Below are 109,457 nucleotides of genomic sequence, written 5' to 3'. Positions count from 1 at the left end.
CGTCGCGGGCGAGGCCGGCCTGCGGCACCGGCAGGCCGAGCGCGCCGAGCACGGCGCCGGAACGGAACTTGTCCTGGCAGAGCGCGAACAGCGCATCGTCGGCGCCAATGGTTTTGAGCCCACTCAGCCTGGCGAGCGCCGGTGCCACCGCACCGCGGAAATAGGCGATGCCGTCGGTCAGCGTCCAGACCAAGGTCGTTTCAGGATCGGCTTTCGCCAGCGTTGCTGCCGCATCGTCGAGTTCGACCGGCAGGAAGGCGAGGCTTCGTCGCTCGCAAGCGGCGGCAAGTTCATCGAATTCGGGGGCAAGATCGGTCGATTGCGCCAAATAGGACGAGATTTCCAGGGCACGCTCGGCAGGAAAGCCATCGGCAACCAGTCGATCGAAACAGGCCTTTTCCGGCTCGTGGACGAGGATCAGGGTCGGGTGGTTCTGCGGCATTGAATGGTCGGCTCCCGGCGATAGAGGCTATTACCATCGCACGGCAAGCACCATCGGCTTGCGTGAAACCGACCGGGCCGGGCGGTTGCGTGACAACCCTCACCCGAAGCACTGGTGCCTCTCAGGCGATCAGCACGCGTGGCTCGAAGCGGCCGTTGACAGGGATGTCGAGCAGGAAGGTCATGCCGGCCTGCGGGTCGAGCTTGCGCTGCTTGTGGTCCTTGCCCTTCCAGGCCGAGGTCACCGCCAACCGGTCGGCCTTGAAACCGACAAAGGCCGGGCAAGAGGACTGCGTCGCCGGCATCGGGATTTCGCGCAGCAGCGTGCCGTCGGGCGCATAAGCCTTGACCGCCTTGCCGCCCCAGACGGCGTTCCACAACACGCCGTCGCGGTCGACGACCGAGCCGTCGACATAGCCCTTCGAGGAGCGGTGGTCGACGAACACTTTCGATTCGCCAACCGGCAGGCCGGTCGCCGGATCGCAGGCGACGCGCATCAAAAGACCGGTCGCGGTGTCGGTGTAGTAGGCAATCGTCCCATCCTGCGAGAAACAAATCGAGTTCGACACGGTGATGCCGGTGTAAAGCGTACGCAGCTCGCCTTTGAAGAACCAGTAGATCGAGCCGGCGCCCTTGCCCTCGTTTTTGGCCATGGTGCCGACCCAGAAGGCGCCGCAAGGGTGGACACGCGAATCGTTGGAGCGCGTCAGCGCATTGTCGGCTTCGATGGCCGTATGCAGCGTCAGCTTGCCGGTCGAGACATCACGGACGTGCAGGCCGGTCTCGGTGGCGATAAGCCGGCGCTTGTCGTCGATGATGGCGATGGCGCTGGCCATCTGGCCGAGCTCATGGACTTTCAGCACAGCTGAGGTGACGCCCTGCTCCAGCAAAAGCCCGTTGACGATGTCGAACCAGAACAGCGTATCGGTGGCCGGATCGTAGCTCGGCCCCTCGCCGAGTTCGCAGATATGATCCGAGAAGACCGAAACCTTGTCCATCATGCCTCTCCGCCGAACGCCGCATCCCAGGCCATCACCGCCGCCCGGGCACGCGTGGCCACCTCGTCGACGCTCATGCCGGGTTTGAACAGGCTGGAGCCGAGGCCGAAAGCGGTCACCCCAGCCGACTTGTAGCCGGCAAAGTCTTTCTCCGAAACGCCACCGACCGCGCCGACCACGGTGTCGGCAGGCAGCACGGCGCGCATCGCCGAAATGCCGCCGGCGCCAAGCACGCTTGCCGGGAAGAATTTCAGCGCCGAGGCGCCAAGCCGGATGGCCAGAAACGCTTCGGTGGGGGTGAACACACCGGGCATCGTCACCATGCCATGGTGCATGGCGCGGGCCATGACCTCGGCATCGATGTTAGGGCTGACCAGCAGTTTGCCGCCGGCCTTGGCCAAAGCGTCGACATCGGCTGAAGTCAGCACCGTGCCGGCGCCGACCAGCGCCGTCCTGGGCAACGCCGCGACAATGCTGGCGATCGAGACGAACGGCTCGGGCGAATTGAGCGGCACTTCGATGGCCTCGATGCCGGCATCAAACAGCGCCTGGCCGATGGCGACAGCCTCGCCAGGCCTCAGCCCGCGCAGAATGGCGACAAGACCACGCTTGAACTTCGGGAAAGGTGCGGTCTGGATCACGCGCTCACTCCATTTCTGGCAATCATGCCATTTTCCCGCGCGGCCTCGATCAGGCCGGCACGCACCGCCTCGTCGGCGTCGACCGTCCTCACGGCAAGACCTGCCAGGTCGAGCGCCTGCCGGTAAAGCGCGGCAAGCGCACCGGAGGCGACCAGCACGATTGCGGTGGCGCTTTCGCCGTAGCGGCGGCCTGCCGAGGCGATTTCGCCGCCGATCAGCAGGCCGGACAGGCACGCGGCGGCGTCACCTGCCTTGAGGTCCTGCAACAGGCCGGCGGCGCGGATCGAGAACAGCCGCGAGGTGACATCGCCGCCCTCGGCCAGCGCCTTGCGGCACCAGTCCTGGAAGAATGGATTGTCAGCTGTGACCGGCTTCGGGGCCTCGCCCAGCGAATGACGCAGGATCGAATGCTGGGCCAGCACCGAGAACAGTTCGCCGGTCGGCCAGGTGCAGAAGCCATCGACCGCGCCATCCTCGACCAGAACCCATTTCGAATGGGTGCCGGGCATGCAGACGAGATGGCGCCCCTTAGCCGGCAAACCGGCGCCGGCAAGCTGGGTTTCCTCACCGCGCATCACATCCGGCGCGTCTTCCAGGCGCTGCGCCAGGCCAGGCACGATGCGGATGTCGCGGCTGAGGCCAGGAATGCGGGCGGCACCCGCGAGAATGGCTCCGATCGGCGCCGGCACGGTGACGTAGGGGGCTTCCAGCCAGCCCTGGCGCGAACCGGCCATGCCGCAGATGATGACCGGCAGTGTGTCAGGTGCGCCAAGCGCCGCCAGATGTCCCTCAAGGATGGTGGCAAAACCCTTTTGCTGCGCGGTGATCAGGCCGTCATCGCCGCGACGTTCGGCAAGCACCCCACCCGCCTCGTCGATCAGCCAGACCCGCATACGGGTCGTGCCCCAGTCGACGGCGGCGACTGCCGGGCCTTTGCCCGCTGCTGCCTGGCTTGTCGGGCTCACAGGAAACCTCCGTCGACGATCAGCATTTGCGCCGTCAGCATGCGCGAGGCGTCGGAAGCCAGGAACAGCACGGTGCCGACGATGTCCTCGGGCTGCATGACCTGCTTGATGCATTGCTTGGCGACATGGGCGGCAAGCCCCTGTTCGGTGACCCAGAGTTCCCTTTGCCGCTCGGTGATCACCCAGCCCGGCGCAATCGCGTTGACGCGGATGCCATCGACGCCGAGCTTGCCGGCGAGGCCTTTGGTGAGACCGAGGATGCCGGCCTTGGCGGCGGTGTAGGCCGGCATGTCAGGATGGTTGATGAGATAGGAGGTCGAGGTGAAGTTGATGATCGAGCCGCCGCCGGCCCGCTTCATGCCCGGCGCCACCGCCTGCGCGGTGAAAAAATGCGGGCGCAGATTGACGGCGAGATTGTTGTCCCAGAATTCGACGGTGACTTCAGCGACATCGTGGCGCTCGTCCCACGCGGCATTGTTGACCAGCACGGTGACGTCGCCATGCACTTCTGCCGCCCGGGCAGCAGAGGCGCGCAACGCCTCGACATCGCGCAGATCGGTCTTGAGGTAGAGCGGCCGCCGGCCAAGTTCCTTTTCGACGCGGTCGGCAAGCAGCGTGCTTGGGCCATCGGCGATGTCGATGAAGGCGACATTGGCGCCCTGGCGAACAAAACCCTCGGTCAGCGCCGCACCAATTCCGGAACCGCCGCCGGTGATCAGCACCGAGGCGTCCCTGAGGTCGGCAAAATCCGCCGATGGCATCATATTTTCTTACTCCGATCCGGTCGGCGCGCATCCTAGCCAGCCAAGTCCGGGGAGCAAGGGCGAAACCGGCGATTTGTTCGCCTTATGTCAGACAAAAAGACGCAAGCCGATGGGCAAAACCCGCTCGGCGCACGGCAGACCGGAGATCAGATGGCCTTGGCGTAGAGGGCGCCGCGATAGGAATCGCGGAGATAGCCGAGCGTGGCGTCGGCATCGACCGGCTTGCCGAACAGATAGCCCTGGCCGCCGGCGCAGCCGAACTGGACGAGGCGGTCGGCCTGCGCCTCCTCCTCGATGCCTTCGGCGACGACGTCCATGCCGAGCCCCTCGCACATGGCGAGAATGGCGCGGATGATGTGCTCGGACGGACGGTCGTCAAGGATCGAGGAGACGAAGGCGCGGTCGATCTTGAGCTTGTCGAAGTGGAATTCGCGCAAGCGGCCGAGAGAGGACTGGCCGGTGCCGAAATCGTCGAGCGAGACGCGGATCCCGACGCGGCGCAGATCCTCGACGATCTTCTCCGCCGAGGCCGGATCGTTCATCAGGCCGGTTTCGGTGATCTCGATCTCGAGCCGGCGCGGATCGAAGCCGGTGCGGTCGAGGATCGACAATATGTGCAGGCCGGTGTTCTGGTCGACGAGCTGCGAGGGCGACAGGTTGAAGGACAGGAACAGGTCCTTCGGCCAGCTGCGCGCCGCTTCGGTCGCCTTGCGCAGCACCAGCTGCGACAGCGGGCCGATGATGCCGCGCTCCTCGGCGATGGGAATGAACACGGTCGGCGGGACGACGCCGAGGTCGCGATCGGTCCAGCGCGCCAGCGTCTCGAAACCAATGGTGCGGCGGGTGTTGAGGTCGACGATCGGCTGGAAATGCGGCTCCACCTCGCCGGCCGAGACGGCGCGGCGCAGCGCCTGCTCGATGCGGGTGACGCGTTTGGCCGCCTCTTCCATCTCTCTGGTATAGACGACGACGCGGCCACGGCCCGAACGCTTGGCATGGTAGAGCGCCGTTTCGGCCTTGTTGACGAGGATTTCCGTGGTTTCGTCGCCGGAATAGAACAGCGAACAACCGACCGAAGCCGAAAGCCTGGCGGTGCGTTCGCCGACATCGTAGGGCGCCGACAGGATTTCGATCATCATGCGCGACTTCTCGGCTGCGGCTTCCTCCGAGAACACCATCGGATAGAGGAAGGCGAATTCGTCGGCGCCGATGCGGCAGACAGTGGAGTGGCTGTCCATCGAGGCGCGCAGCCGCATCGCCACCTGGATCAATATGTCGTCGCCGGCCTTGTGGCCGAACAGATCGTTGATTGGCTTGAAGCCGTCGAGGTCGAGAATGCCGACGGTGAAGGGCGCGGGATCGTCTGCACGGTCGCTGATCAGGCGGTCGACCTTGTCGAAGAAGCGGCGATGGTTGCCAAGCCCGGTCAGCGTGTCGGTGAACGCCAGATCCGAGTTTTCCCTGCTTGCCTGCCCGGTGCCAAACGTCGTTTGCATCGGTATCCCTGTTTTTGACGTCCGAAATTTACGCTGAGACTGGCAGCAAAGCGTTTAGGAACCGTATCGCGAAATCGATTTTTCGCTGGCGAATGACGCTTTAGCGGACGCGGTAGAGTTCGACCGGGTTTCCACGCGTTTCGGCCAGCGGTTCCAGCCAATCGGGGACGCCTCCCTGCATCAGCTGGGCCAGGAAGCCTTGCGGCGCCTTGGCGGCGAGCACCTTGCTTTCGGCGCTGCCGCGGCATAGCGCCACCAGGCCGACATGGTGCTGCGCCACGATCGCCTTGGCCTGGTCCACCGATCCGAGGAAGGCATCGAGCGCAAGCAGGTCGCCGGCGATGTTGCGATGATAGGGGCCGGCAAAGACACGGTGGCCGGAATAGGCCAGGATGGGCGAGCCGAGATTGGAAATGGCAAGCACCGTGGTGTCCGGCAGCCCGGCCAGCGTCGCGAAGGAGGCCTTGCGCGTGCAGGCCGGATCGGCATCCTTGGCCTCGGCGGAGACCTTGTCGGCCTCGAATGCGCTCGAGGTCGCGGCGGCAGCGCCGGCCCAGACGGCATTCACCGACACCAGCCAGACTGCCGCCATACGCAGCGACACGCTGCGCGAAGGGCTGATGCTCGCCCGTTCGCGCCAGCTTGCAATCCAGGCCGAAAGCGGGATGACGGCAAAGGCGATCGAGAATGTCGAGCCGCGGACCTGCCAGGCGCTGACGATGAAGGCGGCGGCCAGCAAGGCGCCGACCAGGCTGTCCTGGCGGCGCCACGGTCCGCGCAGGCGAAGCGCCATCAGTGCGATCGCCACCAGCGGCGTGACATAGCGCGCCGCCACGGAGGCCGGGTCGCTGACGACGATATGGAACAGCGACTGTGCCTCATCGATGTGGTCGAGCCACAATTCCTTGAGGCGCGGATCGAGGTTTGCGTAGGGCGCGGCAAGGCACTGCGGGAACAGCGCCACGACGACGGCGCCCAGCACAAGCGCGAGCAGGCCGAGCGAGATCAGGCGGCGGCTGGCTGTGGCACTGGAGGCCTTGAGCGACGTCACGACGGCAAGGCCCAGTCCGGCGATTGCCGCAACAACGAATTGCACGGCCGAAAAGGCATCGCACTGCGCCTGGCCCCAGGCCGATGGCGGGATGGTGGTGACGAAGACGAGTGCCGAAACCTCGGCGAAGCCGAGACCGAAGTCCCTTGCGATCCGGTGCTCGCCACCGGGATCGACGACAAACAGCAAGGCGATGCAGGCGCCGATGGTGGCGACATAGGGCGCGGTTTCCATGCCGACGGCCAGCGTGAGCGCCGCGCACAGGCCCGAAATCAGCGCCGCCCAGCGGTGCGTGGGCGCCTCGAGCAGCAGGGTGAGGCTGGCCAGGGTCAGAGTCAGCTGGACATTGTGATGATCGAGCGCACCCGGCAAGAAGATGCCGATGAAATGCAGCGCCGCCGCGCCGATGACGATTGCGGGCAGTACGGCGCCGGCGCCGGCAAAGCTGCGCGCCGCGCGGGCGAGGAAGAACACCGCCAGGAAAAACAGCAGCGCCGGCCACAGCACCTGTGCGATCGCCTCGGCCATGGCCATGCTGCCGGTCAGCGACGAAGCGGCGAGGATGATGGCGGCGAGCAGCGCATCGACAAGCCGCGACCAATGCATGACGAAGCCGCCTTCCGGCCCCATCCGGTACTGATGCAGGTCGAACCAGCCTTGGCCGGCCAGCATATCGCGAACCTCGACCAGCCGCAGCAGGCTGTCATTGTCGCCGCCGGCATTGCTCAGTTCGCGAAAGCCCGTGGCGGCATTGACGGCCAGCGCCACCAGCATGGCAAGCAGCGCCAGCGTCATATCGGACTTCCAGGAGGAAGCACCCGCCTTGGCTGCGTTCATCATCATGGCCTTTGTCGGAAAGAAGCTCGGCTTAAACCTAGCCTTAACAGCTTCAATAAATAGTAAAGTCGCCCGAGCGAGGCCGCATTTGAGCGCGGCCGGAGGCTCCGCTGGGCATCGGGAGACGGAAATGCCGCACGAAGTCCGCCACGAGCCGGCCATTGCCGTGCTCCTGCCCTGCTACAATGAGGAACTGACCATCGCCGAGGTGGTGCGGCGGTTTCGCGAGACGCTGCCGTCGGCCGCGATCTATGTTTATGACAACAATTCCAGGGATTTGACCGCGCTCAAGGCGCGCGCGGCCGGCGCCATCGTCATCCGCGAGCCGCGTCAGGGCAAGGGCAATGTCGTGCGGCGCATGTTCGCCGACATCGATGCCGATATCTATCTGATGGCCGACGGCGACGGCACGTATGCGCCGGAAGATGCACCGCAGCTTATCAACATCCTGCAGACCGAGCGCTGCGACATGGTGGTGGGTACCAGGCGCGGCGTCGCCGACGATGCCGGCCGTTCCGGCCATGCGTTCGGCAATCGCATCTTCAACAGCCTCTACAAGCGGTTGTTCGGCACCGACTTCACCGACATCTTCTCCGGCTACCGCGTCTTCTCCAGGCGTTTCGTCAAGAGCTTTCCCGCCGTTTCCGGCGGCTTCGAGATCGAGACCGAAATGTCGGTGCATGCCTCGCAGCTCAAGCTGCCGGTCAGCGAGATCGCGCTCGACTATGGCCGCCGGCCTGAGGGATCGTCGTCCAAGCTGTCGACCTATCGCGACGGTGCCAGGATCCTGTGGATGTTCGCCATGCTGATGAAGGAGACGCAGCCGCTGCGCTTCTTCGGCGCCTTTGCGATTTTCTTCCTGGCATCGAGCCTTACCCTGATGACGCCGGTGCTGATCGAATTCGCCCAGACCGGCCTCGTGCCGCGCATGCCGACCTGGGTGCTGTCGGTCGGCCTGCTGCTGTTGTCAATGCTTGCGATGATGACCGGACTGATCCTCGATTCGGTATCGCGCGGGCGCGCCGAACAGAAGCGCATTTTTTATCTCTCGGTCCCGTCGGGCCGGGTCGAACGGCGCGAGCGCACGAGCGAAACCGCGAAGGCCGAACCGGGCAAGACGCCCCGGGCCGCCTGAGGCCGTGGGCAGGCTCGCCCGCTTCGTCTTTGCCGGCGCTGTCGGCTTCGTCGCCGACGCCGCGGCACTCTGGCTGCTTTTGGCCGTGACGCCGCTCGGCGCCTTCGTCGCGCGCTTGCTGTCGATCGGCTTTGCGCTCTGCGTCACCTGGCAGATCAACCGGCACCTGACGTTTTCGCCGTCGAGCCGCGGCGTAACGCAGGAGGGTGCGCGCTATGGCGGCGTCGGTGTCGCCACCAGCATCGTCAACTATGTCGTCTATTGCGCCATCCTGTTCGCGCTGCCGGCAATGCCGCCGCTGGCGGCACTTGCGATCGCCTCGCTGGTGGCCATGGCGCTGTCCTTCCTCGGTTACTCCCGGCTGGTCTTCGACCGCTAAGGGTCTGGGCCAAGCAAGCGCGATTGGCAGAAGCCCCCGATTTCCGTATATCGGCGGCATAGCCCGCTGGAGACTGAAAGATGCCCCTGAAGATCGCTGTCCAGATGGACCATGTCTCCACCGTCTCGATCGCCGGCGACACGTCGTTTGCGCTGTCGCTGGAGGCACAGCGGCGCGGCCACCAACTGTTCCACTATACGCCCGACCGGCTGTCGATGCTGGGCGGGAAGGTGTTTGCCCGCATCGAGGAGATGAAGCTCCGCGACGAGAAGGGCAATCACTACACGCTGGGCGACAAGGTGCGCACCGACCTGTCGGAGATGGACGTGATCCTGCTGCGCCAGGATCCGCCCTTCGACATGAACTACATCACCACCACGCATATCCTCGAGCGCATCCACCCGAAGACATTGGTCGTCAACGACCCGGCCTGGGTGCGCAACAGCCCGGAAAAGATCTTCGTCACCGAATTCCCCGACCTGATGCCGGAAACGTTGATCACCAAGGATCCGCAGGAAGTCGCCGCCTTCCGCAAGCAATTCGGCGACATCATCGTCAAGCCGCTCTACGGCAATGGCGGCGCCGGCATCTTCCATCTCAAGGAGGACGACCGCAACCTCGCCTCGCTGCTCGAGATGTTCGCCCAGCTGTCGCGCGAGCCCTATATCGTGCAGCGCTATCTGAAGGATGTGCGCAAGGGCGACAAGCGCATCATCCTGATCGACGGCGAGGCGGTCGGCGCCATCAACCGGGTGCCGGCCGACCACGATTCGCGCTCCAACATGCATGTTGGCGGCCGCGCCGAAAAGACCGAGCTGACGGAACGCGAACGCGAGATCTGCGCCAGCATCGGACCATCGCTGAAGGAACGCGGTTTCATCCTCGTCGGCATCGACGTGATCGGCGACTACATGACCGAGATCAACGTGACCTCGCCCACTGGTGTGCGCGAAGTACAGCGTTTTGGCGGCGCCGACATTGCCAGCCTGTTCTGGGAGGCGGTGGAAGGGAAGCGGAAATAGAGCAGTTTCACGGAACCACAGAACCGCTCTATCTCTTTGCTTTCACGCAATTCCTGCGGGAAAACCGTTTCATACCTTGCCCTAGATCACAATGAAATCGTCCGCGGTGACCCAGGTGCCCGGGTCGACGGCGGCAAACTTGACAGCCGCCGCGCCGCCTACCCCGTCCACATCGAACAAAAGGTCGCCGGTCACGTCGTTGTAAAGGATGTGGTCGCTGTCGTCGATGGCTTGGTGACCCATCGCGAAGGCCGCAGCGAAAAGCGGGCCGGCCTGCAGTCCGACAAACACGGAGCTGTCCAGGCGGATCATATCGTCTTGCGCATCGAAGTCTTCGATCCTGTCGCAGTTCGCCAGTCCACGCGCGTCGAACACGAAGACATCCCTGCCCTCGCCGCCGGCCAGCCGGTCGCGGCCGGCGCCGCCATTGAGGATGTCATCGCCAAGCCCGCCGCGCAGGTCGTCGGAGCCGGCGCCGCCGTCGAGGGCGTCGTCGCCCTCATCGCCACGGATGCCGTCCGTGCCCGCGCCGCCGCTTATGACGTCATTGCCGGCGCCGCCCTTCAGCCAATCAGTGCCCGCGCCGCCGATGAGGATGTCGGCGCCGGTGCCGCCGAACAGCTGGTCATCGCCGGCGCCGCCGTCGAGCGTATCGTTGAACGACGTGCCGATGACACGGTCGCCACCGCCCAGCGCGGTGACGAGCGCGGCACGATCGTGGGCTCCATAGTTCACTGTGTTCGCGGCTTCGGTCAGCGCGATGGATTCGGCCGGTGGAGCAACCGCGATCGTAATCGTCGCCAGATTGCTGTTGCCCTGGCCGTCCGTGGCGTAAACCGTAAAGCTGTCAGTGCCGACGAAGCCCGCCTCGGGTGTGTAGTCGAACAGATTGCCGTTCAGAAAGTCGGCATGATAGTGCAGGCTGTTGCCATAGTGACCCTGGTGAAACGGATAGTGGTTGCCGTCGAAACGCGTGCTTTGCTCAAAGGTGCCGTGGTCCGGCCCATCGACGACGACAAAGCTCAGGAGATCATAGTCGGCATCGGCGGCGCTGAATTTGATGTCGTCGAGAAATTCCCCCTGCGAAACCGACACATTCAGATTGGCGACCGTGGGCGCATGGTTGACGAAGGTGTCGGGCTGCAGCGTGCCGCCCTCCAGGATGATCTGGTGCTGGCCGTATTGGGTGTTTTCGCCGCCGAAATACTCGTTCGCCCCGATCCAGGTGACAGTGATGGTGTCGGGGCTGTCGGCGTTGACCGAGACGATCCGGGCCGACAGGTAGGCTGCCTGGTCGGACAGGGTGCGGAGAAGATTGCCGTCGTTGTCGAAGACCTGCGTCTCGACCGTCGTCCAGGTCTCGGTCCTGCCCTCATTTGTGAAGCTGGTGATGGTGAAGAAGCCGTCGAAGACATCGACCGAAGCCACGTCGATCCCGCCGAACGGGAAATCGGGCTTTGCCCCTATCGGCCCGATCACGTCGCCGTCGGGTTCCGTGATGCTGAAAAGCACCGCGTCTGGGCTTGGATTGGGATAGTCGGGTTCTTCCCATACGGTGAGCTGACTGCCATTGCTTAAGGTCGGCATCCTGTTTTCCTCGCTTTGGCGCCTGGACGCGCTGCGGATGTCCCCCAGTCCCAACCATACCATAGTATGCGAGTCGGATCGGTGACACCCAACCGCGCCGCGCCTTTGTGGTTAATTCTGTCTCGGGCGAAGGCAGGCGTCGGCATCGTATGGTGCCGGAAGGACGGCGACACTTGCATGTTCCTGTAATGTTCTTGCCTTGGCCTGAAATCTATGGTTGTTTTAGCTGACATCGCTCGCGGTCTGATCAGAAAGGCCCGAGCGAGCCGGTATCCGGGGGCTTGAACAAATGGTGGCGCGGGTTCGCACGGTTGCTTTCCAAGGCATCGAAGCCGTGCCGGTCGATGTCCAGGTGATGATCGCGCCGGGCAAGGTCGGCATGCACATTGTCGGCCTGCCCGACAAGGCGGTGGCCGAGAGCCGCGAGCGGGTGCAGGCGGCACTGCATGCGTCCGGCCTGTCGATGCCGTCGAAAAAGGTCACGGTCAACCTGGCGCCCGCCGACCTGCCCAAGGAAGGCAGCCATTACGACCTGCCGATCGCGCTCGGCCTGATGGCGGCGCTTGGCGCCATCCCGGGCGACATGCTGGCCTCCTATGTCGTGCTCGGCGAATTGTCGCTCGACGGCACCATTGCCGCGGTCGCTGGCGCCCTGCCGGCGGCGATCGGCGCCAATGCCGAGGGAAAGGGGCTGATCTGCCCGTTCGGCTGCGGACCGGAAGCAGCATGGGCGGGCAAGGATTTCGACATATTGGCGCCGCGCAGCCTGATTGCGATTGCCAATCATTTTCGCGGCACGCAGGTGCTGTCGCGGCCCGAGCCCGGCATTCATGTCTCGGCGCGCGACCTGCCCGACCTCTGCGACATCAAGGGCCAGGAGAGCGCCAAGCGGGCGCTGGAAGTGGCGGCCGCCGGCGGCCACAATCTGCTGATGGTCGGCCCGCCAGGCTCGGGAAAATCGATGCTGGCGCAGCGCCTGCCCTCGATCCTGCCGCCGCTGGCGCCGAAGGAGCTTCTCGAAGTCTCGATGATTGCCTCGGTGGCGGGCGAACTCGGCGAAGGCAAGCTCACCGACCGGCGGCCGTTCCGCGCTCCACACCATTCGGCTTCGATGGCGGCGATGGTCGGCGGCGGCCTCAGGGTGCGGCCGGGCGAGGTCTCGCTCGCCCATCACGGCGTGCTGTTCCTCGACGAATTCCCCGAATTCTCGCCGCAGACGCTGGATGCGCTGCGCCAGCCGCTGGAGACCGGCGACTGCATGATCGCGCGCGCCAACCACCGCGTCACCTATCCGGCGCGCATCCAGCTGGTGGCGGCGATGAACCCCTGCCGCTGCGGCATGGCCGGCGAACCCGGCTATCGCTGCCTGCGCGGCGAGCGCTGCCGCACCGACTACCAGGCGCGCATTTCAGGCCCGCTGCTCGACCGCATCGACCTCAGGATCGAAGTGCCGGCGGTCTCGGCCGCCGACCTGATCCGCCCCGACCGGGCGGAAAAGAGCGCCGCCGTAGCCCAGCGCGTGGCACGTGCGCGCACCATCCAGCGCGAGCGCTTCGAACGGCTCGGCGTCACCAGCGCGACCACCAATGCGCATTGCTCGCCCTCGATCATCGAAGACATCGCCGTGCCGGATGCAGCCGGCCTGTCGCTGCTGAGAGACGTCAGCGAAAAGCTCGGCTTTTCGGCGCGCGCCTATCACCGCGTGCTGAAAGTGGCGCGCACGCTGGCCGACCTCGACGCCAGCGAGACCGTCGGCCGCATCCACCTGGCCGAGGCGATTTCCTATCGCATGATGTCGGAGCGGGTGGCGCAGGCGGCGTAGATCCCTCCCCCTTGAGGGGAGGGTGGCCGCGAAGCGGCCAGGTGGGGTCGCCGAAGATGGCTCGACCTGCCGAGCTCAGTACAGGCCTCAACGATGACATTGCTTGGAGTGTCCGCCGAAAGGGCTGGCGCACGTCACGCACGACCCCACCCGGCCCTTTGGGCCACCCTCCCCTCAAGGGGGAGGGGGACGCTGGCGCTCAACCCTTCGCCTTCAGCTCTAGCCGCCGTGCATGCAGCACCGGCTCCGTATAACCATTCGGCTGTTCGCGGCCCTTGAACACCAGGTCGCAGGCGGCCTGGAAGGCGATGGAACTGTCGAAGTCGGCGGCCATCGGCCGATAGAGCGGATCGCCGACATTCTGCAGGTCAACGATTGCCGCCATGCGGCGCAGCGAATCCATCACCTGAATCTGCGAGCAGACCTTGTGGTGCAGCCAATTGGCAATGTGCTGCGAGGAGATGCGCAGCGTGGCGCGATCTTCCATCAGGCCGACATCGTTGATGTCCGGCACCTTGGAGCAGCCGACGCCCTGGTCGATCCAGCGCACGACATAGCCCAGAATGCCTTGCGCATTGTTGTCGAGCTCCCGCTGGATTTCATCCGGAGTCCAGTTCGGGCGCACCGCCACCGGCACCGAAAGGATGTCATCGAGCTTGGCCTTTGGCCGGCTCTTCAGCGTCACCTGGACGGCATGAACATCGACCTTGTGATAGTGGGTGGCGTGCAGCGTCGCCGCCGTCGGCGACGGCACCCAGGCGGTGTTGGCGCCGGCCTTGGGATGGGCGATCTTCTGTTCCAGCATCGCCGCCATCAGATCGGGCATCGCCCACATGCCCTTGCCGATCTGGGCGTGGCCGGCGAGACCACATTCCAGGCCCGTATCGACATTCCAGGCCTCATAGGCGGAAATCCAGGCAGCCTGTTTCATGTCGCCCTTGCGGATCATCGGCCCGGCTTCCATCGAGGTGTGGATCTCATCGCCGGTGCGGTCGAGGAAGCCGGTGTTGATGAACACGACGCGCTCCTTCGCAGCGCGGATCGCCTCCTTGAGGTTGACGGTGGTGCGCCGCTCCTCGTCCATGATGCCCATCTTGATGGTGTTTTTGGCCATGCCGAGCAGCGCTTCGACGCGGTCGAAAATCTCGACGGCGAAAGCCACTTCCTCAGGCCCGTGCATCTTGGGCTTCACCACATACATCGAGCCGGCGCGGGAATTGGCGCGGCGGCCGTTCGCGCCGACATCGTGCAGCGCGATCAGCGCCGTCATCGCCGCATCCATGATGCCTTCCGGCACCTCATGGCCGTCGCGGTCGAGAATGGCGGGATTGGTCATCAGGTGGCCGACATTCCTGACCAGCATCAGCGAGCGGCCAGGCAAGCTCAGCGCGCCGCCATTGGGCGCGGTCCAGACGCGGTCGGGGTTGAGCTTGCGGACAAAACTCTTGCCGCCCTTGGTGATTTCCTCGGCGAGATCGCCCTTCATCAGGCCGAGCCAGTTGCGGTAAACCACGACCTTGTCTTCGGCATCCACCGCCGCGACCGAATCCTCGCAGTCCTGGATGGTGGTCAGTGCCGATTCCAGGATGACGTCGGCAATGCCGGCCGGATCCGTGCGGCCGATCTGGTTGGTGCGGTCGATCAGGATTTCGATGTGCAGGCCGTTCTGGGTAAGCAAAATGGCTCCAGGATTGGCGGGCTCACCGCGATAGCCGGCAAACTGTTTCGGGTTGGCCAGCGTGGTGCCGCCGGCGCCGGCACTGAGCCGCAAGATGTTGCCCTGGACGGTAAGCCCGTTCACCCCTGCCCATTTGCCCGAGGTGAGCGGCACGGACTCGTCGAGGAAGTTTTTCGCCCAGGCCACCACCTTGGCGCCGCGCGCGGGGTTGAAGCTCTTGCCCTTCTCGGCCCCGCCGGTTTCGGGAATGGCATCGGTGCCGTAGAGTGCATCGTAGAGCGAGCCCCAGCGGGCATTGGCGGCGTTGAGCGCATAGCGCGCATTCATCACCGGCACCACCAGCTGCGGCCCGGCGACGACGGCGATTTCGGGGTCGACATTGTCCGTGCTGACGCTGAAGGCCGGGCCTTCGGGAACGAGATAGCCGATCTCCTTGAGGAAAATCTTGTAGGCCTCCATGTCGATGGGCGCGCCATTGGCACGGTACCAGGCGTCGAGCTTCTCCTGCATGGCGTCGCGTTTGGCCAGCAGCGCCCGGTTCTTCGGCGCCAGATCATGCACGATGGCCGAAAACCCGGTCCAGAAAGCGTCGGCCGCAATGCCGGTGCCCGGCAGCGCTTCGTTGCCTACGAAGTCGTGCAATTCGCGGGCAATCCGCAATCCGGCGATCTCGACGCGATCGGTCATCAGGGCTTCTCCAGATGAAAGGCTTTGCGGCCTTTGGCATGTCAGGGGTGAAGGGTCAATTCAGCTTAGGGTGAAGGTGGGGGGAATTGCGGCTGGCGGAGCTGATAATCTCCCCCCTTGAGGGGGAGATGGCCGCGGAGCGGCCAGAGGGGGTCGGTCCGACTGGATGAGACCTGATTGCCACCGATGAGGTTAGCGCTTCACGCGAGACGACCCCCTCTGTCGCCTTCGGCGACATCTCCCCCTCAAGGGGGGAGAATACCCCTACACCGCAATCCTTGGCCGGCCTGACGCCACCGCCACCACATGCGCTTCGATGAACATGCGCTGAGCCTCGACCGTGGAGACGCGGAATTCGGTGGCTACTTCGATCTCGGCATTGTCCGTGCCGGCATCCTTCGCCCGCTCCGCAACGATCGCCCGCACATCGGCTTCCGCCGCCGCGATCGCCTTCCCCTCGTCGGTGAAATCCCGCACCGTTTGCCCCGAGGCGAGGCGGAACAGGCCTTCCTTGGGCTGGCTGACGCGGGCTTCCGCCGAGACGCGGACCTGGCCGACGACGGCGCCGAGGGCGTTGGCGACGTCGGTGTCTTCCGGCACCACGCATTCATTGCCGACGAGCTCGGCCAGGCCGGCATAGTGCAGCGGCGCCGAGGCGCCGAGGCCGATGACCGGGCGGTCGAGCGCGACGCTGAGGCGTGCTATGCCGGGATGGGCATCGACGGCGCGCTGCACCAGCGCATGCGCGACGGTGGCAGCGCCATCCAGCCCGTCCTCGGCAAAGGCGGTTTCCAGAATGTATTCGGCCGACCAGCGCGTCAGCGTCACCAGCACGCGTTCGGAGATTACTTCCGGCGAGGCGGCAATGTTCTGGCCGCGGCCGTCGCGCTTGCGAGCGAATAGTTCGGCGCCGAGGCGAGCGGTGGCAGCATCCCAGTTGGCCTGCTTGCCCAGCACATGGGCGGCGTCCGAAGGCGTAAAGCCGGAGACGTGCACGAGGCCGCGCGAGACCAGCCGGTTCAGCGTGGCGTTCTGGGCGTTCGAGGCCAGCAGCCTGTCGATGGCCAGCGGCACAGTGCCGATCTGCTCGTAGAGTTTGGCCTCGGGCGCGGTCAGACCGGCGGCGAGCCTGTCCGGCACGCCGGTGCGCAGCGCGAAGCGGCCATCCATGCGGCCGGGATTGGGCGCGCGGAGCTGGCGTTCGAGTTCCGATGTCACTGCAACGCCATGCATCATTCCGGCCAGCGCCAACGGCACAAGGCGGCGCGGGCCGAGCAGGATCTTCGGGTTGAGTGCGCCGTCTTCCAGCGCCACTTCGGAATCGCCGCCGAGGCCGAAGGTGCGCATGGCCACCGCCTCGACCATGGTGCGGAAACCGCCGACGGTAGCGCCTTCCGGATCGAGGCGCGGGCGGCCGCCATCGAGCACGGCGACATCCGTTGTGGTGCCGCCAATGTCGGAGACCATGGCGTTGTTCAAGCCCGTCATGTGGCGGGCGCCGACCAGGCTGGCGGCCGGGCCGGACAAAATCGTCTCGATCGGCCGCTGGCGGGCAAAGGCGGCCGAAACCAGCGCGCCGTCGCCGCGCACCACCATAAGGGGTGCGGCGATCTTGCGCGCCTCGAGAAAGCCCTCAGTCGCCGCCACCAGCCGGTCGATCATCGAGATCAGCCGGGCGTTGAGCAAAGTGGTGAGCGCGCGGCGCGGGCCGCCGAGCTTGGCTGACAATTCGTGGCTGGCGGTGACCGGCAGGCCGGTCTTTTCGCGGATCAGGTCGCGCGCGGCAAGCTCATGCGCCGGATTGCGGGTGGCAAAATAGGCGCAGACGGCAAAGCCAGACACCGAAGCGCCGAGTTCGGGCAGCGCCGCCTCGAGGCCTGCGAGGTCGAGCTTGGCCGCATTGCCATGGACATCATGGCCGCCCTGACAAAACACCACCGGGTCGGTGCCGAGCGCGGTCTTCAACCCGTCGCGGGCAAGGTCGGCTTCGGTAAAACCGATCATGATCAGCGCCACGCGACCGCCCTGGCCCTCGACCAACGCGTTGGTGGCAAGCGTCGTCGACATCGACACCAGTTTGATCGAGGCCGGGTCGGTGGCGGATTTCTCCAGCACCGCGTCGACCGCACCGGAAATGCCGACGGCAAGGTCGTGCCGCGTGGTCAGCGCCTTGGCCTTGGCCAGCACCTTGCCTTTGGGACCACCTTGTTCCGACCACAGCACGGCATCGGTATAGGTGCCGCCGGTGTCGATGCCGAGGAACAGGGGTTTGGGTTTGGCGGTCATTTCTGGCGGTCCGGAATTCTGTTCCCCCGCCCTTAGCCGATACGGCCCCGCGGATAAAGGCGGGAGAGGTGGGCCAGTTTGACCCTCCTCCTCGCCGCTCATGCCCGCCAAATTTTGTAACGGTCACATTTTTTCATTGGTGCGCGGCCTGCCTTTGCGTGCACCATGCGCCGATCTCATCCCTCTCAGGACTTCGTCATGACCACGCTTCCCGGCATTGCCGACATCCACGCCGCCGCCGCGCGACTCTCCGGCCTGATCGTCGAAACCCCGCTGATCGAATCGTCGGAACTCAACAAGCGCTTCGGCGGGCGCATCCTGTTCAAGCCGGAGACGCTGCAGCGCACCGGCTCGTTCAAGTTTCGCGGCGCCTACAACAAATTGTCGACGCTGAGCGAGGAAGAGCGCGGCCGCGGCGTGGTCGCCTTTTCTTCCGGAAACCATGCTCAAGGCGTCGCCGCTTCCGCCGCGATGTTCGGCGTCAAGGCAGTCATCGCCATGCCCGCCGATGCGCCGGCAATGAAGATCGCCAACGTTCGCAAGATGGGCGCCCAGGTGGTGCCGTTCGATCGTTTTCGCGACGACCGCATGATCGTGGTGCGCCCCTATATGGACAGAGGCATGGTGCTGGTGCCGCCCTTCGACGATCCGGCCATCATCTCAGGCCAGGGCACGATCGGCCTCGAACTGATGCGCCAGGCCAATGCGCTCGGCGTCAGCCTCGACGCGGTTCTCATCCCTTGCGGTGGTGGCGGCCTGTCGAGCGGCATTTCGATTGCGGTCAAAGACGCCTCGCCAGATACGGCCGTCTGGGCGGTGGAGCCCGAGCATTTCGACGACACCCGCCGCTCGCTGGCCAAGGGCGAAAGGGTTTCGAACGAACCCGGCCACAGCTCGATCTGCGATGCCATCCTAACCGCTGAGCCTGGCGCCATCACTTTCGAGATCAACCGCAAGAACCTGGCCGGCGCGATCGCCGTCTCCGACAAGGCGGCGGCGCAGGCGATGCGCGACGCCATGGCCCATCTAAAACTGGTGGTCGAGCCCGGCGGCTGCGTCGCGCTGGCAGCGCTCTCGTCAGGCGAGATCGAGCTGTCGGGCAAATGCGTGGCCGTGGTGCTGTCGGGCGGCAATGTCGATTTCAGCACCTATGCCGAGATCATGGCCGCGGCCTGATAACCGAGATGGCAGACTCTGACATAAGAGCGGCTCTGGATCGCCATTGGGCTGCCTCCGATGCCAATGATTTCGAGGCGGAGCATCAGATCTATCGCGACGACGCGGTGCTCGACTATCCGCAGTCGGGCGAGCGCATTCGTGGGCGGCGCAACATCCAGTCGTCGCGTGCCGCGCAGCCCAACCAGAAGCGCTTCGCGGTGCGGCGGATCATCGGCGCCGGCGATCTCTGGATCACCGAATATGTCCTGACCTATGACGGCGTTCCCTCCTATACGGTGAGCATCATGGAGTTCGTCGATGGCAAGGTGGCCCGCGAGACCCAGTATTTCGGCGACCCGTTCGAGCCGGGACCTTCGCGCGCGCAATGGGTCGAGCGGATATCTTGAAGCCAGGCGGCGATAGCATGACCGGCCACCGCCCGCTCGACCGCGCAGAACTGCCGGAAGATACGGCCGCTCTCGCCCGCCACCTCATCGGCAGACTGGTGGTGCGGGAGCTGCCGGAAGGCATTGTCAGCGGCCGCATCGTCGAGACCGAAGCCTATGTCGTCGGCGACGCCGCCGGCCATGGTTATCGCGGGATGACGCCGCGCAATCGCTCGTTGTTCCTCGAGGCCGGACACGCCTACGTCTATCTCGCCTATGGCGTCTCCTGGATGCTTAACGTCTCGAGCGAGAAGGCGGGGACCGGCACCGGCGTCCTGATCCGGGCGCTCGAACCGCTCGAAGGCATTCCGCTTATGCAACAGAACCGAGGTGTCGAGCGCTTGCGTGACCTGGCGCGCGGGCCGGGACGGCTTGCCCAGGCCTTGCGGATCGACCGTTCGCTCGACGGCCTCGATCTGTGCCGGCAAGGCCCGCTATGGCTGGCCGAAGATGAGCATCAAGCCGGCGACATCGGCCAAGGCATCCGCATCGGCATTACCAAGGATGCAGACCGCCCGCTGCGATTTTACGTCAAGGGGAGCCCTTTCGTCAGCGGTCCAAAATCGCTCAACCCCTTGAGAGCCTAGTCGAGTGTCCGCCTGAACCGCACCAATGCGACGCCGGCAAACAAAGCTACGAACGCAACCAGCCAGGTGATCTCGCCCGCCACCGCCGGCAGCTCGGCGCCTTTCAGCATCACCGCGCGGGTGATGCGCAAAAAATGCGTCAGCGGGAAAATCTCGCCAAAGATCTGCGCCCAGCCCGGCATGCCGCGATAGGGGAACATGAAGCCCGACAGCAGGATCGACGGCAGGAAGAAGAAGAAGGTCAGCTGCAGTGCCTGCATCTGCGTGCGGGCAATGGTCGAGATGGTGTAGCCGAGAAGCACCAGCGCCAGCACGAACACCAGAACGGCGGTGAGCAGCAGCGACATCGAGCCGGTGAACGGGATGGCAAACAAAAGCTTCGACGCTGCCAGCACCACCACCACCTGCACCGCGCCGACCGCCAGATAGGGCAGCACCTTGCCCAGCATGATCTCGAGCGGGCTGGACGGCATGGCCAGCAGGTTCTCCATCGTGCCGCGCTCGGTCTCGCGCGTCAGCGCGATCGAGGTCATCATCACCATGGTCATCTGCAGGATGACGCCGAGCAGCCCGGGAACGATGTTGTATTGCGAGATGCCTTCCGGGTTGTAGCGCCGGTGCACCACCACGTCGAGCTGGCCCCTGGCGTTCTCGGCCGCCGCCTCCTGCATGCCTTGCGCCCGAAGCAGCGCCTGGCTGGCGACGGTGCTTAGAGTCGAGATGGCGCCGCTGGCGGCGGCCGGATCGGTGGCGTCGGCCTCGATCAGGATCTGCGGATTGTCGCCGCGTTCGACCCGACGGCCGAAATCGGCGGGGATGGTGACGACGAAGGAAACGTCGCCGCGCGCCATCAGGAATTCGGCTTGCTCGGCACTTTGCGCGACATGGTCGAAGCGGTAGTAGCCGGTCGTCTGCAGGGCCGCGACAATGGCGCGGGTGTAGGGGTCGTTGCTGGTCGCCACGAGTGCGGCAGGCAGGCTTTTGGGATCGTTGTTGATGGCATAGCCGAACAGCACCAGCTGTAAAAGCGGCACGCCCAGCATCATGGCGAAGGTGATGCGGTCGCGCCGCATCTGGATGAATTCCTTGATCAGCAGCGCACCGAGCCTGGCGAAGGAGAAGACGCTGTTCATGCCATATTGTCCTTCGAGCCGGACATGAACTGGATGAACACATCCTCGAGGCTGGTCTCGCCGGATTTTACGCTGACGCCCTTGTGCTGCTTTTCGACATCGGCAAGCGCCTTTTCAAGGGCCGCCTTGTCGGAGCCAACGACATGCAGCGTGGCGCCGAACGGCGCAACCTGGTCGACGCCCGGCCGTTCCTTCAGGGCATCGGCGACCTGGTCGAGGTGCGGCCCCTGCAGCACGAAGGTGGTCAGCCCGGCATTCTTCACCACCTCGTCCACCGTGCCGGTGGCCAGCATCTTGCCATAGGATATGTAGCTGATGCGGTGGCAGCGCTCGGCCTCGTCCATGTAATGGGTGGAGACCAGCACCGTCAGCCCGCCGCTGGCGAGGCGATGGATCTCGTCCCAGAACTCGCGCCGCGCCTTCGGGTCGACGCCGGCGGTAGGCTCATCGAGCAGCAGCAGCTTCGGCTTGTGCATGATGCAGGCGGCCAGCGCCAGGCGCTGCTTCCAGCCGCCCGACAGCGTGCCGGCGAGCTGGTTGCGCCGCGTCGTCAGGCCAAGTTCTTCCAGCGTGCGCGCCACATGCTCCTCGACCGGCTTCAGCCGGTAGAGCCGCGCCACGAATTCGAGGTTTTCGCCGATCGTCAGATCCTCGTAGAACGAGAATTTCTGCGTCATGTAGCCGACTTCGCGCTTGATCCGGAGCGACTCGGTGCGGATGTTCAATCCCAGCACCGTGCCTTCGCCCTCGTCGGGCGTCAGCAGGCCGCACATGATGCGAATCGTCGTCGTCTTGCCCGAGCCGTTCGGCCCGAGAAAGCCGACGATCTCGCCTTCGGCCACCGTCATCGTCACATGGTCGACGACGGTCTTGTCGCCGAAGCGCTTGACCAGGCCATGAACGTCGATGGTGTTCATTTTGCTGAGGCCGCCAGTTCGACATCCACGATCTGCCCCGGCTGCAGCGCTTGTGCATCACCCTCCGGCCGCGCCTCGACGAGGTAGACCAGCTTCTGCCGGTTCTCGAGCGAATAGATGACCGGCGGGGTGAATTCCGGATCGGGCGAGACATAGCTGACGCGCGCCTTCACGCCCTCGCCGCAGCCGTCGCAATGGACGGAAAGCAGCGTGCCGACCTTGATCGATGAAAAGGCTCTTTCCGGGATATAGACGCTGAGTTTCACGGCGCCGTCGGGCAGCATCGAGATGACGGGCGCGGTCGGGCCGGCGGTGTCGCCGGGGTTGCGGATGACGTCGTTGACGCGGCCGGGCGAGGGCGCCGCCAGCACCCGCTTCGACAGCCGCCACTCAGCCTGTTCCAGCGCCGACTGCGCCTGCTTGACCTGGTTGTCGGCCGCCTTAATCGTTTCGGGCCGCGCCGGCAGGCCGCCGACCGCGAGATTGGCTTCCGCCTGGCCGACCTGCGCATTGGCCGTCTCCAGCGTCGCCGACGCGGTGTCGTAGTCGGCCTGCGTGCCGGTGCCGCGCTTGAACAGATCGCTGGCGCGGTCATAGCGGCGCCTGGCGTCGGTGGCTTGCGCGCGGGCCATGTCGACCTCGGCCTTCAGCACGGCAATCTCTTCCGGTCTTTTGCCAACCTGCAGATCGGCAAGCTGCGCCTGCGCCTGGGCGAGCGCCGCTTCGGCTTGCGCCACGGCAATCTCGGCGTCGGCGCTTTCCAGCGTCACCACCGGCGTGTTGGGCTCGACACGGTCGCCGCGCTTGACCTTGACGGTCTCGACCTGCGCCACCTCGATCGGCGCCAGCAAGACATACTCGCCCTCGACATAGCCGACGGCCAGGGGTGCCGCCGGCGCGCAGGCGCTGAACAGCTGGGCCGCGAGCGGCAGGGAACAGAGAAAACTCATCGCTTGCCCTCCTTGCGGGCGGCGGCCTTGCGCGCGCCCAGCATGGCCTCGAGGTTGCCGGTGGCGACCGCCACCACCTTGGCGGCTTCCGCAGGGCCGATCTCGCGCCAGCCCATTCGGCGCAGCACCGCCTCGCGGCCGATGCGGAAATAGATGACCTGGCCGATCAGCGTGAAAACCGTGAGCTTGGTGGCCTCGCTCTCGGCCGGCTCGCCGGTCGCCTGTTCCCAGACCTGGCAGAGCCGCCGATGCGTCGGCTCGAACACGCCGGCATAGATGCGGTCGAGCGCCGCCGTGGGATGCGAGAGCTCGCGAAGTACAAATTGTACGATTTCGCCGGCCTCGGGACTCGCGACGATGAACCCCACCATGCGTTCCAGCGCGGCGACCAGCTGCGCCCTGGCGGCCTCGGGGGTGGACGGAGCCGACGCCGGCCCGATCGCCTGTCCGGCAATTGCCTGGATGGTCTCGACGATGTGGTCGGCGGCGGCCGCGCGCAGCCCTTCCTTGCTGCCGAAATGATAGGCGATGGAGCCTATATTGGCCTTGGCCTCCGCCGCGATCTCGCGCGTCGAGGTACCGTCGAAGCCCTGCCGTCCGAACAGTTTGAGCGCGGCCAGCACAAGTGCGGCGCGCGTCTGCTCGGCAGGCGATGTCTCCTGGCGGGGCGTTCTACCGGGTGTTGGTTTGATCATGTCAGTGACTTTAATCAATCGATTGATTAAAGTCAAATTGATTCTCTGTGCCGGCTTGCCATGTCGAGCCGCAGACGCTTAAGTGCGCGGCCATGGGCAAGGAAGTCGAACGCAAGTTCCTGGTCTCCAGCGCCGACTGGCGTGATCTGGCCGAGGCGGATATCCGCATTCGCCAGTTCTACCTTGCCGCAGCCCCTGGCCGCACCGTGCGCGTGCGCATCAGCGACGGTAGCTCGGCGAAACTGACGCTCAAATTCGGCAGCCGCGCCCGCGAGCGCGACGAGTTTGAGTATCCGATCCCGCTGGCCGATGCCGAGGAGATGCTGGCCTTCGCCATCGGACATGTCATCGAGAAGACACGCCACCATGTTAGGCATCGCGGCTATCTCTACGAAGTCGATGTTTTCGGCGGAATTCTTGCCGGCCTGGTGGTGGCCGAACTCGAGACGCCGGAGGATGTACCTGACGAAATGCTGCCTGATTGGCTCGGCCGCGAAGTGACCGGCGAGCAAAGGTTTTACAACGCGTCGCTCGCCCTTGGGGGGATTCCGGAGATCGCCGCATGAGTTTTCGCATCGATCCGCGCCTGCCGCTGACCGGCGAGGTCAGACGCATCCTTGGCGAGGAAATCGGCAAGGCGCTTGCGCATCTGGCCGCGGCGCACGAACGGCCGGAGCCGGCGCTACACAAATGCCGCAAGCGGCTGAAGAGCGCGCGCGCCTTGCTGCGCCTAGTCCATTCCGGTAACGAAACGTTTTGCCAAACTGAAAACCAGTGCTACCGCCAGGTGGCGGCCCTGCTGGCGGGTCCGCGTGAAGCAACCGCCCTGGTCGAGACCATCGACCGGCTGGCGGCCGCCTTTCCGGAGCATGTTGCCGGCGGCGGCATCGACAGCGTGCGCGATCGGCTTATTGCCCGCCAGCATGAAATGCATGCCGGCGCCGGCCTCGACGCCGCCATAGGTGCTGCGACCGCCGCCTGCGAGGAAGGCCTGGTCCGGATAGAGCGGCTGCTGCTCCCGGATTTGCCCGAACACGCCGCCGACGTGCTCGCCGACGGCGCCCGCAAGACCTTGCGCCGCGCCAGGAAGGCGCTGGACAGGGCGGGATCGCGCGGCGAGGCCGAGGATTTCCACGACCTGCGCAAGGCGGCAAAGACCCACTCGATGCATTTGTCGCTGCTCGGCCGGCTGTGGCCAACGCCGATTAAGGTGCGGCGCAAGGCGGTCGACGAACTGGGCGAAAAGCTCGGCGAACTGCACGATGTCTTCGTCATGCGCGCCCTGCTCGAAGCCGACGACGAACCTCTCGGCGATGCCCAGAACACCAAGCTTCTGGGCAAGCTTTTGAAGCGCTCGGAAAAGAGCCTGAAGAAGGCCTGTCTCGCCGGGGCCGCCGACCTGTTCGGCGACAACCCCAAGCGCTCGACAAAGAAACTTGCCCGCAATGCGCGCGACGACCTCGCCGGCCCAGCGCCCCAGGAAGAGACGGGCGTTCCGGTCGGTTGACGGCGCGCTGGCCCTTGCCGGTCGGCCCGTGCTAGTCACGCTCTACGATGACCGCGCCCGGCGACACGCTTCTCGACCGACTTGGCCGCTGGCTTGCCGGCCGGCTGCAGGAAGAATCCTCGGGCTATGAGCCCTACACGCCGTCCGACGCCGAGACGTTGCGGCGCACGCTCGAGCCCGGCGACATCCTGCTCATCGAGGGCAACCAGAAGATCTCGGCGGCGATCAAATACCTGACACAGTCGACCTGGTCGCACGCCGCCTTCTATGTCGGCGATGCCTTGTCCGAACCGGAGGACGGATCGGAACGGCGTCGGCTGATCGAAGTCACGCTCGGCGAAGGCTGTGTCGCCGTGCCGCTGTCCCGCTACCGCACCTACAACACCCGCATCTGCCGCGCGAGCGGCCTGACCCCGGAAGACCGCGACACGGTCGTCGCCTTCATGATCGGCAAGCTCGGCTTGAAATACGACCTCAAGAACATCTTCGACATGCTGCGCTATTTCCTGCCGACGCCGCCGGTTCCGGTGCGCTGGCGCCGCCGCATGCTGGCTTTCGGCTCCGGCGATCCGACGCGCGCCATCTGCTCGACGCTGATCGCCGAGGCGTATGGCGAGATTCGCTATCCGATCCTGCCCGAGATCACCCGCGCGCCCGGCCGCGCCTCGGCGCAGTCGAATTATTCACGCCGGGAAATCCTGCACATCCGCCACCACTCGCTCTACACGCCGCGCGACTTCGACCTCTCGCCCTTCTTCCGCATCGTCAAGCCGACGCTCGAATACGGTTTCGACTATCGGGAGATGGTCTGGGAGGACAACGCAGGCACAGACGTCGCAGCCGCGAAGGCAGCCGCAATCGCCTCAGACACGTGATGGCTTTCGGCCGGGGTCAGGACATGTTCCTCTGTCCGGCCGAGGTGCAGGCGTTTCCCAGGGCGGCCTGTATCACGCCGAAACCGCAATAGCGCCCTGGTTTTCGGCTCTGTGTTCGACCCAGACATGGACCGGTTCGTCCCGGCCGCGGATGCTCACCGGACCATGATCGCGCGCATTCAACTGTGTCGTGGGCGATTCCGCCTTCGCGGCCTCAATCAGTCGTGACCCAAAGCAAATATTCGCCTGAAGCTCACGGCAGAGCGACTGCAGACGGCTGGCGACGTTGACGGTGTCGCCCACCACCGCGAAGGACAGATTGCGCTCGCTGCCGACCGCGCCGATGACGACAGCGCCATATTGTGCACCGATCCGAACGTCCAGCGGCGGGTATCCCCTGGACACCCGCTGCACATTCCAGTCTTCGAGAGCGGCGATCATCGCTTCAGCGCACTGGATGGCCCGAGTCGCATCGTCATGGCTGGCTTGCGGAACCCCGAATGTCGCCATGATGCAATCGCCGATATAGTTATCGACGGTGCCATGGTGGTCGAAAACGACCTGCTCCATGCGACGGTGGAACTGACGCAGAAGTTCGAACACTGCTTCGGCCGGATGATCCTCGGAATAGTGTGTGAAGCCGACGATGTCGGCGAACAGCACCGCGATATCCTGCCGGCGGACCGGGCCGAAGGGCTCGTCATCCGTGGCGAGCTGGTCCACGACATTGGGCGAAAAATGCCGGGCGAGATTGGCGCGCGCGCGCTCTGCCTTGACATAGTCTTCCGACAGATGTCGGGAACGAGAGACGACCAGCGCCATGATTGCGCCGATAATCAGCACGACCAACACGTTGGTCGCCTGCGCGAATGTATCGACGAAATTGGGGTTGAGATAGAGGTTCAGTCGCTCTGTGACCGGCATCGAATAGAGGTTCGTCGTCGGAATGACGGTTCCCGGACGAAGAATCACCCATCCCACGCCGATGGCCCACGTCAAGGCCGCGAGCGCGCCGAGATAGAGCGCCAATCGTGTCGAAAGGGTCAGCGCGCCAAGGCATACGAAAATCAGTAGGAATTTGAAACTGCCCTCGCGCAGTTGCATCGCGGCCGGCGCGACCTCCTGGGAAAACGGGTTGGGTGCTACCAGCAGAACGGTCAACAGAATGATGTCCAGCGTACCGACGAGGTAACCGATCCACCATCGCGCCGTGCGACGGCGCGCAAAGCGAAACTGGATCAGGCCGACGAGCTGGAACAGCAACAGGCCCGCCAGCACGAAGAGAAGCGAGGCATCCCAGCGGCTGATCAATGAAAAGAAGCAGAAGATCACGGCGAGCGATGCCGTACGCGCCCAGAACTGCAATGCAGCACCCTGGCGTTCTGCGCGCGCCCGCAAATTTTTCAGGCGCGAATAGCGGCGAAGTTCAAGTGTTGGCGCGGTCGGCATAGGATCACTTCGATTTCACGGGGACGTGTCACGCATTCGGCAAACCCGACCTCTACAGTCTGGCAAATCAGTGCGCGAACTCTATCATGAATGTGGTTTCATTTTTGAAATGCGGCGGCAAAGAGCAAAAACGTCCAGACAAAAGATCATGTTGAAAACCGACGCAGTACAGGCGGTGGCTTGGCCGTGTCAGGCCGGCAAAGGACGGCGTCCCTTTGCAAGAGCGGCGGGCCGGTCGAACGCTCCGGCATCCCTGGGGTGCGGGCCGATCGGCATGATCGCCGGAAACGGCGTCGCACCGAAAGCAAACGTCCATTTGTAGCCGGTCAGCCCGTCTTCCGGCGTCGTGTGCTGGTCGTGATGGGCGAGCAGCTTGACGCGATCGGCCAGTTCCTCGGCCTCGCGCTTCACCATCTCCGCGGTCTCCGGCCGCATCCGCCGCGAGAACGAGACGAAGGTCGCTTCCCGCTCCAGATGGGTGATCGCCCAGCCGATGAAATTCTTGTTGGTCATCTCGAACAGTGGCCTGAGCGGCCCTTCGAAATTCCACTGGATCGGCGTGTCGACCAGCAGCCGTGCCGACAGCCCGCTGCCCAGCGCAATCAGCCCGAGCGCTTCGAGATCGCGCAGATAGAGAAACATCGAGGCTTCGCTCAGGCCTTGCGAGCGCATGACGCCTTCCGGCGTGAATTTCTCCGACAGCATGACGAAGATGAACAGCAGCTCCGGACGTCCCGCGAGCTTGCGCTCGATCTCCGGTGCGATGCGGTTGACCGGTCCCGGTCCCCTGTTCATCGAACCGAGCACGTTCTCCAGCTCGACGCCGGCGGCAGCGCAAATCTCGACCAGCCGGTCGAGCTTGCAATTGCGCTCGTGAAAAATGCGCTTCACCGTCGGCTCGGAAACGCCCATCCGCTCGGCAAGGTCGCGATAGGTGACGCCCTTGGCCTTCAGCGTCCGCTTCAGCGCCTCGAAGATCAGGCCGTTCATGGAATGCACCTCTTTTGCGCCATTTGGTATCGGGTTTCGATACTAGCGGCAATCTGTCTTCCCGGAAAGTATCGAAAACTCTAGCTCTCCGCTCGTCATCACAGGAGACCTGGCCATGAAAACCTTCATCACCTCGATTTGTTTCGCCGCCTTCGGCATCGCGCTTGCACCGGTCGCCCAGGCCGGCGAAGTCTGGCGCGCTTCCGGGTTCCAGCAGCCGGAATCGGCGCTGTTCGACGCCGCCAACAATCGCATCATCGTCTCCAACATCGTCGGCAATCCCGGCGAGGCCGACGGCAACGGCTATCTCTCGGTGCTGTCGCCGGACGGCAAGACGATAACGCACCACTGGACCGACGGCATGGATGCGCCGAAGGGCTCGGCGATCTCCGGCGGCAAGCTCTACGTCGCCGACATAACCAAGGTGCGCGTCGTCGATCTCGCCAGTGGCAAGCTCGTCTCGACCATCGATGTGCATGGCGCCGTCTTCCTCAACGACGTGACATCGGACAGGTCGGGCAAAATCTATGTCACCGATATGCTGGCCGACGCCATCTACCGCGTCGACGGCGATAAGCCCGAGCTGTTCGTCAAGGACGCGATGCTGGCGTCGCCCAACGGTGTCTTTGCCGATGGCGATCGGCTGATCGTGGCGTCCTGGGGCAAGGGCATCAAGGCCGATTTCAGCACCGCAGAACCCGGCGGTCTGCTGTCGGTCGATCTCGCCAGCAAGACGGTTTCACCGTTGCCGGGCGCACAACACTTTGCCGACCTCGACGGCGTCATCGCCATCGGCGACAGCATCTACGCTACCGCCTACATGACCGGCACGCTCTATCGCTACAAGGATGGCGGCGCCCCGCAGGTTGTGGCGCAGTTCAAACCGGGCAGCGCCGATATCGGCACCGATGGCGAAAGGATCTTCGTGCCGCGGATGAATGAGGGCGAGGTCGCGGCGCTGAGCCTCGAGTGAGAGTTACGAACGGCGCCTCTCCACCAAAAGTGCCATGCTGCTCAAGGCAACGGAACCGGCGAGTCGGCGAGCGTCCGCAGATAGGCGATCACGTTCAGCCGATCCGCTTCATCGGGCGCGCCGCGGACATCCATGTTCACGCCCGGCGTTGTCAGTGTGGGGCCGGCGAGAAAAATGTTGAGATCCTCGTAGGTCCAGGCACCCTCCCAGGCCATCAGGGTCTGGGAGTAGCGGTCGAACTTTGTCGACGCCTTGTCGCGTCCGACAATTTTCCACAAATTCGGCCCGATGGTGGATACATCCTGTTCACGCTTGACATGACAGGGAGCGCAGTTGGCGGCAAAGAACACCGCGCCCTTTGCCGGGTCAGCCTTTGCCAGCTTCGTGGAAATCGGCTCGGGCTTCAGAATGACGACGCCATGAGCCTTGAGGTACACGGCGATGTCGGCATGGTCCTCGTTCTTTGCAAGATGGTAGGGCGTGATAATACCCGGTAGACGGGCGGGGTCACCCCGGATCCAGACGGCGTTGACGTCCGCGCCGGCTTCAACGAGCACCTTGACGCAATCGAGACAGCCGTTCTCGATCGCGAAGTGCAACATGGTCTCGCCCCTCGCCGCAGCGTTAGGGTCAGCACCATGCGCCAACAACAGTCGCATGAGGTCGACGGAGTTCTTCAGGACGGCAACGGTGAGCGGCAGGCCGAGTGTCGACTCCTTGCTCACATCGGCCCCGCGCTCGATTAGCAGTTCTGCCGCTTCGGGATGGCCGCTACGCACTGCCAGGAAGAGCGGCGTGGCGCCCTTTTCCGGCTCCTCAATGTCCGCTCCTGCATCGAGGGCGGCCGCGATGGCAGCCAGGTCGCCGCTCTTGGCCGCATCGTGAAGCGGACCGCCTTGGGCGGTAGCGAGTGCACCCAAATAGATGAGCACGCTTCCAATCAATTCACGCATCTGGCTCTCCCTCGGCAGACACGATGATCGGGAAGGGTATACCCGATCAAACCCTCCGGCGAGTCCGGAATGCGCCGCGTCGGGTCCTGCGAATGTCAATCGCGCCTTTTCTGGTTCCCTTTCAGTTGCGCCCGCGCATCCCGGATCGAAGCGGCAAAGGTCACCAACGGCCGCTTGACGCCGTGGCTGATCAGCGTGCGACGCGTCTGCGGCGAGGCGCCGGCGATGATGAATCGCACCCCGGCGCGCTTCGCCTTGTGCGCCGCGCCCTCGATGACATTGGCTGCGGTGGAATCGAAGAGCGGCACCGCTGAGCAATCGAGGATGAAGTTCTTGCGCTGGTCGGCGATGCGGTCCAGCACCGTGCCGACGGTCGAGGCGGCGCCGAAGAAGAAGGCACCGGAGATGCGATAGACGACGGTGTCGGCATCGCTCGCCTCGCTGGCATCGTAGGCGCGGCCGCTGCTGTCGGCGACGTCGTCCTGCACCAGTGGCAGGTCCGCCTCCACGGCGATCGACTTGGCCATGCGGTCGATGAACAGGATCGAGCCCAGCGCGAAGCCGACGACGATGCCTTGAGTGAGGTCGCGGAAGACGACGATCAGGAAAGTCGCCATCAGCACCAGCGCATCGCCGCGCGAAGCGCGCAGCAGTGTGACGAAGGCCTGCTTCTCGAACATGTTCCAGCACACCACCGCCAGCACCCCGGCAAGGGCGGCAAGCGGGATGTAGCTCGCCAAAGGTGCGGCCACCAGCATGAAGACCAACAGGAACAGCGAATGCAGCATGCCCGAAACCGGGCCATGCGCGCCGGCCCGAACATTGGTGGCGGTGCGGGCGATGGTGCCGGTGGCGCAGATGCCGCCGAACAGGGCAGACGCGATGTTGGCAAAGCCTTGCGCGACGAGCTCGCAATTGGAGCGATGCCGCCGCCCGGTCATGCCGTCGGCGACCACGGCCGAGAGCAGCGATTCGATGGCGCCGAGCAGCGCAAAGGCCACGGCGTCCGGCAGCACCGCAATCGCCTTGTCGAAGCTGAGCGCCGGCAGCGCCGGAAACGGCAGGCTGCGCGGAATGCCACCATAGCGGGTGCCGATCGTTTCCGCCGGCAGGGAAAGCAGCGCTACGACAAGCGAGGCCAGCCCGACGGCGATCAGCATGCCCGGCCAGCCGGGCCGCCAGCGCTTCACCGCGACGATGGTGGCGATGGTCAGCACCGCCACCAGCGTCGCCGAGATGTTGATCGTGCTGGCCGCCTTGGCGATCGCCATCAGCTTCGGCAGCAGCGGCCCGGGCTCCGGCCCGGCAAGCCTCAGCCCGAACAATTCGACGATCTGGCCGGAGAAGATGATGATGGCGATGCCGCCGGTGAAGCCGACCGTTACCGGATAGGGGATGAATTTGATGTAGGTGCCGAGCCTGAGGTAGCCGATGGCGAGCAGGAAGACCCCGGCCATCATCGTTGCCAAGAGCAGCCCGTCAATGCCTTCGCGCTGCACCGTCGCCGCCACCAGCACGATGAAGGCGCCGGCCGGGCCACCGATCTGGAAGCGGCTGCCGCCGAGTGCCGAGATGATGAAGCCGCCGACGATGGCCGTGAACAGGCCGCGCTCCGGCGTCACTCCCGACGCGATCGCAATCGCCATCGACAGCGGCAGTGCCACGATGGCGACGGTCAGCCCGGCCATGAAGTCGGCCTTGAACTGCGGCAGGCGGTAACCCTCGCGCCAGACCGTCACCAGCTTGGGTGTGAACAGCTCGGAAAATGTCGGCTTTGCCGATTTCTGGGCCGACTTCTGGGCCGGTTGATGTACTGCCCGCCGGATCTGATCCATGGACTGCCTTCCGCTTGCGTGAAGGCGGCGGGATCGTCGGCAGGACTGTCGGCGGTCGCCGTCGCGACTAATGCCGGCTCAGCCTTGCGGGTTCGGCGGCGCGACCGGCTTGAGGCGCACGCCCCGGCCACCGCGCTCGCTGGTCTGGTTCTCGCCGATCAGTTCCACCCCGGCCTCGTCGAGTGCCTGGATGACCTTCATCAGCGTGTCGACCACGCCCCTGACCACGCCGTCGCTCGCTTCCATGCGCTGAATGGTCGGAAGCGAAACCCCGGCGCGTTCGGCGAGCGTCTTCTGATCGATGCCGGCAAGCGCCCTCGCGGCGCGCATCTGCGCGGCAGTGATCATCGGCCGGAACCCCCGTCTGAGTCTGCAGTTTCTACGTATAATACAATCACGGTGATGTTTCAACCATCATAAAGCATATATGAAACATGATGCATCTGTGGAGTCTGATGACGGGAAACGGGAGAAGCATGCTACGCTAACGCCTTGGTTCTTATTGGCGGGGAGATATCAGTTGAAGATTTTCAGGACCTTGATGACATCGGCAGCCTTGCTGTCGGCGGTTTTTCTGCTGGCAGGCTGCGGGCACGGGCTGATCAACCGGCTGATCTGATTGCCGCTCCGGACCGTTAGTTTTTTTCAAGCTCGCTGTCACTATCCGCCACCGCATGCCGCCGCTGCAGCAGCCGTGCCGCCAGCCAGCACAGCATTGCCCAGGCGAAGCCGGCGCACCAGCCGGCGAGCACGTCGGAAGGCCAGTGGACGCCGAGATAGACGCGGCTGACGCCGACCAGCAGCGTCGTCAAAACCGCCAGGCAGAGCACGAAGATTTTGGTCGTGCGTCCCGGCAGGAAGCGCGCCGCCAACGAGCCGAGCGTCAGATAGGTCACCGCCGAGACCATGGCATGGCCGCTTGGGAATGACAGCGAGGTCTCGTTGGCCAGGTGAGAGACGAGGTCCGGGCGCGGCCGGTCGACGCCGGCTTTCAACAGGCTGGACAGCGCCTGGCCGCCGGCCACCGCCACGAGGATGAACAGCGCCGTTCCTGCCTTGCGGATCAGCAGCAGATAGACAATCACCGCCGCCACGATCAGCACCAGCACCGCGGAGCTGCCGAGGCTGGTGATGTCGCGCATCGCTCCCTGCAGCCAGACCGGGCCGAGCGGAACGTCGGGATGGCCGGCCTGGCGGAAGGCGAGCAGGATCTCGGTATCGAAAGCATGCGGGGTGGTGTCGCGCGCCACTTCCATCAGCTCCTCGAACCCCCACAGTCCGCCGGCGATGATCAGTCCGGCGAGCAGCACCGGAAATTCGATCCAGTTGGCGAGGGTACGAATGGCGGCCTTCATCGGACTATAGCCGCCCCTGTAGATAGGGCCCGAGTGTGATCAGCGCCACGGCGGCGATGGCCAGCACAATGCCGGTTGCCTGCAAAGCATTGACGCGTTCGCCGAAGAACACCAGCGCCACGGCGTTGACCGCCACCAGCTGGATCACCGCCGACAGGCTGAACGACACCGACATGCCGAACTCGCGGACCAGCCGCAGCATCATCAGATTGCCCGCCGTATAGAGCGCCAGCGTCAGCAGGATCTTGCCGAGGCTCGGCGCCAGCCCCCATTGCTTGGCCGCGATTGCCGCCAGTAGGAAGATCACCGTCGAAATGACGAGCTGCGCCAGTCCCCAGAAACTCACTTTGTGCCTCGCTGCCGTTTGTGGCAGCCCTTGTTTCGCAAGCACGCGGGCTCGTCAAGCAAGGGGCATTGGCGCAGGGCATGACTTGGCGGTTTGAAACCGTCCGTCATGCCGCAAAAAAATGTGACCAGCCCAGGGGTCGAACAGGCAACACGCCAGCGGCGAGGACTGGGGACGGTTTGGCCGCCAAAACCGCTCTCCTGCCTGGATTTGGTCAAGCCTCGGGAAAGATTGGACATTTATTCTTGGCGCCCTAGATCTTGTGGCGGAGGCTGCCATGCCGAAGTCTGTTTATGACCGTGGCCTGCTCAGGCCCGACGACATCGCCAAGCTGCAACGTGTGTTCGACGAGGCCTGCCGCAGGCGCGACGTGCATCCCGATTCGGCGGAGGCGCGGGAGATCGCGCTGAACTTGCTCGCGCTCCACAATGCCGGGATGGTCGAGGAGGAAATGCTTATGGAAACCGTCGGTTTCCGCCGGTTGGAGTCGAAATCAGCCTGAGCCCCCAAGGCGGCCTAGCCGGCGCGCTGCACGACGGCCACGTTCATCTTTGACCTCAGTTGGAAGCCGATGGATTCGTATAACCGAATCGCGTTGGCATTGTCGGCATAGGCGTGCAGGTAGGGAACCTCGCCGCGCGCCATGATCCGGTTGGACACGAACACCGACAGCAGCCGGCCAAGGCCGCCGCCGCGAAAGTCCGGATGCGAGCACACGCCGCTGAGTTCGCTGTAACCGGGCTGCTTCATGCGCTCGCCGGCCATCGCCGCCAGCCTGCCATTGATCTTCACGCCCCAGAAATCGCCGATGCTGAGCGCCTTGAGCGTGAACGGCCCGGGCTTGGTCAGCGACGCCAGAGCGAGCATCTCGGCCGCATCGTCCAGCGTCAGTTGCTGGACGCGCTCATCCGACACGGCGGGTAACGGCGCCTCGGCGACCATCTGAACACCGAAGGCGGTCACGGTCGCGGTCAGTTCAGACGGCAGGGCAATAGGATCCGCCTGAAGCATAAACACGCTTTCACCTGCTGGAACGAGTCTTGCGAGCGCCTGCAGGCTTTCGGCGTCGTCGGTCGCGGTGGCGGCGAAGGGAACGATCGACGCGGGATAGCGCCTGGCGAGCTCGTCGCCATAGGCAAAGATGCGATGCCGCGTGTCGAGCGCGCTCCAGACGGGCCGGTCGAGGACATGGCTCATGGCACAGCATCCTGCTTCACGCGACGCTCGAGTGGGGCTGCCGCCAGGCCGTCCTCGATGGCGGAGAGCTGTTCTAGAAGTGGCCCTGTCAGGCCTCTGCACAGGTCGGCGACGGCGTTCTCGATGCGCGGCCAGACGTCCCGCTTCGCTCTGCTGACGAGACGCTGCCCATTCCCGGTCAGCGAGACCATCCTGCGGCGCTGGTCACCGTCCGACTGAACAACCTCGACCAGTCCTAACTCGGTCAGCAGCGCTACGCTGCGTGTCACGCCCGGCTGGGTGATCCCGAGCGACTGCGCCAGCTCGCCGACCGGCAGCGGCCCAAGCCGATCGAGCGCGGCCAGCAGAGGGTACTGGCTCGATTGGACCGGCACCTCCAGACCATCGAGCATGCGCTGCGTATCGGCCTGCAGCTGCTCGCCGATCCGCTTCAGCCTGCTGCCGAGGGTGAGGTAGCCAAGAGATCGAATGATGTCTTCCATTGTGGTCCGCACCTTGTTCATTACATGTTATATAACAAAGCAAGAAATGGAATCAAGACTACCCTGCAGGAGGGCGGAGCCTCTCAGCTTCGTCGTCCCTGGGGGGAGCGGCCGCGCAGCGGCGTCGCGAAGACCCTGGGATCCATGCCGCCGCGACCTTGGCCGTGGAGTGCAGCGGAGCAGAACCGCCTTGTAGCTCACAGTCGCGGCATGGAGCCTCGGATCTGCGGTGCGTCGCTTCGCTCCTTGCTTCGCCCGCGGACGACGAAGGGACGGGGTGCCTCAGCCAATCGCAAAGGCCGCTACGACCCTCTGACGATCTGCCTGGCGATCGCTTCGGCCTGCAGGCCGGCGCTGTGGAAATAGCTGGTCAGGCTGGGCCGCATGCCGATGAACCACAGACGGGGCTGGCCGCTCGGCGTGCCGCCGTTGGCCTTCGGCACGCCCTTGGCGTCGAGCACGCCGAGATCGCCGAGCATGGTTTCCAGCCCGGTGCGATAGCCGGTCGCTGCGATCACCACATCCGGTTCAATCACCGTATCGTCCTTCAACCGCACGCTCGCGCCTTCGAAGGCCGCCATGGGCGCCACCACCGAAATCCGTCCGGCCCTCAGCGCGGCGACGGCGCCGTCGTCGACGGCAATAGCAATCTGCTCGACGCCGAGCCGGCTGGCGCCGCCTTTCGGCGCCGGCGGCAGTCCAAAACGGGTGAGGTCGCCGAACACTAGGCGTTGCGTCGCGGCGATCACGGCGTCGGCAATCCACGTCGGCAGCATCGCCATGAAGCCGCCGAAGCGCGCCACGGCAATCTTGCCGATCCGCTTCGGCATCAACGACGGACCCTGCCTGGCCGACAGCCACACAGCTTCCGTATCGGCGCGGGCAAGATGATTGAGCACGTCGAAGCCGGAATTTCCGGCCCCGACCACCAGCACTTTTTTGCCGGCATAGTCTTCCGCTGTGCCGAAATCAGCGGCGTGGACGAGCTTGCCGGTGAAAGTCGCCTTGCCTGCCCAGTCCGGCGTCCACGGCAAGCGGTCACGGCCGGTGGCAACGATGACGTGACGTGCGCTCAGCACTCCTTGACTGGTATGGACGAGCCAGTGGCCGCCGTTGCGCTCGATCCGTTCGACGGCGGTGCCGAATTCGACCCTTATGCCGCGGGCGCGGGCAAAATCATTGAGATAGCCAACGATGACATCCTTGTTCGGAAAGGCGGCGGTGCGCGATGGATAGGCGAGACCGGGCAGGGCCGACAGCGCGCGATGCGTATTGAGGGTCAGCTTCTCGTGCCGTCGCCGCCACGGTTCGGCGATCCGCTGTTCCTTGTCCAGCACAACCGCCGCCATACCGCGCCGGCCAAGCGCGTCGGCAGCTGCCAAGCCGGCCGCCCCGGCGCCGATGACGATCACCGTCTCATCAGAGCCTTTCGGCCCCCGGACGATAGGGATCGTTTCGCTTGTCGTTGCCGCCATTCGGTCGAGATTCCCTTTTAGCTGCGCGATGGGGACCCGTCCTATATGGCACGTCCTGTATGGCACATGGGCGATATGATCGATAATGAGGTCGCGTCAATGCGACTGATTCGAGGCCTTGGGGGCAGGCCTCTGTTTATCATCGGCACGCGGAAGCTCGACCATGCCCTCCTTGCGTATCTTTCTCGACAGACTGCTGGAGGGCGCTGCAGCCAAGGTGCCGCGCCAGGATCTGACCCATGTCGAGCGGCTGGCGCTGGTCCGCCGGCACGGCGACTTCTCGCTGGCCTATTCGACCGCCGTACAGCAAAAACTGTCCTATTTCGGCGACACTGAGGGCTATATCGCCTTCGGCACCAAGATGAAGCACCATTTCGCGCTCGGTGACCCGGTGGCCTACCTGCCCGATCGGCCCGACTACATAAGACGGTTCGTCGAAGCCGCAGACAGCCCGTGGTTCGTACAGATCGGCGAACCGACGGCGCGCGTGCTGTCCGGGCTCGGCTACCAGGTCAACCGTCTCGGCATCGACACGCGGCTGGAGCTTCCCGCGCACGACTTTTCCGGCAAGCGCAACGAAACCGTGCGCTATTCAGAACGCTGGCTGTTGAAGAAGGGGTTTTCCTTTGGCGAGGGAGCGGTCTATCTCGACGAGGTCCAGCGCCTGTCGCAGAACTGGCGGGCCGACCGCATCGTCAAGCGCTGGGAGATGGCGTTCCTCAACCGTCCCTTCGCCGATCATCTCGGCATCGATATGCGCCGTTTCGTGCTCTACAGCCCGGAAGGCGAGCTCGTCGCCTTGCTCGATTTCGACCCGCTGTTCAGGGACGGCAAGGTGATCGGCTATACCACCTCGTTCAAGCGCAAGCATATCGATGCTTCGCCGCATGCCGAAATCGGCCTGACCAAATTCGCCGTCGACCGCTTTCGCGGCGAGGGCATTTCCGTCGTTACGCTCGGCCTGTCGCCGATGCTCGACGTCGGGGCCAATGAATTTGCCGAATCGAGCTTCTGGCGCAACGCTTTTGAGCGCGCCTATGAATCGCCCTGGGTCAACCGCAGCAAGTTCAACCTGAAGGGCCAGGCGGCGTTCAAGCGCCGCTTCCACGGCGTCGAGGAGCCGACCTACATCGCCTTCCGCAAAGGCACGCTGGTCGAGATGCTGGGATTGCTGCGCCTGATCAAGGCGGTCTAGCCCTTGGCCGAAGCCACGGTTCGTCAGTTGCGCAGCCGGTAGCCGGTCCGGAATATCCAGGCGACGATGGCGATGCAGATGGCCAGGAACACCACGGTCATGCCGAGGCTGACGCCGACCGAGACGTCGGACTTGCCATAAAAGCTCCAGCGGAAGCCGCTGATCAGATAGACGACCGGGTTGAACAGCGTCACCGTGCGCCAGACCTCGGGCAGCATGTTGATCGAATAGAAGCTGCCGCCAAGGAAGGTCAGCGGCGTGATGATCAGCAGCGGCACCAGCTGCAGCTGCTCGAAGCTTTTCGCCCAGATGCCGATGATGAAGCCGAACAGGCTGAAGGTCACCGCCGTCAGCACCAGGAAGGCCAGCATCCAGAACGGATGCTGGATGTGCAGCGGCACGAACAGCGAGGCCGTGGCCAGGATGATCAGGCCGAGGATGATCGACTTGGTCGCGGCGCCACCGACATAGGCAATGACGATCTCAAGATAGGACACCGGCGCCGACAGCAATTCGTAGATCGAGCCGACGAATTTCGGGAAGTAGATGGCGAATGAGGCATTGGAAATCGACTGCGTCAACAGCGACAGCATGATCAGGCCGGGCACGATGAAGGCGCCGTAGCTGATGCCGTCGATCTCGGTGATGCGCGAGCCGATGGCCGAGCCGAAGACGACGAAATAGAGCGATGTCGAGATCACCGGCGAGACGATGCTCTGCAGCACGGTGCGGAACGCTCGCGCCATCTCGACCCGGTAGATCGCCCAGACTGCGCGCCAATTCATGGTTCTTGCCTCAGCAGATTGACGAAAATCTCCTCGAGCGAGCTGTTTTGCGTGTCCATGTCACGGAACTGGATGCAGGCCGCCTCGAGCTCGCGCAGCAGCGAGGCGACGCCGGGGCGTTCGCTCTGATTGTCATAGGTGTAGGTCAGCTGTGTGCCATCCGGCGACAGCTCCAGCTTGTAGCGCGAGAAAGCATCGGGAACGGCGGTCAGCGGCGTGCGCAGCTCCAGCAGCAGCCGCTTGCGTCCAAGCTTGTGCATCAGCTCGGCCTTGCCTTCGACCAGGATGATCTCGCCCTTGTTAATGACGCCGACGCGGTCGGCCATCGCCTCGGCCTCTTCGATGTAATGCGTGGTGAGGATGATAGTGACGCCGTCGTCGCGCAGCCGGCGCACCATCGCCCACATGTCCTGGCGCAGCTCGACGTCGACGCCGGCCGTCGGCTCATCGAGGAACAGCACGCGCGGCTCATGCGACAGCGCCTTTGCGATCATCAGCCTGCGCTTCATGCCGCCAGACAGCGTGATCGCCTTGGCGTCCTTCTTGTCCCACAGCGAGAGGTCGCGCAGCACCTTCTCGACGAAGCCCGGGTTGGGCGCCTTGCCGAACAGGCCGCGGCTGTAATTGACCGTCGTCCACACCGTCTCGAAGGCGTCGATGGTCAATTCCTGCGGCACAAGCCCGATCAGGCTGCGCGCGGCGCGGTAGTCCTTGCCGATGTCATGGCCGTCCACGGTGACCGTGCCCGACGAACGGTTGACGATGCCGCAGACGATGGAGATCAGCGTCGTCTTGCCGGCGCCGTTCGGCCCCAGCAGCGCGAAGATCTCGCCGCGTTCGATGTCGAGGTTGATTTCCTTCAGCGCCTTGAAGCCGGTGGCATAGGTCTTGGTGACCCCGGAAATCGCAATGATGGAGGGCGAGATAGTGGAAGACATGAGGCGGGAAACGACTGCTTGAAAGGGATTATTATTGCGCTGAATGTCGGTGCGCACGGCCGGAAGTCAATGCCGCTGCTGACAATTCTGGACAAACGTTCTCTTTTCGAGGGTTTCGCCAAGGGTATTGGGGGACGCTGAGGGTTTGGCCCGATCTGCTGCGACAACGCGCCCCGCGTGGCGCCACGCCGCTTTGACCGGGCTGGGCTTCCGCCCTATTCTTCAATCACAAACAGCAGCCGGAGCCCGCCATGGACCCGCTCATCCTGTCGCGTATGCAGTTCGGGGCGAACATTTCGTTCCACATCCTGTTTCCGACGATCACCATTGCGCTTGGCTGGGTGCTGTTGTTCTTCAAGCTCCGCTACAACGCCACCAATGATTCCGCCTGGATGCGCGCCTATTTCACCTGGGTGAAGGTGTTTGCGCTGTCCTTCGCCATGGGTGTGGTCTCGGGCGTCACCATGAGCTTCCAGTTCGGCACCAACTGGCCGGGCTACATGGAAACGGTCGGCAACATTGCCGGCCCGCTGCTTGCCTACGAAATCCTCACCGCCTTCTTCCTCGAAGCGGCCTTCCTCGGCATCATGCTGTTCGGCTTCCGCCGGGTGTCGAACCGCGTCCACACGCTGGCCACGGTGCTTGTCGCCGGCGGCACCACGCTGTCCGCGTTCTGGATCATCGCGCTCAATTCCTGGATGCAGACGCCGGCCGGCTTCGAAATGATCGACGGCAAGGCGCATCCCGTCGACTGGTGGGCGATCGTCTTCAACCCGTCCATGCCTTACCGCCTCGTGCACATGCTGCTCGCCTCGGGGCTCACCGTCTCATTCCTGATCGCCGGCCTGTCGGCGCTGCGCTATCTCAGCGGTGACCGTTCGGAATCGATGTGGAAGGCGCTGCGCACCGGTGTGTTCACCGCCGCCATCCTGATCCCGATCCAGATCTTTGCCGGCGACCAGCACGGCCTGAACACGCTGGAGCACCAGCCGCAGAAGATCGCCGCCATGGAAGCCAACTGGAACACCGGGCCCAACGTGCCGCTGGTGCTGTTTGCCTGGCCGGATGAGGCGGCAAAGGAAAACAGGTTCGAGGTCGCCATCCCCGATGGCGCCAGTGTCGTGCTGCGGCACTCGACCAACGGCATCGTGCCGGGGCTGAACGACTATCCCGGCCTGCATCCGCCGGTCCTCCCGTTGTTCTGGGGCTTTCGCATCATGGTCGGCACCGGCATTTTGATGCTTGTCGTCTCGTGGTCGGCCACCTTCTTCCTCAAGCGCCGCCACAGCCTGCCAAGGCCGCTGGCCATGCTGATGGTGCCGATGGCGCTGTCCGGTTGGCTGGCGACGCTCGCCGGCTGGTACACCACCGAGATCGGCCGCCAGCCCTGGCTGGTCACAGGCGTGCTGAAAACGGCGGACGCCGTCGGCCCGGTCGCCGGCAGCCATGTCGCGCTGACGCTGGCGATCTACCTCATCCTCTATGTGCTTTTGCTGATCGCCTATCTCGGCGTGCTGGTGCACCTGGCGCTGAAGGCGGCCAAGGACGGCGACACCTCGCCGCTGCCGGGCGTGATGAAGACGGCCATGTCGCAACCGGCCGCGGGCGAGTAGGGAGAGAAAAATGACCTTCGACTGGCCAACCGCGCTCCCCCTGATCTTCGCCGGCCTGATGGGCCTCGCCATCCTGATCTACGTCATCCTCGACGGTTTCGATCTCGGCATCGGCATCCTGTTCTCGGTCGCCGAAGATGCCGAGCAGGACACGATGATCGCGGCAATAGGCCCGTTCTGGGATGCCAACGAGACCTGGCTGGTGCTGGCCGTCGGGCTGCTGCTGGTCGCCTTCCCGATGGCGCATGGCGTCATCCTGACCGCCCTCTACATTCCGGTCTTCGTGCTGCTGGTCGGCCTCATCCTGCGCGGCGTCGCCTTCGACTTCCGCGCCAAAGTGCCGTCTGGAAAGAAGCATCGCTGGAATCGCATCTTCTTCCTCGGCTCCATCATCGCCTCGCTGGCGCAGGGCTATATGCTGGGCGTCTATGTGCTGGGCCTCGATGTCGGCCTTGGCGGCATCGCCTTCGGCGCGCTGGTGGCGCTTTGCCTATCGGCCGCCTATGCCGCGATGGGCGCCGCCTGGGTGATCTACAAGACCGAGGGCGAGTTGCAGAGGAAGGCGGTGCGCTGGCTGCGCACAACCCTTGTGCTGACCGCGCTCGGCATGGCGGCGGTGTCGCTGGCCACACCCTTCGCCAGCCCGCGCATTTTCGCCAAATGGTTCGTCTGGCCGGAAATGCTCTATCTGTCGCCGCTGCCGATCCTGTCGGCGCTGCTGTTCCTGTGGCTGTGGCGGCAGACCTTCCATCTGCCCAAACCCGACGACCGCCATGCGCTCCGGCCGTTCCTGACGCTGGCCGCCATCTTTGCCCTCGGCTTTGCCGGGCTTGCGTGGTCGTTCTACCCCTTCGTGGTGCCCGATAAGCTGACCATCTGGCAGGCGGCGTCAGCGACGGAAAGCCTCGCCATCATCCTCGCCGGCACGGTGGTCGTGCTGCCGGTGATTATTTTCTATTCGTTCTATGCGTATCGCGTGTTTGGGGGGAAGGCGACGGATTTGACGTATGATTGAACGTCGATGACAGCGCCTTTCTCCCCGTCACTATACGGGGAGAAATGCCCGGCAGGGCAATGAGGGGCAGCGCAAACCTGTCAAGCAGAAACGTGTGGCCCGTCACATCTCGATGTCAGTGCCGCCCCTCATCCGCCTGCCGGCACCTTCTCCCCGTATAGTGACGGGGAGAAGGCCCAGAACCCATCAGCTCTTCCCCGCCAGCACCAGCACCGGCTTGTCGCTGTACAGCGCCGGGAACAGCGACTTCAAATTCGCCACCTTGGGCAGGTCGTTGTAGACGATGTAGGGGTAGGTCGGGTTCAGCGTCAGGAAGTCCTGGTGGTACTCCTCGGCCGGATAGAAGGTCTTGCCCGTTTCCAGCGTGGTGACGATCGGCTTGGGAAACACCTTGGCCTTGTCGAGCTGGGCGATGTAGCTCTGGGCTATCTTCTGCTGCTCACTGTTCTCGGCAAAGATCGTCGAGCGGTACTGGGTGCCCGAGTCCGGGCCCTGGTAGTTCAGCTGCGTCGGGTTGTGGGCGACCGAAAAATAGACCTGCAGCAGCTGGCCGTAGGTCACCTTGGACGGATCGTAGGTGATCTCGACCGATTCGGCATGGCCGGTGCGGCCGCTGCCCACCGTTTCGTAGACGGCGTCATCCTTGGCGCCGCCGGTGTAGCCGGAGACGGCCTTGGTCACGCCCTTGACGTGCTGGAACACGCCCTGCACGCCCCAGAAGCAGCCGCCGGCGAAGATCGCCTTCTCGCTGCCGCTGGCGGCCTTTTCGTCCATTGCCGGCGGCGGGATCACCACCGCGTCCTCGGCCGAGCGCGCCGGGCTCTGCCAGAAGGCAGCCGCCGCCGCGGCGACGATGAGTGCGGCAAGCGCGCTCTTGAAGATCGGCGTTCTCGTCTTTGCAATGCCGGTCATGTCTGATCTCCTTGATGGTGGCGACGACTATACGACAGATCGTCCCGTCTGGTTTCTCAAATTGCCGTGCGCCGCCCGGCCGCCATACGGCCGGGCCCACGGGTTCAAGCCTTATTGCGCGGGCGCCATCGCGTCCGCCGGCTTCATCGCGTCCGTTGCGGGTTTCATGGCATCGGCCGGCTTCATGGCGTCGGCGGCTGGCTTCATCGCATTCGTCGCCATCGGATCGGCTGGCTTCATGGCGTCCGCCGGCTTCATCGCCTCGGTGGCCATCGGATCGGCCGGCTTCATGGCGTCTTCGGCGCGGGCGCCGGCGGCGAAGGCCGTCATCGAAAGCGCAAAGGCGAGCGCCGTCAGGGTCTTGGTCATTTGTATTTCCTCTCAGATGAGGGCGCGCGGAAGCGAGCCCGGTTGTGCCGCTGTTGCGGCGTTGGGGTGGAAAAGAAAATCAGTCGGCGACTGCTGCCAGGATCGGCCCGCCGCCGGGGGTCTGCACCAGCACCGCCGTGCTCAAGCCACCGGACGCCGCCGGCAGCGGCAGAGAGGTGGCGTCACCGCTCCAGCTGCCGAGTTTCTCCAGCGAGTGCACGACATTGGCGTGCGGCAGGGTGCGGCCAGTGTTCTCGCCGCGCGCCACCGGCACCTCGATGACGCCCTTGTTGTAACGGACCAGCCAGACATCGGCCTTGCCGTCGGGTGCGGAACCGGCGCCGATGCTGATCTTGCCGCCGTCGAGCGACAGCGACGGTCCCTTAGCGTGGCCGCTCGAGGAAATCAGCTGCTCGATCTCGCCGGGCGCCGCGCCCACCGCATCGGCGCCGCCATTGACCACGACCTGCGGCGTGAACGGGCCGGAGCGGCCGAGCGACGGCTCATAGCGCACCTGGCGCTGCGTGAATTCCTCGCGGCCGAACGTGTCCTTCCAGCCGAGATAATCCCAATAGGTAACGTTGAACGACAGCGCCAGCACGCCCGGCTGGTCCTTGACCTTGATCAGATTGGCATTGGCCGGCGGGCAGGACGAGCAGCCCTGGCTGGTGAACAATTCGACCACGGTGAGCGGCTGGGCGAAGGCTGTGCCGATCGACGACAACAGCGATGCTGCGAGGAGGCCGGACAAGGCGATAAGTTTTGTAGACATTTGGCTTGCTCCGTGGGGCGCTGGGATGCGCCGGTCATCACCCACTTCGCAGCCGCCCGAGGCTTCGTTACATCGCTCACCGGTTTGTGATGTGTGCCATGCAGGACGACACATGTTCCGGGCGTTGGCGCTGCCCCTCACCTGCCTGCCGGCATCCTCTCCCCGTAGAGTGACGGGGAGAGGGACGCTGTCATCGCCGGTTTCGCCAATCGCCAATGTTGCAACAAGAAGAGCGCCGCGGCTGCGGTCAGGCCCTTTCTCCCCGTCACTATACGGGGAGAAATGTCCGGCAGGACAATGAGGGGCAGCGCAGACATTGGTCATTGCGGCTTCATTCCCGGCAGCGTTGCTCTGCAAACCCACCCCCGCTTGCCCCTGCTTACAGCCCCTGCTAAAGCGCGCGCCATGAGCACGCCTCTCGACCACATCCGCAATTTCTCCATCGTCGCCCATATCGACCATGGCAAATCCACGCTTGCCGACCGGCTGATCCAGTCCACCGGCGGGCTGGAGCTGCGCGACATGAAGGAGCAGGTGCTGGACTCGATGGACATCGAGCGCGAGCGCGGCATCACCATCAAGGCACAGACGGTGCGGCTGAAATACCGCGCCAACAATGGCGAGGACTATATCCTCAACCTGATCGACACGCCCGGACACGTCGACTTCGCCTATGAAGTGTCGCGGTCGCTCGCCGCCTGCGAGGGCTCGCTGCTGGTCGTCGACGCCTCGCAAGGCGTCGAGGCGCAGACGCTGGCCAATGTCTACCAGGCCATCGACAACAACCACGAGATCGTCGTGGTGCTGAACAAGGTCGACCTGCCGGCCGCCGAGCCCGAGCGCATCCGCGAACAGGTCGAGGAGGTGATCGGCATCGACGCCTCCAACGCGGTGCTGATCTCGGCCAAGACCGGCCTTGGCATTCCCGATGTGCTGGAAGCCATCGTTCACCAATTGCCGCCGCCGCGCGAAGGCGACGCCACGGCGCCGCTCAAGGCCATGCTGGTCGACAGCTGGTACGACGCCTATCTCGGCGTCATCGTGCTGGTGCGCATCATCGATGGCGTGCTGAAGAAGGGCCAGACCATCCGCATGATGGGCACCGGCGCCAAATATCTGGTCGAGCGCACCGGTGTGTTCACGCCGGCCCGCATCAATGTCGACGAGCTCGGCCCCGGCGAGTTCGGCTTCTTCACCGGCTCGATCAAGGAAGTGGCCGACACCCGCGTCGGCGACACCATCACCGAGGACAAGCGCGCCACCGCGCATGCCCTGCCCGGCTTCAAGCCGGCGCAGCCGGTGGTGTTCTGCGGCCTGTTCCCGGTCGACGCCGCCGATTTCGAGGATCTGCGCGCCGCCGTCGGCAAGCTGCGCCTCAACGACGCGTCCTTCTCCTACGAAATGGAAACCTCCGCCGCGCTCGGCTTCGGCTATCGCTGCGGCTTCCTGGGCCTCTTGCATCTGGAAATCATCCAGGAGCGGCTGGAGCGCGAGTTCAACCTCGACCTGATCGCGACCGCGCCCAGCGTCGTCTACCGGCTGCTGCTCAATGACGGCTCGGTCAAGGAATTGCACAACCCGGCCGACATGCCCGACGTGGTGAAGATCTCGGCCATCGAGGAGCCGTGGATCCGCGCCACCATCCTGACGCCCGACGACTATCTCGGCGGTATCCTGAAGCTCTGCCAGGACCGGCGCGGCATCCAGGCCGACCTGTCCTATGTGGGCAAACGCGCCATGCTGACCTACGATCTGCCGCTAAACGAAGTCGTCTTCGATTTCTACGACCGGCTGAAGTCGATCTCCAAGGGCTACGCCTCCTTCGACTATCACCTCACCGACTACAAGGAAGGCGACCTGGTAAAAATGTCGATCCTGGTCAATGAAGAGCCGGTCGACGCGCTGTCCATGCTGGTCCACCGCACGGCGGCGGAAAAGCGCGGCCGCCAGATGTGCGAGAAGCTGAAAGAGCTGATCCCGCACCACCTGTTCAAGATCCCGATCCAGGCCGCGATCGGCGGCAAGGTCATCGCCCGCGAAACCATCTCGGCGCTGCGCAAGGACGTGACCGCCAAGTGCTACGGCGGCGACGTGAGCCGCAAACGCAAGCTGCTCGACAAGCAGAAAGAGGGCAAGAAGCGGATGCGGCAATTTGGGAAGGTCGATATTCCGCAGGAGGCTTTTATTCAGGCCTTGAAGATGGGGGACTAAGCGGTCCGGCCTTCAGGCCGGACGCATCGACCCGGTGGGTCGATGCGAGTGCAAGTCCGGGTGGGAGCTGCCGGAGGCAGCGGGTCCCACCCCGGGGGTTGCGGCAGTGCGGTGATTCGGTTGGCGTCCGCTATTTGGGGACAGGCGGGAAACATACACGGCCCACGGTTGAGCTAATTGCCAGCCTGCACTTCTTGGCAAAATCCGAATCTGCATTGTCGCTCAGATACTGTGCAACCAAAAATAAGTCTGGTGTGCTAACCAACGCTGTTGAACTAGCTGTCGAAGCGCTCAAGCATTTGTCAGTGAACGGCTCCTCTCTCTCCTCGATCGGCAACAGTCGATAACCATTGCCGAACAGGACTCCCTTTGCGATCTTTTTGACGTCTTCCCTCTCGAAATCTTCGTGAACATTCAGAGCCAACTGCCGCAGTTTAGTGATGTTGATGGGTTTGCTATCCTTGCCTTCTGCTTCCCCAATCAAACGGCCATCGTCAGAAGCAAAAACAACGTCAAGTTCGATATTGTCTATGTTTGAGTGCTCTGCAGAATAGCCAAGAAGACGCAAGGACTTGATTATGGCTTTCTCCAACTGAGGACCTTTCTCATACAGCAAACCTCTGAGCAAGGAGACATCCGAAAGGCGTGCCTTCAGGTCACTAGTCTCTCCATTGATACGGTCAAGCTCGGCATTCAGAGCCGAAAGCCTGCCTTCAATCTCAATTTCAGCCTTCAGCTTGAACCTTGCGGTCGCAGACCAACTCGGCTCCGGCGTAACCTCTCCGGAGCTTTTGATCGCCTTGTCGATTGAGACAGCCGCGCTCACCAATGCAGAAAAAAATCTTTGACCCTCTTTAGACCATAGCGTTTGATTGCCTTTCCCTGCGGTCGTAAATTCTTCGGCGTCAACATCCAAATCCGGCAATAGCACGAGTGCGCCATTGCTAACTTTCGACCTAAGTAATAGGCCCACTGGCTTGTTGCCATTTCGCGTTAAGATGTGTCCTGGAGACCCAGCGTCATTTATGATGATTTTGTACGTTGAGGCTTCGCCAAACTCATTCCAATACTCAACAAGCGGCTCCGATTTCTCAACCGAAAGCGCCATGCCACGACCGATGCTCGGTGTAAGTTTGAGTGAATAAGGCAAGAATCGGTAGTTGTCGTAGTCAGTTACAATCCTCGTAACTCGGGAATTACGTCCTGATCCCGAATAGGTCTTCTCTCCTGTGGCAATGGATAAATAGATAAGGTCGGTCATAAAAACGATGACCGTCTTCCCGCCGTTGACCGAATCCAGAATCTCGCGACGCCAATGATCCATGTATCGCCGAAGTGCAAATGACCTATCGTCGTCAAGGCAAGGTTTTCCGTTGTAGGTTTCACGGTAACTAATGTGCGAGTCAATCTGAGGTCTAAACATAGTTATGTCGAAGTCTAGAAGGGATGCGCTGCTCCCAAAAGGGATATATTCAACGGACGAGCTTGCGCACTCAAATCCAACAGACGCTATCGAAGATTTCGGCATGCACGTTCTTCCCAGGGATGCTTTGGTGCGGGGAGAAGCGTTGGTCAGCCTCTCCCCGAGCCTTCAAGCGGCGTTCTCGAGATTCGCCGGGTACCAAACCAGGCTGTTGGTCGACGCTTTCATGATGTCGACCCGCGCTCGGCATCGACCCGGCGCTTGTAGCCTTCGCTGCTTACGGAGATAGTCTCGCCGTTCGCAGCTTCATATGTCCAACGCCATTCACCACGATTGTCCTTGTACAACCAGTACGAGGGGTAAGTACGTTGCGCCATTGGAGTCGCTCCTTAGTTTGGCGTGAGCAAACGTCAGGCTTGACCATGGCGGATTATTCTGATTCAACATCAGTGTACCAAATACGCCATACCCCGCGCCTGACGTCCAATCTTGTGCGGGTTAGAACTCTGAAACCGTCGCGGCTCGCCAGCTTTGCGGCGGTTTCTTGATTCTGGACGACTTCAAGATGAGGTTAAGCTATGCCGAGAGTCAAGGCATGGCTAATAAACCATCAACGGAAGCTAATGGTTTCGGGATTTCCACAATAAATACAAACGCTTACGCAACTCCTCCCAGCGGGGATAACTCAGCGCAAAGCGATCCCGCTTCGGCGAACAATACTTCTTGTTTGCTAAAAAGCAAACATCATCGAGGGGGTATGATTCTATTGCAATGCAACATAGGTCCACATTACTGACGTTTTTATTGTAAGGCGGCCATCGCCAAGCTTTGCGATCACCCCACCCTGCGGTATCCTCTCCCCGCTTGGGGAGCCATCACATGCGCACCACCCTCGACACCGTCGCCTCTATCGGCCTCGCCATCGGCGGCGCCTTCGGCCTGGCCGGCACTTTCGTGGCCAGCGCCCCACTGCGCGAAACGCTCTGGGCGATCGACGGCGTGGCACTCGTGGTTGCCGCCGCGCTGCTCACCATGAAATACCAACGGCTGGGCAATGACCTCGTCGCGGCCGGGTTTCTCACCTTCCTTGCCGGCGAAAGCCTTCTGCTGGCCGGCAATGCGGCAGGGCTGGAGGCCAGCGTGCCGTCCTATGTCGACGGCATCTCGCTGTGGGCGGCGGCGCTTGTCCTGATCGGCGCGTCGAACACCGTTGCGCTCTGGATGCGGCTCACCGGCCTCATCGCCGCCATCCTGTTTGTCGTGACGGTCGGCATGGTGCTGTGGGGCGCGCCCTTGCTGCCGACCTCGGCGCCGCTGCCCGCCGCCGGCTATCCCTTCCTGGTGCTGACCTTTGCCGGCTGGATCTGGACACTCGTGCGGCCCAACCGTTAAGCAGGGGCGATGCGCCAAGCAGGTGTGACGGGCGGAGAATTTCGATTTGCGCAAATATGTCTTGCCGTTCCTCAGCTTCTGCCTCGACTATGCCTGGGTGAATGCAGCGGTCGTCGTGGCCGACCGGCTGTTTCCCGGTGTCGGCGAGGCCGTTCTCGGTCAACCGACGACATGGGCGGCGCGGCAGCTCGTTTCGGTGGTCCTTGTCGCTCTTGTGCGGCTGGCCAACGCCTCGGTGGGCGAATGGCTGCTCTCCTACCCGCTCAACGAGCAACCGGCCGGCCAGCGTCAATGGGCCAATCTGCTGCTCGGCACGCTCGGCGTGCTCTCCGGCATCTGGTACATGCTGCGCCTGGCCGAAGGCGATGACGGCACGCCTTTCCTGTTCATGGTCGAGCAGACGCCGCTGAAGAATGCGGCAGTCGCGCTCTACGGCGCGGTTTACGGCTGGTGTGGCGCCATGCTGCTGCGGTTCGAGCCGAGGGCGAAGTTCTACAACGCCCTGCTGCTCATATCGGTCCTGCTCCTGAGCGCGATAAACTGGATGTTCTCCCATGACGCGCTTGTCGCCTCGATGGTGGCGCGGGCCGCCAGGGACGGCCGCGCCTATCCGATCGAAAGGGCGGAACATTATGCCGGCGTCGGGATCTACTACGCCATCGTGCTGATCGCGGTGATGCTGGCGATCCTGTGTTTCTGCCGCGAGCGGCCCGCTGGCCAAGGCGTGCCTGCCAGCCCGGCGTAGACCACTCGACTCGCGCGGCGTTCAGTTTCAATCTTGTCCAATGTCCGCGCCGCTCGAACTCCGCAACAGCGCCACGGGAAAGATCTTCCCGGCAATCGGGCCGTTGCTGATCGGCGCGATTGCCGGTTTCGGCGCGCTGCGCGGACTGGCGGCGGGCGCCGATGGCGGGCATGTGCTTGTCATCGCGCTGGTGGCGCTCGGCTGCCTTGGGCTCGCCTATGTCATCGCGCGCGGCGCCTTCGACCGTTCGGTCCAGGTCACCCTGGACAGCCAAGGCTTCCGCGATGCTCGTGCCGGTGATGTCCTGGTGCCATGGGCGATGGTGAAGAGCGTGCATCTGACCTCCGGCAAGGGCGCGGCAATGCTCAATTTCGAGCTCACGCGCGAGCCGCCCGACGAAATCAAATATGCGCCCGCCAACGCGCTCGACCGGATGCTGCCCTTCGGCAAGAACATCGTGCACATGGAGGTGTCGTCGCTGGATGTGCGCGGCCAGGACATGGTCGAGGCGATCCGCCGGCTGGCGCCGCATGTGGTGGTGCGGCGCTGATCTCCCCCCTTGAGGGGGTTGAGGAGTGGTCCGCGTAGCGGACGGGAAGCCAATTGCTTGGCTTTCCGAGCGACGAAAGCCGGCAGGCCAGAGGGGGTCGCCTCGCGTGGAGCGCTAGCTTTCCTTGGCGTCAATGAAGTCGAGTCCGGTCGGACCGACCCCCTCTGTCGCCTTTGGCGACATCTCCCCCTCGAGGGGGGAGATTACCCGCTCTACCGCCGCTTCTCCGCTCATGCTCTAGTTCCCCTCTCCGATTCGGAAACCCCCGCCATGCTTCGCCTCACCCTTGCCGCCCTCCTCATCGCCACCCCGGCGCATGCCGCCGATATGGCGTTCTTCGTCAAGAACCTGCGCAGCCAGGCCGTGGCGGTGGAGCTGTTCAGCCGTGACCGCAAGATGTCGTGGCCGGGCGGCGACCAGGTGTTTTTGATCGAGCCGAACTCGCAGAAATCGGTGCCGATCTCGTGCTCTCAGGGCGAAAACATCTGCTACGGCGCCTGGGTGAACGGCAATGATGCGATTTCGGCGGGGGTCGGGCCGGACAATGACCAGCCTTGCGATACGTGCTGCTTCATCTGCGTGGAGAAGACGACGGAGACGATCGATCTGGTGGAGTAGCGGGGCGCCGAAGCTGCTGATCTCCCCCCTTGTGGGGGAGATGTCCGGCAGGACAGAGGGGGGCGCGAAGGATCGCCAGCGCATCGGATCAACAAGCCTTAAATCGAAATGAGGTGGGCTGCGGGCTTGAGAGGTCGGCGGGACAGCGCCCCCCTCTGCCTTGCCAGGCATCTCCCCCACGAGGGGGGAGATCAGCAGTTCGCCTCCCGGCGAGCTTGACGCCCTTGCCACCGCCGCCCTAGCCTCTTGCCACCCACCACGAGGAGAGCTCCATGGCAGGCACGGTCGAAGGCGAGAAGATCGACGTTTCCTTCAACGGCAAGCGCTGCATCCACTCGCGCAATTGCGTGCTCGGCAATCCGCATGTCTTCGTGCCCAATGCGCCGGGCGAATGGATCCACCCCGAGGCGGCGAGCGTCGAGCAAGTCGTGACGCTGGCCGAAAACTGTCCGTCCGGCGCCATCGGCTGCTTTAGGAAGGATGGCGGGCCGCAGGAGAAGCCGCCAGTGGTCAACACCGTGCGGCTGCGCGAGAACGGGCCGCTGGCCGTCCATGCCGAGATCGTGCTGGGCGGCGAGACCTTGTTTCGCGCCACGCTCTGCCGCTGCGGCGCTTCGCAGAACAAGCCGTTCTGCGACAACAGCCACATCAAGGCCGGCTTCACAGCCACCGGCGAGCCGCCGCTGAAGGAGGCGCCGGCGACGCTGGAGGCACGGAATGGCCCGCTGACCATAACGCCGACCACCAACGGGCCGTTGAAGGTCGAAGGCAATGCCGAGATCGTCACCGGCACCGGCCACACGATCGACCGCACCACCCGCACGTTTCTCTGCCGCTGCGGCCACTCGGCCAACAAGCCGTTTTGCGATGGATCGCATAAACGGGTTGGGTTTGTGGGGTAGCTGGCGATTGGCTGATCTCCCCCCGTGTGGGGGAGATGCCCGGCAGGGCAGAGGGGGGCGCCGTAGAGCATAGACCGTGCTCCTTCGCGACATCGACAATGTATGCCAGCTTGTTGCGATTGTGGCCGAGGTCGAATTGGATCGCGGCGAACCTGGCGATCCTTCGCGCCCCCCTCTGGCCTGCCGGCCATCTCCCCCACAAGGGGGGAGATCAGCAGTTCCGCCACCTCCACCAATCACCCCAAAATCAGTCAGGCATTGCCCTTCAATGTCAGCCGCCATCATGCGATGCTGGTTCTCTCGGCCGAGGGGGCCGATTCTCATTCGGGGAATGCCATGTCTCTCACCATCACGCGCCGCATCGTCGCAGCGCTTTCGCTGTCCGCTCTGCTGGCGCCATCGGCCTATGCCGCCGACATCACCTTTGCCGTCAAGAACAGCCATCCCAACGCCATGCGCCTCGAGCTCTACAGCCAGGACCGCGACTATGTCTGGCCGGGCAATGACAAGGACTTTTATCTCGACGATGGCGAGACCAAGCAGATCCCGGTCTCGTGCAACGAAGGCGAGTCGATCTGCTACGGCGCCTGGGTCGATGGCGACGAGGAAACCTATTGGGGCGTCGGCCCCAATAACCAGGAAAAATGCGAAGACTGCTGCTACACCTGCGAAGGCGGCGAGACGGAAGAGATTGATCTGGTGCCGTAGGGCGAGGCGGCCGAAGCTGCTAATCTCCCCCCGTGTGGGGGAGATGTCCGGCAGGACAGAGGGGGGCGCCGTAGAGCGCCGAGATAGACAACCACCAATGCCGCACACACCGTTGCCGCCTCGACATCGCGCAAGCGCCAGATCGATGCGCAAAGTCCTGACGCCAGCCGAGCTCAAGCTTTGGAACGAACTTCGCGCGCACCGGCTGATGGGGCTTGGCTTCCGACGACAATTTCCCATCGCCGGCTACATTGTCGACTTCGCTTGCCCGGAGAAGAAGCTGGTTATCGAGGTCGATGGCTCCCAGCATGCGGCTGGCGGTGCGGCTGCCGGTGATGAAACGCGGACAGCGCGACTCGAGCAAGATGGTTGGACCGTGCTGCGGTTCTGGAATGACGACGTCATCCGCGACATCGACAATGTCTGCCAGCATATTGTGATTGCGGCTGGGGTTGGAGGCGCATCCTGAACGGTGCCGGTGCTGGGCTGTAGGCAGGGGAGCCGTCGGCGGGACAGCGCCCCCCTCTGTCCTGCCGGACATCTCCCCCACGAGGGGGGAGATCAGCAGCTTCCCCGCTCACCCGAGCAGCGCCCTCTGCCGCTTCGCGCCACCCGCCTTGCGCCAGGCATTGAACCTGTGCGTGGCGGCGGCAAACGAGATCTTCATCTGCTGGGCGACGGAATAGCGCGACTTGCCTTCGTCGAACATGCGGTAGCAACACTCGACGCCCTCCTCGGTCAGCTTGCCGTCGGGCGCCTTGTTGTGCGGATTTGCGGGGTCGAATTTTTCGACCTGCTGTTCGACCAGGCCTTTCAGCCGCTGCAGGTCGGCCTCGATGCTGGCGATGAGATCGAGGACGGGTTTGGGATCGAAGTGGTCGTGCGGCTTTGCCGTCATCTCCAAGGTGTCCTTTCGCTTTGCATGTCGCCATCTATATAGGCGAACATTCGCTGATAATGAAGGGCGCGCCGCAGCCTGGGCGCTTCAACACTTGTTGACCGGCGATTGACCGGAGAAGCGCCGGCGCCTAGTTTAGAACCATTCTAAACTAGGGTGAATTTATCATGCTTTCCCGTGTCTTCGGTTTCGGCCGCCGCCCCTTCGAATCGCTGTCGGAACAGGAGATCCTGGCGCTGGCAATTTCGTCGGAAGAGGATGACGGGCGCATCTACCGCGCCTATGCCGAGGGACTGGCCGAAAGCTTTCCGCAATCGGCAAAAGTGTTCGAGGCGATGGCACTCGAGGAAGACGGCCATCGCGATTCCCTCATCGAGCTTTACCGCAAGCGTTTCGGCGAGCGCATTCCGCTGCTGCGCCGCGAGCATGTAAAGGGCTATTACGAGCGCAAGCCCGATTGGCTGGTGCGGCCGCTCGGCGTCGAAAATGTTCGGCGGCAGGCCGAAGCCATGGAGCAGCAGGCCTATCGCTTCTATGTCGAGGCGGCCAAGCGCACCAGCGACGCTTCGACCAGAAAACTGCTCAACGACCTCGCGGCGGCGGAGCAAAGCCATGAGAGTTCGGCGCATCGGCTGGAGCAGAAACTTGTGCCGGGCGCCGTCAAGGACGAGGAGGCCAGCGCCGAGCAGCGCCAGTTCATCCTGACCTATGTGCAGCCGGGGCTGGCCGGGCTGATGGACGGCTCGGTGTCGACGCTGGCGCCGATCTTTGCGGCCGCCTTCGCCACCCATGACACCTGGCAGACGCTGCTGGTCGGCCTTGCCGCCTCGATCGGCGCCGGCATTTCGATGGGCTTCACCGAAGTCGCCTCCGACGACGGCAAACTGTCGGGCCGCGGCTCGCCGATCAAGCGGGGGCTGACCGTCGGCATCATGACGACGCTGGGTGGCCTCGGCCACGCGCTGCCCTATCTCATCCCGTATTTCTGGCCAGCAACGGCGGTGGCCGCGGTGGTGGTGTTCTTCGAACTGTGGACGATCGCCTTCGTCCAGAACCGCTATATGCAAACCCCTTTCCTGCGCGCGGCGTTTCAGGTGGTGCTGGGCGGGGCGCTGGTGTTTGCGGCCGGGGTGCTGATCGGGAATGCTTAGGTAAGGCAAAGGTCGGCGCTGCCCCTCATCTGCCTGCCGGCATCTTCTCCCCGTAAACGGGGAGAAGGGGCTATCGCGAATTTCGCAGCTTGTTCTGCAACGCTGGCGATTGGCGAAACCATCGGCAACAGCGTCTTTCTCCCCGTCACTATACGGGAGAAATGTCCGGCAGGACAATGAGGGGCGGCGCGACGGTCGACGGTTATGAATGCCGCCGCACATCGTCAGCTTCACCCATTCACCACCCGACTATCCGCCGGCGCTTCGTCTCTTTCCGTCAGCCCATAGTCCCGCACCACATGCGCGATGCGCAGCCTGTAGCCGGCAAAGATTCCGCCGCGGCCGGCCTTCTGCGCCTGCCGGTGCTCCTCGGTGTTGCGCCAGGCCTTGACCGCTTCCTCGTCGCGCCAGAAGGACAGCGACAGGATGCGGTTCGGGTCGACCAGGCTCTGAAACCGCTCGATCGAGATGAAACCGTCAATGCCGTCGAGCAGCGGCCTGAGCTCCGCGGCGATGCCGAGATAGGCATCGCGCTTTCCCTCCGCCGGCTCGACCTCGAAGATGACAGCGATCATGCTTCCTCCTTGACCGCGGGCTGGAACAGCTGCCGCGGTCCATGCGGCCCGGACACCAGCTTCAAGAAGATGCGGTCTTCTTTCAAGATGAACTTTTCGCGGCGGGCGAATTCGTAATTGGCCTTGCCGGCGGGATCGGCGGCGAGCCGGGCGCGGTAGGCTTCATAGGCCGCCAGGCTGTCGATGTTGTAGGCGGCGTAGGCGGTGGTGGCCGAGCCCTCGTGCAAGGCGTAGTAGCCGATCAAATCGGCGCCGCAGCGCGGGATCGCCTGGCCCCAGGCCTTGGCATATTGCTCGAACGCCGCCTTGCCGAACGGGTCGATCTCGTAGCGGATGAAGCAGGTCATGGTCATCGTGATCTCCTTGGGTTTCGCATGGATTGTTCGAGCGGCGGCGAAACGTCATGCCGCAGGGCCTGCTAAGCAAAAATGCTGGCGGTCAGGCCTGCCAGAAGGATTTCGCGCATTCGCGGCGCACATCCTCCCGGGTCAGGCCAAGATCGCGAAGCAAATGGTCGTCGATCTCGGCGAGGTCGAGCCGCTGCAGGTGGCGGTCATACCAGCGGGCGAGCAGCCGCCGGTGCAGCCAGGTGACGATCGGGAATGTCTGGCGGCTGGCGAGTGGGGCGGAAGCGGTTGGCATCGGCGTTCTCCTTGATCTCGCCCGACATTAGTGATTATCTCGCAAGAATGCTTCGATGGAGACCGAACTATGCGTGAAGGACCCGACATCGCCCGCATCGCCAGCCTGGTCGGCGATCCGGCGCGGGCAAACATGCTGAATGCGCTGATGGGCGGCACGGCTTTGACGGCCAGCGAACTGGCGCTGGAAGCCGGCGTGTCGCTGCCGACCGCGTCGTCGCATTTGTCCAAACTGATGGAGGGCGGGCTGCTGACTTTGGCCAGCCAGGGCCGGCACCGCTATTACGGCCTCGCCGGGCCGCAAGTGGCCGGCATGATCGAAGCGATCACCGGCGTGGCGGAAGCCGTTGGCCCCAAACGCGTGCGGCCGGGTCCGCGCGATGGCGCGATGCGGGTCGCCCGCGTCTGCTACGACCACCTCGCGGGCGAGCAGGCGGTGGCGATGCTGGACCGGCTTGTGGCGCGCGACATTCTTTTGCGCGACGACCAGGAGATCAGGCTCGGGCCGTCGGCGGCGTCGCATTTTTCGGCCATCGGCATCGATGTCGGCGCCAAGCCGCGCCGGCCGGTCTGCCGCGCCTGCCTCGACTGGAGCGTGCGTCGCTCGCACCTCGCCGGCACGCTGGGCGCGGCGATCCTCGACAAGATTCTGGCCGAGAAATGGGCAAGGCGGGAGAAGGACAGTCGCGCCGTGGTGTTTTCACCGCCGGGGAAGCAGGCGTTTGAGCGGGTGTTTTTGGCTTAGTTTGCCGGTGCCGATTTCGCGATGCTGGCGGGACAGCGCCCCCCTCTGTCCTGCCGGACATCTCCCCCACAAGGGGGGAGATCGGACGTCACGCGGGCTTTCGCCAATCTTCAACGGTTGCAGGAATGAGCGGGGCGCCGGAACCGCTAATCTCCCCCCTCGTGGGGGAGATGGCCGGCAGGCCAGAGGGGGGCGCGAAGGATCGCTACGTCGGCCCCTCACCCCCGCTTCAGCACCTTCGCCTGCTTGAAGAAATCCGCCCACGGATCAGCCTTCTCCAATTGCTTCAGCGTCGTCTTGTCGCCGATCGGAAATGCGTTCGGCGCCAGCCCCGCCTCCACCTCCGCCCAGGTGACCGGGATCGACACGGTCGCGCCCTTCTTGGCGCGTGAGGAGTAGGGCGCGACCGTGGTCGAACCCCTGCCGTTGCGCAGATAGTCGACGAAGATTTTGCCGGTGCGGGCCTTCTTCGACAGCGTCGCCGTGTAGCGGTCGGGCGCGGCCTGCTCCAGCGCCTTGGCGAAATCATGCGAGAAGGTTTTGACCGCCTCCCAATCCGCCGAAGGCTTCAGCGGCACCAGCACGTGATAGCCCTTGCCGCCCGACGGCTTGACGAAGTTCGGCAGCGACAGATCGTCGAGCTTGCCTCGGATGTCGAGCGCTGCCTCGCGCACCGCCTTGACGTCGACGCCCTCGTCGGGATCGAGATCGAAGATGATCTGGTCGGGCTTTTCCAGCTCGTCGGTCGTGCAACCCCAGATGTGGACCTCGACCACGCCGTACTGGACCAGAGCGGCAAGGCCATCGAAATCGCGGATGAACAGGATCTCCTCGCCGTCGGTCGGATCCTTCATCCGGGCAATCTTGTCGCTCATGCCGGCCGAGGCGTGTTTCTGGAAGAAGCGCGGCCCGCCTATGCCGTCCGGCGCTCTGACCAGGCTGAGCGGCCGGTTGACGATGAACTGCTCCATGCGCGGCCAGACCAGCGCGTAGTGCTCGAGCAAAGCCTGCTTGGATATTTTTTCGTCGGGCCACAGCAGTTTTTCGGGATGGGAGAGTTTTACGCTGGTGGTCATTGCCCCAGCTTTCGTCCCGGAAGCCTTGCCGGCGCTGCCTGCCGCGGGCTTTGCCTTGCTCGCCGGTTTCGATGGCTTTTCCTGCACGACTTCCTCCGCCGGCTTGTCCTCGCGCAGTCCCTGGAACGACGCGTGGCGTATTATACGGTCGGAGGTCCAGCTGCGGAACTCCACTTCGCCGACCAGTTCAGGCTTGACCCAGACCAGGCCCTTGCCCTTCGGCACGGCGGCGGCGAAAGGCGATGATTTTGCCTTCAGCGCATCGAGCTTCTTCTTCAGGTCCGTCGCGCCCTTGACCGAAAAGCCGGTGCCGACGCGGCCGGCATAATTGAGCTTGCCGCCTTCGAAATAGCCGACCAGCAGCGAGCGCAGGCCGCGGCCGGTCTTTTCCGAGGGCAGATAGCCGCCAATGACGAATTCCTGGCGCTCCGTGCATTTGGACTTTACCCAGCTTGGGCCGCGACCGCTGCGATAGGGTGCGTCGGCGCGCTTGGAAACGATGCCTTCGAGCCCCATGCGGCAGGCGTGCTGAAGCATGATCTTGCCCGGCTCGGCGAAATGGTCGCTGAAGCGGACGGCGGCATTTTCGGCCGGCTCGCCAAGCAGTTCCTGCAGCGCCTGCTTGCGCTCGACCAGCGGCTCGGCGCGCAGATCCTTGCCGTCGAGCCGCATCAGGTCGAAGACGTAGTAGGTGAAGCGATTGGTGCGATTGGCGGACAAATCCTGCTGCAGCAGCGCGAAGGACGAAACGCCGCTGTCGGCCAGCACCACGATCTCGCCATCGATGATGGCGTCGCTGCATTTCAGCTGGGCGAGTTCGGCAACGATCTCGGGGCCGAATTTCTCCGTCCAGTCGAGGCCGGTGCGGGTCAGAAGCCGCACCTCGGTGCCGGCGATCTGCGCCTGCATGCGGTAGCCATCGAATTTGACTTCGTGCAGCCAGTCCTTACCGGGCGGCGCCTCGCGCTCCAGCGTCGCCAGCTGCGGCTCGATGAAATCGAGACGCTTGCCGGCCTTCGCCTTGCTGGAGGCGGCAGGCTTGTTGGAATGCCAGACCTTCGGCTTCTTGCCGTCGACGGTCTTGCCCTCCGCGACCTGCTCGATGGTGAGGCCGGATTTCACCGATTCCGGTGCGTCCTTCAGAATGTCTTCGCCCGGGCGGGCAGCGGCGTCGTCGGATTTGATCAGCAGCCAGTTGTCACGCTTTTCACCCGCGCGTGGCTTCAGCCTGACCAGATGCCACAGGCCGCTCAGCTTCTTGCCTTTGAGCTCGAACGAGATGTGGCCTTTTTTCATCGCCTTGGCCGGGTCGATCTCGGGCGTCCATGTGCCTTCGTCCCAGACGATGACCGTGCCGCCGCCATATTCGCCCTTGGGGATGGTGCCTTCGAAGGACGCATAGTCGATCGGGTGGTCCTCGACATGTACGGCCAGCCGCTTTTCGTGTGGATCGAGGCTAGGGCCGCGCGTCACCGCCCAGCTCCACAAGACGCCGTCATGCTCGAGGCGGAAATCGTAATGCAGCCTGGTCGCATCGTGCTTCTGGATGACGAAAATGCCGCCGGATGTCTTGCCGGGCGTGACTTTGCCCGCAGGCTCCGCCGTCTTCTTGAAATCGCGCTTGGCCTGATATTGCTCGAGGCGGGCCATGGTGCTCACGCCGATTTGCGTTTGGGCGCGGCGGCTTTCGCCTTGCCGCTTTTGGCCGCCGGCCTCGCCTTCTTGGCCGAGCCCTTCGCCGCGCCGCCATCCGACAGGCTCTTCTTCAGCGCGTCGAACAGATTGACCACGTTGGACGGCTTGGGCGCGGCCTGTGGCCTCGGCGCCTTCTTGCCGGCCTTCTTGGCGCGGATCAGTTCGAGCAGCGCATCCTCATATTTGTCCTCGAATTTCGACGGATCGAACTTCGCCTTCTTCTTGTCGATGATGAGTTCGGCGAGATCCGTCATCTCCTGGTCGGTCTTCACCGCCTCGATGTCGCCAAAGACGCTGTCGGGCTGCCGCACCGTGTTGTCGTAGCGCAAGGTGGTCAGCACCATGCCTTTGCCGAGCGGCTCGATAACGACGGGACGTTCCCGCTGATAGAGCACGATGCGCGCCAGCCCGGCCATCTTCTTGCCGGCCATGGCGTCGCGGATGACGGCAAAGGCTTCCTCCGACACCTTATCGGCCGGCGCGACATAATAGGGCGTGTCGAGATAAATCTGCTGGATCGAGGCTTTGTCGACGAAACCGTCCAGCGCCATGGTGTGCGACGACTCGATCTGCACCGCAGCGATCTCGTCTTCCTCGATATGGACGAAGTCGCCGTCATCGAGTTCGTAGCCCTTGATCTCATTGCCTTCCTCCAGCGGCTTGCCGGTTTCGGCATCGACATAGATCCGCTTGACCGTGTTGCCGGTCTTGCGGTTCAGCACCCTAAACGAGACCTTTTCGGTGTGGGTGACGACGTTGGTCAGTTCGACGGCGCAGGTGACCAGCGACAGTTTCAGATAGCCCTTCCAGGCGGGGCGGGGTGCCATGGCGAAACTCCTGCGCGATGCGGTTCAACCGAGAACGGGTAAAGCCGATTCCGGTTCCGAACGCAGCCTGGCGGCTTTGCAGCCGTGCGCACGGAAATTTCGCGGGGCTCGCCGAAATTGAAACAGAACCGCGCCCAAGCGACATCCAGACGAAACATATGTGATGCAAAAGTCACATTGGCCGGAAAGGGCTCAAAAGGCTCTGAAAGACCCCGAAACAGCCGCATTCCGGCCACGAAGCGACGGGTTTTCGACCGAAGATTAACATCGTGTTCACCGACTATTCACGCCTCGACGCTATGATCCCCGCAATCGGACGGGACATCCGAAAATCGGGACAGGGAACTAAGTAAAATGAAATTCTGGGGCCACATCGCCGGCTATGCCGCCGCCATCCGCGAATTCATCGCGCCGACCTATCGGCCGGAGCGCTATTACATGCGCGGACCGGGCCCGGCCTGCGCCCGTCGCGGCAGCTCGCTCGGCGCGCACTGATCATGACGTTCGAAAGCCGTCACGACAGCCGGATCTGCAGACCGGGCGCCGACCACCGCGCAACCACCTATCGCGCCGAGCGCCCCGCTCTGGCCGCGAGAAGCCGTGCGACAACGCCGCGGCTTTGATCCCGTAGCCGGCAGGCTTAGTGTCGCCTGACACAAGCTGCCGGATGTCCCGTGACTTCTTCTCCTGAACCCTTCGATGCCAGCCAGCCGTTGATCGTTTTCGATGGCGTCTGCGTGCTGTGCTCTGGCTTCGTGCGCACGGTGGTCAGGCTCGATAGCAAAAACCGCTTCCGCTTCGCCACCGCGCAGTCTCCCTTAGGCGCGGCGCTGTTCCACAAGCATGGACTGCGCACCGACAGCTATGAGACCAATCTGGTCCTCATCAATGGCGCTCCTTTCATACGGCTGGACAGTTTTGTTGCCGTGATGGCCGAACTCGGCTGGCCGTGGCGGGCGGCGAAAGCCCTGCTGCTGTTGCCGCGCCCCTTGCGCGACTGGCTCTACGAACGCATCGCCAAAAACCGCTACTCCATCTTCGGCCGCAAGGACAATTGCGAGATCCCGTCCGCCACGATGCGTGCGCGGATGATTGGTTGATGCATGTCGCCCAAAAGTGACCTCGGTTTTGGGGAAACGACATGCATGGAGGCAACAGCGCGATGAGGCTTCTGGTCGTCGGCGGCTATGGCATTTTCGGCGGCCGCATCGTGCAGTTGCTGGAGAGCGAACCGCGCCTGACGCTGATCGTCGCCGGGCGCGGGCTGGCCAAGGCCGAAGCCTGGTGCAAAACCCGCATCGGCGCGGCGGCGGAGCTGGTGCCCCTTGCGTTCGATCGCGGCGGTGACCTGCCGGCTCAGCTTTCGGCGCTCAAACCCGATTGTGTCGTCGACGCCAGCGGTCCGTTCCAGGCCTATGGCGCGGGCCGCTACCGGCTGATCGAGGCCTGCATCGCGCAAAGCATCCATTATCTCGACCTCGCCGACGGGTCGGACTTCGTCGCCGGCGTCTCCGCGTATGACGATGCGGCGCGCAAGGCAGGCCTGTTCGTGCTGTCCGGCGTGTCGAGTTTCCCGGTGCTGACCGCAGCGGTGGTGCGTCGTCTTTCCGCCGGCATGGCGCGGGTCGACACAATCCAGGGCGGTATCGCGCCGTCGCCCTTTGCCGGCGTCGGCGAAAATGTCATCCGCGCCATTGCCGGTTACGCCGGCCAGCCGGTCGAATTGATTCGCGACGGCGAGATGGTGCGGCGCCATCCCCTCACCGAGGAGATGCGCTACACGATTGCCGCGCCGGGCAAGGTGCCGCTGAACAGCACGCTGTTTTCGCTGGTCGACGTGCCGGATTTGCGCGCGCTGGCGGACCTGTGGCCGCAGGCCAAAACCATCTGGATGGGCGCCGGGCCGGTTCCCGAAATCCTGCACCGCGCCTTGATCGGCCTTGCCTGGCTGGTGCGGATCGGACTGGTGCGGTCGCTGTCGCCGCTGGCGCCGCTGATGCACTGGGCGTCCAACCGGCTGCGCTGGGGCGAACATCGCGGCGGCATGTTCGTCGCGGTGGAGGGGGTCAACAAGGCGGGTGAAGCGATCAAACGCTCCTGGCATCTGCTGGCCGAAGGCGATGACGGGCCGCTGATCCCGGCCATGGCGGTGGAGGCGCTGGTGCGCAAGACGCTGGACGTACAGGCGCCGGCCCCAGGGGCGCGAGCGGCGGTACGCGACCTGGAACTTGACGACTATCGGGCGCTGTTTGCCGGCAAGGCGATCTATACCGGCTTCAGGGGTGACACTGCCGACGTCGAAAAGCCCCTCTATCCGCAAGTGGTCGGCGGCGCCTGGCAGGATCTGCCCGAAGAAATCCGTGCCATGCATGAGCGCGTTGGAACGGCCGAAGGACGCGGCAGCGTTGAACGCGGCGTCGGTATTCTTAGCCGGCTATCTGGCTGGTTGGTTGGATTTCCTCCCGCCTGTGCCGACTTGCCGGTCCAGGTCCGCTTCGATGCCGGCAAGGATGGCGAGACCTGGACGCGAACGTCTGGCTCTCACACTTTCTCCAGCCGCCAGTTCGTCGGTGAAGGCCGCTCGCAGCGGCTGCTGTGCGAGCGCTTCGGCCCGCTGACCTTCGCCATGGCGCTGGTGGCAGAGCAGGGAAGACTGTCGCTGGTGCTGCGCCGCTGGAGCTTTCTCGGCCTGAAGCTGCCGATGTGGCTCTGCCCGCGCTCGGCATCCTATGAGGGCGTCGAGGACGACCGCTTCCGCTTCCATGTCGAGATCTCGCACCCGCTCACCGGGCTGATCGTGCGCTATCGCGGCTGGCTCGAGCCGAACGCCTGATCCATCCCCGCGACCTCAGTCCGGCAGCGCGGCGACGGCGACGATCTCGATGACGATGTCGGCCTGGGCAAGCGCGGCGACGCCGATCACTTCCGAAGGCGGCGGATTGTTGTAGCTGCAGTGCTTCGGACAATGCTCTGCGAAGAACGCGTCCAGCACGTCGAGGCGAAAATTGGGAGAGCTGAGCACCCCGCCGTCGGGAAATGGCCCTCTGACGAAGAAGGTCAATCTGATGAGGTGATCGAGGCTGCTGCCCAGTTCCTCCAGATCCGATTTGATGTTGCCAAGAACTTCACGCCACTGCGCCGCCGCATCGCCGGCGAAGCCGCCGCCTTTCTTGCCGGCTGGATCATAGTCGGCCGATGTCGCGGTGTTGCCGCAGAGATAGACGGTTCCTCTCGCTCCACTGACGACTGTGCCCTTTGCCCATGGCATCAACCGGCCGTTCTTGAATTTCTTGTGGGTCACGAGTTCCATTCTCTCCTCCCATGCCTCGCGTGACGTGCCCGCCACGACAGAGGATAGTGCTGCGCGCGACCGCTGCCAGTCCGGTGCTGCCATCGTCCAGCCAGGAAAGATCTGGTCCTTGCGAAATCTCCTTGTGAGGATGAAAGTTTTTCTGAAGCCTGTCGAAATCGGGCATGGCCACACGACATACGTCCGGCACGCAACGACGCGGCCTTCGAAAAACAGGAGAAGACCATGCGATACATGCTTTTGATATACGCGAACGAAGCCGCGATGGCGGCCGCGCCGAGCGACAGGACCTACGAGATCAGCGCCGCCTACGGCGCCTACACCGAAGCGTTGAAGAAATCCGGAGCATGGCTCGCCGGCGACCGACTGAAGCCGACCCAGCTTGCCACCGCGGTGCGGACGGCCAACGGCAAGACCAATGTGCTCGATGGCCCCTACGCCGACACCAAGGAGCAGCTTGCCGGTTTCTACATGATCGAGGCCGAGGACGCCGACGCGGCGATCGCATGGGCAGCGCGCTGTCCAGGCGCCAGCGCCGGCACTATCGAGGTGCGGCCGATCTGGGAAATGACCGAGTACGCTTCTCAGAAATGACCCAGTGATGGACAGTCGACCGGAGATCGCGCGCGCGGCGGCCGAGGCGGCCGCCCGGCAAAGCTACGGCAAGCTCGTCGCCTGGCTCGCGGCGCGCACGCGCGATGTCGCCGGCGCCGAGGACGCACTGGCGGATGCCTTTGCCGCAGCACTTGAGCGCTGGCCGAAAGCCGGCGTGCCCGAGAAGCCCGAGGCCTGGCTGCTAGCGGTCGCGCGCCGCCGTGGCGTCGATGCGGTGCGCCGTCGGCTGACCAGCGAGGCGAGCCGCGACCATCTCAAGCTGATGGCCGAGGAGATGGAGGCAAGCATGCAAGACGAAGACCTGCCCGACGAGCGGCTCAGGCTGATGTTTGCCTGTGCGCATCCAGCGATCGAGGCCAGCGTGCGGGCGCCGCTGATCCTGCAGACGGTTCTGGGTTTCGACGCGGGAGCAATCGCCTCGGCCTTCCTGGTCTCGCCGGCGACGATGGGCCAGCGCCTGGTGCGCGCCAAGAGCCGCATCCGCGAGATCGGCATTCCGTTCCGCGTACCGGAGCGGGCCGAACTCGGCGAGCGGCTGGATACGGTGCTGGAGGCGATCTACGCCGCTTTCGCCGAAGGCTGGACCGACCCCGCCGGCACTGAGACGCAACGCCGCAATCTGGCGACGGAAGGCATCTGGCTCGGGCGGCTGGTGGCGTCGCTGATGCCCGACGAGCCGGAAGCGCTCGGTCTGCTGGCGCTGATGCTGTTCGCCGAGGCGCGCCGCCCGGCGCGGCGCGATGAAGCCGGCGACTATGTTCCGCTTGCCGATCAGGATTGCCTTCTGTGGGATCACGCGCTGATCGACGAGGCCGAAGCGCTGCTCGGCCACGCTGCGACCATGGGCGTCATCGGCCGTTACCAACTCGAAGCGGCCGTGCAGTCGGTGCACGCGACGCGGCGGCGGACCGGCCAGACCGACTGGGCGGCGATCCGAAATTTTTACGATGCGCTGTCGGCCATTGCCGGGTCGCCGGTGGTGGCGATCAACCGCGCCGTGGCGATCGCCGAGGTCGACGGGGCGGCGGCGGGACTTGCGGCGCTTTACGTGCTCGGCGACGACAAGCGGCTTAAAGACTATCAACCCTACTGGGCTGCCCGCGCCGGCCTGCTGGCCAGGCTCGGCAATGCAGCGCAAGCGGTCGAAGCCTATGACCGGGCGATCGGCCTCGAGCGCGACCCGGCCGTGCGCCGCTTCCTGCAGGCGAAACGGGCGATCCTGCGAAATTGAGCGCCGCTCAACTCGGCCACATCTCATGCGATGCGTTGAGCCGTTTCATCAGCGGATGCGCGCGCAATGTCGACCACAGGCGTTCGATGTTCGGCCAGTCCGCCCGCGCCTTGTCGACATCAGGGTGCCAGGCCACCAGCATGACGAGATAGATGTCGGCCAGCGACATCGCGTCGCCGACCAGCCAATCTCGCCCCTCAAGTGCTGCATCGACAATGGCGAAGCCGCGGTCCATCTCGGCAATGGCTGCCTGCTTGACGGCTTTCTTGCCCTCGGCATCGGTGGTGTAGCGATGGGCATAGTATAGACGCAGGATGGCTGGGTAGAGCACCGACGACATGAACGCCATCCAGCGCAGGAAATCGGCGCGATCCGGCGATCCGGCGGCCGGCGCCAGACCCGCCTGCGGGTGGCGCTCGGCAAGCAGGATGCAGATCGCCGCCGATTCGGTTATCGACTGACCGCTGGGCAAGGTCAGGACCGGAACCTGGTTCAACGGGCTGATGTCGAGGAAAGTCGGGTCCGGCGGGTCTTTCTTCGGCACATCGATCTGGTCGAATTGCACGTTTGCCAGCGCCAACGCGGCCTCGACGACGAAGCCGCCACTGCCTGGGCGTGTGTAAAGTTTGTACATAAAATCCTCCCCAACCTGCACGAAGCAGGCCGGGCGATTTGACCCGGAAGCCGCCTTCCGCTCAAGCCGGCGGCTGAAGCCACGGCCGGTTTTTCGGCAGTCCAGCGAAGACGTAAGGACTAAGCCCCCAGCCCGTCGAACAGGATGGTCGACAGATAGCGCTCGGCGAAGGACGGGATGATCACCACCAGGTTCTTGCCCTTGTTCTCCGGCCGCGAGCCGACGACGATCGCCGCCTGGAGTGCGGCGCCCGACGAGATGCCGACCGGCACACCTTCGAGGCGGGCGACGAGGCGAGCGTTGGCGACCGAATCCTCATTGGAGACCTTGACGATCTCGTCATAGATCGTGGTGTCGAGGATCTTTGGCGCGAAGCCGGCGCCGATGCCCTGGATTTTGTGCGGGCCGGGCTGGCCGCCCGACAGCACGGGCGAGGCCTCAGGCTCGACGGCGACGACATGCACCGAAGGCTTGCGCTGCTTCAGCACCTGGCCGACGCCGGTGATGGTGCCGCCGGTGCCGATGCCGGCGACGAAGATGTCGACACCGCCATCGGTGTCGTTCCAGATCTCCTCGGCCGTGGTGCGACGGTGGATCTCCGGATTGGCCGGGTTTTCGAACTGCTGCGGAATGACCGCATCGGGCAGGGTCGCCGCCAGTTCGTCGGCCTTGGCAATGGCACCCTTCATGCCCTTGGGACCTTCGGTCAGCACCAACTCGGCGCCGAGCAGCGCCAGCATCTTGCGGCGCTCCACCGACATGGTTTCAGGCATGGTCAGGATCAGCTTGTAGCCCTTGGCGGCGGCGGCGAAGGCGAGCGCAATGCCGGTATTGCCGGAGGTCGGCTCGATCAGCGTCGTCTTGCCGGGCCTGATGCGGCCTGACGCTTCAAGCGCCTCTATCATCGAAACGCCGATGCGATCCTTGACCGAGGCGATCGGGTTGAAGAATTCGAGCTTGGCCAGAAGGTTGGCAACGACGCCTTTCTCCTTGGCGAATTTGTCGAGCCGCACCAACGGCGTGTCGCCGATCGTCTCGGTGATCGAATTGTAGACGCGGCCGCGGCCGGGCACGCGCGGCGAAGAGACGGGCTTGTTCATTGGTTTCGCTCCCAAGTCAAATCAGGCAATTGGTCAGGCAATTGGCATCGGCGGACAGAATAGGGCTTTCAATCGCGCAAGATAGGCTGCCGGCCGAAAATATCGAGTGGGGTGCTTGCTGAAAAGGCTGACCTCCCGGAAACGCATTTCCCGGATGGCCCGATTGGCGGAATGGATTGGCTGAAACCGGTCTACTGACGCGCCGCAATGGCTGCGGCTGCGCCAACCATGAAGCCGGCTGCGGTGCGGTTCAGCGCCTTCAGCGCGCGCGGCGATTTCAGGAACCAGCGCGCCTTGGCGGCCAGCGCCAGATAAGGCACCAGCACCACGAAGAGCACGATGACGGTGAGCGCGACCAGGATGCCGTAGTCGGCGAGCGTGATGGTCTTCAGGTCGACGATGGTCGGCGTGATTGCGAGATAGAAGATCATCGTCTTCGGGTTGCCGAGCGTGACGGTGAGGCCGGCAAGGAAGCTCGATGCCAGACCACCCTTGCCTTTCCTGGCCTCGACCGTTTCGGGCGTGATGCCGGCGGTCCAGAACCGCCAGCCGAGGAAGGCGAGATAGGCGACGCCCAGCCATTTGATGGCCAGGAAGACCATGCCGAAGGTCTGTGCGACAAAGGCAAGGCCGAGCACCACGGCGGTGAGATAAGTGAGGTCGCCGAGCATCAGTCCGAAGGACATGGCCAGTGACGAGCGGAAGCCGGAGCCCAGCGCCCGCGCCACAAGCGCGGTGACGCCAGGGCCGGGAATGGCGGCGGCGATGCCGAGTGCGGCGCTATAGGCGAGAAAGCCGGTGAGGGTCATGACGGTTGCACCCCGTGAAGTGCCCCTGATGCCATGAAAGCCGGCAGGGGTAAAACGGATTCGATTGCGCCAGCAAGGTCTGACGGCCGTCAGGGCACGGCCGATAACGAGAGATGGTTCACTTACGCGCCGTGGGAGAGCGGCTATCCCCCATCCGACCCACCGCACTTTGCAATCCCTAATAGCTGCGCTCTTGCGCGGCTACACCGACAGGAGCTGCCCATGCTAGCGAAACGACTTCACATCCAGCTTCTGCAATGGAAGCCCTATTCCGAGGCGCGCGGGCACGAGCTGGAATGGTATCTGTGGTTCGAGGGGAGGCAGGCCTTCAGCCTGTTCGACAAGGGCGCGAGCGATATCGTCCCAGCGCCTGGGTACTTTACCGACAGCCGGAACCCCGGCGCTCACCCCGTTCATCCGATGATCTATCCGCTGGTCGTCAACAACCGTTTCGAGGTGCGGCTGGTCGCGTTAGAGCGTGACTCCCCGGACCCCGACGACAATGCCAAGGCCGGATTCTACATCGACCTCGACACCAAATATCCGCCGGTTTCCGACTGGCGCATCGTTGCTTCCGATCCGCGCAACAGCGACCTCAACGTAGAAGCGTCGTTCCAGTTGCAATGGCTGGACTATGTCGACACCAATGAGATCCCCGACACCGGCGTGCGGCGCATCGTCGACAAGTCCAATTATCCCTACCCCTGGGGCGCCAATGTGATGGTGTTCGAGCACTGGCTCGGGCTTGGCCGCAAGGCAGCGCTCAAGCTTGACGACCAGAACCGCGCATCGCGCCGCGAATACTGGATGATCAACGGCAATGCGGCCCGGCGCATGGTGCAGGACGTCTATCGCTTCAACGTCAACCAACTGGGCGTCGCCAACGACACGATCAGCAGTGTTTACGTGCCGAAGCTCAATGACGGCCACGTCACGGTGACGCTCTACGAACACGATTTCAGCGACAGCCGCTTCGCGCAAGGGGCGAAGAAGTCCTTCGGCTCGGTCGGCCTCTTCAATCTCAGGGATACCGGTTTCGACGACCGCGTCTCATCGGCCGAGGTGATCCATACCTATCCCAAGGCGATACATCGGGACGTGCACTGGGGCAGCTCTTTGCCAAACCAATGGGCTCAGGAAGGCCCGCCGACATGAGTGATGCGCCAGATGGTGCCGTTGGCATCCTCGGTGAGGATGAGCGCGCCGTCTTTGGCCACCGCGACGCCGACAGGCCGGCCCCAGACGGAGTCATTGGAAATGACGAAGCCGGTGATGAAATCCTCATACTCGCCGGTCGGCTTGCCATCGCTGAATTTCAGCCGCACCACCTTGTAGCCGGTGCGCACACCGCGGTTCCAGGAGCCGTGGAGGGCGACAAAGGCATCACCCTTATACTCCGCCGGAAAATTGCCGCCGTCGTAGAAGGTGATGTTGAGCGGCGCCGAATGCGCCTGCATCAGCACGTCGGGTAGGGTGACCGAGCCGGCGAGGTCGGGCCGCGCGCCTTTGTGGCGGGGATCCTCATTGGCGCCGATATAGTACCAGGGCCAGCCGTAGAAGGCGCCGTCCTTGACGGAGGTGGCGTATTCGAACGGCACATTGTCGCCCAGCCCGTCGCGCTCGTTGACGACACACCAGAGTGCACCGGTCGCCGGCTGCACGGTCATACCCGAACAATTGCGCAGGCCGGTAGCGACGATGCGGCCATTCTTGCCGTCAGCGTCGAAGGCCAGCACGTCGGCACGGCCGCCCTCCCGGCCCCAGGCGGCGCCTGGAGGCATGGATTTGGCCCAAGCGTCGAGGCCGCCACGCGGTTCCTTCCCCGTGCCCTCGGCGACATTCGATCTGGACCCGACCGAGACATACAGCGTCTTGCCGTCAGCCGAGAAGGCGATGTCGCGGGTCCAGTGGCCGCCCGACGGGATGTCGGAGACGATTGTCTCCGCTTCGCCTGAGGCTTTCAGGTCGCCGTCGCGATAGGTAAACCGCACCACGCTGTCGGTGTTGGCGATATAGACCCATTGCGGCTTGTCGCCCGGCGGGTAGAAGGCGATGCCGTAGGGTCGGCTCAGGTTGCTGGCAAAGATCGCTTTCTGGACGGGTTTTGCGCTACCCTTTCCGAGACGATAAACGCGTATCTCGTCGTCCTTGCTGTTGGCAACAAACAGGTCGCCATTCGGAGCAACGCGAACGACGCGCGGGTTGGCGATACCGGAGGCGATAAGCTCCGCTGTAAAACCCGGCAGCACAACTGGATTGGCGCCTTCGGGCCTCTCCGCCACGCCGGGGCCATTGGATGCGGATTCGGTGACAAAGGGCGCCTGCAGGTCCTGCGGCTTGACCAGCCGGCGCACGCCCGGTTTGTCCGCCTTCCAGTCGCCGAAAGCGTCCTTGCCGGTCAGCAGCGGTTGATCGGCTTGCTGAGCGAAGGCACTGGTGGCCACAAGCAGGGCAAGGCTCGCGAAGCCGGCAATCCGGATCATGCTGTCCTCCTCGAATTCACGCCGGTCGGGGCGTCATGCAAAGAAGAGATATCGTGTGAGCGCCACAAAAGAGAAGCGTGCGCGCGCAGATTCAAGCGAAACCCGTCAGCTGTCTTCTTCCTCGACGTCGAGATCGTCGTCGAGCCGCTTTTCCAGCGCGACAAGATCGTCCGGCAGCGGCAGGCCCATGGCGCGCATTTCGCGAAGTTTTTCGCGCAGCTGCTCCTGGATTTCGTGCTCGTCCTCGGGCTGGTTGACCATTTCCTCGAGCAGCAGACTGATCTGGGCCTTGAACGATTCAAGCGCCATTCTGCGCCCTCCTTTGCGGTGATGCCGGCTTCGGACTTATCTCAACATCCGGGTAATCAATTGGGCAGTGTAGTCGACCATGGGCACGATGCGGGCATAATTCAGCCTGGTAGGGCCGATGACGCCGAGCGCGCCGACGACGCGGGCATCCTTGTCGCGGTAAGGCGCCACCACCAGCGACGAGCCTGAGAGCGAAAACAGCTTGTTTTCCGAGCCGATGAAGATGCGCACGCCGGGGCCGTCCTCGGCGAGGTCGAGCAGCTGGATCAGCCCGTCCTGCGTTTCCAGGTCCTCGAACAGGTGCCTGAGCAATTCGATGTCGGCGTGGGCGGTGACATTTTCGAGCAGATTGGCGCGGCCGCGCACGATGAGACGCGCCGGCAGGCCGCTGTCGGCGCCCGCCCACACCGCCAGGCCTTTTTCGACGAGATCCTGCGACAGCGTGTCGAGGGCGGCCCTGGTCTCGTCCTTGATACGGGCGATCTCGATGCGCGCCTCGGCGAGCGTGCGGCCCCTGATATGGGCGTTTAGGAAGTTGGAGGCTTCGTGCAACTGCGAGACTGTGATGCCGGCCGGCAGGTCGACGACACGGTTCTCGACATCGCCGTTCTGCGACACCATCACGGCCAGCGCCTTGGTCGGCTCAAGCTGGATGAACTCGATGTGCTTCAGCGCCACCTCGTTCTTGGTGGCCAGCACCAGGCCGGCGCCGCGCGACATGCCCGACAGCATCTGGCTGGCCTCGGTTAGCATGTGTTCCAGCGTCGCGCCCGAGCCGGAGGCGCGCACCTGCGCCTCGATGACGCGGCGTTCCTCGTCGGAAAGATCGCCGAGCTCCATGAAGGCATCGACAAAGAAACGCAGGCCCGTCTGTGTCGGCAGCCGCCCGGCCGAGATGTGCGGGGCATAGATCAGGCCGAGATGTTCGAGATCGCTCATCACATTGCGGATGGTGGCCGGCGACAGCGACGACGGCAGGATGCGCGACAGGCTGCGCGATCCCACAGGCTCACCATCCTTGAGGTAGGAATCAACGATGCGCCGGAAAATGTCACGCGAGCGCATGTCGAGCGACTGCAGCGCGGGTGCCAGCAGACTGGGTTCGGTGACTGCCTTGGTCATTCGGGCCAAAAACCTCCGGCTAAAGGATATAGACTTCCTTCGCCCCAGCGCAACCCGCTGCCGCACTTGCGGTCAGCGGCGCCTGTTCCAGACCGCCCGCTGCCGCGTTTGCGGCCAGCGGCGTCGCTCTTGCGATCGCCCGATGCCGTATGCGGTCACGGCGCCGCGTTTGCGGCCATTTTCCTTTGCGCCATGGGCTGCATGCGTCTACAAGCCGCCGACGCAACCGCAAAAAGAACAGAAAGAGGCCTCGATGCGCCCCTCCAAACGCCAAGCCGACGAAATGCGCGCCATCTCCTTCGAGCGCGGCGTGTCCAAACACGCCGAAGGCTCGTGCCTGGTGAAATTCGGCGACACGCATGTTCTGTGCACGGCGAGCCTGGAGGAAAAGGTGCCGAGCTGGATGCGCAATTCCGGCAAGGGCTGGGTGACGGCTGAATACGGCATGCTGCCGCGCTCGACCGGCGAACGCATGCGCCGTGAAGCTTCTGCCGGCAAACAAGGCGGCCGCACGCTGGAGATCCAGCGGCTGATCGGCCGTTCGCTGCGCGCGGTCGTCGACCTGCAGGCGCTTGGCGAACAGCAGATCACCGTCGACTGCGATGTCATCCAGGCCGATGGCGGCACCCGCACGGCCTCGATCACCGGCGGCTGGGTGGCGCTCTACGATTGCCTGCGCTGGATGGAAGCACGGCAGATGGCCAGCGTTGCCAAAGTGCTGAAAGACCATGTCGCGGCGATTTCCTGCGGCATCCATGACGGCCAGCCGGTCATCGATCTCGACTATATCGAGGATTCGTCGGCCGGCACCGACGCCAATTTCGTCATGACCGGCAAGGGTGGCATCGTCGAGATCCAGGGTACCGCCGAGGGCGAGCCTTTCTCCGAAGGCCAGTTCGCGGAGCTGATGGGTCTGGCCAAGAAGGGCATCCAAAGGTTGGTGAGTTTGCAGCAGATGGCTGTGGCCTGATTGAATTTACTGCGATGATGTCGGCGATCCTTCACACCCCCCTCTGGCCTGCCGGCCATCTCCCCCGCAAGGGGGGAGATCAGAGGTCGCTACCGTTTTCGCCAACCATCAACGTTGAGACGCTGCCAGCGGAACTGCCAATCTCCCCCCTTGCGGGGGAGATGTCCGGCAGCACAGAGGGGGGTGCCTCGTGACTCCCTCTGCTGTTTTGGAATCCGCTCTTTACGTCACCGATCTTGCGGCCGCAGAAACCTTCTACCGCGATGTGCTCGGCCTCGACCTCCTCGGCAAAGTCGACGGCCGCCATCTCTTCTTCCGCTGCGGCGCCGGCGTTTTGCTGATCTTCAACGCCGAGGCGACCAAGGTGCCGCCCGCGCCGGATGCGCGGCTGAAAGTGCCGCCGCATGGCACGGTCGGCGAGGGCCATCTGTGCTTTGCGGCAAGCGCGGATGACCTCGGGCGCTGGAAGGTGCAACTTGAGGCGAAAAACATCGCCATCGAAAGCGAAGTCGAATGGCCGCAAGGCGGGCGTTCGATCTACATACGCGACCCCTCGGGCAATTCGATCGAATTCGCCGAGCCACGAATCTGGGGCCTTTGATGCATTCTCTCGATGGAAAAAAGATCGTCGTCGCCAGCCACAATGCAGGCAAACTGCGCGAATTCGCCGATTTGATGGGTCCGTTCGGCTTCGAGGCGAAGTCGGCCAAGGACTACGGCTTGCCGGAGCCGGACGAGACCGGCGCCACTTTCGAGGAAAATGCCTATATCAAGGCCTTTGCCGCGGCTGAAGCCACTGGCCTGCCGGCGCTGTCGGACGATTCGGGCCTCTGCGTCGACGCGCTCGACGGCGCACCCGGCGTCTACACCGCCAACTGGGCCGAAACCCCGGAAGGCACGCGTGACTTCGGCATGGCCATGCAGCGCACAGAAGTGGCCTTGCAAGAGGTCGGCGCCGCCCAGCCGGCGCAGCGCAAGGGCCGCTTCGTTGCCGTCATCTGCCTCGCCTTCCCAGACGGCGAGGCCGAATATTATCGCGGCGAGGCCGAGGGAACGCTGGTCTGGCCGCCGCGCGGCGAGCTCGGCTTCGGCTACGACCCGGTGTTCCTGCCTGACGGTTTCGACAAGACGTTCGGCGAGATGAGCGCCGAGGAAAAGCATGGCTGGAAGCCCGGCCAGCCAACGGCGCTGTCGCACCGCGCCCGCGCCTTCCAGAAATTCGCCCGCGCCAGGTTAGGCTCAGCCTGATGCCGCTGGACCGCAGCCCGGGCTTCGGCGTCTATATCCATTGGCCGTTCTGCGCGGCCAAATGCCCGTATTGCGACTTCAACAGCCATGTCCGCCACCAGCCGGTCGATCAGCAGCGTTTTACCCGCGCCTTCGAGACCGAGCTCGCGACGATGCGCAGGCGCACCGGACCGCGCGAAGTGACCAGCATCTTTCTCGGCGGCGGCACGCCGTCGCTGATGCAGCCCCAGACGGTGGCGGCGGTGCTCGACGCCGTGGCCAAGAACTGGACCGTGCCCGATGGCATCGAGGTGACGCTGGAAGCCAATCCATCCTCGGTCGAGGCCGAGCGGTTTCGCGGCTACCGCGCCGCCGGCGTCAACCGGGTGTCGCTCGGCGTGCAGGCGCTGAACGACAAGGATTTGCGTTTTCTCGGCCGGCTGCACAATGTCGAGGAAGCACTGCATGCCATCGGGCTGGCGCGTGAGATTTTTCCGCGGCTTTCCTTCGACCTGATCTATGCCCGTCCCGGCCAGACGCTGGACGCTTGGCAGGCGGAGCTCGAACAGGCGATCGGCCACGCCGCCGACCATCTGTCGCTCTACCAGCTGACCATCGAGGAAGGCACGCCGTTCCACGCGCTGCATGCGGCGCACAAATTCACCATTCCCGACAATGACCGGGCAGCCGATCTCTACGCGCTGACGCAAGAGGTGACCGCAGCGCATGGTTTGCCGGCTTACGAGATTTCCAACCACGCCCGGCAGGGCGCCGAAAGCCGGCACAATCTGACCTACTGGCGCTATGGCGAATATGTCGGCGTCGGACCGGGCGCGCATGGCCGCTTCATCGAGAACGGCCACCGCACCGTCACCATCGCCGAGCGGATGCCGGAGACCTGGGCCAATCTGGTCGAGGCCAAGGGCCATGGCGTCACCGGCGGCGAAGTCTTGACGCGTTCGGAGGAGGCTGACGAGTTCCTGCTGATGGGGTTGCGGCTCGCCGAAGGCATCGACCTTACCCGCTACGAGGCGTTTTCCGGACGCGGCTTGTCCAGCGCGCGGCTGTCGGTGCTGCAGGACGAGGGGCTGGTGGCGCCGATCGGCAACGCCCGCCTGCGCGCCACGCCGGCCGGCATGATCGTGCTTGATGCCGTGGTGGCCGATCTGGCGCGGTAAGCCCCACAGGCCAAGTGGCTAGTCTGTGGTGGACGATTTATCGGCTCCAGTAAGGATGCTAGAAGTTCGGCTTGTTGAACCGAAGGCGTGCCCGCGCCGTATCCAGATGGTCCTGCGATGAAGTTCCTGATCCACGAGACGCTGCGGACATTGAACACTGATGATGTGTTCGAGTTTGGACTGGGCGAGATCTCTAAACCGTCGAAAGACGAAGATTTCTATGAGGCAGAAGTAATTTTTATCAAGAACGGAAAAGTTCTCACCAAGGGAAAGACAGCCAATCTGAGTGAATTCAGCGTCGTAACCAGCTTTATCACCTTCATCGGCATCAGGCTTAGAGCGATCGCCAAGGATGATTCTATAGAATTCGATCTGTATGGACTTACTATGGATCAGTACATCCCTCTGACAAAATCGATACGAGAGATATGGGATGAGTAATTGCACGCGGCGGAGCGCAGTTTGGGTTTCTAGCCAGGGCAATAGCCAATAAGATGGAAACTCTTGAGGAACGTCCTCTTTGTCTACAGCCAGAACCGGTTGCGCAGCCCGACTGCCGAGCAGGTGTTTTCCAAGCGCAGGGACATCGAGGTTGAGTCGGCCGGCACCAATCACGACGCCGACACGCCGCTGACGCATGAACTGGTGGCCTGGGCCGACATCATCTTCGTCATGGAAAAGGCGCATCGCACCAAATTGCAGAAGAAATTCAAGGCGGGCCTGAACGCGGGTGGTCTGCCTCGACATCCCTGATGACTATGAATTCATGGATCCGGAACTGGTGCGTCTGTTGGAGGTGCGCGTTTCGCGGTATCTCGGTTGAACAAGATGCGGGGCGTTGGCATCCACGCCTTCGTCACGGCATGGATCCTATGGTCTGCGCCGCGTCGCTACGCTCCTTGCTTCGCCAAGGATGACGAAGGATCAACCGTCTCGCCCAACCGCAGAAGGTCTGCGAGATCAAGCGTCGTGCTTGAAGCGGCGCTTGCCACGGTCCTTTGCGGCATGCGCGTCGCCGGGTCGGGCCGGCTTGGCGTCGGCCTTGTCGCGGCGGACGCTGTGCTGGTCGTTCATCGGATGCGGCGGCACGCCTTCTCTGGCGCTCTTGGTTTCAAGACGGGTGATGAAGATATCGAAGCGATTGGGCATCGTCCGGTCAGTGCTCCGTCGGGCTGCTTGGCTGGGGCTGATTGTCGGAAAGCCTGACATTCGTCGGCAAGGGGGTGGTGGCCCGCTTGGTCAGGCTGGTCTCGCTCTTGGCGAGCAGACGCTTGTCCTTTGGCGCGGGCACGCGGTTGCGCCCGGCATAGTAGGGCTCGAAAACGTCCTGCAATTTGAGGCTGTCCATCCTGTCCTCCTCCTCAAGAGACTCAGGTATTCAATCCGCCGGCCACGGTTTCGTTCCCCACTATGGCAAAGACATGGCGGCCGGATTACATCGGCGTCAGGTTTGGGGCGGTCAGGTTGAGGCGGGACGCCGGGCTTTTGCAACCGCGCCTGCGCCGTGCCAAACAGGGCTGAACGGAGAGTGAGCGGTGACCGGCGAAAAACGCAGCTATGTGATCGGCCAGACCAAGATGCCGGCCCGACCGCTCGAGCCGGCGCTCTATCTGGTGGCGACGCCGATCGGCAATCTCTCCGACATCACGCTGCGCGCGCTGGAAACGCTGGCCGCCGCCGACATTGTCGCCTGCGAGGACACCCGCGTCTCGCGCGTGCTGCTCGACCGCTACGGCATCCGCCGTCGCACCACCGCCTATCACGAGCACAATGCCGGCGAGGCAGGGCCGAAGCTGATCGCAGCGCTCGAGGCCGGGCAGAGCGTGGCGCTGATCTCCGATGCCGGCACGCCGCTGATCTCCGATCCCGGCTACCGGCTGGTCGGCGAGGCGCAGGAGCGCGGCCTGCGCGTCGTGCCGATCCCGGGTCCGTCGGCGCCGCTGGCGGCGTTGACGGCGTCGGGCCTGCCGTCCGACGCCTTCCTGTTCGCCGGGTTTTTGCCGGTGAAATCAGGGCAGCGGCTGACCAAGCTCGAAACCTTCAGGGCGGTGCCGGCGACGCTGATCTTCTTCGAATCGCCACGCCGGCTGGCCGAAACGCTGGCTGCCATGGTCGAGGCGCTGGGTGGCGAGCGCAAGGCAGCCATCGGCCGCGAGCTGACCAAGACCTTTGAGGAGATGCGCACCGGCACTTTGCAGGCGCTGGCCGACCACTATGCGGCGGCCGACACGCCGAAGGGCGAGATCGTCATCTGTGTCGGCCCGGCCGAGGTCAAGGCCGACCAACCCGCCGACATCGACCGGCTGCTTCTGTCGCTGGCGGCCGAAATGCCGGCCTCCAAGGCGGCGGCGGAAGCGGCGAAGATGACCGGCGGGCAGAAGCAGGCGCTGTACCGGCGGCTGCTTGAGCTCAGGGATGCCGCTGGAGAAGGCGAGGGTGGCTGAGCGCCCGAGCGCCAGCCGCCAAAAGGCCTATCGGCGCGGCCATCGCGGCGAGTGGCTGGCGGCAGCGGCGCTGATGCTGAAGGGCTACCGCATTCTTGCGCGCCGCCATCGCACGCGCTTCGGTGAAATCGACTTGATCGCCAGGCGCGGTGACCTCGTGCTGTTCGTCGAGGTCAAGGCGCGGCGCACGCTGATGGAGGCGATGGAGGCGATCGGCCATGAATCCGAGCGCCGCATCGAGGGCGCCGCCGACATCTGGCTGTCGCGGCAGCCGGACTACGGAAAGCTGTCGATGCGGTTCGACATGGTGGCGGTGCTGCCCTGGCGCTGGCCGGTGCATGTCGAGAATGCGTTTTATGGGAGGAGTTGAGGGGCTAGTGACAGGCGTTGCTCACCCTTCGCTGGCTCAGGGCGTTCGTCGTTCGGAAAGCCAAGCAATTGGCTTTCCGTCCGCTTCGCGGACCACTCCTCACCCCAAAATCATCAACGCCACCAAGCCCACACCTCCCACCACCAGGCGCCACCAGCCGAACAGCGAGTAGCCGTTGCGCGAGACGTAATCGAGCAGGAAGCGGACGACGATCAGCGCGGTGACGAAGGCGGCGACGAAGCCGATGGCGATGATCGGCAGGTCGGCCGTGGTCAGCACATTGCGGTTCTTGAACAGGTCGAAGGCGAAGGCGCCGACCATGGTCGGGATGGCAAGGAAGAAGGAGAATTCCGCCGCCGCGCGCTTGTCGACGCCCAGAAGCAGCGCGCCGACGATGGTCGAACCGGAGCGCGACGTGCCGGGGATCAGCGACAGGCACTGGAACAGGCCGATCTGCAGATAGAGCCGGGTCGGGAAGCGTTCGACGTCGCGGTAGACGGGCTTGAGGTTCATGCGGTCGACCGCCAGCAGCACGACGCCGCCGATGATCAGCATGATGCAGATCAGCCGCGGCGATTCGAACAGGATGGTCTTGATGAAATCATGCGCCAGCGCGCCGATGATGGCCGCCGGCAGGAAGGCGATGAGGATGCCGATGACGAAATGCCGCGTCAGCCTGTCATGCGGCAGGTCGAGCAGCATCTGCCACAGGCGGCGGAAATAGACGCTGAGGATCGCCAGGATGGCGCCGAGCTGGATCAGGATCTCGAAGGCCTTGCCTGTAGAATGGAAGCCGAGGAAATGGCCGGCAAGCAGGATATGGCCGGTGGAGGACACCGGGATGAACTCGGTCAGCCCCTCGAGCAGGCCGAGCAGCAGGGCTTCGACAATGGTGTGGCTATCCATGGCAACCTCGGCATTCAAGTGACGGAAGGAAACGGCTTGCAAAAGGGCTTGCTTGTCACGGCGCGGAAGTCCCCCTATAGGTCGCAATACCGTGACGGCCGCATGACGGGCCGCCAAGACTTACCGGTGCGCCCTGCGATTCGCCAGTGCGCTGAATTATCGCGGAACCATGCTGACGCTTTTCCATCACCCGATGTTCGCCACCTGCCGCTTCGTTCGCCTCGCCTTTGGCGAGTATGGCGAGGAGCTGGCGCTGATCGAGGAAAAACCGTGGACGCGGCGCAAGGAGTTCCTGGCGCTGAACCCGGCCGGCACCTTGCCGATCCTGCTTGCCGAGGGCGACGTGCCGATCGTCGGCGCCATGGTGATTGCCGAATATCTCGACGAGACGCGCGGTGTGCTGAAGCGCGACAAGCGCCTGTTTGCCGAAGACCCGATGCAGCGCGCCGAAATCCGCCGGCTGACCGACTGGTATCTCAACAAGGCCGAGAGCGAAGTGACCAGGCATCTGGTGCGCGAACGCGTGCTGAAGCCGATCATGCCGGAGACGGCGGGCGGCGGTTCGCCCGATTCTGGCGCGATCCGGGCCGCGCGCGCCAACATCCGCCAGCATATGAAATACACCAACTGGCTGGCCGGCACCCGCCATTGGCTGGCCGGCAGCAAGGTCACCTATGCCGACCTGGCAGCGGCCGCGACGCTGTCGGTGCTGGATTATCTCGGCGAGATCGACTGGCGCGAGCATGCCGCGGCGCGCGAATGGTACACGCGGGTGAAATCGCGGCCGTCGTTCCGGCCGCTGCTCTCCGACCGGGTGCGCGGCCTGTCGCCGGTGTCGCATTATGCGGACCTCGACTTCTAAACGCGAAACCCTGCGCGCGCTGATCGACGCGGAGGCACGGCGCGCCGGCTTCGATGCGGTGGCCGTCACCACGCCTGACTCGATCCCGCTGGCGCCGGGACGGCTCGCCGAATTCGTCGCCGATGGTTTTCATGGTTCGATGGCGTGGATCGCCAAGACGCTCGAGCGCCGCAGCGAACCGTCGACGCTGTGGCCCGAAGTACGCTCGATCATCGTGCTGGCGATGAATTACGGCCCCGACCATGATCCGCGTGCGCTGCAGGCAAGGCGCGACCGCGGCGCGATCTCGGTCTATGCGCAGAATCGCGACTATCACGAGGTGATGAAGGGCCGGCTGAAGGAGATCGGCGGCAAGATCGTGGCGCGGGCCGGCGGCGACGTGAAGGTGTTCGTCGACACCGCGCCGGTGATGGAGAAGCCGCTGGCCGAGGCCGCCGGGCTCGGCTGGCAAGGCAAGCACACCAATCTGGTCAGCCGCAAGCACGGCTCGTGGCTGTTCCTCGGCACCATCTTCACCACGGCGGAATTGGCGCCCGATGCAGCCGAGGTAGACCATTGCGGCTCCTGCCGCGCCTGTCTCGACGCCTGCCCGACCGATGCCTTTCCGGCGCCCTATCGGCTCGATGCCAGGCGCTGCATCTCCTACCTCACCATCGAGAACAAGGGGCCGATCCCGCATGAATTCCGCGAGAAGATCGGCAACCGGATCTATGGCTGCGACGATTGCCTGGCCGCCTGCCCGTGGAACAAGTTCGCCCGCGCCGCCGCGGAGGCAAAACTCGCCGCGCGCGACGAATTGCGCGAGCCGGCGCTGGCGGAGCTGTTGCAGCTGGACGATGCCACGTTCCGGTCTTTCTTCTCGGGCTCGCCGATCAAACGCATCGGCCGCGACCGCTTTGTCCGTAATGTGCTGATCGCCGCCGGCAATTCCGGCGATGTTTCGCTGGCCAGTTCGGTGCGCGTTTTGCTGGACGATGCCTCGCCGCTGGTGCGCGGCGCGGCGGTGTGGGCGCTGGCGCGGCTGGCATCGGAGGCTGAATTCGCCGAGTTGGCGGCCATCGGCTCGAAAACCGAAACCGACACGACAGTGCGCGACGAATGGCTGTCCGCGCTGCCAACAGAGGCGCATGTATGAGCGAAAAGCAGATCTTCATCTTCGGCGCCGGCTATTCCGGCAAGGCCTTTGCCCGTGCCAACGAGGAAAAGGCGACGGTTTTCGGCACCTCGCGCTCGCCTGAAAAACTCGAATCACTGAAGCAGGCTGGCATCGCGCCGCTACTGTTCGACGGCGCGTTGACGCCTGAGGCTGGCGAGGCGCTGGAGAATACCACGCATCTGATCGTCTCCGTGGCGCCGGAGGAGGCCGGCGACCCGGTGCTCAACGCCGCGCGCCTGGCGATAACAGCGATGCCCGCCCTTCGCTGGATCGGCTACCTCTCCACCGTCGGTGTCTACGGCGACTATGGCGGCGGCTGGGTCGACGAGACAGCGGCATGCCGGCCGGTGTCGAAGCGCTCGGTGATGCGGGTGGATGCCGAGCAGGATTGGCTGGAGCTTGGCCGCGACATCGGCAAGCCGGTGGCGATCCTGCGGCTTTCCGGGATTTACGGGCCAGGCCGCAATGCGCTGGTCAATCTGGAAAACGGCACCGCGCGGCGGCTGGTCAAGCCCGGCCAGGTGTTCAACCGTATCCATTGCGACGACATTGCCGGTGCGCTGTGGCATCTCGTCGACGGCAATACATCAGGCATTTTCAACGTAACCGATGACGAGCCGGCGCCGCCGCAGGATGTCGTCACCTATGCAGCTTCGCTGATGGGCGTCGAACCGCCGCCGGAAATTCCTTTCGAGACCGCCCAACTTTCGCCCATGGCGCGGTCTTTCTATGGCGAGAACAAGCGCGTCGCCAACACAGCGATCAAGGCGGTGGGCTATCGGTTCCGCTTTCCGGACTACCGCCAGGCATTCGACCGGATGTGGGCTGACGGGAGCTGGCGCGATGGCGAGCCGCGCAGCCCGATCAAGGGCGGATAATCGAAACGCGGCGCCGGGCGTGCTATGATTCGCTTGAATTGGCGGCCTGCAGCAGAGGGGGCTCATGACGATTTCGATGCGATCCTTGCCCGGCAGGCGGCCGTTCCTGACGGCGGCGCTGGCGATCGTGGCGCTGGCCGGACTGGTGGCGGGCGCAATCACGGCCGAGCCGCGGGCAAAAGACCTGTTCGGCGCCAAGAAGCTGCCGGCCGTGGCGGCGGCGCAATCCTTCGGCTTCTATTCCAAGGGCTGCTTCACCGGCGGCGTCGCCATTCCGATGGACGGTCAGAACTGGGAGGTGATGCGACCGTCGCGCAACCGCCGCTGGGGCCATCCGACGATGATCGCGCTGATCGAGAAACTGTCGCGCGATGCCGCCGCCGACGGCTGGCCGGGGCTTTTGATCGGCGATATCTCGCAGCCGCGCGGCGGGCCGATGCTGACCGGACACGCCTCGCACCAGATCGGCCTCGACGCCGACATCTGGCTGACACCAATGCCCGACCGCAAGCTCACGACCCAGGAGCGCGAAAACATCAGCGCCACGCTGATGGTCGACGAAAAGACGCATCTGGTGAAGGACAGGCTGTGGAAGCCGATGCACACGCAGCTGCTGAAGCGTGCGGCAAGCTATCCGGAAGTCGAGCGCATCCTGGTCAATCCCGGCATCAAGAAGAAGCTTTGCGACACCGTCACCGGCGACCGTTCCTGGCTGCGCAAGATCCGGCCGTTCTGGGGCCATGACTATCATTTCCATATCCGTATCGGCTGCCAGCCGGGCTCGCCCAACTGCAAGGGACAGGAAGCGACACCAGACGATGACGGCTGCGGCAAGCCGCTGGCCTGGTGGTTCACCGCGGAGCCGTGGAGGCCCAACAAGAACCCGGACGCGCCCAAGGCGCGCGACGTGATGACGATGGCGAACCTGCCGAAACAATGCCAGTTCGTGCTCGACCAGCCCGATGCCGACTCGGTTGAAGCCGTCACCTATCGCGGCGGCGGCGTGCCGATCGCGGCCAGGGCGCCCGAACCTGATGCGCCTTTGCCGCCCATCAACGGCAACGCGGCGGGCCTGCCAAGCGCCGCTAACGCCTACACCGCGACGCCGGAGATCGGCATTCCCCTGCCGAGGCGACGGCCGCCGGCAAACGTCGGACAGTAAAGGCGACCTGACGCTTCCCCTTTCCTGGGTCATGCGCTAGTCAATCGATTGAAGCGGGCGCAACGGCGTCGCAAAGGGGACGATCAAGAGCATGTCAGGCGACGACGCAGCGTTGCGGTTTCCAGTTTTGATCGGCGATATCGGCGGCACCAATGCGCGCTTTTCGATCGTGCTCGATGCGAATTCGGAAGCCGGCGAGCCGCAGATCGTGCAGACGGCCAATTTCAACACCATCGACGAGGCGATCCAGGCGGCGGTGCTCGACCGCTCGTCCATCCGGCCGAATTCGGCGGTGCTGGCGATCGCCGGGCCAGTCGATGGCGACGAGATCCCGCTCACCAACTGTCCCTGGGTGGTGAAGCCGAAGCAGATGTTTTCCAATCTGGGCCTGAGCGACATCGTCGTGCTCAACGATTTCGAGGCGCAGGCGCTGGCCGTCGTGGCGCTCGGCGAAGAGCATATGGAAAAGATCGGCGGCGGCACGCCGGAGGAGAATGCCGGGCGCGTCGTGCTCGGCCCCGGCACAGGGCTCGGCGTCGCCGGGCTGGTCCATGCGCTCAACCACTGGATACCGGTGCCCGGCGAGGGCGGCCATATGGATATCGGGCCGCGTACACCCCGCGATTTCGAGGTGTTCCCGCATATCGAAAAGCTCGAAGGGCGCATTTCAGGCGAACAGATCCTGTGTGGGCGCGGCCTGGTCAATGTCTATAGGGCGGTGGCCAAGGCCGACGGAAAACCTTCTCCCTTCACCACGCCGGCCGAAATCACCGGAGCGGCACTGGCGAAGACCGATGCCGTCGCCGAGGAAGCGCTGGCGCTGTTCGTCACTTGCCTTGGCCGCACCGCAGGCGATCTCGCGCTGGTGTTCATGAGCCGCGGCGGCGTGTTTTTGACCGGCGGCATCGCGCAAAAGATCGTGCCGGCTCTGAAGGAAGGCAATTTCCGCGCCGCCTTCGAGGACAAGGCGCCGCACAGCGCGCTGATGCGCACCATGCCGGTCTATGTCATCACCCACCCGCTGGCGGCGCTTCTGGGCCTCGCCGCCTATGCCCGCAACCCGTCGCTGTTCGGCGTCCAGACCGCGGGACGGCGCTGGCGGGCGTGATATATTTCGGCTCGAACATAAGTCTTTTCCGAAACAAGATTGCAGCTTTGGTGATCCACGGCTCGGGCCGCGACGAAGTTTCGCCATAGGCAAGCCACGGCCGGGGCGTTAAGAGGGGACCGAATTCCAGCCCGCTCTATCCTGCGGAAACCGACGAAGCGCTGCAGATTTGACACTTCAAAGCCCAAACAGAGTGAAGGTGCGGCCGACCGAGGTCTCGGCGGTGCTGCGCCGCATCCTGGCTGAAAACAGCCGCGACTATCGCTGGCACTATGCCGTCGCCATCATCTGTTCGCTGCTGGTTTCGGGCACGACGGCCTTCAGCGCCTGGATCATGGCGCCGATGGTCAACCAGATCTTCTACGAACGGCAGGGCGGCGCCGTCTTGTGGATCTGCGCCGGTTTCATGGGCGCCTTCATGATCCGCGGCTTCGCCGGCTACGGCCAGGCGGTGGCGCTGGCCACGATCGGCAACAATCTGGTGGCGCGCTACCAGAGACGCATCTTCGATCATCTGATGAAGCTCGGCGTCGACTTCTTCAACGACACGCGTTCGGGCCGGCTGGCGGCGCAGGTTAATGAGAATGTCGGCGGTATTCGCGACCTTTTGTCGTTGACCATCGTCTCGATCACCCGCGACGCCGTCACGCTGGTCGGCCTTGTCGGCGTCATGATTTACCAGGATCCGGTGCTGTCGCTGAGTTCACTGCTGATCGGACCGCCGCTGATCTGGGCCGTCGTCTACATCACGCGCCGGGTACGCAAGATCAACCGGGAATCCGTGCTGATCAATTCCCGGCTGATCGGGGCGGTGCAGGAGGCCACGCAAGGCATCGCCATCGTCAAGGCCTTCACCATGGAGGAGGAGCTGTCGCGCCGCATCGGCGACCTCGCCGCCAGCGCCGAACAGCGCAGCAACAAGATCGCCCGCGTTTCGGAACGGCTGTCGCCGATCTCCGACATGCTGGCTGGCCTCGCGGTGACCGCGGTCATCGGTTATTCCGGCTATCGGGCACTGGTCCTCGGGCAGCCGCCGGGCGCGGTGTTTTCGTTCATCACCGCGCTGATCCTGGCCTATGACCCGGCGCGACGTCTAGCGCGCATGCAGGTCAGCATGGAGCGGGCGCTGGTCAATGCGCGCATGATCTACGAGCTGCTCGACCGCGAGCCGAAGCAGGGCGACGCGCCAGGCGCCACAGAGGCGCATTTCACCACCGGCGCGGTGCGGTTCAACAACGTGTCATTCCGCTATGTCGAGGAAGTGCCGGTGCTGCAGGATCTGAGCTTTACCGCCGCCGCCGGCAAGATGACAGCCATCGTCGGCGCTTCGGGCGCCGGCAAGACGACGCTGGTGGCGCTGCTGCAGCGTTTTTACGATGTCGATGCAGGCACGATCGAAATCGACGGCCAGGACATTTCGAAAGTCACCAAACACTCGCTGCGAAGTTCGATCGCCTATGTCTCGCAGTCGCCCTATCTGTTCGAAGGCACCATCCGCGACAACATCAGGTATGGCCGGCTTTCGGCCACCGATGCCGAGATCGAGCAGGCGGCGATCCAGGCCGCGGCCGACGACTTCATCCGCCAGCAGCCGCAAGGCTACGACACGCCGGTCGGCGAAAGCGGCGCGACGCTGTCGGGCGGCCAGCGCCAGCGCGTCTCGATCGCTCGCGCCATCGTGCGCAACGCACCGATCCTGCTGCTCGACGAAGCGACCTCGGCGCTCGACAACGAGGCCGAAGCCCGCGTCCAGGAAGCGCTCACCCACGTCATGGCCGGCCGCACCACCATCGTGATCGCGCACCGTCTGTCGACCGTGGTCAATGCCGACCACATCATCGTCATGGAGCAGGGCCGGCTGGTCGAGGAAGGCACGCACGCCGCGCTGATGGCCGATCCGCACAGCGTCTACGCCCGCTTCCACCGCGTGCAGGGCAAGAAGGGGCTGGGGCTTGTCGACGACGCCAAGCCAATCCAAACTCCGCTGCCGCGCTTGCGTGGAAAGAAGGTGTTGGGGAGGACCGTATGAGCGAATCCGGCGATATGGGCCTGGTGGTGGTGGGGGCGGCCGGCCGCATGGGCCAGACGCTGATCCGCGCTATCCATTCGATCCCCGGCGCGCGCGTCGTCGGCGCGGTCGAACGGCCCGGGTCGCCCTATCTCGGCAAGGATGCCGGTGAACTTGCCGGCATCGGCATCATCAATGTGACGATCTCAGACGACCCGCTGCCGGTGTTCGCCAAAGCCGACGGCGTGCTCGATTTCACCGCTCCGGCCGCTACCGTCGAGTTCGCCGGCTACGCCGCGCAGGCGCGCATTGCCCATGTCATCGGCACCACCGGCTGTTCGGCGGAAGACAACGCCAAGATCGAAGCCGCGGCGCGCCACGCGACGATCGTCAAATCCGGCAATATGAGCCTCGGCGTCAATCTGCTGGCGGTGCTGGTGGAACAAGCGGCGCGCGCGCTCGACGCCGACGATTTCGACATCGAGATCCTCGAAATGCACCATAAGCACAAGGTCGACGCGCCGTCAGGCACCGCCTTGCTGCTCGGCGAAGCGGCGGCGGCGGGACGCGGTATTGCGCTTACCGGCAACGATGTGCGCGCGCGCGACGGCCATACCGGCGTGCGCAAACCTGGAACGATCGGTTTCGCCAGCTTGCGTGGCGGCTCGGTGGTCGGCGACCACAGCGTGATCCTGGCCGGCACCGGCGAGCGCATCACCCTGTCGCACCATGCCGAGGACCGCGCGATCTTTGCCCGCGGTGCCGTAAAGGCGGCGCTTTGGGCTCGCGCGAAGAAGCCTGGACTGTATTCGATGCGGGACGTGCTCGGCCTGAGCTGAGGCATCTATTTTTCTTACGCAATTCCGGACGGAAAACCGCTACACACTTTTCCTGGAATTGCTCAGACCCACCCCACAACTCGAAGGAGCAAACATGTCGGGAACTCTCGTGCTCGTGCGCCACGGCCAGAGCGAATGGAACCTGAAGAACCTGTTCACCGGCTGGCGCGATGTCGACCTGACCGAGCAGGGCCACAAGGAGGCCAAGGAAGCAGGTGCGAAGCTCAAGGCGCGCGGGCTGAAATTCGACATCGCCTTCACCTCGGCACTGATCCGGGCGCAAAAGACCTGCCAGCACATTCTCGACGCCGTCGGCCAGAGCGACCTCAAGACGATCCGCGACCAGGCGCTGAACGAGCGCGACTATGGCGACCTCTCCGGCCTCAACAAGGACGACGCGCGCAAGAAGTGGGGCGAAGAGCAGGTGCACATCTGGCGCCGCTCCTACGACGTCCCGCCGCCCGGCGGCGAAAGCCTGAAGGACACCGGCGCCCGCGTCTGGCCGTACTATCTGCACGACATGCAGTCGCATGTGCTGAGGGGCGGCACGGTGCTGGTCGCAGCGCACGGCAATTCGCTCAGGGCGCTGATCATGGCGCTGGACGGCAAGAGCGGCGAGGAGATCGTCAGGCTCGAGCTCGGCACCGGCGTGCCGGTGATCTACAAGCTCAACGCCGATTCCACCGTGGCGTCGAAGGACGTGCTGGAAGGCTGAGGCTTCAGCTTCGTCCCCTTCTCCCCTTCACTATACTGGGAGAGGATGCCGGCAGGCAGGTGAGGGGCAGCGCCAACGGCGGGAACTAAGCCGGCATGCAGCGGCCCGTCGAAAAAAGCGCGTTGACACCTGTCGCTTGCCCGCTTACATGAGCCCGCACCAGCCCAGATGGCGGAATTGGTAGACGCGCACGGTTCAGGTCCGTGTTCCGCAAGGAGTGGAGGTTCGAGTCCTCTTCTGGGCACCACCCTTCGCTCTTCGAGCTTCGGGTGGCAGGCCACCCGAAGTCGTTAGACGAAGGAGTGTCCTCCGAAGCCTTGGCGAAGGAGGACTGGTGATGGTTTGATTGAGCCCGCTGGGGCGCATCAATCTTCGTTCAAAAAAAGCCCGGTTCGTCCGGGCTTTTTTTGTTGCCAGCTTGCAGGCGCATCCCTTGCCGTCTGTCCTCGCCAACGGCTGTCTGCCAACGATCGATCCGATTTGCTGAATGTCATCTAAATGTCATACGCCTTGGCTACATGACGATAAATCTGGATTTATGGATACGTGGACAAAGAGACCGCCCTTCTCGCGCTTGCGGCGCTTGGCCAGGATACAAGGCTGGAGGTTTTCCGGCTGCTGGTTCGGGCCGGCGCTGAAGGCGTGCCCGCCGGCGAGGTCGCATCGCGCCTAAGCATCGTCCAGAACACCATGTCGGCGCATCTGAAGATACTTGGCCATGCCGGGCTGGTCCGCGCCGAGCGCGAGGGGCGCACCATTCGCTATGTCGCCGACATGACCGGTTTTCGCGACTTGCTTGCTTACCTCATGGAGGATTGCTGCAACGGTGCCCCGGAGCTTTGCCAGCCGGTAATCCAGGCGGTGACTTGCAAGTGTTAGGCCGGCAAATGGCAGGGGAGGAAGCAATGAGCGATCAGATTTACAACGTGTTGTTTCTGTGCACCGGTAATTCGGCGCGGTCGATCCTCGCGGAGGCGATCCTGAACCGTGTCGGCGCCGGCAGGTTCAAGGCCTTTTCCGCCGGTTCCCATCCGAAGGGTGCGGTCCATCCCTATGCGCTGCAGCTTCTGAAGACCCTCAACCACGATACCTCCTTTGCCCGTTCGAAGGACTGGGAGGAATTTGCGGTGCCGGGCGCACCGGAGATGAATTTCGTTTTCACTGTCTGCGACAACGCAGCCAATGAATCCTGTCCTGTATGGCCGGGGCGGCCGATGACGGCGCATTGGGGAGTGCCCGATCCCGCAGCCGTCGAGGGCACGGATGCTGAAAAGCACCTGGCATTCGCCGATGCCTACCGCATGCTCAACATCAGGATTTCAATCTTCGTAAGCCTGCCGATGAATACGGTCGACAAGCTTGCCTTGCAGAAGCGCCTGGATGAGATCGGTCGCAATCACCCCAATGCAGGCTGAACAGCATGGCCACTGATTTGTCACGGCGCCTTGTCGCCGAAGCGCTCGGCACCGCCATGCTGGTTGCCGCGGTCGTCGGTTCGGGCATCATGGCCGATCGCTTGACCGACGACGTGGCACTTTCGCTGCTCGGCAACACGATCCCGACGGGCGCTATGCTGGTGGTGCTGATCACCATTCTTGGGCCGATTTCCGGGGCGCATTTCAATCCGGCGGTGACACTGGTCTTTGCCTTGCGACGGGAAATCCAGACAAAGGCGGCTATCGCTTACGTCATCGCCCAAATCACGGGCGGCATCGCAGGTACATTCCTGGCGCACGCCATGTTCGACCTGCCGATCCTGCAAATCTCCCAGACCGTGAGGGCCGGAAGCGGCCAGTGGATCGCGGAGATCGCGGCCGCCTTTGGCCTTGTCTTCACTATTCTTGCCGGCCTGCGTTTTCGCAGCGACGCCATTCCGTGGCTGGTCGGGCTCTACATCACATCGGCCTATTGGTTCACCGCCTCGACCTCGTTTGCCAATCCGGCCGTCGCCATCGCGCGTGCCTTATCGAATACATTTGCCGGCATCCGGCCGCTCGATGTCCCGGCCTTCATCGTCGCCGAACTGCTTGGCGCGCTACTCGCCATGGCGCTGGCCGGCTGGCTGCTTTCAGTACCCAAACCCGAGCCAGAGATGAAAGCTGCGCAATGACCATCACCATCTATCACAATCCCGATTGCGGCACCTCACGCAACACGCTGGCGATCATCCGCCAGTCCGGCGAGGAGCTGGAAGTGATCGAGTATCTTAAGACGCCGCCGTCGCGCGAAAGGCTCGTCGAGCTGATTGCGGCGATGGGGATGACACCGCGCGACTTGCTGCGCGAGAAGGGTACCCCCTATGCCGAGCTCAACCTCGGCGATCGCAAATGGAGCGACGGCGAGATTGTCGATTTCATGCTGGCGCATCCGATCCTGATCAACCGGCCGATCGTGGTGACACCGCTCGGCGTCATGCTGGCGCGGCCGTCGGAAGCGGTTCTCGACATCCTTCCAAATCCGCAGATCGGCGCCTTCACAAAGGAGGACGGTGAGGTCGTCATCGATACCGAGGGCAAGCGCGTCATCTGAGCAGCGTGTTATTTCGATGGCAGTCGAAATAACACTTGACGGCCTCGGTCACTGGCGTATTGTATTTCGATGAAACTGGAACAAGCAGCAAAACAGCTTGAAGCGCTCGGCAACCCGACGCGGCTGAACCTCTATCGCACGCTGGTCAGGGCCGGTGCAGCCGGCAGGCCGGTCGGCTATTTGCAGGAGAGTATCGGCATCGCTGCCTCGACTTTGTCGCATCACCTGCACCGGCTGATCCTCACCGGCCTGGTGACTCAGGAGCGGCAGGCGACGACGCTGATCTGCCGCGCCAACTATCCCATCATGCAGGATCTGATCGGTTTCCTCGCCGACGAATGCTGTGCCGATGCCGCCTGCACTCCCGCCACCGGAGAAGTAGCCGCGTAATTTTTTTGCTTGTTATTTCGATAATCCCGGAATGATGGAAGGTATAGAAATGACCCCGCAAAGCGATCTACCCATTGCCGTCATCGGCGCCGGTCCGGTTGGGTTGGCGGCAGCGGTCCATCTGTTGGAACAGGGCCTGCCGGTGAAGGTCTATGAGTCCGGCAGCGGCGTTGCGTCCAACCTGCGGGATTGGGGCCATGTCAGGGTGTTCACGCCCTGGCGCTATTGCATCGATCGCGCGGCGAGAAAATTGCTCAAGGCCCATGGCTGGCACATGCCGGAGCCCGAGGCATTCCCCACCGCCGGCGAGCTTGTCGAGCATTACCTGGAACCGCTTGCCGGGCTGCCGGAACTGGCGCCGGTGATCGAAACCGGCGCTCGCGTCATTGGTATCTCGCGCTGGGGCGCCGACAAGGTGCTGAGCAAAGCACGCGAGACGCGGCCCTTCATGCTGGTGGTCGAAACGGCCAATGGCACAAGGCGAGACAGCGCCCGCGCCGTCATCGATGCCTCCGGCACCTGGCAGATGCCCAATCCGCTCGGCGCGGGCGGAATCGCGGCCGAGGGCGAGGCAGAGAATGCCGACCGTATCGCCTATGGCATCCCCGATATTCTCGGCCGTGACCGCGCTCTTTATGCCGGCCGCAGGACGCTGGTTGCCGGTTCGGGGCACTCGGCCGCCAATGCGTTGCTCGAACTCGCCAGACTGGCCGATGCCGAGCCCGGCACCGCGTCCATCTGGGTGACGCGCGGCACCGACCTCGTGCGCATCTATGGCGGCGGCGATGCCGATGCTTTGCCGGCGCGCGGCGAGCTTGGTGCCGATGTTCGCGAACTGGCGGAAAGCGGCCGCGTCTCGCTGGTAACAGGATTTGCGACCGTCGCCATCCGTGCGCAAGAAAATCGTCTGGTCGTCGAAGGCGAGACCGCAGGCGGTTTGCGCCAGGTCGGCCCTGTCGACCGCATCATCGCCGCAACCGGGCAGCGGCCCGATCTCTCGCTGACCAGGGAGCTTCGCCTCGACCTCGATCCGTGGCTTGAAGGCGTCAAGGCACTGGGGCCACTCATCGATCCCAACGAGCATTCTTGCGGTGATGTGCCGCCGCATGGCCACCGTGAGCTCAGCCATCCCGAGCCCGACTTCTACACGGTCGGCATCAAGAGCTATGGCAGGGCGCCAACCTTCCTGCTGCTGACGGGTTATGAGCAGGTCCGCTCTGTCGCCGCCGCGCTTGCCGGCGACATGGTTTCCGCCGACGCAGTGAAACTGGTGCTGCCGGAAACCGGTGTCTGTACGGTGCCGTCTTCTTCACTTGGCGATGCCTCAAAAGGCTGTTGCGGCGGCCCGGCAGCAAAGGAGGCGGATGCCTGCTGCGTCGCCGATGCCGAGGCGAAAGCTGTCGGCAAGGGTGGGTGCGGTTGCGGCGTTGCCGCGTGAGCCCGCTGCCACCATCGACGGCCGGCATGCGCGGCCTAAAGCGACAGATGCTTCATGAAATAGATGGAGACTTTCGGCTGGCCATGCGGGTCGACAAAGTGGTGCGGGACAGAGCCGACCTCATGCCAGTCGAGCCGCCTGTAGAGTCGCTCGCTGGCCCCGCCCTCGACCGTATCGAGGAGGAGCAAAGTCCGTTTTCTGCTCATAGCCTCACGCTCGACCGCCTGCATGAGAGCGAGACCGATGCCTTGCCGCTGGAAGTCGCGATGAACAAGGAGTTTGTAAACCTCGGCCCGGTGTGGCGCGTTCGGCTCCGGCGAAAGATAAAGTTGAACCGTGCCGACGACACGGCCGTCGATATCGGCGCAGATGAGGAGCCGTTCGCCTTCCCTCACCGAACGGAAAACACCCTCCCAATGCGCCAGCGCCTGAGGCTCGTCGAAAGGAAGCACGAAGCCGACGAGCGCGCCGTCTTCGACGCTCTGGATCAGCATCTCGGCCAGGGCCTGCACATGAAGCCTTGCCTCATTCTCATCAAACACGGCGATGCGCATCAGGCTTTTCCTCTTGAGGGGTCAGAAATAGCGGGCTTTTACGGGCGCGTGAAGGCACCGACCATAGCCGCTTTGCTCGCTTCCCGGGAGCATGCCTGAGTGGCTACAATCCCAAGTCGTCCGGTCATCGTCACGACCCTCGGCCTCACGCAAATCATGGCATGGGGCTCCTCCTACTATCTGCCGGCCGTCATTGGCCCTGCCGTGTCGGCCCAGACCGGCTGGCCCTTTCCCTGGGTGATCGGCAGCCTGTCGCTCGGGCTGCTTGTCGCGGGCCTGATATCGCCGCATGTCGGTGCCGCGATCGAACGCCGCGGTGGCCGCATGACGCTCGCCTTCAGCGCCGTTTGCCTGGGCATTGGCCAGCTCGTTCTTGCCGCGTCGCCGACGCTGGCCGTCTTCGTCGCCGGCTGGCTGATCATTGGTTTCGGCATGGGCGCCGGTCTTTATGACGCCGCCTTCAGCGCGCTCGGACGGCTGTATGGGCGCAGCGCCCGTTCGACCATCACCAGCCTGACGCTGTTTGGCGGTTTCGCCAGCACGGTGTGCTGGCCGATTTCGGCGTTTCTGCTCGATGCGTTCGGCTGGCGCGGCGTGTGCCTGGTTTATGCGGCACTCCAGCTTGTGGTGGCATTGCCGGCCTATCTGCTCATCCTGCCGCGCGGCGTTCCCGCCGAAGCGTCTGCGCAGACGACTGTCGCGCCGGAACCGGGCCTGGCGCCGCGCAGCCTGCCGCTGATGGCGACGCTGGCGGCAAGCATCACGTTCTCAGCGGTCATATCGTCGACCTTGTCGGTGCATCTGCTGACCGTGCTGCAATCCACCGGCCTGGCGCTCGGCGCGGCGGTCGGCCTCGGCGCGCTGGTCGGTCCTTCCCAGGTCGGCGCCCGCGCCATCGAGATGATGATCGCGCGCTATCACCATCCGATCTGGACGAAACTTGCCTCGGTGACGTTTGTTGTCATCGGTGTGGCGACACTCTGGACCGGGCTGCCGGTACTGCCGGTCGCCCTGGTGTTCTACGGCGCTGGCATCGGCCTGGAATCGATCGCGCGCGGCACGTTGCCGCTCGCCCTGTTTGGCGCCACCGGCTATGCGAAGCTGATGGGTCGGCTCGCCATGCCGAGTTTGATCGCTCAAGCCGCGGCGCCCTCCGTCGGCGCGCTGCTGCTTCAACATACCGGTGAGCGGGGATTGCTGACGGTGCTGCTCGGCCTCGCGCTGATCAACGTGGCGCTGGTCGGCACACTGTTTGCCTTGAAGCGCGAGGCCATGCGACGCATCCGCACCAGCTAACGGCAAGTTGCCAGGCGCTCCAATCGGCGTTGAAAAGTTGTTTCAGGTCAGTATCAAGCCGGCCAACAGGACCGCGAAGAGCACCGAAGCCGGCACGGCAAGAAGCCACCGAGCTTCCAGTACGCTGTTGTGTGGATCATCCATTGCCTTGTTCCCCGGTGAAAAGCTGGCTCCAGCGCTCCTCCCGCGCTGGAGCCGCAGCCGATCGGCTCAACCGCCGGAGGCGGGAGCCGGGGCTGGAGCCGCCGGCGCAGGCGCAGGTGCCTCAACCTTGGGCGCTGAGGCAGGCGCCTCGACCTTGGGAGCAGAGGCTGGCGCCTCGACCTTGGGCACGTCGACCTTCACGTTGACGTCTTCTCCACCACCGCCGCCATTGAGATTTATGACGCCGGTGACAAAAAGCAGGGCAACGATTGCAACGATTGCGACAACAATCGCTACCGCCGTTCCTGCGCCCCCTCCAGAATTCACAACAGTTGGTCCGTCGGCCATGTCTTCCTCCTTTAAGTTTCTCGAGGGGCAACGGCGGCTGTAAGCCTTTGTTCCTGCTCAGGGTATTCAGTCGTAGTACGATAAGACTTCGGTCTGAACCGGAGCGGCTTCCAAACGCACACGCCTCCTATGTTTGGTCAGCCAAGGAAACCCGCCCCACTCGCGCCTCCCAGTCACCGGACATTCCGAGCCTCGTTCGGCGGCCCGGAGCGTGCTTCGGCTGCGTGGGACCTAAGTCCGATAAAACGAGCAATGGTCCTATGGGCAGGACTTTTTGGGAACACGGAGCACGTCTGACTGTTGTTTGAGATCGCGGTTTGAAGCCGGAGCTTGCCTGCGACTTAGGTTTTGGTGTGAACAGGGAGAGCCGTCGTGAACAGGATCATATGGGCCGTTGGGGCTGTTGTTATCGTCATCGCCATACTGAGCTTTTTTGGGCTCCGGTAAGACCGGCATTTGGGTGCAAAGTTATGACGCAATCCGTGCAAGCGCCGATCCTGTCCGAGACCAGCCAAGATCGGGAGATCAATTGTGAAGTCGCATTGGAGGCGGCATTTGGCGAGCTGGTGGCGGCGGCATTGGCTCAAGGGTGGACACCCCAGGAAACAGCTGCCGCTTTGGTCAACATAGCTGCCGAGCACGCCCAGAAAGTCGACGAGCTTGTCGTAGACGCCTCACCTGCTCACACTGCCTAGGTGGCCGGTCCAGTTGGCCTCAGAAGGAGCGTTGCTCCTCCTGCAGACGAAGTCGCGGGGCCAGACCTGCCCTTCCGGTCAGGCTGCCAACAAACCGCTTCAAACCCGGCGCCCATGACGCTACGCTCCCAACCATGGCCCCACCCGCCCAGCCGATCACAGTCACCCGCCGCGACCAGATGTTTCCCATCCTGGGCGACGCCGATATCGAGCGCATGCGCCGGTTCGGCGAGGCGAGTTCTTATGAAGCGGGCGAGCATATCGTCACCGCGGGCAGCGTGGCGCCCGGTCTGATCGTCATCCTGTCGGGCGCGGTCGACATCACCCAGGATGTCAGGCCTGGCCGGCGCGAGACCATCGTCACCCATGGTCCCGGCAACTTCATCGGCGAACTGGCGCAGCTTTCGAGCCGGCCATCGCTGGTCAATGCCGAAGCGAAAGAGCGGGTCGAGGCCTTCGTCATTCCCTCGCAGCGGCTGCGCGACCTGATGGTGCAGGAGGCCAGCCTTGGCGAGCGGATCATGCGGGCGCTGATCCTGCGCCGCGTCGGGCTTCTGGAAAGCGGCAGCAGCGGGCCGATCGTCATCGGCCCGGCCGGCAATGGCGATACGCTGCGGCTGCAGGGGTTTCTGCGCCGCAGCGGGCAGCCGCACCGGGCGCTGGACTCCGACACCGACCCGTGCGCCAAAACGCTGATCGGGCATTTTCATGTCGACCCGCACCATCTACCGATCGTGCTGTGCCCCAACGGCAAGCTGATGCACAATCCCGGCGACACCGAACTCGCCCGCTGTATCGGCCTGCTGCGGCCGATCGACCCGGACAAGGTCTATGACGTCGCCATCGTCGGCGCCGGTCCGGCGGGGCTGGCGGCCGCGGTCTATGCGGGGTCCGAAGGCCTGTCGACCATCGTGCTCGATTGCCGCGCCTTCGGCGGCCAGGCCGGCGCCTCCGCGCGCATCGAGAACTATCTCGGCTTCCCCACAGGCATCACCGGCATGGCGCTGATGGCGCGCGCCTACAACCAGGCGCAGAAATTCGGCGTCGAAATCGTCATCCCCGACGAGGCGAAGCTGCTCGGCGCCGCCGGCGACGCGCCGGGTTACAAGCTCGACGTCGGCGACGGCGAGAGCGTCAAGGCACGCACGGTCGTGATCGCCAGCGGCGCGCGCTACCGCCGGCTCGACATTGCCAATCTGGCCGAGTTCGAGGGAACGTCGGTGCACTATTGGGCCTCGCCGATCGAGGCGCGGCTGTGCGCAGGACAGGAGGTGGCGCTGGTCGGCGCAGGCAATTCGGCGGGGCAGGCGGCTGTGTATCTCGCCAGCCAGGTGCGCAAGGTGACGATGCTGGCGCGCCGCGGCGGCCTCGACTCCACCATGTCGCGCTATCTGGTCGAACGCATCAAGGCACAGCCGAACATCGAGGTGGTAACCGAAACCGCGATCGAGGCGCTGGAGGGCGAGGCGGGCAACCTGACCGCGCTGCGCTGGCGTAACCAGAGGACGGGCGTCGAGACGACGCGCCCGATCCAGCATCTCTTCCTGTTCATCGGCGCCGACCCCAACACCGACTGGCTGGCGCACTGCAATGTCGCGCTTGATGCCAAGGGTTTCGTGCGCACCGGCGCCGACATAGCGGCGGACCAGATGGAGACCAGCCGCAGCGGGGTCTTCGCCATCGGCGATGTGCGCTCCGGGTCGATCAAGCGGGTGGCAGCCGCCGTCGGCGAGGGCGCCCAGGTGGTAGCGGCCTTGCATGCCTATCTCGCGCGAACCGACGCAGCAGCGCCCGAACTGGCCAGGAGAGCATGATGGATGAATGCAGGCACACGACAGGCATCAAGACGGTGACGCCGAGCGCGCTCGGCTGCGAGGAATGCCTGAAGAGCGGCTCGATGTGGGTGCATCTCAGGCTCTGCCGCACCTGCGGCCATGTCGGCTGCTGCGACGACTCGCCCAACCGCCACGCCACCAAGCACTTTCATGCCACTAAGCACCCGGTCATCGAAGGCTACGACCCGCCGGAAGGCTGGGCCTGGTGTTTTGTCGACGAAGTGTTCATCGACCTCGATGGCGACGTGACGCCGCAGAACGGCCCGATCCCGAAGTTTTTCTGAGGCGGCGCCCAGGTGCATCGTCGCACCGCGCCTGTCGAGGCTCGCTCGGACTAATCCGGTTTGGTGGTCCAAGCTCCCACCTCGGATCGGCCCATCAAGGTGCCGCTCCGACCAGCCTCGGAAAGAATGCGGTCTAGTAGCGTCGGATGGCCGATTTCGGAGGATGCGGCAATTCCGAGCCTTTCCATGGTTGGCAATTGCGTCTCAACCAGATCAGTCACGAGATGCGCGACCTCCAGTGCTCGTGGCCCAGAACCGATGACCGCCTCCAGTCTCAGGTTCGGTGCAGGCAACCCAGCATCCTCGAACACTGACGCGAGACGTGTGCCAAGGCGTGCTTGGGCGCCCGCTGCTTCAATTGTCCGGCTGAGCCAGTTGCAAACTCGATCGTAGGTCGGCGACGATGGAGACGATCGGGCACCATCCCAATCCAGTTCGTGGAATGCGACGATCCCCTCGGGTCGCAAGTGGCGCACGATGCGCCGGAGTGAACGTGCCGGGTCAGGCAGGAATTGGAGAACATAACGGCCGACCACAGCGTCGAACGGCTGTTCAAAATCTAATTCGGCCGCATCGCCATGCCTGAATGAGACCCGGCTTGTATTGGCCTCCTTGGCCCGTAACGTAGCCCGTTCGACAGAGGAAACCGAAACATCGGTGCCGACAACCTCTCCGGTCGTCCCTACCATTTCCCGACAGAGAAACGCGACATCGCCCGCCCCGCTGCCGATGTCGAGAACGCGCATTCCCTTTCCTATTCCGGCAGCCTCGAGGAACCGTCGCGTTATTGGATCGATCAGTTGGGCTTGCGTCGTCAGGCGGCGCAATTCCGCCTCCGCATAGCCAAGCGCATAGTCGGCTTCGTTCATGACGAACCTCAATTGGGGATCTGGCAACGTCCGAAGGCGACAAATAGCCTAGCACAGACCGCCGGTCCATCTCACGAGAAGTCTATGGCTGTCCGGGCTATGAACGCGCCTATCGCACGGAGCCCGTAACGGTCCGGTCGATGGCATCGGGATGGCGGTCGTTGCCGGCAAGCGTGGCTATGACCAGAAGGCTGACGACGACCGGGACAAACAGGATGGCCACGCGGGCCTGCACATAAAAAATGGCGCGCCATTCGCTGCGCTTTTCCGGGCTGTTGTCCATCACACTCACTCTTGCCATGCCTCCCCCGGCGGGAGATAGCGGCGAAGGGTTAAGCAAAGGCTTCCGGGTTTGTTAACGGGGAACGTAGCTCGGGCGATAATGACAATGTCATTACGAGCTGCTATGCTGAAACGATGAAGCACGAATCTCCAACCGAAGCTTCCAAGCGAAGCACGCTGAACATTCGCATCAAGCCCGAAGACCGGGGCCTGATCGACGAGGCTGCGCGCGCGCTCGGAAAAACGCGAACGGATTTCATCCTCGATGCAGCACGGCGCATGGCCGAGGATACGCTGCTCGACCGCACTGTCATCAAGGTCTCGCCGGAAGCCTATGCGGAATTCCTCGCTTTGCTCGATGCGCCGGCCAAGCCTGATAAGCGCTTGTCCAAGCTGATGAACGCTCGCTTGCCATGGGAGACGGGCGAATGAGCCGGATGGATTTTCGAACATCCAAGGAATGCGCGACGCTGTAATGACGCTGCGACCGCCAGAGCCCCTGGACCGCACCCATGACCTGTCCTCGTTTTCGTCCGGTGTGCCGGTCCTGGACGACTGGCTGAAACGCCGAGCGCTGGCCAATCAGGACAGCGGCGCGACACGTACGTTCGTCGCCTGCCGAGACGGCAATAGGGTTGTTGCCTACTATGCACTGGCGTCGGGCGGCGTTGCCGCCAGCTATGCGTCTGGTCGTTTCAGGCGCAACATGCCGGACCCGATCCCTGTCGCCATTCTTGCTCGCCTTGCCATCGATGCCTCCCATCAGCGTCAGGGGTTGGGCATGGCGCTCATGCAGGACGCTGCGCGCCGGGTGATGAATGCAGCAGACACCCTTGGTATACGAGGCATCCTGGTCCACGCGATTTCCGAGGATGCGCGGGCCTTTTACACAAAGCTGGGCTTCAATCCCTCGCCGCTTGACCCGATGACGCTGATGATCTCACTGCCGGATTTGCGCCTGGCCGCAGACGACGACTAAACAACAGCTTCACGGGTTCTTCGCTACCAAGCAGACAGCTGCCTAAGCGCTTAGCGCCTGCTCCAGATCGGCGATCAGATCATCGCCATCCTCGATGCCGGCGGACAGCCGCACCAGCGAATCCGATATCCCGATCTCCGCGCGCTTTTCCGCCGGGATGGAGCCGTGCGTCATCAGCGCGGGGTGCTCGATCAGGCTTTCGACGCCGCCGAGGCTTTCGGCCAGCGTGAACAATTGCGTGCGTTCGAGGAAGCGCTTGGTGCCGGCGAGGTCACGGTCGAGGTCGACCGAGATCATGCCGCCGAAGGCGTGCATCTGCTGGACGGCGATGGCGTGCTGCGGATGGCTGGCGAGGCCGGGATAGACAACGCGGCGCACGCCTTTTCGCGCTTCCAACCATTGCGCGATCTTAAGGCCGTTCGCCGAATGGCGCTCCATCCTGAGCGCCAGCGTCTTGATGCCGCGCAGCGCCAGAAAACTGTCGAACGGGCCGGAAATGGCGCCGATGGCGTTTTGCAGGAATTTCAGCTGGGCGGCGAGATCCTTGTTGTCGCCGACGACCGCGACGCCGCCGACCATGTCGGAATGGCCGTTGAGATATTTTGTCGTCGAGTGGACGACGATGTCGATGCCGAGCTCCAGCGGCCTCTGGATATAGGGGCTGCAGAAGGTGTTGTCGGCGACCGTCAAAACGCCCTTGCGTTTGGCCAGCGCCGCAACGCCTTCGAGGTCGACGATGCGCAGCAGCGGGTTGGTGGGGGTCTCGACCCAGAGCAGCTTTGTCTCCGGGCGGATCGCGGCTTCGACGGCGGCGAGGTCGGTGAAGTCGACGAAGCTCACCTGCAGATTGGCCGAGCGCTTGCGCACCCGCTCCATCAGCCGGAACGAGCCGCCATAGATGTCGTCGGTGGCGACGATATGGGCGCCGCTGTCGAGCAGTTCCAGCACGGTCGAGATCGCTGCCAGACCGGAGGCGAAAGCGAAGGCGGCCGAGCCGCTTTCGAGATCGGCCACCGCGCGCTCGAACGCGAAGCGCGTCGGGTTCTGGCTGCGGGCATATTCGAAACCCTTGTGCACGCCGGGCGACTGCTGGCCATAGGTCGAGGTCGCGTAGATCGGCACCATGACGGCGCCGGTCAGCGGGTCGTGGCTCTGGCCGCCATGGATGGTGCGCGTCGAGAAAGCCAGGCGGTTTTTGCCCGTCGGGGTGTGTGCAGTCATCGTGCGCGCCTCAAATGATTGATCAGGTCGATACGGGTTATCAGGCCGACGAACTCGTCGCCATCGAAGATGATGGCGACCTCGTTGCGGTCAAACACCGGCAAAAGCGCATCCAGCGTCTGGCTGGCCTGCAGCGTGTGCAGATTGGAGGTCATGGCGGTGCGCACCAGGGCGTTGAAACGATCCCAGCGGCCGTCATAGGGACCGTCGACCTTGGCCAGTATGTCGCTTTCATCGACGATGCCGACGAGCTTGCCGTTGTCCAGCACCGGCAGCTGCGAGACGTCGGAGCGGCGCATGCGGCCATAGGCGTTGAGCAGGCTTTCGTCGGGGCCGACATAGACAGTGTCGCCGGTGCGGTGCGAGCGCATGACGAGGTCGCGCAGATCGCCATGCTGCTCCTGCTCGGCGAGACCCTGCTCGGCCAGCCAGAAATCGTCGAAGACCTTCGACAGATATTTGTTGCCGCTGTCGCAGACGAAGGTGACGACGCGTTTCGCAACAGTCTGCTCGCGGCAATAGCGCAGCGCCGCCGACAGCAGCGTGCCCGAGGACGAGCCGGCGAGAATGCCTTCCTTGGACAGGAGATCGCGCACGGCCAGCATGCTTTGCTTGTCGGGTATGGAATAGGCCTTTTTGACCAGCGACAGATCGGCATTGGGCGGCACGAAATCCTCGCCGATGCCTTCGACGGTCCAGCTGCCGGCCTCTTCCATCTTGCCGGTCTTGATCAGCGGCGCCAGCACCGATCCGACCGGGTCGGCGAGCACCATCTCGGTCTTCGGCGAGACTTTCGCGAAGTAGCGGCCAAGCCCGGTCAGCGTGCCGCCGGAGCCGACGCCGACGACCACGGCGTCGAGATTGCCGTCGAGCTGCGAAAAGATTTCCGGGCCGGTGGTGGTCTCATGCGCCTTAGGATTGGCCGGATTGGCGAACTGGTTGGCGTAGAAAGCGCCGGGCAGTTCGGCGGCAATCTTCTCGGCCATGTCCTGGTAATATTCGGCATGACCCTTGCCGACATCGGAGCGCGTCATGCGCACTTCGGCGCCGAGCGCACGCAGATGCTGGATCTTTTCGCGCGACATCTTGTCGGGCACGACGAGGATGATGCGGTAGCCCTTGGGGATGCCGACCTGGGCGAGGCCGAGGCCGGTATTGCCGGCGGTCGCCTCGACGATGGTGCCGCCACGCTTAAGCTTGCCCTGTTTCTCGGCCGCCGCAATCATCGACAGCGCGATGCGGTCCTTGATCGAGCCGCCGGGATTCTGGCTTTCGAGCTTGATGAACAGCCGGCATTTTCCGGTGTCGAACTTGGTCAATTCGACCACCGGCGTCTGGCCGATGAGGTCCAGGACCGAGGCATAGGGCGGACGCAGGCGTAACAACGCGCCGTCCGAACTGCCAGGCGCAGCTTTTCTCTGCTCGCTCATATCGATGTGCTCCCTTGATCAAGCGACCGCCAAGAGCATGATGCCGAAAAGTGCGGAGCGGTTTTCGGACGACATCATGCTCTACTTCTTTGATTCAGCCGGCAGAGCGGCAGCGTAGCTTCTTTTCCAGCCGTTTGCAGGCGGAAAGAAGATAGATCGTGCCAATCAACTGGCCAGAGGGGGAATGGAATTCCAAGCGGCGCTTGATCTCCCCCCTCGAGGGGGAGATGTCGCCGAAGGCGACAGAGGGGGGTCGCCGCGCGCGGAGTGCTAGCCTCCTTGCGCTGCGATAGGGGCCGAGTCCGGTCGGACCGACCCCCTCTGGCCGCTTCGCGGCCATCTCCCCCTCAAGGGGGGAGATTAGGCCTCAACTGCCGCCTGGCTTTCGATCTCGATCAGTGCATCGCCTTTGGGTTGAGCCGCTCGATCGTCATTGTCCGTCTCCAATGCCATGCCACCAAACGGCAGCCGGCAGGCCGTTTCAACGCACCATCTCGTTCGTTGCCGCCGGCATTTTCACCGTGCTAGCCGAACGGATGCGGGGCAATGCAAGGATCGTTTCAATGAAGATCATCGCCTATGACAATTTCAAGCCCGGCGTCACCCTGGACGATCTAAGGCCCTATCTGCGCGACGAGGTCTCCAATGTCTGGCGGCTGTGGAAGGCCGGCATCGTGCGCGAGAATTATGCGCGCGCCGATGTCGGCGGCGTCATCATCGTCTTCGAGCTCGACAGCGTCGAGGATGCCAGGCGCTACACCGACGATTTTCCACTGTCCAAGGCAGGCCTGCTGGAATGGGTTTTCCTGGCCTTCGATTCGGCACCCTTGCCGCTCGAATATCTCTTCGATCCGACCATCGACATCGCCAAGCCCTGGGATCGGACGGCGGCATGATCCGGTCGCGCGAAGGCATCGAGATCCCCACCAGCCTGGCGGAGTGGTGCGATCCCGCCCGCATGGCGCTGGTCGTCTACGACATGCAGGTCGGCATCTGCCGCCAGGTTGCCGGCGCGGCCGAGATCGTCGAGCGCACCGGCATTGTGCTTGAGGCGGCGCGCTCGGCCGGCATGCGGGTGGCGTTCACCCGCCATCTGTCGCTGCCGCTGGAATGGATGGGCGCCACACAGCTGCGCACCGCCATGGCCTGGCAGCGACGCGACAGCCCCGATGCGGTCGAGCCATGGTTTCTGCGCGACGCTGAGGCGACGCAGATCGTACCCGAGCTGGCGCCCCGCGCCGACGAGGCGGTGTTCGACAAGCTGACCATGTCGGCTTTCGATTCTACCTCGCTCGGCTTTGCCTTGCGCGATTGCGGCGTGCGCGCCATCGCCATTGCCGGTATCGCCGTGGAGATCGGCATCGAGCCGACCGTGCGCCAGGCGACCGACAACGGCTTTGCAGCTGTTGTGATCGAGGACGCCTGCGGCTTCGGCAACAAGGAAGCCCGCGATCGTTCCATGGCGACGCTTCGCTTCCTCGGTGAAGCAGTCATCACCGACGTCGCCGGCTTTTGCGGCGCGCTCGGCGGGCGGTAGACTGATGTCAGGCCGCCGCGTCGATGTCGGTGCGGAAGCGCACGCCCTCGGCGCGGCCGTGCACGCTGCCCCAGTCGTAGAGCGCCTGCAGCGCGGCGGCCAGATCGTGGCCGCGCGGGGTCAAGGTGTAGCGCTGCTTGCCGTCGGCCGAGGTCTCGAGCACGACGAAGCCGATCTCGACGAGATCGGCCAGGCGCTGCGTCAGCATCTTGTCGGACAGCGAAGGGATCAGCCGGCGCAGTTCGGAATAGCGCAGCGGCCCCTGCTTGATGCGCGCAATGATCACCGTTTTCCATTTGCCGCCGAGCGCGTCGAGGGCGAACTCGACCGGGCAGCCATAGAGTCTTCCGCGTTGGGTCATGCGGCAATTCTAGGCAGGGCATTGCTACGACGGAAGCGGAAATTGCCCGGCCAGATGGCGGGGTTGCGGCGCGGCAGCTTTGTCGGCAACGACCCACAGAAGGAGCAACAAAATGAGTGTTCGTGACCCCAATCCGGTCAATGCGCGAAACCCGAAGCGGGTGGCGATCGTCATCGCCAATCCGGCCATCTCGACCACGACCGGCTGGCCAGTCGGCTTCTGGTGGAGCGAGCTCACCCATCCCTGGTTCGCCTTCACCGAGCGCGGCTATGGCGTCGAGATCTTTTCGCCTGACGGCGGCAAATGCGAAGCCGATGCGCTGAGCGACCCGCGCGACCCCTCCGGCTATTCCGACACCGACCTGATCTCGCTCGGCTTCATCGCGAGCCCGAAGCTGATGGCCCTGGTCGAGGCCACGCGGCCGGTGGCGGATATCGATGTCGAGCGCTTCGACGCGATCGTCGTCGCCGGCGGCCAGGCGCCGATGTTCGGCTACGACCGCGCGGAAACGCTGCAACAGATTTTCGTCGCCTTCCATGAAGCCGGCAAGGTGGCGGCCGCACTGTGCCACGGCACGGCGCTGCTGCGCTATGCCAGGCACGCCGATGGATCGCTGCTCGCCGCCGGCAAGACGGTGACCGGCTTTGCCAATGCCGAGGAGGATTTTGCCGACGAGGCGACCTGGGCGATGGGCGCGCTCGAACGCGGCAAGCATCTGATGCCGTGGCGCATCGAGGACGAACTCAAGGCGATCGGCGCCAATTACATCCAGGCCGGGCTGTGGCGCGGCTTTGCCGTGCGCGACGGCAATCTGATCACCGGCCAGCAGAATTTTTCCGGCACAGAGACCGCGCGCCTGGTGTGCGAGGCATTGGGCGGCTGAACGCGCCCTCTCCCTTTGGTTTTGACGCGCTTCCCTGGGTAAGCGCTAACGCGCTTTGGCCGGGGAAAGCGCTCACACTTTTCCCCGGAATGGTGTCCAGACGTCCCATTACGGCAGGGACTTCAGTCTTAATTGAGATACAGCTAATATATATGTAGCTTTGCCAGTGCGGGGCGACGATCCCAAAATCCAAGCCTAATCCCGCAATGGCTGGTGCGGCACGCTTTCAACCCAAGCATCCTCCGCACCGGCCATTCTTTTGCCTGCCGCAGGGTAACCCATGGTGCGATCGCGAAAGGCGCTCTCGGGTCGAGCCGAATACGGATCTGTCAGATTTATAGTCTTTCCTGAATCACCCTAGCCCAGCAATTGCTTGCTCAGCCGCGCGCATTGCACGCGAATATCCGGGATGGCGTCGATCTCGAAGAAGGTGCCGCGAGTCAGCGGGCCGACGGCGAGGATCTTGGCTGAAACGGTGCCATCGCCGGCGATGATTTCGCATTTGGCTGAGACATCGAGGCCGAGCCGCAGCGGGTCCGGCCGCGCCAGGCCGCGGTCGACCAGCGAGCGCACGACGCTGTTCGAGGTGGTCGAGATGTCCCTGGCGATGCCCGTGCAGTCATAGATGCGGGCGACCTGGAGCGTCTCCAGCGCCTGCGTATGGCGCGACTGGATGTCGATGGTGAAGCCATCGCCCGCCTCGATGCCGACGACGCGGCCGGCGACGGGCCGGATGCGGCCGGTGCGCACCGCCTCGGTGACGCGGGCATGCACCTCCGGCGCCAGGCGGTGGCGGTGGATATCCCACCAGGCCTTGGTGTGCTCGACGAAACGGCGCTTGGCCGAGGACGGCCAGTTCTGCCAAATCTTCTGGTTGAAGGGCCGCAGACCATCGACGACGTCGCGCCAGTCGATGCCGGCTTTCTGGTTTTCGCGGATCAGGCCGCGGAACCAGCTAACGAAATAGGACAATTGGGTGCCGAGCGGAATGTCGGCGACGTCGAGCTTGATCGGGTTGCCCTTGCGGTGCGGCGACGGCAGCAGGCCGCGCCGCGACACGGCGACGATCTCGCCCTTGTGGCCACGCTGCTCGAGCGACAGGAAGGCGTCGACCATACTCAGCCCGGTGCCCAGCACCAGCACGCGGGCTTCAGGATCGAGCGCGGTGTCGGCCTCGGTGCCCATGCGGATGGCGTGGCCCTGACCGGCGCCGGGCTGTTCGTCATGGCCGGTGGCAAGCACCGCCAGATGCGCGACCACGCTGGTGCCGTTGGCGAGCGTCACCTCGACCCCGGAAGAGGTCGGAGAGATCGACAGGCTCTCCTCGCGGATCAGCCTGAGACGGCCGGTTTCCTTTTCCCGCTCTTCGAGTTCGTCCAAAAGTTCCTTGAGATAGCGGGCATAGACGCTGCGCGGCGCGTAGAAGGGTGTCTGCGGCGTCTGCTCCTGGCTCACCAGGCCGCGGGCCTGCAGCCAGCGCCAGAAATTGCCGGGATCGTCGGCATAGGCGCTCATGCCTGCCGCGCTGACATTGAGCACATGCGCCGACAGCAGCGTCGAATAGGCGATGCCCTGGCCGAAATGCGGACGTTTTTCGATCAGCGTGACGCGCAGATCGGGGTGGGGCGATTTGAGGAGATGCGCGGCAAGCACGACGCCGCTGGCGCCGCCGCCGACAACAATGATCGAATTGGTGCGCCCGACACTCATGTGCGCACGCTCAGGATCAGGCGAGGACCTTCTGCGTCAGCGGCAGGCCGTCTATGCCCCTCGCGACCGCAAGGTCGTCGAGGACGATGTCGCGCATCTCGGCCAGCGTGCGCTGGTCGAGCACCTCGGCGATGGCCTGCCGGACCTCGAGCATCAGATGTCGGACTTGGCATGTCGCCTCATTGCAGTCTTCACAGCGCTGATACTGGGTGCGGCTGGCGCACGGGATGGGTGCCAGCGGTCCGTCGAGCACGCGCACGACATGGCCGACCTTGATCTCGTCGGCCGGGCGCGCCAGGCGATAGCCGCCTTCCTTGCCCTTGCGGCTCTGGACGAAGCCGGCATTGCGCAATTCGCCGAGAATGGCGTCGAGGAACTTCTTCGGGATGTTGTTGCCGCTGGCGATCTCGCCGACGAAGGCGAGCTGCCCGGCCGGCAGTTGCGCCAGATGGACCAGCGCCTTGAGACCGTACTTGCCTTTTTTGGTGAGCATAGAGCGAACGTTTCCCTGTCAGGCGATGGCTCGAAACCATCGGTTGCGAAACGCCTGACGTGCCTCCCCGCCGCGTGCAAGCTGCTTCGACAGATAAATTCTAGTGACATGATATACAAGCAGAGAAACCTTGATTTTGCTGTGTTTTCACGCCGCGGAGGCCACTTTAGCAGGGCTTTGTGCCGTTAAGGTCACAGGCTGGGCCGCAAAGGCAGGCGGATGTCGCGAGCGATCATGGTGGCAGAGTGGCCGCGTATCGTCTCCTCCATTCGTCAATGTCGATAAGATTACTATACTTACCCCCGAACCGGCGGAACGTGTTTTCAAATCAGCGGCTGTTTGCAGCATGGATTTGCTCGGCTAAGGCGCTGCGCGCAATCTCGTTCGCTGTCGGGAACCAAGATCGGTATGGGCGAGGACGAATGCCCAATCCTCCGCTCAGGACTGGGCGCCGTCGCCTTGCAACTGGTCAGACTTGGCGGGTTTGGCCACCGGTATGCCGCTCGAGCGCAGCATCCAGCGGTGACCGTCGCTGCGCAAATCGGTGAGGCTGAGCGGCTCGACATCGATCCTGCGGCAGGCCGCAAGCGGCGCGCCCAGCACATAGACGATTGCCGCGCGGATGACACTGGCATGCGTCACGGCGATGGTGTGGCCGCTCGTCCGAATCATGTCGTCTAAGAAGCTCGCGGTGCGACGCGCCACATCGGCCAGCGACTCGCCGCCATGCGGAGCGGCCTCGGCATCGCCGAGCCAGGCGGCGACGCCGTTGGGATCAAGCGCCTGCACCTCCGCGAAACCCTTGCCGGCCCAGCGGCCAAAATCCTGCTCGGACAGCAGCGGCTCGACCGAGGCCTGCAGCCCCATCGCCTCGGCGGTCTGGCGGGCGCGTAGCGCCGGGCTGGTCCAGACCCGGTCGGCACGGCGCAGGGTCTTCGTTGCCGCCAGCGCCAGGGATTGCGGTTCCAGCGCCTCGTCGAGGGGGAACGACCCCTTGCGCATGGCGGGCGTTGCGCCGCTGCAGATCAGGGTCAGGCGTACCAGCATGAAAAGCTGCCTCTTTCCGGCCAGCCGGGCCGGCGGATTGATGGTTTGCGCCGGCTCTACACGGCCGCGTGTAGAGTATCACGGTTCATTGACGGGTATCGGCCGGTGGCTTTTTTCTAACAAGCCCGTCTTGCTTGGAAGGATTTAACTCTACAAGAACGATAGAATTAGCTGACTATGAACAGGCATCCGGTTTTTCTCATTTCATGGAGCCTTTCATGTCCAGCATTTCGCGACGCATTATCCTTCTGTCGTCGGCAGCCTTGGCGGGTGCGGCCTTCCTCGGCCCGGCCCAGGCGCAGGATCTCAAGATCACCATCGGCTACCAGACGGTGGTCGAACCTTCGAAAGTAGCGCAGGCCGACGGCGCCTATGAAAAGGCGACCAAGGCCACGATCGACTGGCGCAAATTCGATTCCGGCGCCGATGTCATCGCCGCCGTTGCCTCCGGTTCGGTCGATATCGGCTATGTCGGCTCAAGCCCGCTGGCGGCAGCCGCCAGCCGGGAACTGCCGATCCAGACCATCTTCGTCGTCGGCCTGATCGGCGAATCCGAGGCGCTGGTTGCCCGCAACGGGTCCGGCATCGAGAAGATCGCCGACCTCGCCGGCAAGAAGGTGGCGGTGCCGTTCGTGTCGACCACGCATTACAGCCTGCTTGCGGCGCTGAAGCACGAGAATGTCGATCCGAAATCGGTCGAGATCCTCAACCTCAGGCCGCCGGAAATCGCCGCCGCCTTCGCCCGCGGCGACATCGACGCGGCCTATGTCTGGGATCCGGCGCTCGGCCAGATCAAGACCTCCGGCAAGGTGGTGCTGGATTCCTCGC

General features: G+C 64.0%; 119 protein-coding genes, 1 tRNA gene and 1 pseudogene (2 of these 121 only partly in view). 64 read left to right on the top strand and 57 right to left on the bottom strand.

Translation table 11 applies throughout. The features are described 5' to 3' along the window. The 7 genes from JQK88_RS03555 to JQK88_RS03525 form a co-directional block, all read right to left on the bottom strand. Positions 1–442: the 5' portion of a D-alanine--D-alanine ligase family protein gene (locus JQK88_RS03555; RefSeq protein WP_203277445.1), read on the bottom strand. Its footprint begins 617 nt before the window's first position; only the first 442 of its 1,059 coding nucleotides appear in the window; its start codon is at positions 440–442; its stop codon lies off the left edge, out of view. A 121-nt stretch (positions 443–563) separates the two neighbouring features. After that, positions 564–1,439, bottom strand: a complete 876-nt coding sequence (locus JQK88_RS03550) for an SMP-30/gluconolactonase/LRE family protein (protein ID WP_203277444.1) — start codon at positions 1,437–1,439, stop codon at positions 564–566. Further along, on the bottom strand, positions 1,439–2,080 hold the full coding sequence (locus JQK88_RS03545) for a 2-dehydro-3-deoxy-6-phosphogalactonate aldolase (protein ID WP_203277443.1): 642 nt from the start codon (positions 2,078–2,080) through the stop codon (positions 1,439–1,441). The genes JQK88_RS03550 and JQK88_RS03545 overlap by 1 nt, the downstream gene beginning before the upstream one ends. Continuing rightward, positions 2,077–3,045: a 2-dehydro-3-deoxygalactonokinase gene (locus tag JQK88_RS03540; RefSeq protein ID WP_312037227.1), complete on the bottom strand. Its 969-nt coding sequence runs from the start codon at positions 3,043–3,045 to the stop codon at positions 2,077–2,079. Before JQK88_RS03540 ends, JQK88_RS03545 begins: the two co-directional genes overlap by 4 nt. After that, positions 3,042–3,809, bottom strand: a complete 768-nt coding sequence (locus tag JQK88_RS03535; RefSeq protein ID WP_203277441.1) for an SDR family NAD(P)-dependent oxidoreductase — start codon at positions 3,807–3,809, stop codon at positions 3,042–3,044. Before JQK88_RS03535 ends, JQK88_RS03540 begins: the two co-directional genes overlap by 4 nt. A 146-nt stretch (positions 3,810–3,955) precedes the next feature. Then, a complete protein-coding gene (locus JQK88_RS03530) occupies positions 3,956–5,305 on the bottom strand; it encodes a putative bifunctional diguanylate cyclase/phosphodiesterase (RefSeq protein ID WP_142867395.1) in 1,350 nt (449 codons plus the stop codon). 100 nt (positions 5,306–5,405) lie between these two features. After that, on the bottom strand, positions 5,406–7,199 hold the full coding sequence (locus tag JQK88_RS03525) for a GtrA family protein (RefSeq protein ID WP_246749725.1): 1,794 nt from the start codon (positions 7,197–7,199) through the stop codon (positions 5,406–5,408). Between the two features lie 124 nt (positions 7,200–7,323). Here JQK88_RS03525 and JQK88_RS03520 point away from each other — a divergent pair, with 124 nt between their 5' ends. The 3 genes from JQK88_RS03520 (at position 7,324) to gshB (ending at position 9,729) form a co-directional block, all read left to right on the top strand. After that, on the top strand, positions 7,324–8,328 hold the full coding sequence (locus JQK88_RS03520; RefSeq protein WP_203277440.1) for a glycosyltransferase: 1,005 nt from the start codon (positions 7,324–7,326) through the stop codon (positions 8,326–8,328). A 4-nt stretch (positions 8,329–8,332) separates the two neighbouring features. After that, positions 8,333–8,707 carry a GtrA family protein gene (locus JQK88_RS03515; RefSeq protein WP_192257089.1) on the top strand — a complete coding sequence of 125 codons (375 nt, stop codon included), beginning with the start codon at positions 8,333–8,335 and terminating at the stop codon, positions 8,705–8,707. Between the two features lie 80 nt (positions 8,708–8,787). After that, positions 8,788–9,729 carry a glutathione synthase gene (gshB, locus tag JQK88_RS03510; RefSeq protein ID WP_192257091.1) on the top strand — a complete coding sequence of 314 codons (942 nt, stop codon included), beginning with the start codon at positions 8,788–8,790 and terminating at the stop codon, positions 9,727–9,729. An 81-nt stretch (positions 9,730–9,810) separates the two neighbouring features. Here gshB and JQK88_RS03505 read toward each other — a convergent pair whose 3' ends face one another. Next, positions 9,811–11,316, bottom strand: a complete 1,506-nt coding sequence (locus JQK88_RS03505; RefSeq protein WP_192257092.1) for an Ig-like domain-containing protein — start codon at positions 11,314–11,316, stop codon at positions 9,811–9,813. 289 nt (positions 11,317–11,605) lie between these two features. Between JQK88_RS03505 and JQK88_RS03500 the strand changes: the two genes are divergently transcribed. Further along, positions 11,606–13,138, top strand: coding sequence for a YifB family Mg chelatase-like AAA ATPase (locus JQK88_RS03500; protein WP_203277438.1), 1,533 nt, complete (start codon positions 11,606–11,608; stop codon positions 13,136–13,138). 199 nt (positions 13,139–13,337) lie between these two features. Here JQK88_RS03500 and JQK88_RS03495 read toward each other — a convergent pair whose 3' ends face one another. Both JQK88_RS03495 and JQK88_RS03490 read right to left on the bottom strand, forming a co-directional pair. Then, positions 13,338–15,503 carry a malate synthase G gene (locus tag JQK88_RS03495; RefSeq protein ID WP_192257106.1) on the bottom strand — a complete coding sequence of 722 codons (2,166 nt, stop codon included), beginning with the start codon at positions 15,501–15,503 and terminating at the stop codon, positions 13,338–13,340. 264 nt (positions 15,504–15,767) lie between these two features. Beyond that, complete coding sequence (locus tag JQK88_RS03490) at positions 15,768–17,789, bottom strand: hydantoinase/oxoprolinase family protein (RefSeq protein ID WP_192257108.1); 2,022 nt, start codon at positions 17,787–17,789, stop codon at positions 15,768–15,770. A 198-nt stretch (positions 17,790–17,987) separates the two neighbouring features. Here JQK88_RS03490 and JQK88_RS03485 point away from each other — a divergent pair, with 198 nt between their 5' ends. The 3 genes from JQK88_RS03485 to JQK88_RS03475 are packed head-to-tail and all read left to right on the top strand — an operon-like array spanning position 17,988 to position 19,980. Next, positions 17,988–18,965, top strand: a complete 978-nt coding sequence (locus JQK88_RS03485; protein ID WP_192257110.1) for a threonine ammonia-lyase — start codon at positions 17,988–17,990, stop codon at positions 18,963–18,965. An 8-nt stretch (positions 18,966–18,973) separates the two neighbouring features. Continuing rightward, positions 18,974–19,354 carry a nuclear transport factor 2 family protein gene (locus JQK88_RS03480; RefSeq protein ID WP_192257112.1) on the top strand — a complete coding sequence of 127 codons (381 nt, stop codon included), beginning with the start codon at positions 18,974–18,976 and terminating at the stop codon, positions 19,352–19,354. 17 nt (positions 19,355–19,371) lie between these two features. Beyond that, on the top strand, positions 19,372–19,980 hold the full coding sequence (locus JQK88_RS03475; protein WP_192257114.1) for a DNA-3-methyladenine glycosylase: 609 nt from the start codon (positions 19,372–19,374) through the stop codon (positions 19,978–19,980). Here JQK88_RS03475 and JQK88_RS03470 read toward each other — a convergent pair. From JQK88_RS03470 to JQK88_RS03455, 4 genes are read right to left on the bottom strand one after another with little or no spacing between them, the layout of a single operon-like run. Continuing rightward, entirely contained in the window at positions 19,977–21,113 is a 1,137-nt protein-coding gene (locus JQK88_RS03470) for an ABC transporter permease (RefSeq protein ID WP_192257116.1), read from the bottom strand. The two genes, JQK88_RS03475 and JQK88_RS03470, sit on opposite strands and share 4 nt — an antisense overlap. Next, complete coding sequence (locus JQK88_RS03465; protein ID WP_192257118.1) at positions 21,110–22,030, bottom strand: ABC transporter ATP-binding protein; 921 nt, start codon at positions 22,028–22,030, stop codon at positions 21,110–21,112. The genes JQK88_RS03470 and JQK88_RS03465 overlap by 4 nt, the downstream gene beginning before the upstream one ends. Next, positions 22,027–22,980 (bottom strand): HlyD family secretion protein, encoded by a 954-nt coding sequence (locus JQK88_RS03460; protein ID WP_192257120.1) that lies wholly within the window; start codon positions 22,978–22,980, stop codon positions 22,027–22,029. The genes JQK88_RS03465 and JQK88_RS03460 overlap by 4 nt, the downstream gene beginning before the upstream one ends. After that, positions 22,977–23,675, bottom strand: coding sequence for a CerR family C-terminal domain-containing protein (locus tag JQK88_RS03455; RefSeq protein ID WP_192257122.1), 699 nt, complete (start codon positions 23,673–23,675; stop codon positions 22,977–22,979). Before JQK88_RS03455 ends, JQK88_RS03460 begins: the two co-directional genes overlap by 4 nt. A 92-nt stretch (positions 23,676–23,767) precedes the next feature. Here JQK88_RS03455 and JQK88_RS03450 point away from each other — a divergent pair, with 92 nt between their 5' ends. The 3 genes from JQK88_RS03450 to JQK88_RS03440 are packed head-to-tail and all read left to right on the top strand — an operon-like array spanning position 23,768 to position 26,057. Next, on the top strand, positions 23,768–24,241 hold the full coding sequence (locus tag JQK88_RS03450) for a CYTH domain-containing protein (RefSeq protein ID WP_192257128.1): 474 nt from the start codon (positions 23,768–23,770) through the stop codon (positions 24,239–24,241). Further along, positions 24,238–25,182: a CHAD domain-containing protein gene (locus JQK88_RS03445; RefSeq protein ID WP_203277437.1), complete on the top strand. Its 945-nt coding sequence runs from the start codon at positions 24,238–24,240 to the stop codon at positions 25,180–25,182. Before JQK88_RS03450 ends, JQK88_RS03445 begins: the two co-directional genes overlap by 4 nt. 47 nt (positions 25,183–25,229) lie before the next feature. Continuing rightward, complete coding sequence (locus JQK88_RS03440; protein ID WP_203277436.1) at positions 25,230–26,057, top strand: C40 family peptidase; 828 nt, start codon at positions 25,230–25,232, stop codon at positions 26,055–26,057. Positions 26,058–26,129: 72 nt separating this feature from the next. On the opposite strand, the gene JQK88_RS03435 is transcribed toward JQK88_RS03440, so the two are convergent. Beyond that, positions 26,130–27,506 carry an adenylate/guanylate cyclase domain-containing protein gene (locus JQK88_RS03435; RefSeq protein ID WP_192257134.1) on the bottom strand — a complete coding sequence of 459 codons (1,377 nt, stop codon included), beginning with the start codon at positions 27,504–27,506 and terminating at the stop codon, positions 26,130–26,132. A gap of 189 nt (positions 27,507–27,695) precedes the next feature. Beyond that, a complete protein-coding gene (locus JQK88_RS03430) occupies positions 27,696–28,496 on the bottom strand; it encodes a helix-turn-helix domain-containing protein (protein ID WP_210388212.1) in 801 nt (266 codons plus the stop codon). Positions 28,497–28,611: 115 nt separating this feature from the next. On the opposite strand from JQK88_RS03430, the gene JQK88_RS03425 reads away from it, so the two are divergent. Beyond that, positions 28,612–29,469, top strand: a complete 858-nt coding sequence (locus tag JQK88_RS03425; RefSeq protein WP_192257138.1) for an SMP-30/gluconolactonase/LRE family protein — start codon at positions 28,612–28,614, stop codon at positions 29,467–29,469. Positions 29,470–29,510: 41 nt separating this feature from the next. Here the strand turns inward: JQK88_RS03425 and JQK88_RS03420 are convergent, their stop codons facing one another. The 5 genes from JQK88_RS03420 to JQK88_RS03400 form a co-directional block, all read right to left on the bottom strand. Beyond that, positions 29,511–30,422: an ankyrin repeat domain-containing protein gene (locus JQK88_RS03420; protein WP_203277434.1), complete on the bottom strand. Its 912-nt coding sequence runs from the start codon at positions 30,420–30,422 to the stop codon at positions 29,511–29,513. 95 nt (positions 30,423–30,517) lie between these two features. After that, on the bottom strand, positions 30,518–32,257 hold the full coding sequence (locus JQK88_RS03415) for a SulP family inorganic anion transporter (RefSeq protein ID WP_203277433.1): 1,740 nt from the start codon (positions 32,255–32,257) through the stop codon (positions 30,518–30,520). A 78-nt stretch (positions 32,258–32,335) separates the two neighbouring features. Next, complete coding sequence (locus JQK88_RS03410; RefSeq protein WP_023673276.1) at positions 32,336–32,605, bottom strand: helix-turn-helix domain-containing protein; 270 nt, start codon at positions 32,603–32,605, stop codon at positions 32,336–32,338. A gap of 287 nt (positions 32,606–32,892) precedes the next feature. Next, positions 32,893–33,612, bottom strand: a complete 720-nt coding sequence (locus JQK88_RS03405; RefSeq protein WP_203277432.1) for a phosphatase PAP2 family protein — start codon at positions 33,610–33,612, stop codon at positions 32,893–32,895. A 4-nt stretch (positions 33,613–33,616) separates the two neighbouring features. Next, entirely contained in the window at positions 33,617–33,958 is a 342-nt protein-coding gene (locus JQK88_RS03400) for a hypothetical protein (RefSeq protein WP_192257146.1), read from the bottom strand. A gap of 277 nt (positions 33,959–34,235) precedes the next feature. Between JQK88_RS03400 and JQK88_RS03395 the strand changes: the two genes are divergently transcribed. Next, positions 34,236–34,460 (top strand): hypothetical protein, encoded by a 225-nt coding sequence (locus tag JQK88_RS03395; protein WP_203277431.1) that lies wholly within the window; start codon positions 34,236–34,238, stop codon positions 34,458–34,460. A 14-nt stretch (positions 34,461–34,474) separates the two neighbouring features. On the opposite strand, the gene JQK88_RS03390 is transcribed toward JQK88_RS03395, so the two are convergent. The 3 genes from JQK88_RS03390 to JQK88_RS03380 form a co-directional block, all read right to left on the bottom strand. Continuing rightward, positions 34,475–35,155 carry a GNAT family N-acetyltransferase gene (locus tag JQK88_RS03390; protein WP_203277430.1) on the bottom strand — a complete coding sequence of 227 codons (681 nt, stop codon included), beginning with the start codon at positions 35,153–35,155 and terminating at the stop codon, positions 34,475–34,477. After that, positions 35,152–35,637 carry a MarR family winged helix-turn-helix transcriptional regulator gene (locus JQK88_RS03385; RefSeq protein WP_203277429.1) on the bottom strand — a complete coding sequence of 162 codons (486 nt, stop codon included), beginning with the start codon at positions 35,635–35,637 and terminating at the stop codon, positions 35,152–35,154. Before JQK88_RS03385 ends, JQK88_RS03390 begins: the two co-directional genes overlap by 4 nt. Positions 35,638–35,939: 302 nt before the next feature. Continuing rightward, positions 35,940–37,112 carry a flavin-containing monooxygenase gene (locus JQK88_RS03380; RefSeq protein ID WP_203277428.1) on the bottom strand — a complete coding sequence of 391 codons (1,173 nt, stop codon included), beginning with the start codon at positions 37,110–37,112 and terminating at the stop codon, positions 35,940–35,942. A gap of 163 nt (positions 37,113–37,275) precedes the next feature. Between JQK88_RS03380 and JQK88_RS03375 the strand changes: the two genes are divergently transcribed. Then, positions 37,276–38,307: a phosphatidylglycerol lysyltransferase domain-containing protein gene (locus JQK88_RS03375; protein WP_192257153.1), complete on the top strand. Its 1,032-nt coding sequence runs from the start codon at positions 37,276–37,278 to the stop codon at positions 38,305–38,307. Between the two features lie 23 nt (positions 38,308–38,330). Here JQK88_RS03375 and JQK88_RS03370 read toward each other — a convergent pair whose 3' ends face one another. Next, the gene (locus JQK88_RS03370) at positions 38,331–39,092 is read right to left on the bottom strand and encodes an ABC transporter permease (RefSeq protein WP_112559080.1); all 762 of its coding nucleotides are present in this window, start codon (positions 39,090–39,092) and stop codon (positions 38,331–38,333) included. Continuing rightward, positions 39,089–40,030 (bottom strand): ABC transporter ATP-binding protein, encoded by a 942-nt coding sequence (locus JQK88_RS03365; protein WP_192257155.1) that lies wholly within the window; start codon positions 40,028–40,030, stop codon positions 39,089–39,091. Before JQK88_RS03365 ends, JQK88_RS03370 begins: the two co-directional genes overlap by 4 nt. Positions 40,031–40,281: 251 nt before the next feature. Here JQK88_RS03365 and JQK88_RS03360 point away from each other — a divergent pair, with 251 nt between their 5' ends. Both JQK88_RS03360 and JQK88_RS03355 read left to right on the top strand, forming a co-directional pair. Next, positions 40,282–41,643, top strand: a complete 1,362-nt coding sequence (locus JQK88_RS03360) for a cytochrome ubiquinol oxidase subunit I (protein ID WP_203277427.1) — start codon at positions 40,282–40,284, stop codon at positions 41,641–41,643. A 10-nt stretch (positions 41,644–41,653) separates the two neighbouring features. Next, positions 41,654–42,658, top strand: a complete 1,005-nt coding sequence (locus JQK88_RS03355) for a cytochrome d ubiquinol oxidase subunit II (RefSeq protein WP_203277426.1) — start codon at positions 41,654–41,656, stop codon at positions 42,656–42,658. Positions 42,659–42,844: 186 nt separating this feature from the next. On the opposite strand, the gene msrA is transcribed toward JQK88_RS03355, so the two are convergent. The 3 genes from msrA to JQK88_RS03340 form a co-directional block, all read right to left on the bottom strand. Further along, entirely contained in the window at positions 42,845–43,570 is a 726-nt protein-coding gene (gene msrA, locus JQK88_RS03350; RefSeq protein ID WP_203277425.1) for a peptide-methionine (S)-S-oxide reductase MsrA, read from the bottom strand. Between the two features lie 111 nt (positions 43,571–43,681). Further along, complete coding sequence (locus tag JQK88_RS03345; RefSeq protein ID WP_203277424.1) at positions 43,682–43,939, bottom strand: hypothetical protein; 258 nt, start codon at positions 43,937–43,939, stop codon at positions 43,682–43,684. 79 nt (positions 43,940–44,018) lie between these two features. Beyond that, on the bottom strand, positions 44,019–44,711 hold the full coding sequence (locus tag JQK88_RS03340) for a DUF1223 domain-containing protein (protein ID WP_203277423.1): 693 nt from the start codon (positions 44,709–44,711) through the stop codon (positions 44,019–44,021). Between the two features lie 405 nt (positions 44,712–45,116). On the opposite strand from JQK88_RS03340, the gene lepA reads away from it, so the two are divergent. Next, positions 45,117–46,922 (top strand): translation elongation factor 4, encoded by a 1,806-nt coding sequence (lepA, locus tag JQK88_RS03335; protein ID WP_203277422.1) that lies wholly within the window; start codon positions 45,117–45,119, stop codon positions 46,920–46,922. A 130-nt stretch (positions 46,923–47,052) separates the two neighbouring features. On the opposite strand, the gene JQK88_RS03330 is transcribed toward lepA, so the two are convergent. Both JQK88_RS03330 and JQK88_RS03325 read right to left on the bottom strand, forming a co-directional pair. Next, complete coding sequence (locus JQK88_RS03330) at positions 47,053–48,246, bottom strand: hypothetical protein (protein ID WP_203277421.1); 1,194 nt, start codon at positions 48,244–48,246, stop codon at positions 47,053–47,055. A gap of 323 nt (positions 48,247–48,569) precedes the next feature. Beyond that, positions 48,570–48,722: a YegP family protein gene (locus JQK88_RS03325; RefSeq protein WP_203277420.1), complete on the bottom strand. Its 153-nt coding sequence runs from the start codon at positions 48,720–48,722 to the stop codon at positions 48,570–48,572. A gap of 502 nt (positions 48,723–49,224) precedes the next feature. Here JQK88_RS03325 and JQK88_RS03320 point away from each other — a divergent pair. The 7 genes from JQK88_RS03320 (at position 49,225) to JQK88_RS03290 (ending at position 53,729) form a co-directional block, all read left to right on the top strand. After that, a complete protein-coding gene (locus JQK88_RS03320) occupies positions 49,225–49,737 on the top strand; it encodes a hypothetical protein (RefSeq protein ID WP_203277419.1) in 513 nt (170 codons plus the stop codon). Between the two features lie 46 nt (positions 49,738–49,783). Next, positions 49,784–50,482, top strand: a complete 699-nt coding sequence (locus tag JQK88_RS03315) for a hypothetical protein (protein WP_203277418.1) — start codon at positions 49,784–49,786, stop codon at positions 50,480–50,482. A 40-nt stretch (positions 50,483–50,522) separates the two neighbouring features. Continuing rightward, the gene (locus JQK88_RS03310; protein WP_203277417.1) at positions 50,523–51,032 is read left to right on the top strand and encodes a hypothetical protein; all 510 of its coding nucleotides are present in this window, start codon (positions 50,523–50,525) and stop codon (positions 51,030–51,032) included. A gap of 270 nt (positions 51,033–51,302) precedes the next feature. After that, positions 51,303–51,650, top strand: coding sequence for a hypothetical protein (locus JQK88_RS03305; protein ID WP_203277416.1), 348 nt, complete (start codon positions 51,303–51,305; stop codon positions 51,648–51,650). Between the two features lie 272 nt (positions 51,651–51,922). Next, positions 51,923–52,552, top strand: a complete 630-nt coding sequence (locus tag JQK88_RS03300) for a CDGSH iron-sulfur domain-containing protein (RefSeq protein ID WP_203277415.1) — start codon at positions 51,923–51,925, stop codon at positions 52,550–52,552. Positions 52,553–52,888: 336 nt separating this feature from the next. After that, the gene (locus tag JQK88_RS03295) at positions 52,889–53,260 is read left to right on the top strand and encodes a hypothetical protein (protein ID WP_203277414.1); all 372 of its coding nucleotides are present in this window, start codon (positions 52,889–52,891) and stop codon (positions 53,258–53,260) included. Between the two features lie 97 nt (positions 53,261–53,357). Further along, complete coding sequence (locus tag JQK88_RS03290; protein WP_203277940.1) at positions 53,358–53,729, top strand: endonuclease domain-containing protein; 372 nt, start codon at positions 53,358–53,360, stop codon at positions 53,727–53,729. Between the two features lie 108 nt (positions 53,730–53,837). On the opposite strand, the gene JQK88_RS03285 is transcribed toward JQK88_RS03290, so the two are convergent. Further along, the gene (locus tag JQK88_RS03285; protein WP_112559095.1) at positions 53,838–54,158 is read right to left on the bottom strand and encodes a hypothetical protein; all 321 of its coding nucleotides are present in this window, start codon (positions 54,156–54,158) and stop codon (positions 53,838–53,840) included. A 167-nt stretch (positions 54,159–54,325) separates the two neighbouring features. On the opposite strand from JQK88_RS03285, the gene mbfA reads away from it, so the two are divergent. Next, positions 54,326–55,309, top strand: coding sequence for an iron exporter MbfA (gene mbfA / locus JQK88_RS03280; RefSeq protein WP_203277413.1), 984 nt, complete (start codon positions 54,326–54,328; stop codon positions 55,307–55,309). A 230-nt stretch (positions 55,310–55,539) separates the two neighbouring features. On the opposite strand, the gene JQK88_RS03275 is transcribed toward mbfA, so the two are convergent. The 3 genes from JQK88_RS03275 to JQK88_RS03265 form a co-directional block, all read right to left on the bottom strand. Continuing rightward, a complete protein-coding gene (locus JQK88_RS03275; RefSeq protein ID WP_203277412.1) occupies positions 55,540–55,884 on the bottom strand; it encodes an antibiotic biosynthesis monooxygenase family protein in 345 nt (114 codons plus the stop codon). Beyond that, positions 55,881–56,237 (bottom strand): NIPSNAP family protein, encoded by a 357-nt coding sequence (locus JQK88_RS03270; RefSeq protein WP_203277411.1) that lies wholly within the window; start codon positions 56,235–56,237, stop codon positions 55,881–55,883. Before JQK88_RS03270 ends, JQK88_RS03275 begins: the two co-directional genes overlap by 4 nt. An 85-nt stretch (positions 56,238–56,322) precedes the next feature. Then, positions 56,323–56,526, bottom strand: coding sequence for a DUF1127 domain-containing protein (locus JQK88_RS03265; RefSeq protein WP_203277410.1), 204 nt, complete (start codon positions 56,524–56,526; stop codon positions 56,323–56,325). A gap of 69 nt (positions 56,527–56,595) precedes the next feature. On the opposite strand from JQK88_RS03265, the gene JQK88_RS03260 reads away from it, so the two are divergent. Further along, complete coding sequence (locus JQK88_RS03260; RefSeq protein ID WP_203277409.1) at positions 56,596–57,270, top strand: ArsR/SmtB family transcription factor; 675 nt, start codon at positions 56,596–56,598, stop codon at positions 57,268–57,270. A 218-nt stretch (positions 57,271–57,488) separates the two neighbouring features. Here JQK88_RS03260 and ligD read toward each other — a convergent pair whose 3' ends face one another. Beyond that, entirely contained in the window at positions 57,489–59,996 is a 2,508-nt protein-coding gene (gene ligD / locus JQK88_RS03255) for a DNA ligase D (protein WP_203277939.1), read from the bottom strand. Between the two features lie 5 nt (positions 59,997–60,001). Continuing rightward, positions 60,002–60,868 (bottom strand): non-homologous end joining protein Ku, encoded by an 867-nt coding sequence (gene ku / locus JQK88_RS03250; RefSeq protein WP_203277408.1) that lies wholly within the window; start codon positions 60,866–60,868, stop codon positions 60,002–60,004. 354 nt (positions 60,869–61,222) lie between these two features. On the opposite strand from ku, the gene JQK88_RS03245 reads away from it, so the two are divergent. The 3 genes from JQK88_RS03245 to JQK88_RS03235 all read left to right on the top strand — a co-directional run bounded on the left by JQK88_RS03245 (position 61,223) and on the right by JQK88_RS03235 (position 63,701). Further along, positions 61,223–61,363 (top strand): hypothetical protein, encoded by a 141-nt coding sequence (locus tag JQK88_RS03245; protein ID WP_023672040.1) that lies wholly within the window; start codon positions 61,223–61,225, stop codon positions 61,361–61,363. 179 nt (positions 61,364–61,542) lie between these two features. After that, on the top strand, positions 61,543–61,968 hold the full coding sequence (locus JQK88_RS03240) for a thiol-disulfide oxidoreductase DCC family protein (RefSeq protein ID WP_312037225.1): 426 nt from the start codon (positions 61,543–61,545) through the stop codon (positions 61,966–61,968). 62 nt (positions 61,969–62,030) lie between these two features. Continuing rightward, entirely contained in the window at positions 62,031–63,701 is a 1,671-nt protein-coding gene (locus JQK88_RS03235) for a saccharopine dehydrogenase family protein (RefSeq protein ID WP_203277407.1), read from the top strand. A gap of 15 nt (positions 63,702–63,716) precedes the next feature. On the opposite strand, the gene JQK88_RS03230 is transcribed toward JQK88_RS03235, so the two are convergent. After that, entirely contained in the window at positions 63,717–64,178 is a 462-nt protein-coding gene (locus tag JQK88_RS03230; RefSeq protein ID WP_192258678.1) for a RidA family protein, read from the bottom strand. Between the two features lie 225 nt (positions 64,179–64,403). Between JQK88_RS03230 and JQK88_RS03225 the strand changes: the two genes are divergently transcribed. Further along, on the top strand, positions 64,404–64,772 hold the full coding sequence (locus tag JQK88_RS03225) for a YciI family protein (protein ID WP_192258679.1): 369 nt from the start codon (positions 64,404–64,406) through the stop codon (positions 64,770–64,772). Between the two features lie 7 nt (positions 64,773–64,779). Next, a complete protein-coding gene (locus tag JQK88_RS03220; RefSeq protein WP_203277406.1) occupies positions 64,780–66,024 on the top strand; it encodes an RNA polymerase sigma factor in 1,245 nt (414 codons plus the stop codon). A gap of 7 nt (positions 66,025–66,031) precedes the next feature. Here the strand turns inward: JQK88_RS03220 and JQK88_RS03215 are convergent, their stop codons facing one another. From JQK88_RS03215 to JQK88_RS03205, 3 genes are all read right to left on the bottom strand, one after another. Next, on the bottom strand, positions 66,032–66,658 hold the full coding sequence (locus tag JQK88_RS03215; protein WP_203277405.1) for a glutathione S-transferase family protein: 627 nt from the start codon (positions 66,656–66,658) through the stop codon (positions 66,032–66,034). A 119-nt stretch (positions 66,659–66,777) separates the two neighbouring features. After that, entirely contained in the window at positions 66,778–67,758 is a 981-nt protein-coding gene (cysK, locus tag JQK88_RS03210; protein ID WP_112559107.1) for a cysteine synthase A, read from the bottom strand. 191 nt (positions 67,759–67,949) lie between these two features. Then, positions 67,950–68,567 carry a LysE family translocator gene (locus JQK88_RS03205; RefSeq protein ID WP_192258682.1) on the bottom strand — a complete coding sequence of 206 codons (618 nt, stop codon included), beginning with the start codon at positions 68,565–68,567 and terminating at the stop codon, positions 67,950–67,952. A 222-nt stretch (positions 68,568–68,789) separates the two neighbouring features. Between JQK88_RS03205 and JQK88_RS03200 the strand changes: the two genes are divergently transcribed. After that, entirely contained in the window at positions 68,790–69,722 is a 933-nt protein-coding gene (locus tag JQK88_RS03200) for a hypothetical protein (protein WP_192258683.1), read from the top strand. On the opposite strand, the gene JQK88_RS03195 is transcribed toward JQK88_RS03200, so the two are convergent. The 3 genes from JQK88_RS03195 to hrcA all read right to left on the bottom strand — a co-directional run bounded on the left by JQK88_RS03195 (position 69,701) and on the right by hrcA (position 72,481). Further along, positions 69,701–71,050 carry a PQQ-dependent sugar dehydrogenase gene (locus JQK88_RS03195; RefSeq protein WP_203277404.1) on the bottom strand — a complete coding sequence of 450 codons (1,350 nt, stop codon included), beginning with the start codon at positions 71,048–71,050 and terminating at the stop codon, positions 69,701–69,703. The genes JQK88_RS03200 and JQK88_RS03195 overlap by 22 nt on opposite strands. A gap of 105 nt (positions 71,051–71,155) precedes the next feature. Continuing rightward, complete coding sequence (locus JQK88_RS03190; protein ID WP_192258685.1) at positions 71,156–71,359, bottom strand: hypothetical protein; 204 nt, start codon at positions 71,357–71,359, stop codon at positions 71,156–71,158. Positions 71,360–71,395: 36 nt separating this feature from the next. Next, positions 71,396–72,481 (bottom strand): heat-inducible transcriptional repressor HrcA, encoded by a 1,086-nt coding sequence (gene hrcA, locus JQK88_RS03185; protein WP_192258686.1) that lies wholly within the window; start codon positions 72,479–72,481, stop codon positions 71,396–71,398. A 253-nt stretch (positions 72,482–72,734) separates the two neighbouring features. On the opposite strand from hrcA, the gene rph reads away from it, so the two are divergent. The 6 genes and pseudogenes from rph to JQK88_RS03155 all read left to right on the top strand — a co-directional run bounded on the left by rph (position 72,735) and on the right by JQK88_RS03155 (position 76,679). After that, on the top strand, positions 72,735–73,451 hold the full coding sequence (rph, locus tag JQK88_RS03180; protein WP_192258687.1) for a ribonuclease PH: 717 nt from the start codon (positions 72,735–72,737) through the stop codon (positions 73,449–73,451). 190 nt (positions 73,452–73,641) lie between these two features. Then, positions 73,642–74,052, top strand: coding sequence for a VOC family protein (locus tag JQK88_RS03175; RefSeq protein ID WP_203277403.1), 411 nt, complete (start codon positions 73,642–73,644; stop codon positions 74,050–74,052). Further along, positions 74,052–74,699 carry an RdgB/HAM1 family non-canonical purine NTP pyrophosphatase gene (rdgB, locus tag JQK88_RS03170; RefSeq protein ID WP_192258689.1) on the top strand — a complete coding sequence of 216 codons (648 nt, stop codon included), beginning with the start codon at positions 74,052–74,054 and terminating at the stop codon, positions 74,697–74,699. Before JQK88_RS03175 ends, rdgB begins: the two co-directional genes overlap by 1 nt. Next, a complete protein-coding gene (gene hemW, locus JQK88_RS03165) occupies positions 74,699–75,856 on the top strand; it encodes a radical SAM family heme chaperone HemW (RefSeq protein ID WP_203277402.1) in 1,158 nt (385 codons plus the stop codon). Before rdgB ends, hemW begins: the two co-directional genes overlap by 1 nt. Before the next feature lie 117 nt (positions 75,857–75,973). Next, the gene (locus JQK88_RS03160) at positions 75,974–76,297 is read left to right on the top strand and encodes a hypothetical protein (protein WP_203277401.1); all 324 of its coding nucleotides are present in this window, start codon (positions 75,974–75,976) and stop codon (positions 76,295–76,297) included. 63 nt (positions 76,298–76,360) lie between these two features. Beyond that, positions 76,361–76,679, top strand: a pseudogene (locus tag JQK88_RS03155) (low molecular weight protein tyrosine phosphatase family protein). A 137-nt stretch (positions 76,680–76,816) separates the two neighbouring features. On the opposite strand, the gene JQK88_RS03150 reads toward JQK88_RS03155, so the two are convergent. Beyond that, entirely contained in the window at positions 76,817–77,005 is a 189-nt protein-coding gene (locus JQK88_RS03150) for a hypothetical protein (protein ID WP_203277400.1), read from the bottom strand. Positions 77,006–77,012: 7 nt separating this feature from the next. Further along, a complete protein-coding gene (locus JQK88_RS03145; protein WP_203277399.1) occupies positions 77,013–77,204 on the bottom strand; it encodes a hypothetical protein in 192 nt (63 codons plus the stop codon). Positions 77,205–77,391: 187 nt separating this feature from the next. Between JQK88_RS03145 and rsmI the strand changes: the two genes are divergently transcribed. Together rsmI and JQK88_RS03135 are read left to right on the top strand one after the other, a co-directional pair. Further along, positions 77,392–78,300, top strand: a complete 909-nt coding sequence (gene rsmI / locus JQK88_RS03140) for a 16S rRNA (cytidine(1402)-2'-O)-methyltransferase (RefSeq protein ID WP_203277398.1) — start codon at positions 77,392–77,394, stop codon at positions 78,298–78,300. Beyond that, on the top strand, positions 78,293–78,670 hold the full coding sequence (locus JQK88_RS03135; protein WP_162739130.1) for a YraN family protein: 378 nt from the start codon (positions 78,293–78,295) through the stop codon (positions 78,668–78,670). Before rsmI ends, JQK88_RS03135 begins: the two co-directional genes overlap by 8 nt. Before the next feature lie 99 nt (positions 78,671–78,769). Here the strand turns inward: JQK88_RS03135 and JQK88_RS03130 are convergent, their stop codons facing one another. Then, positions 78,770–79,576 carry an undecaprenyl-diphosphate phosphatase gene (locus tag JQK88_RS03130; RefSeq protein WP_203277397.1) on the bottom strand — a complete coding sequence of 269 codons (807 nt, stop codon included), beginning with the start codon at positions 79,574–79,576 and terminating at the stop codon, positions 78,770–78,772. Between the two features lie 169 nt (positions 79,577–79,745). On the opposite strand from JQK88_RS03130, the gene JQK88_RS03125 reads away from it, so the two are divergent. The 15 genes from JQK88_RS03125 (at position 79,746) to JQK88_RS03055 (ending at position 92,661) form a co-directional block, all read left to right on the top strand. Further along, positions 79,746–80,438, top strand: a complete 693-nt coding sequence (locus JQK88_RS03125; RefSeq protein ID WP_112559120.1) for a glutathione S-transferase family protein — start codon at positions 79,746–79,748, stop codon at positions 80,436–80,438. Then, a complete protein-coding gene (gene queG / locus JQK88_RS03120) occupies positions 80,419–81,573 on the top strand; it encodes a tRNA epoxyqueuosine(34) reductase QueG (RefSeq protein ID WP_203277396.1) in 1,155 nt (384 codons plus the stop codon). The genes JQK88_RS03125 and queG overlap by 20 nt, the downstream gene beginning before the upstream one ends. Then, a complete protein-coding gene (locus tag JQK88_RS03115) occupies positions 81,570–82,472 on the top strand; it encodes an SDR family oxidoreductase (RefSeq protein WP_203277395.1) in 903 nt (300 codons plus the stop codon). The genes queG and JQK88_RS03115 overlap by 4 nt, the downstream gene beginning before the upstream one ends. Before the next feature lie 64 nt (positions 82,473–82,536). Further along, the gene (mepA, locus tag JQK88_RS03110) at positions 82,537–83,634 is read left to right on the top strand and encodes a penicillin-insensitive murein endopeptidase (RefSeq protein ID WP_203277394.1); all 1,098 of its coding nucleotides are present in this window, start codon (positions 82,537–82,539) and stop codon (positions 83,632–83,634) included. 91 nt (positions 83,635–83,725) lie between these two features. After that, positions 83,726–84,742: a glucokinase gene (locus JQK88_RS03105; protein ID WP_210388211.1), complete on the top strand. Its 1,017-nt coding sequence runs from the start codon at positions 83,726–83,728 to the stop codon at positions 84,740–84,742. Between the two features lie 169 nt (positions 84,743–84,911). Beyond that, positions 84,912–86,771 carry an ABC transporter ATP-binding protein gene (locus JQK88_RS03100; RefSeq protein WP_203277393.1) on the top strand — a complete coding sequence of 620 codons (1,860 nt, stop codon included), beginning with the start codon at positions 84,912–84,914 and terminating at the stop codon, positions 86,769–86,771. Then, positions 86,768–87,589, top strand: a complete 822-nt coding sequence (dapB, locus tag JQK88_RS03095) for a 4-hydroxy-tetrahydrodipicolinate reductase (protein WP_192258700.1) — start codon at positions 86,768–86,770, stop codon at positions 87,587–87,589. The genes JQK88_RS03100 and dapB overlap by 4 nt, the downstream gene beginning before the upstream one ends. A gap of 94 nt (positions 87,590–87,683) precedes the next feature. Continuing rightward, positions 87,684–88,304, top strand: coding sequence for a 2,3-bisphosphoglycerate-dependent phosphoglycerate mutase (locus JQK88_RS03090; protein WP_203277392.1), 621 nt, complete (start codon positions 87,684–87,686; stop codon positions 88,302–88,304). A gap of 162 nt (positions 88,305–88,466) precedes the next feature. Then, positions 88,467–88,551 (top strand) — tRNA-Leu (locus JQK88_RS03085). A gap of 299 nt (positions 88,552–88,850) precedes the next feature. Next, positions 88,851–89,183, top strand: coding sequence for an ArsR/SmtB family transcription factor (locus JQK88_RS03080; RefSeq protein WP_112559132.1), 333 nt, complete (start codon positions 88,851–88,853; stop codon positions 89,181–89,183). A gap of 26 nt (positions 89,184–89,209) precedes the next feature. Next, positions 89,210–89,719, top strand: a complete 510-nt coding sequence (locus JQK88_RS03075; protein WP_203277391.1) for an arsenate reductase ArsC — start codon at positions 89,210–89,212, stop codon at positions 89,717–89,719. Between the two features lie 5 nt (positions 89,720–89,724). After that, positions 89,725–90,414, top strand: coding sequence for an aquaporin (locus JQK88_RS03070; protein ID WP_203277390.1), 690 nt, complete (start codon positions 89,725–89,727; stop codon positions 90,412–90,414). Further along, entirely contained in the window at positions 90,411–90,833 is a 423-nt protein-coding gene (arsC, locus tag JQK88_RS03065) for an arsenate reductase (glutaredoxin) (protein ID WP_203277389.1), read from the top strand. Before JQK88_RS03070 ends, arsC begins: the two co-directional genes overlap by 4 nt. A gap of 69 nt (positions 90,834–90,902) precedes the next feature. After that, entirely contained in the window at positions 90,903–91,223 is a 321-nt protein-coding gene (locus JQK88_RS03060; RefSeq protein ID WP_192251964.1) for an ArsR/SmtB family transcription factor, read from the top strand. Between the two features lie 49 nt (positions 91,224–91,272). After that, positions 91,273–92,661, top strand: coding sequence for an NAD(P)-binding protein (locus tag JQK88_RS03055; RefSeq protein ID WP_203277388.1), 1,389 nt, complete (start codon positions 91,273–91,275; stop codon positions 92,659–92,661). A gap of 35 nt (positions 92,662–92,696) precedes the next feature. Here JQK88_RS03055 and JQK88_RS03050 read toward each other — a convergent pair whose 3' ends face one another. Next, positions 92,697–93,215 (bottom strand): GNAT family N-acetyltransferase, encoded by a 519-nt coding sequence (locus JQK88_RS03050; RefSeq protein WP_192251958.1) that lies wholly within the window; start codon positions 93,213–93,215, stop codon positions 92,697–92,699. A gap of 156 nt (positions 93,216–93,371) precedes the next feature. Here JQK88_RS03050 and JQK88_RS03045 point away from each other — a divergent pair, with 156 nt between their 5' ends. Continuing rightward, positions 93,372–94,511, top strand: a complete 1,140-nt coding sequence (locus JQK88_RS03045; protein WP_203277936.1) for an MFS transporter — start codon at positions 93,372–93,374, stop codon at positions 94,509–94,511. Positions 94,512–94,721: 210 nt separating this feature from the next. Here JQK88_RS03045 and JQK88_RS03040 read toward each other — a convergent pair whose 3' ends face one another. Continuing rightward, entirely contained in the window at positions 94,722–95,003 is a 282-nt protein-coding gene (locus JQK88_RS03040) for a hypothetical protein (protein WP_192251955.1), read from the bottom strand. A 470-nt stretch (positions 95,004–95,473) separates the two neighbouring features. Between JQK88_RS03040 and JQK88_RS03035 the strand changes: the two genes are divergently transcribed. The 3 genes from JQK88_RS03035 (at position 95,474) to JQK88_RS03025 (ending at position 97,817) form a co-directional block, all read left to right on the top strand. Further along, complete coding sequence (locus JQK88_RS03035; protein WP_192251952.1) at positions 95,474–95,698, top strand: hypothetical protein; 225 nt, start codon at positions 95,474–95,476, stop codon at positions 95,696–95,698. 134 nt (positions 95,699–95,832) lie between these two features. Continuing rightward, on the top strand, positions 95,833–97,512 hold the full coding sequence (locus JQK88_RS03030; RefSeq protein ID WP_192251949.1) for an FAD-dependent oxidoreductase: 1,680 nt from the start codon (positions 95,833–95,835) through the stop codon (positions 97,510–97,512). Then, positions 97,509–97,817, top strand: a complete 309-nt coding sequence (locus JQK88_RS03025; RefSeq protein WP_162711954.1) for a UBP-type zinc finger domain-containing protein — start codon at positions 97,509–97,511, stop codon at positions 97,815–97,817. The genes JQK88_RS03030 and JQK88_RS03025 overlap by 4 nt, the downstream gene beginning before the upstream one ends. A gap of 50 nt (positions 97,818–97,867) precedes the next feature. Here JQK88_RS03025 and JQK88_RS03020 read toward each other — a convergent pair whose 3' ends face one another. Next, positions 97,868–98,686 carry a methyltransferase domain-containing protein gene (locus tag JQK88_RS03020; RefSeq protein WP_192251946.1) on the bottom strand — a complete coding sequence of 273 codons (819 nt, stop codon included), beginning with the start codon at positions 98,684–98,686 and terminating at the stop codon, positions 97,868–97,870. Between the two features lie 109 nt (positions 98,687–98,795). Beyond that, the gene (locus JQK88_RS03015; protein ID WP_192251984.1) at positions 98,796–98,987 is read right to left on the bottom strand and encodes a hypothetical protein; all 192 of its coding nucleotides are present in this window, start codon (positions 98,985–98,987) and stop codon (positions 98,796–98,798) included. A gap of 116 nt (positions 98,988–99,103) precedes the next feature. Here JQK88_RS03015 and JQK88_RS03010 point away from each other — a divergent pair, with 116 nt between their 5' ends. Next, a complete protein-coding gene (locus JQK88_RS03010) occupies positions 99,104–99,400 on the top strand; it encodes a type II toxin-antitoxin system TacA family antitoxin (RefSeq protein ID WP_192251943.1) in 297 nt (98 codons plus the stop codon). Positions 99,401–99,443: 43 nt separating this feature from the next. Next, positions 99,444–99,947, top strand: coding sequence for a GNAT family N-acetyltransferase (locus tag JQK88_RS03005; protein WP_192251940.1), 504 nt, complete (start codon positions 99,444–99,446; stop codon positions 99,945–99,947). A 42-nt stretch (positions 99,948–99,989) separates the two neighbouring features. Here the strand turns inward: JQK88_RS03005 and JQK88_RS03000 are convergent, their stop codons facing one another. Together JQK88_RS03000 and JQK88_RS02995 are read right to left on the bottom strand one after the other, a co-directional pair. After that, positions 99,990–101,168, bottom strand: a complete 1,179-nt coding sequence (locus tag JQK88_RS03000; RefSeq protein WP_192251937.1) for a trans-sulfuration enzyme family protein — start codon at positions 101,166–101,168, stop codon at positions 99,990–99,992. Next, positions 101,165–102,598 carry a pyridoxal-phosphate dependent enzyme gene (locus tag JQK88_RS02995; protein WP_192251934.1) on the bottom strand — a complete coding sequence of 478 codons (1,434 nt, stop codon included), beginning with the start codon at positions 102,596–102,598 and terminating at the stop codon, positions 101,165–101,167. The genes JQK88_RS03000 and JQK88_RS02995 overlap by 4 nt, the downstream gene beginning before the upstream one ends. 563 nt (positions 102,599–103,161) lie before the next feature. Here JQK88_RS02995 and JQK88_RS02990 point away from each other — a divergent pair. Both JQK88_RS02990 and JQK88_RS02985 read left to right on the top strand, forming a co-directional pair. Continuing rightward, the gene (locus JQK88_RS02990) at positions 103,162–103,494 is read left to right on the top strand and encodes a hypothetical protein (RefSeq protein WP_192251931.1); all 333 of its coding nucleotides are present in this window, start codon (positions 103,162–103,164) and stop codon (positions 103,492–103,494) included. Further along, positions 103,491–104,135 carry a cysteine hydrolase family protein gene (locus JQK88_RS02985; protein WP_203277387.1) on the top strand — a complete coding sequence of 215 codons (645 nt, stop codon included), beginning with the start codon at positions 103,491–103,493 and terminating at the stop codon, positions 104,133–104,135. The genes JQK88_RS02990 and JQK88_RS02985 overlap by 4 nt, the downstream gene beginning before the upstream one ends. A 7-nt stretch (positions 104,136–104,142) precedes the next feature. Here the strand turns inward: JQK88_RS02985 and JQK88_RS02980 are convergent, their stop codons facing one another. Then, on the bottom strand, positions 104,143–104,496 hold the full coding sequence (locus JQK88_RS02980; RefSeq protein ID WP_192251926.1) for a winged helix-turn-helix transcriptional regulator: 354 nt from the start codon (positions 104,494–104,496) through the stop codon (positions 104,143–104,145). A gap of 112 nt (positions 104,497–104,608) precedes the next feature. Here JQK88_RS02980 and JQK88_RS02975 point away from each other — a divergent pair, with 112 nt between their 5' ends. After that, a complete protein-coding gene (locus tag JQK88_RS02975) occupies positions 104,609–105,379 on the top strand; it encodes a type 1 glutamine amidotransferase domain-containing protein (protein ID WP_203277386.1) in 771 nt (256 codons plus the stop codon). A gap of 357 nt (positions 105,380–105,736) precedes the next feature. Here the strand turns inward: JQK88_RS02975 and JQK88_RS02970 are convergent, their stop codons facing one another. From JQK88_RS02970 to JQK88_RS02960, 3 genes are all read right to left on the bottom strand, one after another. Beyond that, a complete protein-coding gene (locus tag JQK88_RS02970) occupies positions 105,737–107,089 on the bottom strand; it encodes an FAD/NAD(P)-binding protein (RefSeq protein ID WP_192251920.1) in 1,353 nt (450 codons plus the stop codon). A gap of 16 nt (positions 107,090–107,105) precedes the next feature. Beyond that, positions 107,106–107,582 carry an RrF2 family transcriptional regulator gene (locus JQK88_RS02965; RefSeq protein WP_203277385.1) on the bottom strand — a complete coding sequence of 159 codons (477 nt, stop codon included), beginning with the start codon at positions 107,580–107,582 and terminating at the stop codon, positions 107,106–107,108. A gap of 438 nt (positions 107,583–108,020) precedes the next feature. Next, positions 108,021–108,629 carry a histidine phosphatase family protein gene (locus JQK88_RS02960; RefSeq protein WP_203277384.1) on the bottom strand — a complete coding sequence of 203 codons (609 nt, stop codon included), beginning with the start codon at positions 108,627–108,629 and terminating at the stop codon, positions 108,021–108,023. 218 nt (positions 108,630–108,847) lie between these two features. Between JQK88_RS02960 and tauA the strand changes: the two genes are divergently transcribed. Next, on the top strand, positions 108,848–109,457 hold the 5' portion of the coding sequence (tauA, locus tag JQK88_RS02955) for a taurine ABC transporter substrate-binding protein (RefSeq protein WP_203277383.1). It continues 404 nt past the right edge of the window; 610 of the gene's 1,014 nt are visible here — the first part of the coding sequence; the start codon lies at positions 108,848–108,850; the stop codon falls past the right edge of the window.

It is taken from the genome of Mesorhizobium caraganae (assembly GCF_016836705.1).
In the GTDB taxonomy this organism is placed as follows: Bacteria; Pseudomonadota; Alphaproteobacteria; order Rhizobiales; family Rhizobiaceae; genus Mesorhizobium; species Mesorhizobium caraganae.
This window is presented reverse-complemented; position numbering and strand designations above follow the sequence as displayed.

Coding starts and splice junctions, on each gene's coding strand:
- JQK88_RS03550 (WP_203277444.1), bottom strand. CDS start 1,439: ATGGACAAGGTTTCGGTCTTCTCGGATCATATCTGCGAACTCGGCGAG.
- JQK88_RS03535 (WP_203277441.1), bottom strand. CDS start 3,809: ATGATGCCATCGGCGGATTTTGCCGACCTCAGGGACGCCTCGGTGCTG.
- JQK88_RS03530 (WP_142867395.1), bottom strand. CDS start 5,305: ATGCAAACGACGTTTGGCACCGGGCAGGCAAGCAGGGAAAACTCGGAT.
- JQK88_RS03525 (WP_246749725.1), bottom strand. CDS start 7,199: ATGATGATGAACGCAGCCAAGGCGGGTGCTTCCTCCTGGAAGTCCGAT.
- JQK88_RS03520 (WP_203277440.1), top strand. CDS start 7,324: ATGCCGCACGAAGTCCGCCACGAGCCGGCCATTGCCGTGCTCCTGCCC.
- gshB (WP_192257091.1), top strand. CDS start 8,788: ATGCCCCTGAAGATCGCTGTCCAGATGGACCATGTCTCCACCGTCTCG.
- JQK88_RS03505 (WP_192257092.1), bottom strand. CDS start 11,316: ATGCCGACCTTAAGCAATGGCAGTCAGCTCACCGTATGGGAAGAACCC.
- JQK88_RS03500 (WP_203277438.1), top strand. CDS start 11,606: ATGGTGGCGCGGGTTCGCACGGTTGCTTTCCAAGGCATCGAAGCCGTG.
- JQK88_RS03495 (WP_192257106.1), bottom strand. CDS start 15,503: ATGACCGATCGCGTCGAGATCGCCGGATTGCGGATTGCCCGCGAATTG.
- JQK88_RS03490 (WP_192257108.1), bottom strand. CDS start 17,789: ATGACCGCCAAACCCAAACCCCTGTTCCTCGGCATCGACACCGGCGGC.
- JQK88_RS03485 (WP_192257110.1), top strand. CDS start 17,988: ATGACCACGCTTCCCGGCATTGCCGACATCCACGCCGCCGCCGCGCGA.
- JQK88_RS03480 (WP_192257112.1), top strand. CDS start 18,974: ATGGCAGACTCTGACATAAGAGCGGCTCTGGATCGCCATTGGGCTGCC.
- JQK88_RS03475 (WP_192257114.1), top strand. CDS start 19,372: ATGACCGGCCACCGCCCGCTCGACCGCGCAGAACTGCCGGAAGATACG.
- JQK88_RS03470 (WP_192257116.1), bottom strand. CDS start 21,113: ATGAACAGCGTCTTCTCCTTCGCCAGGCTCGGTGCGCTGCTGATCAAG.
- JQK88_RS03465 (WP_192257118.1), bottom strand. CDS start 22,030: ATGAACACCATCGACGTTCATGGCCTGGTCAAGCGCTTCGGCGACAAG.
- JQK88_RS03460 (WP_192257120.1), bottom strand. CDS start 22,980: ATGAGTTTTCTCTGTTCCCTGCCGCTCGCGGCCCAGCTGTTCAGCGCC.
- JQK88_RS03455 (WP_192257122.1), bottom strand. CDS start 23,675: ATGATCAAACCAACACCCGGTAGAACGCCCCGCCAGGAGACATCGCCT.
- JQK88_RS03450 (WP_192257128.1), top strand. CDS start 23,768: ATGGGCAAGGAAGTCGAACGCAAGTTCCTGGTCTCCAGCGCCGACTGG.
- JQK88_RS03445 (WP_203277437.1), top strand. CDS start 24,238: ATGAGTTTTCGCATCGATCCGCGCCTGCCGCTGACCGGCGAGGTCAGA.
- JQK88_RS03440 (WP_203277436.1), top strand. CDS start 25,230: ATGACCGCGCCCGGCGACACGCTTCTCGACCGACTTGGCCGCTGGCTT.
- JQK88_RS03435 (WP_192257134.1), bottom strand. CDS start 27,506: ATGCCGACCGCGCCAACACTTGAACTTCGCCGCTATTCGCGCCTGAAA.
- JQK88_RS03430 (WP_210388212.1), bottom strand. CDS start 28,496: ATGAACGGCCTGATCTTCGAGGCGCTGAAGCGGACGCTGAAGGCCAAG.
- JQK88_RS03425 (WP_192257138.1), top strand. CDS start 28,612: ATGAAAACCTTCATCACCTCGATTTGTTTCGCCGCCTTCGGCATCGCG.
- JQK88_RS03420 (WP_203277434.1), bottom strand. CDS start 30,422: ATGCGTGAATTGATTGGAAGCGTGCTCATCTATTTGGGTGCACTCGCT.
- JQK88_RS03415 (WP_203277433.1), bottom strand. CDS start 32,257: ATGGATCAGATCCGGCGGGCAGTACATCAACCGGCCCAGAAGTCGGCC.
- JQK88_RS03410 (WP_023673276.1), bottom strand. CDS start 32,605: ATGATCACTGCCGCGCAGATGCGCGCCGCGAGGGCGCTTGCCGGCATC.
- JQK88_RS03405 (WP_203277432.1), bottom strand. CDS start 33,612: ATGAAGGCCGCCATTCGTACCCTCGCCAACTGGATCGAATTTCCGGTG.
- JQK88_RS03395 (WP_203277431.1), top strand. CDS start 34,236: ATGCCGAAGTCTGTTTATGACCGTGGCCTGCTCAGGCCCGACGACATC.
- JQK88_RS03390 (WP_203277430.1), bottom strand. CDS start 35,155: ATGAGCCATGTCCTCGACCGGCCCGTCTGGAGCGCGCTCGACACGCGG.
- JQK88_RS03385 (WP_203277429.1), bottom strand. CDS start 35,637: ATGGAAGACATCATTCGATCTCTTGGCTACCTCACCCTCGGCAGCAGG.
- JQK88_RS03380 (WP_203277428.1), bottom strand. CDS start 37,112: ATGGCGGCAACGACAAGCGAAACGATCCCTATCGTCCGGGGGCCGAAA.
- JQK88_RS03375 (WP_192257153.1), top strand. CDS start 37,276: ATGCCCTCCTTGCGTATCTTTCTCGACAGACTGCTGGAGGGCGCTGCA.
- JQK88_RS03370 (WP_112559080.1), bottom strand. CDS start 39,092: ATGAATTGGCGCGCAGTCTGGGCGATCTACCGGGTCGAGATGGCGCGA.
- JQK88_RS03365 (WP_192257155.1), bottom strand. CDS start 40,030: ATGTCTTCCACTATCTCGCCCTCCATCATTGCGATTTCCGGGGTCACC.
- JQK88_RS03360 (WP_203277427.1), top strand. CDS start 40,282: ATGGACCCGCTCATCCTGTCGCGTATGCAGTTCGGGGCGAACATTTCG.
- JQK88_RS03355 (WP_203277426.1), top strand. CDS start 41,654: ATGACCTTCGACTGGCCAACCGCGCTCCCCCTGATCTTCGCCGGCCTG.
- msrA (WP_203277425.1), bottom strand. CDS start 43,570: ATGACCGGCATTGCAAAGACGAGAACGCCGATCTTCAAGAGCGCGCTT.
- JQK88_RS03345 (WP_203277424.1), bottom strand. CDS start 43,939: ATGACCAAGACCCTGACGGCGCTCGCCTTTGCGCTTTCGATGACGGCC.
- JQK88_RS03340 (WP_203277423.1), bottom strand. CDS start 44,711: ATGTCTACAAAACTTATCGCCTTGTCCGGCCTCCTCGCAGCATCGCTG.
- lepA (WP_203277422.1), top strand. CDS start 45,117: ATGAGCACGCCTCTCGACCACATCCGCAATTTCTCCATCGTCGCCCAT.
- JQK88_RS03330 (WP_203277421.1), bottom strand. CDS start 48,246: ATGGATCATTGGCGTCGCGAGATTCTGGATTCGGTCAACGGCGGGAAG.
- JQK88_RS03325 (WP_203277420.1), bottom strand. CDS start 48,722: ATGGCGCAACGTACTTACCCCTCGTACTGGTTGTACAAGGACAATCGT.
- JQK88_RS03320 (WP_203277419.1), top strand. CDS start 49,225: ATGCGCACCACCCTCGACACCGTCGCCTCTATCGGCCTCGCCATCGGC.
- JQK88_RS03310 (WP_203277417.1), top strand. CDS start 50,523: ATGTCCGCGCCGCTCGAACTCCGCAACAGCGCCACGGGAAAGATCTTC.
- JQK88_RS03305 (WP_203277416.1), top strand. CDS start 51,303: ATGCTTCGCCTCACCCTTGCCGCCCTCCTCATCGCCACCCCGGCGCAT.
- JQK88_RS03300 (WP_203277415.1), top strand. CDS start 51,923: ATGGCAGGCACGGTCGAAGGCGAGAAGATCGACGTTTCCTTCAACGGC.
- JQK88_RS03295 (WP_203277414.1), top strand. CDS start 52,889: ATGTCTCTCACCATCACGCGCCGCATCGTCGCAGCGCTTTCGCTGTCC.
- JQK88_RS03290 (WP_203277940.1), top strand. CDS start 53,358: ATGCCGCACACACCGTTGCCGCCTCGACATCGCGCAAGCGCCAGATCG.
- JQK88_RS03285 (WP_112559095.1), bottom strand. CDS start 54,158: ATGACGGCAAAGCCGCACGACCACTTCGATCCCAAACCCGTCCTCGAT.
- mbfA (WP_203277413.1), top strand. CDS start 54,326: ATGCTTTCCCGTGTCTTCGGTTTCGGCCGCCGCCCCTTCGAATCGCTG.
- JQK88_RS03275 (WP_203277412.1), bottom strand. CDS start 55,884: ATGATCGCTGTCATCTTCGAGGTCGAGCCGGCGGAGGGAAAGCGCGAT.
- JQK88_RS03270 (WP_203277411.1), bottom strand. CDS start 56,237: ATGACCATGACCTGCTTCATCCGCTACGAGATCGACCCGTTCGGCAAG.
- JQK88_RS03265 (WP_203277410.1), bottom strand. CDS start 56,526: ATGCCAACCGCTTCCGCCCCACTCGCCAGCCGCCAGACATTCCCGATC.
- JQK88_RS03260 (WP_203277409.1), top strand. CDS start 56,596: ATGCGTGAAGGACCCGACATCGCCCGCATCGCCAGCCTGGTCGGCGAT.
- ligD (WP_203277939.1), bottom strand. CDS start 59,996: ATGGCCCGCCTCGAGCAATATCAGGCCAAGCGCGATTTCAAGAAGACG.
- ku (WP_203277408.1), bottom strand. CDS start 60,868: ATGGCACCCCGCCCCGCCTGGAAGGGCTATCTGAAACTGTCGCTGGTC.
- JQK88_RS03245 (WP_023672040.1), top strand. CDS start 61,223: ATGAAATTCTGGGGCCACATCGCCGGCTATGCCGCCGCCATCCGCGAA.
- JQK88_RS03235 (WP_203277407.1), top strand. CDS start 62,031: ATGAGGCTTCTGGTCGTCGGCGGCTATGGCATTTTCGGCGGCCGCATC.
- JQK88_RS03230 (WP_192258678.1), bottom strand. CDS start 64,178: ATGGAACTCGTGACCCACAAGAAATTCAAGAACGGCCGGTTGATGCCA.
- JQK88_RS03225 (WP_192258679.1), top strand. CDS start 64,404: ATGCGATACATGCTTTTGATATACGCGAACGAAGCCGCGATGGCGGCC.
- JQK88_RS03220 (WP_203277406.1), top strand. CDS start 64,780: ATGGACAGTCGACCGGAGATCGCGCGCGCGGCGGCCGAGGCGGCCGCC.
- JQK88_RS03215 (WP_203277405.1), bottom strand. CDS start 66,658: ATGTACAAACTTTACACACGCCCAGGCAGTGGCGGCTTCGTCGTCGAG.
- cysK (WP_112559107.1), bottom strand. CDS start 67,758: ATGAACAAGCCCGTCTCTTCGCCGCGCGTGCCCGGCCGCGGCCGCGTC.
- JQK88_RS03205 (WP_192258682.1), bottom strand. CDS start 68,567: ATGACCCTCACCGGCTTTCTCGCCTATAGCGCCGCACTCGGCATCGCC.
- JQK88_RS03200 (WP_192258683.1), top strand. CDS start 68,790: ATGCTAGCGAAACGACTTCACATCCAGCTTCTGCAATGGAAGCCCTAT.
- JQK88_RS03195 (WP_203277404.1), bottom strand. CDS start 71,050: ATGATCCGGATTGCCGGCTTCGCGAGCCTTGCCCTGCTTGTGGCCACC.
- JQK88_RS03190 (WP_192258685.1), bottom strand. CDS start 71,359: ATGGCGCTTGAATCGTTCAAGGCCCAGATCAGTCTGCTGCTCGAGGAA.
- hrcA (WP_192258686.1), bottom strand. CDS start 72,481: ATGACCAAGGCAGTCACCGAACCCAGTCTGCTGGCACCCGCGCTGCAG.
- rph (WP_192258687.1), top strand. CDS start 72,735: ATGCGCCCCTCCAAACGCCAAGCCGACGAAATGCGCGCCATCTCCTTC.
- rdgB (WP_192258689.1), top strand. CDS start 74,052: ATGCATTCTCTCGATGGAAAAAAGATCGTCGTCGCCAGCCACAATGCA.
- hemW (WP_203277402.1), top strand. CDS start 74,699: ATGCCGCTGGACCGCAGCCCGGGCTTCGGCGTCTATATCCATTGGCCG.
- JQK88_RS03160 (WP_203277401.1), top strand. CDS start 75,974: ATGAAGTTCCTGATCCACGAGACGCTGCGGACATTGAACACTGATGAT.
- JQK88_RS03150 (WP_203277400.1), bottom strand. CDS start 77,005: ATGCCCAATCGCTTCGATATCTTCATCACCCGTCTTGAAACCAAGAGC.
- JQK88_RS03145 (WP_203277399.1), bottom strand. CDS start 77,204: ATGGACAGCCTCAAATTGCAGGACGTTTTCGAGCCCTACTATGCCGGG.
- JQK88_RS03130 (WP_203277397.1), bottom strand. CDS start 79,576: ATGGATAGCCACACCATTGTCGAAGCCCTGCTGCTCGGCCTGCTCGAG.
- JQK88_RS03125 (WP_112559120.1), top strand. CDS start 79,746: ATGCTGACGCTTTTCCATCACCCGATGTTCGCCACCTGCCGCTTCGTT.
- queG (WP_203277396.1), top strand. CDS start 80,419: ATGCGGACCTCGACTTCTAAACGCGAAACCCTGCGCGCGCTGATCGAC.
- JQK88_RS03115 (WP_203277395.1), top strand. CDS start 81,570: ATGAGCGAAAAGCAGATCTTCATCTTCGGCGCCGGCTATTCCGGCAAG.
- mepA (WP_203277394.1), top strand. CDS start 82,537: ATGACGATTTCGATGCGATCCTTGCCCGGCAGGCGGCCGTTCCTGACG.
- JQK88_RS03105 (WP_210388211.1), top strand. CDS start 83,726: ATGTCAGGCGACGACGCAGCGTTGCGGTTTCCAGTTTTGATCGGCGAT.
- dapB (WP_192258700.1), top strand. CDS start 86,768: ATGAGCGAATCCGGCGATATGGGCCTGGTGGTGGTGGGGGCGGCCGGC.
- JQK88_RS03090 (WP_203277392.1), top strand. CDS start 87,684: ATGTCGGGAACTCTCGTGCTCGTGCGCCACGGCCAGAGCGAATGGAAC.
- JQK88_RS03075 (WP_203277391.1), top strand. CDS start 89,210: ATGAGCGATCAGATTTACAACGTGTTGTTTCTGTGCACCGGTAATTCG.
- JQK88_RS03070 (WP_203277390.1), top strand. CDS start 89,725: ATGGCCACTGATTTGTCACGGCGCCTTGTCGCCGAAGCGCTCGGCACC.
- arsC (WP_203277389.1), top strand. CDS start 90,411: ATGACCATCACCATCTATCACAATCCCGATTGCGGCACCTCACGCAAC.
- JQK88_RS03060 (WP_192251964.1), top strand. CDS start 90,903: ATGAAACTGGAACAAGCAGCAAAACAGCTTGAAGCGCTCGGCAACCCG.
- JQK88_RS03055 (WP_203277388.1), top strand. CDS start 91,273: ATGACCCCGCAAAGCGATCTACCCATTGCCGTCATCGGCGCCGGTCCG.
- JQK88_RS03050 (WP_192251958.1), bottom strand. CDS start 93,215: ATGCGCATCGCCGTGTTTGATGAGAATGAGGCAAGGCTTCATGTGCAG.
- JQK88_RS03045 (WP_203277936.1), top strand. CDS start 93,372: ATGGCATGGGGCTCCTCCTACTATCTGCCGGCCGTCATTGGCCCTGCC.
- JQK88_RS03040 (WP_192251955.1), bottom strand. CDS start 95,003: ATGGCCGACGGACCAACTGTTGTGAATTCTGGAGGGGGCGCAGGAACG.
- JQK88_RS03035 (WP_192251952.1), top strand. CDS start 95,474: ATGACGCAATCCGTGCAAGCGCCGATCCTGTCCGAGACCAGCCAAGAT.
- JQK88_RS03030 (WP_192251949.1), top strand. CDS start 95,833: ATGGCCCCACCCGCCCAGCCGATCACAGTCACCCGCCGCGACCAGATG.
- JQK88_RS03025 (WP_162711954.1), top strand. CDS start 97,509: ATGATGGATGAATGCAGGCACACGACAGGCATCAAGACGGTGACGCCG.
- JQK88_RS03020 (WP_192251946.1), bottom strand. CDS start 98,686: ATGAACGAAGCCGACTATGCGCTTGGCTATGCGGAGGCGGAATTGCGC.
- JQK88_RS03015 (WP_192251984.1), bottom strand. CDS start 98,987: ATGGCAAGAGTGAGTGTGATGGACAACAGCCCGGAAAAGCGCAGCGAA.
- JQK88_RS03010 (WP_192251943.1), top strand. CDS start 99,104: ATGAAGCACGAATCTCCAACCGAAGCTTCCAAGCGAAGCACGCTGAAC.
- JQK88_RS03005 (WP_192251940.1), top strand. CDS start 99,444: ATGACGCTGCGACCGCCAGAGCCCCTGGACCGCACCCATGACCTGTCC.
- JQK88_RS03000 (WP_192251937.1), bottom strand. CDS start 101,168: ATGACTGCACACACCCCGACGGGCAAAAACCGCCTGGCTTTCTCGACG.
- JQK88_RS02995 (WP_192251934.1), bottom strand. CDS start 102,598: ATGAGCGAGCAGAGAAAAGCTGCGCCTGGCAGTTCGGACGGCGCGTTG.
- JQK88_RS02990 (WP_192251931.1), top strand. CDS start 103,162: ATGAAGATCATCGCCTATGACAATTTCAAGCCCGGCGTCACCCTGGAC.
- JQK88_RS02985 (WP_203277387.1), top strand. CDS start 103,491: ATGATCCGGTCGCGCGAAGGCATCGAGATCCCCACCAGCCTGGCGGAG.
- JQK88_RS02980 (WP_192251926.1), bottom strand. CDS start 104,496: ATGACCCAACGCGGAAGACTCTATGGCTGCCCGGTCGAGTTCGCCCTC.
- JQK88_RS02975 (WP_203277386.1), top strand. CDS start 104,609: ATGAGTGTTCGTGACCCCAATCCGGTCAATGCGCGAAACCCGAAGCGG.
- JQK88_RS02970 (WP_192251920.1), bottom strand. CDS start 107,089: ATGAGTGTCGGGCGCACCAATTCGATCATTGTTGTCGGCGGCGGCGCC.
- JQK88_RS02965 (WP_203277385.1), bottom strand. CDS start 107,582: ATGCTCACCAAAAAAGGCAAGTACGGTCTCAAGGCGCTGGTCCATCTG.
- JQK88_RS02960 (WP_203277384.1), bottom strand. CDS start 108,629: ATGCTGGTACGCCTGACCCTGATCTGCAGCGGCGCAACGCCCGCCATG.